We start from the raw sequence: 109,846 nt of genomic DNA on the forward strand, positions 1-109,846 counted from the left end.
CTCTTGCTACCGCTACTCCTCCCACTCCCCCCCCCCCCCCCCCCCCCCCCCCCCCCCCCCCCCCCCCTCCCCTCCCCCCCCCCCCCCCCCCCCCCCCCCCCGCGGAGCGGGTCAGGAGTCCAGCGCGACCTTGACCCCAGGGGCGTGCTCGGTGTTCCGCCGCGTCTTCGACCAGCCGTTGCGGCCGCGCACCAGCCGGAACAGCGCCCGCCACGACGTGATGTAGAACGTGTAGATGTACAGCGCGTAGGCGAAGCCCATCCCGAGCCCACGCAGGAGATTGCGGCTCTTCAGGCATTTGAGCTGATAGATCGGGCCCCACACGATGAACGGCAGCAGCCCGAACGAGCCGTAGATGGCGAACAGGATCCACGCGCCGTCGTCGGCGAACCAGGTCCACATCCGTGCCGGATCGCCCGCCGTGGTGAACAGCAGCAGAAAGAACGGGATCGGGTACAGCAGCGAGCCGAGCAACTGCATCCACGGCTGCGCGAGGTAGTACATCATCTCCGCCGCGCCCAGCGTGCTCACATGCGGCGAATCCCAGATCCGGCGGAGATACCGGGAACACTGCATCGTGCCCTGACCCCAGCGGGTGCGCTGCACCAGGAACCGCCGCAGGCTGTACAGCCCTTCCTGCTTCACATGGGAGTCCGGCGTGTACCCGGTTCGCCAGCCCGCGGTCAGTAGGTGCACGCCGAGTTCGAAATCCTCCAGCAGCGAACCGCGCCACGGCTGCGCGTCCTCGCCCGCGATCGAGTCCAATGCGGACAGTCGCGTGAACTGACCGTTGCCGCCCATGGAGATCGTGCCGGTGAACCCGCGCGAGGTCTGGATCGCCGCGATGGCCGTACGGAACTCGAGATCCTGCATCTGGGCCAGCTTCAGCCCGAAGGCGCGCGAGAACCAGTTCTTTCCCGGCGGTCGGGTGCCTGCGTTGCCCATCCAGACGTCGAGTTGCACCGCGCCGATCGTCTCGTCGCCGAAGAGATGGTCCGCGGCGCACACCTCGAGGCAGTTCTCCGCCGGCCGGCCGTCCGCGTCGACGACCACCACGACGACGTCGTCACGGCTCGCGTCCGGGCCCATCCAATCGTTGAGCGCCTGATAAGCGGCGTTGAGCGCGTCCCCTTTGCCCGTCCTCGCCTCCGGACGGCGCCGGGGAACGAGGTGCAGGTATGGGTCGTAGCCGCCGTTGCGCCGCCAGATCGACTTGACCACGCGTGCCGTGCGGTCCTCGGAGTCGTCGTCGACGACCCAGACGTGCGCGTGCCGGAACGTCGAACGCAGGTAGCGCACCGTTTCGCGGATGACGGTCTGTTCGTCCCGGCACGGGACGAAGAAGTGCCAGGTGAAGTCGGCGGCGTCACCGACGGGCGCGGGCCTGCGCCGCAGGTACGGCACGACGATCACGACCACGTACACGATGAACGCGACGCTCATGGTGAGCGCGAAAGCCTGCGTGATCGCGAGCAGGATCTTGATCGAGCCGCCGCCCATCAGGCTGTCCCGCGCTCGGCCCGCGGCTTGCGCGTGCTCAGCCAGACGAACAGCACGAGGGCGACCGCGCCGCCGATGACGCTGACCATCGAGCCAAGCAGGGTGTGACCCCAGTAATAACCTTCGTCGATACCCATCATGTTCACGAGTCCCACGATCGCCAAAACCCTCATCTGATTGACAAGAATGACGGCGATCGCGGAAATCACCAACGAAGAGAACAGCCTCTTCGCATTTCTGGGACGGAAATACAACATGACGGCGGTCACCAACAACAGGGGTAGCAACATGAATGCCGAAGAGCATTCCGGCGTCATTCTTAACCCGAGTGGAGTATCGCCGGACAACCCAAAGTAGACAGTCTCACGTTCACCGGCGACGAAGACACCCGATGTGGTGATAACTCTCAGTATCAGCCCGGAAAGCTGTACTTCGAACACCCGATACAGGCGTTCGGCCAGCACCAGGCCGACCGCGACGGCGATCACCGCCAGCACCGCCATACGCAGCGGAAACCGGCGGGGACCAGGCAAAGGAGCGCTCGCAACGGCCACGGTGACCCTCTCAGCAAAGGCGCAGCAGACGACGGATTCGACGAAGTGGACGGGGACCTCGCCGACGAGAGTAAGTCAGCGGGAGCCGGCTCATCCGACCGGGGTTCACGTTGTGAATGTGATCATGAGCCCTTTCGGCACGATCGTGGAGAAACTGGCTAGCCCGAACGAGTGACGCTATCAATGACGTGCGGTAAATGTCCCCCAAGGTCACCCGATCAGGTGATACTCGCAGTTTTTCGTTCAATTTGGGAAACACTCGGCGATAGACGGTCCGCTAGCCGAGTCAGGCCAGCTGAGGATTCGTCCGCAACGGTCGTGCCCATGCGCCGACCGCAGATGAAAGCCCCCCCCCACGAATAAATTCGGAGGACCAGTTGAAGAACACGCACCTCTTGCGACGAGGCGGAGTGCTCGCCGCTGTGGTGGCGAGCGTGGCTCTCGCCGGTGCGGTGCCCGCCTCGGCGGCCCCCGGTGACGGCTCCGCTTATGGCGTCAAGGTCGATGTGAAGCTCCTCGGCCTCGACGCGGTGAAGGCCGGGCCGCTCGCCGAAGCGAAGACCTCCGGGCCGACCACCAACAGTCTCGCGAAGGCGAACGTCACCGGTGTGCTCACCGCTGGCGCGATCAACACCGAAGCCAAACGCGACGACAACTCCGGTGCGGTGACGGCCAAGGCGAGCACCGCCGATGTCGGCCTGCCGCTGCTCAAGAGCGCGCTCGGCGACGTCGGCGTCAAGCTCGTCGAAGCCACCTGCACCGCGACTCAGAAGGGTGTGCAGGGCGGGACGAACCTCGTCGGCGCGAACCTCGGCAGCGCGGGCGCGGTCGACTCCACGCCGGCACCGAACACCCAGGTCAAGGTCGGTCTCGGCACCGTCAACGTCGCGACGATCATCCTGAACGAACAGATCAAGAACAACGACGGCAGCCTGACCGTCAACGCGATCCACGTGAAGCTGCTGGGCGGCGCCCTCAACCCGCTCGGCTCCGGCGACGTGATCGTCTCGTCGGCCACCTGCGGTCCGGCCGGTCTGCCCGTGCCGCTCGCCTCGGGCGCGGGGCTGTGGATCGGTCTCGGACTGCTCGGTGCCGTCGCCGTTCCGGTCGGGATCCGCGTCGTCCGCAACCGGCGTCCGGCGACCACCGCCTGACCAGGGTGAAGTGAGGCCGAAATGTACAAGTTGCCTGGCGCCGGAGTCGGCGTCGCCGGTGGCGGGGTGGGTGCCCTCGCCGCCACCGGGGCCGATGTCGGCTGGTGGCTGGCCATCGGGGTGATCCTGCTGGTTCTCGGAACCATCGCGGTCATCGCCGGCTACCGCCGCACGAAACGGCTCGGCGAAATGGGGAGCTGACGCTTCCCTGGACGGAACGGCCGCCGGCGTGTGCCCCTCGTGCGCCGGCGGCCGCCACCCGCGTTTTGCGGGACACTGGAAATCGTGGATGAGGAGCGCGAACGCGTGGACGTGATGTTGCTGGCCGGAACCCGCCCGGAGGCGGTCAAGCTCGCGCCGCTGGCATTGGCGCTGGCGGAGCACCCGCACCTACGGCCCTTCGTCGTCCACAGTGGACAGCATCAGGGCATGGTCGAACAGGCGCTGATCCCGTTCGGCCTGCCTGTCGACGCCTGGCTCGACATCCCACCGCGAACCACCGGGACCCAGGCGGAACTCGTTTCCGGGGTGCTTCCCGCGCTCGACGAGCTGCTGCGGCGGGTCGCGCCCGCGGCGGTCGTCGTCCAGGGTGACACGACGACGGGACTGGCGGGCGCGCTCGCCGCGTTCTGGCTGGGCATCCCGGTCGTGCATCTGGAAGCGGGGCTGCGCACGCACGACCTCGCCGCGCCGTTCCCCGAAGAGGGGACGCGGCAGATGATCTCGCGCATCGCCGCCCTGCACCTCGCGCCGACGCCGGGCGCCGCGGCCGCGCTGCGCGCGGAAGGTGTTCCGCGCCAACGGATCGCCGTCACCGGCAACACCGTCGTCGACGCCGTGCTCGCGATCGCCGAACGTGATCTCCCGGCGAGGGACACCGCGCTCGCGTTGCTGGAGATGGAGATCGCCGAGGCGGGCGAACGCCTCGTCCTCGTGACGTCACACCGGCGCGAGTCCTGGGGCGAGCCGCTGAGCCGTACGCTCGCGGCCATCGAACTGATCGTCGCGGAGCACAGCGACGTCCAGGTGCTGTTCCCGGTGCACCCCAACCCGGACGTGCGGGAGCAGGTCATGACCGCGCTGGATGGGACCCCGCGGGTGACGATCACCGAACCGCTCGAATACCCCGATCTCGTACGCGCGCTGCGGCTCGCCAAGCTCGTCCTGACCGATTCCGGTGGTATCCAAGAGGAAGCGCCGACCTTCGGCACGCCTGTCCTCGTGCTCCGAGACGTCACCGAGAGGCGGGAAGCCATCGAGGCGGGCTGCGCCTGGCTGGTCGGGACGGACACCGGCCTCATCGCCGACACCGCGGCGAAGATCCTGCGCGGCGATCTCCACCCGACGCATGCCGGAAACCCTTACGGTGACGGCAATGCCGCCGCGTTGTCGGTGGCGGCGCTGGAGGAGCTGCTCAACCTCGCCCCGGCGCCGCGCACCGCCGCCGAATCGCGCTAGATCGAGACGATCTGGACCGGCAGTGCCGGATTGGCGGAGAAGTCGAGTGAGGCTCGCGGACGTCCGGCCGCGACCACGTGGGCGCCGAGCGCGGCGATCATCGCGCCGTTGTCCGTGCACAGCCGCGGCCGCGGGACGCGCAGGGTGATCCCGGCCTCGGCGCAGCGCTCGGCGGCGAGTTCGGACAGCCGTGAATTCGCCGCCACACCACCGGAGATCACCAGCGTGTCCACTCCGTGTTCCTTGGCCGCGCGGATCGCCTTCATGGTCAGAACGTCGGCGACGGCTTCCTGGAACGACGCCGCGACGTCGTCGACAGGGATCGCCTCGCCGCGGCGCTCGGCGCCTTCGACCCAGCGTGCGACCGCGGTCTTCAGGCCGGAGAAGGAGAAATCGAATTTGGCGTCACGCGGGCCGGTCATCCCTCGGGGGAACGCGATGGCCGCGCCGTCGCCGTTCTTGGCGGCCTTGTCGATGGGCGGGCCGCCGGGGTACGGCAGTCCGAGGACGCGGGCGACCTTGTCGTAGGCTTCGCCCGCCGCGTCGTCCACAGTGGACCCGAGTTCGGTGATCTCCGACGCGATGTCGTCCACCAGAAGCAATTGCGTGTGCCCGCCCGAAACGAGCAGGGCGAGGCAGCGGCCGGGCAACGGCCCGTGCTGGAGCGTGTCGACGGCGATGTGCCCGGCCAGATGGTTGACGCCGTAGAGCGGGATGTCGAGCGCGGCGGCGTACGCCTTGGCCGCGGCGACGCCGACCAGGAGCGCACCGGCGAGACCGGGTCCGGCGGTGACCGCGATGGCGTCCACATCGGACAGTTTCAGGCCAGCCTTGTCGAACGCGCGCTCGACCGTCGGGACCATCGCCTCCAGGTGCGCGCGGCTGGCGACCTCGGGCACGACGCCGCCGAAACGGGCGTGCTGGTCGACGCTGGAAGCGACCTCGTCGGCGAGAAGTTCGACCGTGTCGTCGTCGTGCAGGCGGACGAGGCCGACGCCGGTCTCGTCGCACGAACTCTCGATGCCCATGATGATGCGCGGCATCAGCCCGCCACCTCGTCTCGGACCTGGGCCCGCGGACGGGCCATCGTGTAGGCGTCGGCGCCGGAAGGCTGGTAGTAGCGCTTCCGGAGGCCGATGCGTTCGAAACCGTGCTGCTCGTAGAGCGTGATCGCCGCGTCGTTGTCCGTGCGGACCTCGAGGAACACCGGTGCGGCGAGCTCGTCCGCGCGGTCGAGGAGCGCCGTCAGCATCGCGGTGCCGATGCCCTTGCGCTGGTGCTCGGGGTCGACGCCGATCGTGTGGATGCTCGTCTCGTAGTCGCCGCGGCGGCCGACGACGGCGAGCCCGGCGTAACCGAGGACCTCGTCACTTTCCTCCGGACGGGCGACGAGATAGTGGCCGCCGGCGTCGAGCTCGGCGTGAAAGGCGTAGGCGGTCCACGGCGAATCGCCGGGAAAGAGGATTTTCTCTATCTCGACACAGCGGGGAATATCCTTGCGGCGTAAGGGTTCCAGCCTCACGGCGTGGTCACCTTCTTGCGCGCGGCCGGTTCGACGGCGTCCGGGCGGCGGAGGTAGAGCGGAGTGAGCGGGGCGGGCTCGTTGTGGAAGTCGGCGGCCTTGACCAGTCCGAGGGGTGACGGGAAGCGCGGCTCGATCGGCTGGACGCCGAGGGCGTCCGCGTAGAGGAGGGCGCCGTCACCCGCCGCGACCTTGATGGTGGTCTCGAGTTCGGCCGGACGCTGAACGTGTGGCCCGTCGGTGCGGGAGCCGTCGGCCGTGTACGCGGCCCAGTAGACCTCGCGGCGCCTCGCGTCGGTGAGGACGAGGAAGGGCGCTTCGCCGGGGGCGACGTCGGCGGCGATCGCGTCGAGACTGCAAACCGGGTGGGCGGGGATGCCGAGGGCGTGGGCGAGCGACGCGGCGGTGGCCATTCCGGCGCGAAGGCCGGTGAAGGGGCCGGGGCCGACGCCGCAGACGATGGCGTCGAGGTCGCGAAGCGTGACGCCCGCGGCCTTGACGACTTCGAGAGCGTGGGGCGTGATCAGCTCGCCGTGCGCGCGCGGATCGACCGTGACGCGGTCGCCGCGTGACTCGAGGGCGTCGCCGTCCAGGGCGACGAGGCCCGCGGTGACCGCCGGGGTCGAGGTGTCGATGGCCAGTACCAGCACGGTTACCCAGCCTACGACCAGCGCCCCGGATCGCGTTTAGCGGGCTGAAGGCGATCGGGTGCCGGGGCCGCTCCCCTGCCCCCGGATCGCGTTTAGCCTGCTAAAGGCGACCCGCACGCCCCCGCCCTCCGGCCCCCGGATCGCGTTTAGCCCGCGAAAGTCGCTCTCGCCCTCCGGCCCCCCAGATCGCGTTTAGCCGGCTAAACGCGATCCGCGCGGTCGCCGCACTCCGGCCCGTGCCCGCCGCCGGAGCGCGTTTAGCCCGCGAAAGTCGCTCCGACGGCAGGGTGTGAAGCAGGTCGCAGGGACGCGGGTGGGCGGCGCGGTACGGTCCTGCGAGGGCCGCGTGCCCCGGCCGGCGAAGTCGAGCAGGAGGTCACACGGTGCCCGATCGGTTGTTCCCCACGCTGGCGAGTGGCTCCGGCAAGGAGGCGCTCCGCTTCGGCGACACCTCCCTGACGTACACCGATCTCGCGGCCGTCGCCGGCACGCTCGCCCGCGACCTGCCCAGCGGCCGCGTCGCCGTCTGGGCGACACCGACGGTGCACACCAGCGTCGCCGTGGTCGCCGCTCTGCTCGCCGGCGTCCCCGCCATTCCGCTCAACCCGAAGATCGGCGAGCGCGAACTCGCACACATCCTCGCCGACAGCGAGCCCGTCCTCGTACTCGCCGAACCGGGCGCCGACCTGCCCTCCGGCCTCGACGGTCTGCCGCGCCGCGACATCACCCTCGAAGGCGCACCTGTCGATCTCCCCGCGGAACCGGACGAAGAAACCCCTGCGCTCATCGTCTACACCTCGGGCACCACCGGCCCGCCCAAGGGCGTCGTCCTCCCCCGCCGCGCGATCTCGACCACCCTCGACGCGCTCGAGGACGCCTGGGCGTGGACTTCCGACGACGTCCTGGTCCACGGTCTCCCGTTGTTCCACGTGCACGGCCTGATCCTCGGCATCCTCGGACCGCTCCGGCGCGGCGGCTCTGTCCGGCATCTCGGCCGGTTCTCCACCGAAGGCGTCGCACGCGCGCTCACCGCAGGGGCGACGATGATGTTCGGCGTCCCGACCATGTACCACCGCATCGCGGGCGAAGTCGGCGAAGACCCGTCGCTCGCCGAGGCCCTGAGCGGCGCCCGGCTGCTCGTCTCCGGATCGGCCGCACTTCCCGTCCACGACCATCAGCGCATCACCGCGGCGACCGGACGGCGCGTGATCGAGCGCTACGGGATGACCGAGACCCTCATGAACTCCAGCATCCGCGCCGACGGCGAGCACGTCCCCGGCACTGTCGGCGTTCCGCTGCGCGGCGTCGACCTGCGGCTCGTCGACGAAGCGGGAAAGCCCATCGAGGAGATCGAGACCGTCGGCGAGATCCAGGTCTGCGGGCGCAACCTGTTCACCGAATACCTCAACCGCCCCGACGCGACCGAAGCCGCCTTCGACGACGGCTGGTTCCGGACCGGCGACATGGCGACCCGTGACGCGGCCGGATACGTGAAGATCGTCGGCCGGAAGGCGACGGATTTGATCAAGAGCGGCGGCTACAAGATCGGCGCGGGCGAAATCGAGAACGCGCTCATGGAGCATCCCGATGTCGCGGAGGTCGCGGTCACCGGCGAGCCCGACGACGACCTCGGCGAGCGCATCGTGGCCTGGGTGGTGCCGGAGGGTGAGCGCCCGACCGAGTCGGAACTCGCCGACCATGTCTCGCGCCTGTTGTCGCCGCACAAACGACCTCGGGTCGTCCGCTTTCTGGAAGCGTTGCCGCGCAACGACATGGGCAAGGTCATGAAACGGGCGCTCGGATGAGCAGGCCCTCGGCGCGGTCCGTCGTCAAGGAGATCGCGACCGGTTTCGAAGAGCTGGACGTTCCGCGATCCGATGAGCCGGACGACGGGCCGATCGGCTGGCCGGGGTACCGATCGGCACGAGAGGCCGCCGAGGAGCGGACCGGCGAGGACGAGTCCGTGCTTTGCGGAACCGCCGAGATCGGCGACGTCGAGGTGGTCGTGATCGCCTTCGAGTTCGGCTTCCTGGGCGGGTCGATCGGTCAGCGGACCGGTGATCGTGTCGAGGCGGCGTTCGCGCGGGCCGTGGAGTCGCGGTTGCCGGTGGTGTCGCTGATCGCGACCGGCGGAAGCCGCATGCAGCAAGGCATGCGCGCGCTCACGCAGTTGCAGCGCGTCGCGCGGGCAGCGGCCGGTGCCCGGTCGGTGCCGCAGCTCTCGGTGCTGCGTGATCCGACCACCGGCGGCGGCTGGGCGACACTCGGTGCGAGTGCCGACGTCGTTCTCGCGCTGCCCGAGGCCCAGGTCGGTTTCGCGGGCTCCCGAGTGCGCCCCGCCGGCGCGCCCGCTGAGGCGTACACGGCCGAAGCGAAGCTCGCGTGGGGCCAAGTCGACCGGATCGTGGCCCCGGCCGACCTTCCCGCTGTACTCGAGCGGTGGTTGCGCTTGCTGACATCGCCGACGACGGAAGCCGCCGAGCCTCCAAGCGCGCTCGGGCTGACGAGCTTGCCCGATAACGGCTGGTCCGCGGTCCAAGCGGCGCGCGCCGCTGACCGACCGAGGGCCGCGGAGTACCTCGACGTGTACTTCGACTGGCGTGAGGACGTCTCGGGCGACAGGTGCGGCGGAGTCGACTCCGGCGTCCTGTGCGGCTTCGGGTGGCGAGACGGCCGCGCGATCGCGTACGCGGCGCAGTGCGGAACCCCGACGCTGCCCGCGGGCTTTCGGACGGCGGCGCGTCTGGTTCGGCTCGCGTCGCGACTCGGGATTCCGGTCCTCACCCTCGTCGACACCCCGGGCGCGGCGAACGACGAGGCGGCCGAGCAGTCCGGGGCCGGCGCGGCGATCGCGGAGTTGTTCGAGGCGGTCGCGAGCGCGGCCGTGCCGATCACGACGCTGGTGATCGGGGAAGGCGGATCCGGCGGCGCGCTCGCGTTCGCGGCGCCGGGGGCGACCTGGGTGACGCCCGACGCGTACTTCTCGGTCACCTCGCCGGAGGCGGCCGCGGCGATCCTCAAGCTGCCCGCCGACGAAGTCCCCGCTCTCGCGGACCGCCTGCGGCTACGCCCCCAAGACCTGGTCGACCTGGGAATCGCGCGCTCCGTAGTGAACCCAGCGAGCCCGGTCCGCCCGGCCGGATCGCGTTTAGCCCGCTAAAGGCGATCCGGCGGTCCCGGGGCTCAGATCGCGTTTAGCCCGCTAAACGCAAGTCGGGCGCGCGAGACGTCCAGGTGCCGTGCGGCTCCAGGGTGACCATGCGGACGTCGTCCTCACGACGCTCCAGCCGCACGACGAGGTAGTCGTCCGAGAGGCGCTCCGCGGCCCCCTCGCCCCATTCGACGACGAGGGCGGACCGCTCCAGTTCGGTATCGAGGTCCAGGTCGTCCAGCTGCGAGAGATCCCCGCCGAGCCGGTACGCGTCGACGTGCACGAGCGCGATCCCCGCCTCGCCCGCCGGATGCACCCTGGCGAGCACGAACGTCGGCGAGCTGACCCGCCCGCCGACGCCGAGACCGTCCGCGATCCCGCGGGTCAGCGTCGTCTTGCCTGCCCCGAGCGGCCCGGCGAGCAGCACCACGTCGCCCGCGCGCAGCGAACGTCCGAGCTCACGCCCGAAATCCATCGTCGACTCGGGAGTCGGGAAAGCGAAATTCATCAGTGCTGCCACCACCAGGTCCGCCGTTCGGAAGTCTCACCATCGGTGCCCGTGCACCGTTGCACCAAGTCGATCAGGTGGCTGTTCACCAGTTCGGGTTGTTCCAGCTGCACCATGTGTCCCGCGCCGCGCACACGCACCAGCTCCGCGTCCGGCAGCTCCGCCGCGATCCGCTCGGCGTGCGCGATGGGCGTGAACCGGTCGGAATCCCCGCCGATGACCAGCACGTGCGCGTGCTTCAACCCGGCGAGCGCGGCGTACCGGTTGTGGCTGCCGAGCGTGTCGACGAAGTTCACGAGCCCGCGCACCGGCGTCACTTCGAGCATCTGCAGCATGAAGTCGACAAGTCGCGGAGACACTTCCCGGCTGCCGAAAGCCAGCCTGCGCACAGCTTGCCGGGTCAGCTGCCCGCCTGCCGCGCGCACGAACTCGACGAGTCCCGGCTGCCAGCCCGCCAATCCGCCGACGCCGCGGGTGAGCGGGTTGTACTTCGAGAGCAGTGATCTCGGCAGTCCCCGAGCGCCGACTTCGCCCGCCGCGGTCGCGATGAACGCGACCCCGCAGACGCGGTCGTCGAACAGCTCGGGGTGCTCCACGGCGAGCTCCATGACCACCATGCCGCCCATCGAGTGCCCCATGAGCACGAGGGGTCCCTCCGGCACCACCGAGCGCAGGACCATGTCGAGGTCGCGCGCCAGCTGCTCGATGGTGCTGGTCTCGGCGTTCGCGGCGCCGGATTGCCCGTGCCCGCGATGGTCGAAGTAGACCTGACGCACCCGCGGCAGCTTCAGCGAAGCGAGGTCTCGCCGCTGGAAGTACCAGCAGCGCTTCGACAACGCGAAACCGTGCACGCCGACGACGGTCAGCTCCGGTTCGCCCCCATCGGCCGGATCGATCTCCTCGACCGAGAGTGGCGTGCCGTCCTCCGCCGCCACTGTCGAGGTCCGGTCCGGTTCAAGATCCCCCAACGGCTCGTCCACGAACGGTTCCTCACTCTGCCGCCGCTGCTGTGCGGCGACGGCGATCGCGGCGGCGGTGCCGGTGGCCACCGCACCGACGCCGCCGACGATGGCCAGCAGTCTTCGTGAAGGTGTCACGAGCCTGCCTCCAGATACGTCCGGTGGATGCGCGGGCGGTACATCGAAGTGACGATCTCGTAGTCGATCGTTCCCAGCTTGTCGGCCCATTCCCGGGCGGTCGGCTCGCCAAACTCGCCTTGGCCGAAGAGGATCACTTCGCTGCCGACGGCGGGCTCGTCGTCGCCGCAATCGACGATCAGCTGATCCATGCAGACGCGGCCGACGACCGGCCGTCGCTTCCCGGCGAGCAGGACGTCCATCCGTCCGGACAGCGACCGCGGCACGCCGTCGGCGTAACCGACCGGAACCAGCGCGAGGGTGGTGTCGCGTTCGGCCGTCCAGCTGTGGCCGTACGAGACCGATTCACCGGCCGGGAGGCGCTTCGTGAGCACGACCGACGAGGTGAAGGTCATGGCCGGACGCAGATCGTCGGTGGTCGGCACCGGGTTCAGCCCGTAGATCGCGATCCCGGGGCGCACGAGGTCGAAGTGCAGGTCGGTCCTGGTCAGCACGGCGGCGGAGTTCGCGATGTGCCGCATCGGGTCGAGGCCGGCCGCACGGGCGATGTCGTAGGCCTCGTCGAACCGTTTCGCCTGCGCGTCGATGGAGGGGTGGCCTAGCTCGTCAGCGCAGGCGAGGTGCGACCAGACGGCGACGACCTCGATGAGCGGCTTCGCGGCCGCGGCGGCCTGGACCAACGCCGGCCATTCCGCAGGTGGGCACCCATTTCGGGACAGTCCGGTGTCGATCTTGAGGTGCACCCGCGCGATCGCGTTTAGGCCGCTAAAGTCGCTCGCCCGGCGCGCGCCGTCGGCCACGCGGGCAAGCTCGTCAAGGGAGCTCACGGCGACGTCGATGTCTTCGGCGACCGCGGCCGCGAAGTCGGCTTCGGTAGTGTCGAGCCAGCTGAAGAGCCGGACCCCGATCCCCGCCCGGCGCAGCGCGAGCGCCTCACCGAGAGAGCAGGTGCCCAGCCAGGTGGCCCCGCCCTCGATGGCGGCCCGGGCGACCTCGAGGGCTCCGTGCCCGTAGCCGTCGGCCTTGACCACGGCCATCGTCTGGGCGCCGGAGGCACGGGAAGCGAGCAGGGCGACGTTGTGCCGGATGGCGGACAGGTCGATGACGACCTCGGCACGCGGGAAACTGGCGGTCATAACGACCACCAGTTTCCCACGAACCGGCTCAGGACAGGCGCGCCCCGTCGGTGGCGGAGAACACGTGCAGCTCGTCGGAACGGATCCGCAGGTGCAGGGTGTCGCCCATGACCGGTGGCTTGCGCGGGTCGACGCGGGTGACGACGTTCGACTTCGAGCCCTCGGCGTCGGTCTCGGCGAGCTTGCCGTAGACGTACGCGTCCGAGCCGAGCTCCTCGACCAGGTCGACCTTGATCGGCAGCGTGCCGTCTTCGCTGGTGGTCACCTCGAGCGACTCCGGGCGGAAGCCGAGCGTGACCGTGTCGCCGTCGGCCTTGGCGAGGATCTCGCGGGTCAGCGGCACGCGCGCGCCACCCAGCTCGGCACCGTCTTCGGTGAGCTTCGCGGTGACGAGGTTCATCGCGGGCGAGCCGATGAACCCGGCGACGAAAGCGTTTGCGGGCCGGTCGTACAGGGCGCGCGGAGTGTCGCACTGCTGCAGGAGACCGTCCGAGAGGACCGCGACCCGGTCGCCCATCGTCATGGCCTCGACCTGATCGTGCGTGACGTAAACGGTGGTGACGCCGAGGCGGCGCTGCAGCGCGGCGATCTGCGTACGGGTGGAGACACGCAGCTTCGCGTCAAGGTTCGACAGCGGCTCGTCCATCAGGAAGACCTGCGGCTCACGGACGATGGCGCGGCCCATCGCGACACGCTGGCGCTGACCGCCGGAGAGCGCCTTCGGCTTACGGTCGAGGTAGTCCTCGATGTCGAGCAGCTTGGCGGCGTCGAGCACCTTCTGCTTGATCTCCGAAGCCGGGCGGCCCGCGATCTTCAACGCGAAGCCCATGTTCTGGCCCACGGTCATATGCGGGTACAGCGCGTAGTTCTGGAACACCATCGCGATGTCGCGGGCGCGCGGCGGCAGCTGCGTGACGTCGCGGTCGCCGATCCACACGGCGCCTTCGTCGATGTCCTCGAGGCCGGCGAGCATCCGCAAGCTGGTGGACTTGCCACAGCCGGAAGGCCCGACCAGCACGAGGAACTCGCCGTCGGCGATCTCGAGGTCGAGTGCGTCCACGGCGGGCCGCTCGGAGCCCGCGTAGCGCCGGGTCGCCTTGTCGTAGGTGATCGTGGCCATCGGTTCAGTCCTCTTTCGGTTTCGCGGAAATGCCGTGCCCGAGTTCGCGGGCTTCGAGATGCCGTTGCCGGATCCGGCGCGCCTCGGCGCTGTCCGCCTCGGTCGGCTCGAGTGGGGTGTAGCCGTGCTGTTCCTGCCAGCGGGGAGGTTCCGTGCTGGAAGCGAGGGCCCAGGCCGCCTGCCGCGCGGCACCGACCGCGACGTACTCGGCGACTTCGGGGATGACGACGGGAACGCCGAACACGATCGGCGCGACCGCGCGGACGGCGGCCGACTGCGCGCCGCCACCGATCAGGAGCACGCGGCGGACTTCGAGCCCCTGCTCGCGCAGGGCGTCGAGACCGGCGGCGAGGCCGCACAGCATGCCTTCGACGGCGGCGCGGGCGAGGTTCTCGGGCGTCATGTTCGCGCGGGTCAGGCCGAAGAGCGTGCCGTTGGCGTCCGGGAGGTTCGGCGTCCGCTCACCGTCGAGGTACGGCAGGAGGGTGAGACCGCCGGAACCGGGCCCTGCCGCGAGCGCCAGTTCGTCGAACTCCGTGAGTTCGACGCCGAGCATCGCGGACGTGGCGGTCAGCACGCGGGCCGCGTTGAGCGTGCAGGCCAGCGGGAGGAACCGGCCGGTGGCGTCGGCGAATCCCGCGACGATGCCGGAGGGGTCGGTGCTCGCGGTTTCCGAGACGCCGAAGACGGTGCCGCTGGTGCCCAGCGAGACCACGACGTCGCCGGGGACGAGCTCGAGACCGAGCGCGGCGGCCATGTTGTCGCCGGTACCGGCCGAGACCAGGATCCCGTCCCGGGTGTGCCCCGCGGCCTCCGCGGGGCCGATGACCTTGGGCAGTTCGGGCGTGCGGCCACCGAAGGCGTGCGCGAGGAGATCCTTGCGGTACTCGCCGGTGGCGGGCGAGAAGTAGCCGGTGCCGGAGGCGTCACCGCGGTCGGTGACCGGCTCGGCGCCGTCGCCCAGCAGCCGCCAGGTCAGCCAGTCGTGTGGGAGCAGGACGCGGGCGACGCGATCGGCCAGTTCGGGCTCGTTCTCCGCCATCCAGCGCAGCTTCGTCACGGTGAAACTGGCGACCGGCAGCGAGCCGACGGACTTCGCCCAGTTCTCGGGACCGAGTTCGACGCCGAGGTCTTCGGCGGCCTTCGCGGACCTGGTGTCGTTCCACAGCAACGCGGGCCGGACGACTTCGCCCGCCTCGTCGAGGGTGACCATGCCGTGCTGCTGACCGCCGATGCCGACGGCGCCGACGCCGTCGAGCAGGCCTTTCGTGGCCTCGCGGAACGCGTCCCACCACACGGCGGGCGCGACCTCGGTGCCGTCTGGATGCGACGCGCGGCCGGTGCGGACGATCTCGCCGGTGTTCGCGTCGCAGACGACGACCTTCGTCGACTGGGTCGACGAGTCGATTCCGGCGACCAGCTCAGAACTCATATTCCGGGCCCTCCGGCGCGCACTCGACCTGCTCGATGGCCGTCCCAGCGGTCAACGCCGCCTCGATCTCCTCGGTCGGCGCCTCTTCGTCGGTGATCAGCAGGTCGTAATCGCCGATGTCGCCGTACGCGTAGGTGGCCATGCGGCCGAACTTGGAGTTGTCGACGACCAGGACATTGCGGTCGGCGGTGCGCAACGCGGCCTTCTTGAGCTCGGCGTAGTCCTGGACCGGGTGGAACAGGCGGCCGACCGCGACCGCCGCGACCGAGACGAACGCGATGTCGGCGTGCGTGCGGTCGAGGAACGCGACGACGTCCGGACCTGCGCATGAGTCGAACTCGTGGTGGTAGCGGCCGCCCGCCAGCACGACCTCGACGCTCTTGGCCGAGCCCAGGATGCGTGCGGCTTCGAGCGAGTTGGTGATGACGGTGAGGTCTTCGACCTGGCCGAGACGGCGGACCAGCGGGAAAAGCGTCGTCGAATCGTCGACGAAAACGGTCTGGCCGGAGTGGACGTGCGCCGCGGCGGCCTCGCCCAGCGCTTCCTTCGTGGCCTGGTTGAAGGTGTCGCGGAAGCGGGCCGCCGACTCCATGGTCGTCGCGGGGTAGGCCTCGACCTTGCCGCGGAGTTTGCGGAGGAGGCGGCGTTCGGCGAGGTCGTCGAGGTCGCGGTGCATCGTCATCAGGCTGACGCCGAACCGGGTGGTGAGGTCGTCGATGCGGACCTCGCCGGTGGCGATGACGTGGTCGAGGATCTCCTGGCGTCGCTGTTCGACGGCGGCGTCCGAAGGCCTGGTCTTAGACATGGGCGACACCGTTCACGACCCGGACCATCGCGGTCTCGGCGGGGTGGGTGTCGGCGCTCACACCTGCTTCTTACCAGATTATTCGCCCGGAGTTAACACGTAACTCGATAACTCCCGCATTTTCTCACGTGACCCTCTCGTCCCACCGCGTCGACTTTAGCCCCCTAAACGTGCTCTGAGGGCACCCGCCTGCAGAGCGCGGTTAGGGGGCTAAAGTCGACGCGGCGCCCTGGTCAGGAGGCGAGGGACCGGACCGACTTGATGGCGTCCGTGACCGCGCCGAGGATGCCGGACGCCGAGGTGGGAGCGCCGTCGGCGGCCAGCGAGCCGGCGAGCGAGTGGACGTGCGCGCCGGCTCCGGCCGCCAGCCACGGGTCGAGCCCGGCGGCGAGCAGCGCGCCGACCAGACCGGACAGCACGTCCCCCGAACCGGCCGTCGCGAGCCACGACCCCCGCGGCGTGTTGACCAGCGCGCGCCCGTCCGGCGCCGCGACCACCGTGCAATGCCCCTTCAAGAGCACGACGGCGTCGTACTTCCGCGCGGCCGCACGCGCCGCCGCGACCCGATCCGCCCCCGGCGGCGAACCCATCAGCCGCTCGAACTCGCCCGCGTGCGGGGTCAGCACGAGCGGCGTGTCGGGATCGCGCGCGTCGAGCACGTCGGGCGAACGCGCGATGATCGTCGTCGCGTCGGCGTCCGCGCACACCGGCACACCGCGGCCGAGCACGAACCGCAGCACGTCCCGGCCCTCTTGTCCGGTGCCGATCCCCGGCCCGACCACCCAGGCCTGCACCCGGCCCGCGTCGGTCACCGAACCCGTCGCGATGACCTCGGGCCAATGGCCGCGCACGACGTCCGCGGCATGACCGGCGTATCGCACCAGCCCGGACGTCGCCCGTACCGCCGCACCGGCCGCGAGCACGGCCGCCCCCGGATAGGTCGCCGATCCGGCGGCCACCCCGACCACACCCTGGCTGTACTTGTCGTCGCCCGGACCGGGCACCGGCCACGCCGCGGCGATGTCCGCCGTATCGAGCCGCCGCAAGTCGGGCTCGCCGAGTTCCGGCCGCAATCCGATGTCCACCAGGGACACATCACCGCAGGAGGCGGGCGCGAGGGCGTGCACCGGTTTGAGCGCGCCGAAGGTGACCGTCCGATCGGCCACGACCGCCGGACCGTCGACGGCGCCGGTGTCCGGATCCACCCCGCTCGGCAGATCCACGGCCAGTACCGGCGAACTCACGTGCTCCAGCAATGCGGCGGCGTCCGGCCGCAACGCCCCGCGCGCCGAAATGCCGACGATCCCGTCGATGACGAGATCCGCCCGGCTGATCCACTGTGGACCGTCCTCAAGGGACACGACCTTGCCGCCGGATCGCTTCAAGGCGGCCAAACCCTGGCCGTGCGCGCGCTCGGGCTTCAGCAGAATCGCCGAGACGGCCACATTGCGGCGACGCAGGAAGGCACCGGCCCACAAAGCGTCCCCGCCGTTGTTGCCGGATCCGACGAGCAACGTCACCCGCCGCCCCGACACCGAACCCGTGTGCTCGGCCAGCATTGCGGCGGCGTGCACCGCGAGACCGAAAGCCGCGCGCCGCATGAGCTCGCCGTCGGGAGTGACGGCGAGCAACCGGTCCTCCGCCGCGCGAATCCTTTCCGTGGTCCAGATTCCCTGCACGACGCCTCCGGTCTCTATTCGACGGTGACCGACTTCGCCAGGTTACGCGGCTTGTCCACGTCGTATCCACGCGTGCGGGCGATCTCGGCGGCCAGTACCTGCAGCGGCACGGTGGAAACCAGCGGCTGCAGCAAGGTCGGGACGGCCGGGATCTCGATCAGTTCGTCGGCGAACGGGCGGACGGTCTCGTCGCCCTCCTCCGCGATCACGATCGTACGGGCGCCGCGCGCCTGGATCTCGCTGATGTTCGACACCAGCTTCGAGTGCAGCACCGCGCGCCCCTTCGGCGACGGCATCACCACGACGACGGGCAGGCCTTCTTCGATCAGCGCGATCGGGCCGTGCTTGAGCTCGCCCGCGGCGAAACCCTCGGCGTGCATGTACGCCAGTTCCTTGAGCTTCAGCGCGCCTTCGAGAGCGACCGGGAAACCGACGTGACGGCCGAGGAACAGCACGGCCTTCGACTCGGCGATCCGGCGGCCGAGGTCCCGGACCTGGTCCACAGTGGACAGGACCTTCTGTACCGCGGCGGGCATGGCCTCGAGTTCGGCGAACTCGCGGGCGACCTCGTCCGGGTACTTGGTGCCGCGAGCCTGCGCGAGCGCCAGGCCGACCAGGTAGTTGGCCGCGATCTGCGCGAGGAACGCCTTGGTCGAGGCGACGCCGATCTCCGGACCGGCGTGCGTGTAGAGGACGGCGTCGGACTCACGCGGGATCTGCGCGCCGTTGGTGTTGCAGACGGCCAGGACGCGAGCCTTCTGCTCACGCGCGTGGCGGACCGCTTCGAGGGTGTCCGCGGTCTCGCCCGACTGGGAGACGGCGACGACCAGCGTCGCGCGGTCCAGCACCGGGTCGCGGTAGCGGAACTCGCTGGCCAGCTCGACCTCGACCGGGAGACGGCACCAGTGCTCGATGGCGTACTTGGCGACGAGGCCCGAGTGGTACGCGGACCCACAGGCGACGACGAAGACCTTGTCGACGTCACGCAGGTCCTGGTCGGAGATGCGCTGCTCGTCGAGGATGATCCGGCCGCCGTCGAAGTGACCGCGCAGCGTGTTCGCCAGGGCTTCCGGCTGCTCCTCGATCTCCTTGAGCATGAAGTACTCGTGGCCGCCCTTTTCCGCGGCCGAAAGGTCCCAGTCGACGGTGAACGGCTTGGCCTGGGCGGCGTCGCCGTGGAAGTCGGTGACCTCGTAACCCTCGCGGGTGATCACGACGAGTTGATCCTGGCCGAGCTCGACCGCCTCGCGGGTGTGTTCGATGAACGCGGCGACGTCGGAAGCGACGAAGTGCTCCCCCTCGCCGACGCCGACGACCAGCGGCGACGAACGGCGGGCGGCGACGACGGTGTCCGGCTGGTCGGCGATGGTCACGACCAGGGTGAACGCGCCCTCGAGACGACGGCAGACCGCGGCGACGCTGGCCGGAAAGTCACCCTTCGTGCCGCCCTCGGTGTAAGCGCGGGAGATCAGGTGCGCGGCGGTTTCGGAGTCGGTGTCGCTCGCCATCTCGACGCCGTCGGCTTCGAGCTCGGCGCGCAAAGCGACGAAGTTCTCGATGATGCCGTTGTGCACGACGGCGACGCGCTGGGAGGCGTCGCGGTGCGGGTGCGAGTTGCGGTCGACCGGGGCGCCGTGGGTGGCCCAGCGGGTGTGGCCCATTCCGGCGGTGCCGGTGAAGGTGTCCCTGCCGACCGTGTCGAGCCGGGTCTCCAGGTTGGCCAGGCGTCCCGCCTTGCGCTCGACGTTCAGCACTCCGGCGCCGTCGAGGACGGCGACACCAGCCGAGTCATAGCCGCGGTACTCCATCCGGCGAAGTCCGCCGATGACGACGTCCAGAGCCGGGCGGTGTCCGACGTATCCCACGATTCCACACACGGCCACCAGCCTAACGACGAAAATTCGGCCCCTTCGCCCGGGCGCCCGCGCGTCGCCTTTAGCGGGCTAAACGCGATGCGCGGGGCGGCGCGCGGGCCGGACGGGGGTGCGGGCAGTAAGGTCACGAGTATGGCCAGCAAGCCCAAGCAGCTGCTCGCGGAGCTGTCCCACCCAGGTCCGCACGAGGTTCTGCGCGGCAACCTCGCCCTGGTCGGGCTCCCCGGTGTCGTGTTCACGCCCCGTTCCGGGCTCGGTCTGCCCGCGATCGCGTTCGGGCACGGCTGGTTGCAGCCGACCGGGAGCTACCGGCACCTCCTCCGGCACCTCGCGAGCTGGGGCATCGTCGCGGCGGCTCCGGCCACCCAGCGCGGGCCGCTGCCTTCGCACCGGCTGCTGGCCGGCGACCTGCTCACCACACTCGACTTGATCACGGCGGTCCGGCTCGGACCGGACGGCATCAGCGTCGACCCGGCGAAGCTCGGCTTGGCGGGGCACTCGACGGGCGGCGGTTCGGCGGTGTTGGCCGCCGCGCAGGCCGCCGAGAACGACGAGCGGCCCGAGATTCGCGCCGTCGCGACCATCACCCCCGCGCAGACACTGCCGTCGGCGACCGTGTCGGCCCGGTCGGTGACCGCGCCCGGCCTGCATCTCGCGGCGGGTAAGGATCTGGTCGCGCCGCCGGTCGGGCACGCCGAGGCCATCGCGGACGCGTGGGGCGGGCCGGTGCAGCTGCGGACGCTCGGGAAGTCGTCGCACCTCGGCGTCACCGAGGGCAGGCACTGGAGCCAATTGCTGCTGCACGGGAAGCCGCACCGCGGGACCCAGCAGCTGACGAGGGCGCTGTTCACCGCGTTCTTCCTCACTCACCTGACGGGGACGGCGAAGTACCAGCCGCTGCTGGACGCCGACGTCAAACGCGCCCCGATCGAAGCCCCGGACGAACCCGCCGCCTGACCCGTTCGGATCGCGTTTAGCCCCCTAAACGCGATCCGGTCCCGAAGGCGCTTCCGGTTACTTAGCCTGCCTACGCGTCGCGTTTAGCCCGCTAAAGGCGACGCGGCCCCGAGCGAGGGCACCGCGGCGCCGGATCGCGTTTAGGGGGCTAAAGTCGACGCGGAGCCGCAGGGGCGAAGTGGGCAAAAAAGGGCCCGGCTCTGGCGAGCCGGGCCCTGAAGTGTGATCAGTCGACCATCCACGAGTTGTTCGAGAAGTCGTCGTCGTCGAATCCCTTGTCATCGCGCGCGTGACGACCTCGACGACGCGCGGGCGTCCCAGGCGCTTCCGGCGCCGCGGCACTCGGTGCGGGCGTCGGCGTCGGCGCCGCAGGCGGGACGTCCACCGTCGCCGGGATCCCGGGCACTCCCGGGGCGACCGGAGGCAGCGGCAGTGGCGGCAGCGGAGGCGGTGGCGCAGGCCGCGGGCCGTCGGGCCGCGCGCCGAATTCGGCGAACCGGGCGCCCGGCTTGTCGTCGTCCTCGATGTCGAAGCCGATCGTGTGGTTGCGGTCGGCGGTCGTCTTGCCGGTCAGCCAGCCGCCCGCCTCCTTGCTCCGCTTCCCCAGTTCCTGCATGTGGGCGGCGTACTTGTCGTGGACGGCGGCGTCCTTCTGCATGGTGTCCATCGCCTGGGCCTTGGCGTCGGCGAGGTGCCGCTCCCTCAGCCCGCGCTGCTCCACCTGTTCCGTGATGGCGGCGTCCTGCCTGGACATGGCGGCCGCCAGCCGGTCAACAGCGCTCATCGGTCCTCCCTCTTTCCCCGGCTACCGATCATCGCTCGTAACTGATCGAACGGTCGCCACCGTCGTCGTCGAGCGAGCCGCTGATCCGGCCGCCCGCGCCACTGGTCTCGAAAATGCCACCTTCGACGCGGTACTGGCTCGACCCACGTTGCGTGTCACCCGTGCCACCACCGGCCGCGCCGCCCATGGCACCCATTCCACCCATCATGCCGCCCATACCGGCGGGCGAGCTTCCGGCACCGGCGCTCGCGGGCGCCGGGTCCATCCCGCCGGGAGCCACCCCGAGACCGGCGTCAGCCCCGGTCGGCTGCGCGCCGCCCCCGGTCTGGATGCCCGCTTCGAGCGAACCGGCTTCGTTCAGCGAAGCCGCCGCACCGCCGTCGATGGCGCCACCGAGCGCGCCTTCGAAGCTGCCGCCGCCTCCGCCACCACTGGCGGCCGGCGCGGTGCCATCGCCAGCCGCACCCGAAGCGGCGCCACTTGCCTCAGCGGACACCGCGGCGGTCGCTTCCGCTCCGACACCGACCTCGACGCCGCCCGGAGCGCTGAAGCCACCCCCGGGGGGCGCGATGCCTTCGGCCGGGGCGGGCATCGTCTGGACGTCTTCGACCCTGCCGGGCTGCGGATTGCCGGGATTCCGGTCGTCGAGACCGTTCTTGAGGTCATCTGTCTCGAGGACGTCGCCGGGCTTGAGCTCCTTCTTCTCACCCTTTTCGTCGAGGGTGTAGGTGGTCGGCTCGCCCTTGCCGTCGTCCACGGTCACCACGGTCGGGCCGTTCGGACCCTGCGGCTGCTCGGCGGTGATCTTGAGGTTGCCGTCCTGGATGTGGATCTTGCCGTCCGGACCGGGCCGGTAGACGCCGTCGGCGCCGGGCTCGCCTTCCTTGACCGCACCCTTCGGCCCGAACTCGCCGTCCTTGCCCTCTTCGCCGGGCTTGCCGTCCTTGCCCTCTTCGCCCTTCGGGTCGTCGAAGTCGAGCTTGTAGTCCTTCTCGTTGCCCTTGCCGTCGTCGACCTTGATGTCCATTTTGCCGTCTTTATCCGGCTCGGTCATTTCGATCTTGTTGTCGCCCTTTTGGACGGTCATGGTGTCCTGACCGTCGATGCCGTCCTTGATCGCCTCACCCGTCGCCGGGTCGATCGGGTACGGCTTGCCGGTCTCGGGGTCCATTTCGAGCGGCTTGCCGGTAACCGGGTTCGTGCCCTCGGCGGGCTTGTCCTCCGGCTTCGGCGCCTCGGGGACCGAAGCGGCAGGCGGCGTGCTGGCACCGCCACCGCTGCCGCTTCCACCGCCGCTCCCGGTTCCACTTCCGCCACCGTTGCCGCCACCGTTTCCGCCACCGTTGCCGCCGTTGTCGTTGCCCTTGCCCTTGCCGTCGTCGACGGGCGGCTTCTCGGCCCCGGGCGCGGGGAACGGGTTCGTGTAGTCCTCCATGAACCGCGAAAGCTCGTGGTACTGCGTGTTGATCGTGTCGGTCGCGTTCTTGCAGAGCTTTTTGAAGTTCTCGTACCGCTCGCCGAACTCAGTGGCGAACGAACCCTTCAGCCACTGTTTCGCGGCCCCGATCGCGTATTCCTTGTTCCCGTCGTTCAGATCGCAGTCGTCGTGACGCAGCCGCTCGGCGAGATTGTTGCCCGGACACGCGGAGTCGAGCCAGTACGCGACGTCCATGAGCTTCTCTTTGGAATCGACCTTGCCGTTCGCGATCTCGACGACCTGCTTCGCGATGTACAAAGGCGCCGTGGCGACTTTGTCGACGCGGAGCTTCAACGTTTCATCGACCTTCAGCTTGAGCGCGCTGTAGATCTTGTCGATGGTCGACGGCACCAGTTTGATGACGCCGTCCATCTGCGCGATGAGTTCTTGCGCGTCGGGCTGGATCCGCTGCTCGTATTTGACCTTCGCGGCCGTCGCGCCCTGCCCTTTCCAATCATGGAAGAGCGTGGTCAGCGCCGAAGTCGCGTCCGTCCTGGTCTGCTCGACGGCCTTCTTGGCGTCGCCGAGATCCTCGACCTCGTCGAACATCTTCTGGAAATTGATCTCGCGGTTCTCGTGGAACCGGTCCCAGATGTCGGTCTTGTAATTGATGTCGGACGGCTTGTCCGGCATCTTGTTCCAGACCTGGTCGGACCATTCGGAAAAGAAGTCCAGCGCCGGGTTCCCGAGGTCGAGCACCTGGTCGGATTTGGTCGTGGAACCACCCGCGGCCGGGCGGGACAAGGAGTCGAGGTCCTTGTCCGCCTTTTCGGCGGCGGCCTTCTGCTTCTTGTCTCCGGCCGCGTTCGAGTCGCGCTCGGCGACGGCCTTTTTGTACGCTTCTTCCTGGTTGGCGAACGGGTTCAGCAAAGCATCCTTGGTCCCCTGCGTGATGTAGGGGTCGTTCAGGATTTCCTTGACCTGGGCGGGCGTCGGTTTACTCATTACTGGGCTCCCGCCTTGTTGGCAGCCGCGGCGTTCGCCTGGTCGGATGAGGTGTAGCGGGTCGACGCGGTGCTGACGCCGCCGGCGAGCTGGGTGAGCTGGCCCGCGTAGCCCTTCATCGCGTCGGAAATGGCGAGGATCCCGGTGGCGTAGCCCTTTTGGTAGTCCTTGTGCACCCGGCCGAAGTCCGCCGGCTGAACCTGGGTCGGCCCCACCTTCCCTGCCTCGGACGTCGTGTTCTCAGCTGCGCGCTCCAACGACGTCGACGCCGTGAGCATCGCCTCTGAATCGGCTTTGTAGCCCCCGTCCGGCATGACCGGTGCCCCCTTCGTCCCGCTGTATCCGCCTCGTTGTCCTACCTACGACGCACGCCGGTGCCCTCAGGTGCCGTCGCATATGCACACAGAATGTACCCACCGGTCATCGAGACCGCAGGAACATTCACACCTTTGCTAACTCAAACGATTTCGACGCAAGAAGCCTGGTAGACCACGTTTTCGCGGTTTCGCGCCCGCCTCGACGGCCTCGGCGAGAACGGTCGCCGCGCCCCGGATGTCGACCAGGCGATCCAACTCGTCGAGGTCGAGGTCCACACCGAACTCCACCTCGACCGTCGCGAGGAGCCGGACGCGGCGCCGCGAGTCGACGCCCATCTCGGCGAAGGGCGTGTTCTCGTCGATGGTGTCCGGATCGACGTCGAAGGTCTCGCAGACGAGGGCCTTGATCTCGTCGACGTACTCGCTCGCGTCAGCTGCCATGGTGGAATTCTGTCCCATCCGGCGTCCAGTACCGCGTTCTGGCCGCGGAACGCGCGACCTTGCCGCTGGAGGTCCGCGGCAGCCCGCCGGGTTTCACCAGGAAGAAGGCCCGGAGGCGCACGTCGTGCCGCTCGGCGACGGCGCGGGTGGCGGCTCGCGCGATCTCGGATTCGTCGAAGTCGGGGGCCTTCCGGGCACGCTCGGCGACCACGACGACGCCTTCGCCTTCGGCACCGTCGACCGAGAACGCCGCGACTCGCTCCGGACCGAGGACGGGATGGGCGGCGGCGACCGTCTCTTCGATGTCGTGCGGGTTGTGGTTGCGGCCGTCGATGATGATCAGATCCTTCAGGCGGCCGGTCACGAAGAGCCCGCCGTTCCGGATCGTGCCGAGGTCGCCGGTGCGGAGCCAGCCGCCTTCCCCGTCGAGTTCGGCGTCGAACACCTCGGCGGTCAGCTCCGGGCGCCGCCAGTACCCGGCCGCCACGTTGGGCCCCTTGACCCAGATCTCCCCCGTCCCGCCCAGGTCGACTTTAGCGGGCAAAACGCGATCCGACGGGGCGACGACGCGGACCCGCTGCCCCCGTGGCCAGCCGATCTCGACGACCTCGCGGCCGTCCACTTCGGTCACCACCGGACCGCTGGAATCGCCGCTGGCGACGTAGACCGTCGCCTCGGCCAAGCCGTAGGACGGCCGGAGCGCGCCCCTCGGGAAGCCGTGGGGCTCGTACGCCGCGAGGAAATCCCGGACGGTCGCCGCCCGGACCGGTTCACTGCCGCTGAGCGCGATCGACACGGTCGAGAGGTCGTACTCGGCGCGCTTCGCCTCGGGCACGGCCTCGGTCACCAGGTCGTACGCGAAGTTCGGGGCCGCCGTGAGCGTGTTCGGATACGCCGACATCAGCAGCAGCCAGCGCTCCGGGCGCCGGACGAACTCCAGCGGCGGGATGAACACCGTCCGGCCGCCGGCGTGCATCGTCCCCGCGAGCAGTTGCGCCAGCCCCATGTCGTGGAAGAACGGGATCCAGCCGACGCACGTGGTGTGCTCGTCGACGTCGTAGGCGTCGCAGATCTGCCAGCAAGCGGCCGACAACGCCCGATGCGTGATGATCACCCCGGCGGGTGATCGCGTCGTGCCGGAGGTGTACTGCAGGTAGGCGGGGTCTTCGGGAGCGACCGGCGACGGCAGGGATCGGTCCGCCGGATCCAGCGGCAGCGTATCGACGGCGACGATCTCGCGTGGCGTCGGAACCGCCTCGGCCTCGGCGAACTCCGTCAGCCGTTCGACCAGCGCTTCCGAGGTGAGCCAGATGTCGGCGTCGCAGTCGTTCAGGACCCCGACGAGCCGCTCGCGGTGGGCGCGGACGTCCGGAGCGGACAGCGGCACCGCCACGGCGCCGGCGTACAGCGCGCCGAAGAACGCGACGACGTAAGAGAGGTCCTGCCGCGCCGTGATCGCGACGCGGTCTCCCGGCTGGATCAGCTCGCGCAGCTTCGCCGCGACAGCGCGGACGTGGATTAGGAGCTCGGCCCAGGTCAGCGTGTCCTCGACGGGTTCGTGCCGGTTCGAGCAATCGAGGTGCGTGTACGCCGGACGCTCCACCTCGGCGCGCTCGAGCAAACGGTGCACGAGCGGGGTCCGCAACACTTCGTCGGGCACTTCTGCAGACAGTTTCGAGGGCACTGGCACATCCTCCGGCCGCGGCATGGGCATCATACGAGCGTGGACGACTTCTTCGTGCTGGACGATCCGGCGGACCGCGTCAAGGCGCTGCGCGACCGCGAGCTCAGCTCGAACCCGGGTGGCGCCGCCGCCGAGACCCCGAACCTCCTGCTGATGGACGGCGCGGACCACCGGCGGCTGCGCGCGGTCGTCAAGGAGGTCATCGCCCTGGTGGAGCCCCTGCCGGACGCCGTGCTCGCCGACCTCCGCATCGCGATTAGCCCGCTGAAGTCGCTCTCGCGGTTCGACCTGGTGGCCGATTTCGCCAGGCCGGCGGCGGCCAGGGTGACGGAGGCGGTGCTCGGCACGGTCGAGCCACTCGGCGAGAAGCTGCTGACGAATCTTTCGGAGACCGCCGCGAACCTGGACGTCTGGTCGGGCGGGCCTGCCGGAGCCGACACCGCCGCGCTCAGGGTCGCGATGTTCTTCCTCAAGGCGACGGCCGTCGAAGGCGGCGGGCTGGCCCTGCTCCGCGAAGCGCACGAAGCGGGCCGGATCACCGAAGACGAGCTGATGATCACGCCCGTGATGCTCGCCCACGCGGCGTACGAGAACTCCATGAATTTCCTCGCCCTCGCCGCCCTTGAAATTTTACGCCGCCCGGACGTCCTCGACGACGTACGCGGCCTGATCCACGAAATCGCCCCGACACGCTTCGCCGCCCGCCGCGTGATCGCGCCGTTCTCCTTGGCGGGCAAGGATTTCGCCGCCGGGGACAAACTAGCCATCCCGCTGGGTCCCGGCGCCGAACTCGCGTTCGGCCTCGGACGGCACACCTGTCCCGGTTCGCGAGTCGCGGTCGCCGAGGGCGAAGTGGCGCTTCGCGCCCTCGCCGAGATCCTGACTCCCGACCATTTCGCCGAAGAAGTGCGATACAAGACGCACGCCGTCTTCGCGGCGTCGAGCGGGCAATCGTCGCGCTGCGGACCTGACCGCTCAGGTCGCCAGCCAGTCCGTGTTGGCGAAATCGTCGTCGTCACCGCGTGCGGCCGCCCGCCGATGCCGCCCGGCCGGACGCTCTTCGGCGACCGGGGCCGGAGGCGGCGGAGGCGAAGGCGGAGGTGCTTGCGGCGCGGGAGGAGCCGGCCGGTAGGCGATCGGCGGCTCGTCGGCCGCCCGGTACCCGGCGCGGCGCTCGTTCTCGGCCTCGTCCTCTTCGAACCCGAAGTCGCCGTCGTCGTCGACCTTCTCGCTGAGAGTCGACTCGGTCGCCCAGCCGCCCGCGGCCTCCGCTCGCCTCTTCTGCTCGAGCCGTGCCGTCAGCGCCGCGCTCGTCTCCTGCTTGAGCTTGTCGCCTGCCGCCCGGGTCTCCTCGATCGCCTTGGTCGCCCGGTTGTCGACCAGGTACATCCGGTCGCCGTTCTCGCGCTCCAGCCCGGCCAGCTTGTGCCGGAGTCTGGCGAGATCCTCCTCAGGATTCACTGAGCCCTCCCTGACCGCTAGCGGAACCCGATGACGCCGTCGTCGTCGAGCGAGCCGCTGATCCGGCTGCCCGTCGTCGTCGCGGTGTCGAACAGGCCGCCGTCGACCCGGTATCCGCCGGACGTGCGCTGCTGGTCTTCGCCGGACCCTTGCCCGCCTCCGGCCGCGCCGCCGCCCATCATGCCCATGCCGCCCATCATCCCCGCACCGGCCGCGACCGGATCCTGGGCGCCCCCGCCCGGGGCGGAACCGAGTCCGGGCGGCGCCGACGGAGCGGACGCGCCGCCGCCGTTTCCGGCCGGATCCGACGCGTCGCCGAGTCCGTTGTCCTCACCGGCGAACGGGTCGCTCAACGACTGCGCCGTCGTCGATTCGGAATCACCGTCCGCCGCCACCGGTTCCACCGACGCGGGCGCTCCGCCGCCGGTCCCACCGGACGTGGTGTCGTGCGTGCGGACACCCTGTTCGGCCTGCTGACGCGCGACCTCTTCGACCGGCCGGGCCACCGCGGCACCTTCCGTGGCGTGCCTTCCGGCGGGCTGCGGAGCGGTGTCCGGGCGCGGGTCGTCTTCACCCAAGGTGTACTTCGACGGCCGCCCGGACCCGTCGTCGACGGTCACCAGCGTCGGCCCGCCGGGACCGTCCGGCCGTTCCGCGGTGATCTTGAGACCACCGTCTTCGATGTGGATCTTGCCGTCGGGACCGGGTTGATGGACTTGGCCCGGGTCGGCCGTCGGACGCGAGGCCGACTGCTCGGCGTCCGGCGTCGCCTTGCCGTCACCGAAGTCGAGGTCGTAGTCCTTGGCCTGGCCGATGCCGTCCTGGACCGAGATGCCCATCTTCCCGTCGGCGCCGGGCTCGGCCATGGAGATCTTGCGGTCGCCCTGCTCGACCGTCACCGGCTCGGACCGGATGCCATCGGTGCCGCTCTTGATCGCCTCACCCGTACGGGGGTCGATCGGATACGGCTTCCCGGTGGCCGGGTCTACGTCGAGCGGCTTGTCCGTGACCGGGTTCTTCTCTTGAGCCGGCACCTCGGGCTTTTCCGGTTGGATGTTCTCGTGATTGCTCGGCGTCATGCGGCCTGCCCCGCCCCCACCGGAAGACGGGCCACCGCCACTACCCGACGAGGGACCGCCACCACCACCGGTGTCCTTCTCGACGGGCTTCTCGCCACCCGTCTCCGGGGTCTTGCCCAAGTCCGCGAACGGGTTCTCGACCACCTGGCCGAGTGAATCGAAGTACGCCTTCCACGCGCCGTTGATCGCGTCGCGCGTGTTCTCGCACACCAGCTGGAAGTTCTCGACGTGCTTGCCGAACCAGGCGAGGAAGACGTTCTTCAACCAGGCCACCGCCTGAGGTTTGAGGACCTCGTCGATGGTGCTCTGGTCGATGTCGCCGGCGTCGTCGTTGAACGCGTCCTTGGCTTCGATGCTCAGGAACTTGACGCAGTGGATGATGTCGTTCTGACTGCACGAGCCGTCCGCGATGCGGATGATCCGGTCGATGTCCTGCGCCGTCGCGCCGTCGATGTTGTCGGTGTACCACTTCTGCAGCCACTCGACCTTTTCGCGGCAGAACTTGCCCACCGAGGCGTTGGTCCGCAGAAGTCCGTCGCCCGCGGCCTTGAAGGCCTCGGCGACCAGGCCGGTCTTGTCCGAATAGGCCTTCTGGTAGGCACGCGCCTGTTCGGCCGCGGCGCCTTCCCAGGTGCCGAGCGAGTTCTCCAGCTTCCCGGAGACGTCCTGCGCCGACCCGGCGACGGCCGTGCCGACCGCGGTCAGCTCGTCCGCGCTCGCCTTGAACAGGGTGAACGGGATGTTGTCCTGTTCGTGGTACAGCCGCTGGAGTTCGCCGAGGGAGACCGCCGCTCCGCCGCCCGCCAGGCTCAGCGCGCGGACGTAGGCCGGGTGGAAGATCTCGTAGACCTTGAACCCCGACAAACCGGGGACCATGATGTCGTTCGAATTCGCGCAGCCCGGGTCGGTTTCGGTGGCGCGACCGGCGATCTCCTGGGTCTTCGCCGCGTCCTTGTTCAGTGCGTCGCGATCGCCCTGCCGTCCCGCGGCCTGGTTCGCGTCGTACTTCTCTTGCGCGGTCTTGTAGGCCGCCTGGACGTCGTCGAGGTAGGCATCGTTGGAGCCGATGTCGCTTTCGGTGATCCAGTCACCGTTCATCGACTTGATGTAGTCCCGGAAGCCGTTCCGCTCGGCTTCGCCGGCGAACCCACAGCTTTCCGGCGTCTCGTCCTCGATGTAGTCGATGTAGTTGAGGGCGAGTTCGCGTTTGGTGTCGCGATCGATGTTCGGGTCGTTGAGGATCTTCTCGACTTCGGCCCGGCTGGGAATGTCGTGCCCGGTGTCGCCGCCGACGTCTGCGAGAGGCATCAGTGCTTCCTTATCTCGGCGGCGTTGGAATCCTCATTGGACTGGTAAAGGTCCTTGGACGCCGCGAGTTTGCGGCCGAACTCGTCCGAGGCCGCGAGGTAACCGCGCGCGCACTTCGCCAAGCGCTGGATGCTCGCGGAATAGCCGGTGAAGTTGTCCCCGTGCGCGGGCCCGAAACTCCCGGCGTTCAGGTTGATCTGCTCGACCGCCCCGATCGGCCCTTCACAAGCCTGCTTGGGCAGGTCCTGCAGGACCTTGGCCGCCTCGTTCAGCTGCGCCGGATCGACCTTGTGCCCGTTGCCCGTCACCGTCACCCTCCCCTAGGTATCCGCACACGGAATGTACCGGGCCGGTAACCCGGGCGCAGCGACTTGGGAAGATCGTGAGAGGGCTTACGAGGCGGAGGAGACGACGCCCGCGAGCCTGTCCGCGGCCGCCTGTGCGGTGTCGTGCGCGGGGGCCTCGACCATGACGCGGACCAGCTGCTCGGTACCCGACGGACGCAGCAGGACACGGCCTTTTTCGCCGAGTTCGGCCTCGACGGCGCCGACGGCGTCGCGGACCGCGGCCGAGACGGCGACCGCCGCCTTGTCCGCCACCGGGACGTTCACCAGCACCTGCGGCAGACGGTTCATGACGGCGGCGAGCTCGGCGAGCGACTTGCCGGTGGACGCCATCCGGCTCATCACCCGCAGCGCGGTGAGGAGACCGTCGCCGGTGGTCGCGTAGGCGGGAAGCACGACGTGACCGGACTGCTCGCCGCCGAGGGCGAACCCGCTCGCGCGGAGCTCCTCGAGGACGTAGCGGTCGCCGACGGCGGTGGTGACGAGGTTGATCTCGTGCGCGCGCATCGCCAGATGCAGACCGAGGTTGCTCATCACGGTCGCGACCAGGGTGTTCTTGGTCAGCTCGCCGGTCTCGGCGAGGGCGAGCGCGAGGACGGCCATGATCTGGTCGCCGTCGATGAGTTCACCCGCGGCGTCGACCGCGACACAGCGGTCGGCGTCACCGTCGTGGGCGATCCCGAGGTCGGCGCCGTGCTCGACGACGGCCGCACGCAACGCGTCGGGGTGATTCGAGCCACAGTGCTCGTTGATGTTCACGCCATCGGGGTCGGCGTGGATCGCGATGACCTCGGCGCCGGCCTTGCGGTAGACCTCGGGGGCGGCGAAGGACGACGCGCCGTTGGCGCAGTCGACGACGACGCGCAGGCCCGCGAGCGGATGCGGGGTGGCCGACAGCAGGTGCTGGATGTAGCGGTCACCCGCGTCCGCGACGTCCTTGACGCGGCCGACGCCGATACCGGTCGGGCGGGTGACGGGAGCGGCGAGACCGGCTTCGATCTCGTCCTCGATCCCGTCGGGGAGCTTGTGCCCGCCGGCCGCGAAGAGCTTGATGCCGTTGTCGGGCATGGGATTGTGGGAGGCGGAGATCATCACGCCGAGATCCGCTTCGAGCGCGCCGACCAGGTACGCGACGGCGGGCGTCGGGAGGACGCCGAGGCGGAGCACATCGGCACCGGCGGAGGTGAGGCCCGCCACGACGGCGGCCTCGAGCATCTCGCCACTGGCACGCGGGTCACGGCCGACGACCGCGACCGGACGGTGCGAACGGTCGTGGGCGGCGAGGACGCGGGCGGCGCTGGCGGCGAGCGAGAGCGCCAGCTCCGGGGTCAGCTCCTCGTTGGCGAGGCCACGTACGCCGTCGGTACCGAATAGACGAGCCATCTGTCGACCTCCTTGAAAAACCACCACGACAACCTAGCCAGTACCCCCGGTTTCGCCTTTAGCGGGCTAAACGCGACGCGCGGAGCGCGTTTAGCCCGCTAAAGGCGAACGCGTGGGGCACGTGGGACTGCTGTGACAACGGGCCCTCGGGCACACCGAGACCCCGGAAACACGGAAGCGCCCATCCGAGAGACGGATGGGCGCTTCCGCGGGTTGCGCCAGAGGCGCGATCAGCGCTTGCTGTACTGCGGAGCCTTACGGGCCTTCTTGAGGCCGTACTTCTTCCGCTCCGTGGCGCGAGCGTCACGGGTCAGGAAGCCGGCCTTCTTCAGTGCCGGACGGTCGTCGGCGTCGACCTCGACGAGCGCACGGGCGATCGCGAGACGGAGCGCACCGGCCTGGCCCGAGATCCCGCCACCGTGCAGGTTGGCGAAGATGTCGAACGAGTCGGGCTTGTCGACCGTCACCAGCGGCTCACGGATGAGCTGCTGGTGCACCTTGTTCGGGAAGTACTCTTCGAGCGTGCGGCCGTTGAGCTTGAACTCACCGGAACCGGGAACGACGCGCACCCGGACGACGGCCTCCTTGCGGCGGCCGACGGTCTGGGCGTTGCCACCGGCGGCACGCGACGGGCGCGTGGTGGCCGGGGTCTCGCTGGTCGCGACGGCTTCGGCAGACGTCCCTGCGGTCTCCGTGGTCGCGACGGCTTCGGTCGCGGTCTCCTCGGTGCTGGTCACAGACTGTTCCTCACTCACTGCGCGACCTGCGCGATCTTGGTGATCTCGCGCGCCTGCGGCTGCTGCGCGGCGTGCGGGTGCTCGGCACCGGCGTAGACCTTGAGCTTCTTCGCCTGGGCGCGACCGAGCTTGTTCTTCGGGAGCATGCCCTTGACGACCTTCTCGAGCAGGTGCTCGGGCTTGGTGTCGAGCAGTTCACCGAAGGAGCGCTTACGCAGACCACCGGGGTAACCGCTGTGCCGGTACGCGAACTTCTGCTCGCGCTTGTTACCGGTGAGCGCGACCTTCTCGGCGTTGACGATGATGACGAAGTCACCGGTGTCCACGTGCGGGGCGTAGGTCGGCTTGTGCTTGCCGCGCAGCAGCGTGGCGACCTCGGTCGCGAGCCGGCCGAGCACGACATCCTCGGCGTCGATCACGTGCCAGGCACGAGTGACGTCGCCGGGCTTGGGGCTGTACGTGGGCAAGGGTCTACCTCGTCGTCAACATTGCGTGTGGTTTCTGTGCGGGCCTAGCGCTTACGCGCCGCAGCGCACAACGACATATGAAGATACCCCCACGCCCGACCCTACTGCGAAGCGGGGGTCGGTCCGGGGTCCCATACTAGGACCGGCGCCCGGCGGGCGCCCCGCAACTGTACCTCGCCGGTGTGGCGGAACCGCCCACGGCATCGTCCTACGCGGGAGAGGATGAGACGATCCGGACGCGCACCACGCGTGGGGGACTCGATTCAGGGGAACGGCGATGAACAAACGTCCAACGACCATCTTGTGCGTGCTGAGCGCCGTACTGGCGCTCACCACCGCCTGCGGCCAGGGGCGCGCGGGCACGGCCGTGCCGAAGGGTGACGACGCGGCGACCTACGTCGGCACCAAATTCGAAACGGCGATGAACAAGCTGCAGGACACGATCGGCGACCAGCGCGACGTCACCAGCGAGTCGGGCGCCTACTTCCGCTTCGACGAGAAGTACATCCGCAGCACGATCTCCTCCGCCCGCACCGGTTCGCCGGAAGGCCGGGTCAGCCGCCAGCGCTCGCAGAAGAACCCGGACGACAGCATCGATTGGTACACCCCGGCCGACGGGGCCGTCGAATACGTGTACCTCGGCCCCGTCTACAAGAGCCTCGCCCCGACGCCGTGGGTCTCGATGCCGAAGTCGGAGGCCGGGCTGACCATCCCCTGCGCGTGGGTCGGGATCATCACCGCCTGCAAGATGGCCGACGCGATCGCCGTGGCCTACAACGCGGACAAGAAGATCGTGAAGGGCGCGAAAAGCCTTCCGGAGAACCGGATCGAGCTGACCGCCGACGTCCCGTTCGGGAAGTTCATGGAGCGACGGGTGGAGATCCTGCCCCCGTCGATCAGCGGGGCGATCACGGCCGACATGAAGAAGGCCCCGGTGCGGACCACCGTCTCCCTCAACTCGGACGGAACGCTGAACCAGATCGTGATGGACGCCAAGATCGAGGGTGGCGGACACAAGCTCGAACTGCGCTACGACTTCCGCTTCACCGGCAAGGCGAGCACTCAGGACCTGCCGAAGCTGCCGGACGCCGCACAGATCACCGTGCTGCCGGACAAGGCGGCCAAGGACGATTTCAACCGCCGGTTCAACGAGTTGAAAGGCGTCTGAGGCATGTCCGAACGCCGTTGTCCCGACGCCGTGAAACTCTCGATGTCCCGAGGTGACCACCGATGAGCCAGCCGCCCGAACAGCAGCCGCAACAGCCGCAGCAGTGGTGGCAGCCGCCGGCGAACCCCGGAAACCAGCAGGGCTGGCAGCAGGAAGGCCAGGCGACCGGACCGCATCCGGGTCAGTGGCAGCAGAACGACCCCAATGCCGCGACCACCGGTTCCTACACCGGGCAATGGCAGCAGCAGCCCGGCGTCACCGGCTCGTTTTCCGGGCCCTGGCAACAGAATCCCGCGCCCGCACCGGGTACGGCTTGGCAACCGCAGCAGCAGCCCGCGCCGCAGCAGCAGGATTGGCAAGCACCGCAACAGGTTCCGGGCCCTCCCCCGCAGGGGCAGTACGGCGGAGGCTTCCAGCCCGCCCAGCAGGCACAGTCGTCGCAGTACGGCGGGCTCGGCGCTTTCGGCGCGGAGCCCCAGAAGCGGCCCAAGGTTTCCAAGAAGGCCTTGCTGATCGGCGGGATCGCGGCGGCCGTCGTGATCGCGGGCGGCGTCGGGGCTTGGCTGCTCGGCGCGTTCGCGGGTGACACTCTCGACGAGAAGTCGGTCCAGGACGGCGTCGTCCGCGTGCTCAACGAGCACTACGGGGAGCCGGACGTGAAGAACGTGACGTGTCCTTCCGGCCAACCGGTGGAGAACGGGACCACGTTCGATTGCTCGATCGATCTTTCGGGACAGCAGAAGAAGGTCACCGTCCGGGTACTGAACACCACCCCGGAATTCGAGGTCGGCTCGCCGCACTGATCTCCGCCGGACACGGAAGAGCCGCGACGAACCCGTCGCGGCTTTTCTTTCACATAAACGAAACGGCGGGCTCGGCATCCGAAGATGCCTGCCCGCCGTTGTTCGTTCGGAGCCGGAAGACTCAGAACAGGCCGGTGACGCCCTGTTCCGTGGCCTGGTAGCCGTCGGCCAGCTGCGGCAGCACGCCGGCGACCTGCGCGAGCAGCTGCTTGAGCTCCTCGAAGCTGTTGTCCCACTCCTGCTGAGCGGCCATGTACGCGACCTTCGCGTCACCGTCCCAGGTGTTGACCAGCGGCGACAGGTCGCTCTTCAGCTGCCCGAAGAGGGACTCCAGCTCGCCACCGGTGCTCTTGCAGTCGTCGGCCGCCGCGTGGATCGTGGCGTAATCGACCTTCATCTCGCCCATAAGTTCCTCCAGTCAGAAATAAGAAAGTCTTGATTTTGGTGCGGTGAAGCCGAATCAGCCGAGGACGCCGAAGCCCTGGTTGACCGACTTGATGAGCTCCTGCTGCTGCTGCTCGGTCGCGTTGTACTTCGAACCGGCCTGCTCGAGCAGGTCACCGATGTTCTGGAGGGACTGGTTGAGCTTACGGCCCGCACCGTCGAAGCGGGTCATGACGTTGTTGAACGCGAGCGCCGCGTCGCCGGTCCAGCCCGCGCGGGTGGCCTCGATGTTGTCGCGAAGCTTGCTCAGGTTCTGGTCCATCGAGACGCGGACCTCGGTCACACGCTTCTCGGCCTCGGTGAACTGCTCAACTGTCCCGGTAAATCCGCCAGCCATGGGAGGTACCCCCTTCGTTCGTGGTTAATCCGTACTCGGTGAAGTTCGTTTGGTACGGACCTACGACGGAGACACTGCCACGTCTGGTTCCCTCTTGTCGCTCGTTGGTTTCAAGTAGTTGCTTGCGTTAACGCTCGCGGTGGGAACCGAACGGCCGAACCCGGGCAGCACGCCGCGAATCGCGTGCGGAAAAGGGCTTTCACCACGCGATTTAGCAAACGCACAGTGGCCGGTCAATCGCCTCGGCTCATGATTCGCGACTGCGAAAAGTCCTCATCGTCGTCACCCACACGTGGCCTTCTGGGCGCCGGTTCTGGCCGAAGGGGAACCAAGTCTGCCGCTGAGGGCAAAGCGGGAACCGGAAGACCGGCGCCCGTGCGGAACCGTTTCGCGGCGTTCCGCACGGCGGCGGGGGTCGGCGCGGTCTCGCCGCCCGCGAGCCGTCCCTTGCCGAATTGCTTCGCCAGTTCGGCGTTTTCGCCCCGGCGGCGTTCGTACCGCGCCTTGGCCGTGCGGGCGACCTGCCGGGCATAGGTGACCGCGTCACGCCCTGTGCGGGCGAAGTGTTCGGCGGCGGTCTCGGGTTCGGGTGGCATGGGTCTTCTCCCCCTCCCTTCTGCCTCCCCCTTCAGTTGACGACCACCATCGTTTTGACGACCTGCTCGCAGGCCGCGCTCACGCGTTGTTCGAGCGGTGAGCCGGTGCCGTATTGGCAACCGATGTGGACGCGTGTCCTTCCCTGCGCGACGACGTACCAGTCGACGCGCGCACTCGGTTTGGTCTCGCGGTAGTAGATGACGGTCCGGCCGGCGTAGTTCGCGGAACCGTTGAAGCCACTGTACTTATCCGGTTTCAACCGTGCCCCGGCACTGAGTTCGTCGACGAGTTTCTGTCTGTCGGCCGTCGCGTCGTAGGCCATCACGTACTCGTGGGCGACCACCAGGTCGTCGCCGGTGAGGGAATCGCTGGGGTGGATCACCACCTGGCGCTCGGCGACGCGGTCGTCGGTCTGTGTCCAGTCCAGCGGCGCGATGAAGCGATAGTCGTATTGCGCGAGCGTCCGGCCCTCCGGCTCGGCCTCCCCGCTGTTGACGGCGAAGAGGATGCCACCGACGACCGCCGCCACGGCCACCACGGCCGCGGCGATGATCCAGGGCGTCTTCTTGTTCTTCTCGCCGCGCTCGGCGGGTTTGGTCTCGCGGGAGGACTCACCCGGCCGCCACGGCGGCGGGGCCGCTATCCCCTGGTGTCCCATCGGAGGCGACGGCGGCCCCTGCCGCGTCGCCTTTAGCGGGCTAAACGCGCTCTGCGGAGGCGGGGCGGGCTGGCGGGGGCCGGGCGGGAAGTGGGGGCGCGGGGGTTCGGGGCGCCGGTCGGCGGGGGCCGGCACGGGGGCACCGCCGACACGCGAGACGGCGGAGCCCGCGAGCGATCCCGTCCGGTCCGGGTCGATCAGCACCGCGCGCAGGGCGCCGCGGGCGACCACGGTCTCCGGCTGGTCCAGCGTGGTGGGTACGACACCGGTCCGCTCGTGCACCAGCCGGGACACCATCGGGATCCGGCTCGACCCGCCCACGAGGAAGATCGCCGTCAGCTGCTTCGGCCGCAGCCCGGAATCACCGATCGCGGCCACGGTCAGTTCGACCGCGCGCCCGAGCGGGCCCGCGATGAGCCGCTCGAGGTCCTCCCGGGTCACATGGGCGTCGGCGAACGGCGGCGGCATCGGAACGTCGGTGTACGCGTGCCGGGACAACGTCTCCTTCGCGCCGCGCACGTCCTGCCGCAGTACACGGCGCCGCCGCCGGTCTGTGAGTTCGCGGCCTTCGACGAGCTTCCGCCATTCCGGCGGATCCACGGAGGACACCAGCGACCCCACGTGCTCCAAGAGCGCCTGATCGACGTCCGCTCCCCCGAAACTCGGATCCCCCCGGGTGGCCAGCACCTGGAACCCGGCGCGTTTAGCGGGCGAACTGCGATCCGCCGGACTGCCGGGCATGCGCTGGACCACGGAGACGTCGACGGTGCCACCGCCGAGGTCGAGGACCGCCAGCGCATCGCCGGGGCGGCCGCTGAACTCGACGGTGCGCTCGGAATTGAGGTCGGCCGGAGCGAACGTCGCCGCGTGATAGACCGCCGCGGCGACCGGCTCCGGCACGAGCGCGACCTGACGCGCGAGCCCGCCCGCCGCCTGCCGGAGCAGACGGGTCCGGGTCGCGCCCCAATCGGCGGGGTGGGTCAGGACGAGCAACTCGACCTCGGAGTCACCGGCGAGCCGGCGAGCCTCGGTCACCGCGCGTTTCAGCACGGCGTGGACGACCTCGGTCACGCGGAGGACGTTGTCGCCGAGCAGCAGGTCGCCTTCGTCGATCCGGCGCTTCGGATTCGGCTCGTAGCGCGACGGATCCACCGCCGCCTGCCGTTCCGCCTCCTGGCCGACGAACAGCGTCCCGTCCGGCGCGGCGTAGACCGCCGACGACATCAAGGGCTGCCCGTCCACCACGACGACCTGCGGCTCGCGGCCGTTGATCGAGGCGACTACGCAGGTGCTCGATGTCCCGAAGTCCACCGCTACCCGCACAGTCACTGGCCACTCCCGCAGATCGTCGTCGTCACCCCTCGCCCAGCCGGGACCTCACCTGGTTCCGCGGGAGGTCAGTCCGGCTGGATCCACGAGACCTGCATGAGCTGCTTGCCCTGCTTCCGGGTCACGAGGTTGCCTCGGCCCGGCGGCATCTGGCTCGGCTTCACGTTCGCGACGAGGTTGCCTTCGTCACGCGAGCCGTTCATGACCATACCGGGCGCCGCGATCTCCCTGAGCTTGCCGAGGATCGGGTCGAACATCGCCCGGCTCGCGCCACCACTGCGGCGCACGACGATGACGTGCAGACCGACGTCCTTCGCCTGCGCGAGGAACTCGGCGAGCGGTTTGAGCGGGTTGCTCGTCTGCGTGGCGACCAGGTCGTAGTCGTCGACGATGATGAACAGTTCCGGACCGGTCCACCAGGACCGGGTCTTGAGCTGCTCCTGCGTGACGTCCGGACCGGGGAGCCGCCGGGTCATCGACCCGTGGACGTCCTTGACCATGCTGTCGAGCTGCGCGGCGGACACCGCGTAGCCGAGCAGCTGGTCCCCGCCGACGAAACCGAGCATCGTGCGCCGGTAGTCGACGAGGATGATGACCGCTTCCTGCGTCGTGTACCGCTCCGTGATGCCTCGGGTGATCTGGCGCAGCAGGTTCGTCTTGCCCGACTCGCCGTCCGCGAACGCGTAGAAGTGCGAATCGGCGGCGAAGTCGAGGTAGATCGGCTGGAGGTCTTCCTCGTTGACGCCGATCGGCACCAGCTTCGTGTTGCGCTTGGTGTCGATGCCGAGGACCTCGTCGTAGGTGACCATCTCCGGCAGCAGGCGGACCTGCGGCGCCGGGCGGCCCTTCCACGCGGCCTTGATCTTCGCCACCGCGTCGGCGACACCGGCGGCGACGTCGTCCGCGTTGCTCGAACCGTCGATGCGCGGAAGACCGGTCAGCAGGTGCAGCTTGTCCCTGGTGAGACCGCGGCCGGGACGGCCAGCCGGGACGTTCACCGCGACCCGGCGATCGATGTCCGACTCGCTCGGGTCACCGAGGCGCAGCTCGAACCGGGTGCCGATCATGTCCTTGATCGCCGGGCGGATGTCCGCCCACCGGTTCGCCGCGATGATGACGTGCACACCGTAGGAAAGACCCTGGGTGGCGAGCTTGGTGATCGAGGTCTCCAGCTCGTCGAAGTCGTCCCGCAGCGCCTTCCAGTTGTCGACGATCAGGAAGGCGTCACCGAAGGCGTCGTCCTCGGGCTTGATCTCGCCGCGCCGCTTGCGGTTGCGGAACTCGTTCATCGAGTCGATGCCCAAGGCACCGAACCGGCCTTCCCGCTCGGTGAGCAGGGTGGTCAGCTCGGCCACGATCCGGCGGGCCTTGTCCGGCTCGCGCCGGGCGACGGCGACACCACCGACGTGCGGCAGGCCCTGGAGACCGGCCAACGTACCGCCACCGAGGTCGAGCGCGTAGAACTGCGCCTCCTCGGGGGTGTGGGTCAACGCCATCGACATGATCAGCGTCCGGAGCATGGTCGACTTGCCCGACTGCGGACCGCCGACGATCACACCGTGCCCGGCGCCACCGGAGAAGTCGGCCCACAGCAGGTCACGGCGCTGCTCGTACGGGCGGTCGACGATGCCCATCGGCACCTGCAGCCGTCCGTTGCCGAAGAACCCGACCGGGGAAAGACCGCGGTCGTCGGTGGGGTTCAGGTTCGGCAGCAGGGTGTCGAGCGAGTTCGGCTCCTTGAGCGGCGGCAGCCAGACCTCGTGCGCGGGCGGGCCCTGGCCGATCAGCCGGGACACGATCACGTCGAGCTCACTGGGCTCGACGGCCTCCTCCTGCTTGGCCTCTTCCACCGGCGCGGCCTCGAACTGCTGCGGCTCCGGCTCCTTCGGCAGTTCGACGAAGTCCGGGACGAACAGCTGCGGGCGCTTGTCCGCGCGAACCACCGTCGCGACCGGGCCGGCCGCCTTGATCCCCGCGGGCCGGTACGGGCCCGAGACGTACGAGGCCTTGAAGCGGACCAGTGTCGAGGTGTCGTACTTGAGGTAACCGCCACCGGGGACGGACGGCAGCTCGAACGCGTCCGGCACGCCGATCGCGGCACGGGATTCCGCGGCGGAGAAGGTCTTCAGACCGATGCGGTAGGAAAGGTGCGAGTCGAGACCGCGCAGCTTGCCCTCTTCCAACCGCTGCGACGCCAGGAGCATGTGCATCTGCAGCGACCGGCCCAGACGGCCGATGGCGACGAAGAGGTCGATGAAGTCCGGCTTCGCGGCCAGCAGCTCGGAGAACTCGTCACAGACGATGAAGAGCGCGGGCAGCGGGTCGAGGTCGGCGCCGTTCTCACGGGCCTTCTCGTACTCCCAGACGTTCTTGAAGTTACCGCCGTTCTTCAGCGCTTCCTGGCGCCTGTTCATCTCGCCCGCCAGGGCGTCCTTCATCCGGTCGACCAGCGTGACCTCGTCCGCGAGGTTGGTGATGACCGCGGAGACGTGCGGCGCCGCGTCCAGACCGAGGAAGGTCGCGCCACCCTTGAAGTCGACGAGGACGAAGTTCAGCGTGCTCGAGGAGTGCGTGGCGAGCATGCCCAGCACCAGGGTGCGGAGGAACTCCGACTTACCGGAACCGGTCGCCCCGATGCACAGGCCGTGCGGGCCCATGCCCTCCATCGCGGCTTCCTTGATGTCCAGCTCGACCGGCTGGCCGTACTCGCCGACGCCGAAGGGGACGCGGTAGCGGTCTCGCACCGGGCGCGGCCGCCAGGACTGCTGGACGTCGAAGGTCATCGGGTCGCCGGGGATGCCCAGCAGTTCGAGCAGACCGGGGTTGGACAGCAGCGGCTCTTCCTCGGCGGCGTCCTGCGCGGCGGTGCCGACGCGGTACGGGGCGAGGAGCCTCGCGAGGGCTTCGGCCTCGACCACGCTGAGCGTGTCCGGCCGGCCGAACCATTCGACGCCGCCGGCGCTGCGCGCGCCGAGCCGGTCTTCTTCGACGACCAGCCGCAGACCGCGGCGCGCCGCGAGGTTGCCGATGGAGTCGGAAAGATCGATCAGGGTGACGCCGACCAGACCCTCTTCGAGGATGATCTGCTCCTCGCGGGTGACCTCGGCGTCGTCGACGATGATGACGACGTGCGGCTGGTCCGGGGCGGGCGTCGCGTTGCGGGAGAACCGCTGACGGTCACGGAGTTCCTCGTCGAGCCACTGCTCGATCTGCGCGAGCGAACCCGCCATCATCCGCAGCTGGCCGATACCGTCGGCGAGCGCCGGGTGCTGGGCGTGCGGCAGCCACTTCGCCCACTCCCACTCCTCCTTGGCGCGGCCCGCCGTCGCGACCGCGATGAGGACGTCGTCGGGGCTGTGGAAGGTGACCAGCTGGGCCAGCATCGCCCGGGTGAGACCGCGGGTGAGGCCGCGGTCTCCCTGCATGCTGACCGCGGCGAACCCGCGGAGGGTGATCTGGGTCGGCAGGTCCGGGACGATCGAGTGCGCGCGGACGAACCGGCGCAGGGCGAGCGTGGCGATCGGCTCCAGTTCGTCGACCGGGCCGGTCTGCGGCGGCACCAGCCGCGTCGCGAGGCGGTGCGAGCTGCGGCCGACACGGAGGTGGAGGAAGTCCTGGTCGTTCTGGCGGCGTTCCCACATGCGGCGGCTCGCGGCCAGCGACCACATCGTCTGCGGGTCGGGGTGGACCCACTCGAGCGCGGCGCGCTGGTCGACCATGGCCTCGCGGGCCCTGTCGCGCATCTGGCCGAGGTAGCGCAGGTAGTCCTTGCGGTCCTCGTCCATCTCGGCCTTTTTGGCGCCACCGCCCTTGCCCGCGCCGCCTGCCATCATGCCGACGGTGCTGAGCACCATCATGCCGCCCATCATCATCATCATGGGGTTGCGTCCACCCGTGGTGAACATGAAGACCATCATCCCGATGGAGGCGACGATCATCACCGCGGGAAGCAGCTTCATGACGATGTTGCCCGGGATGGTGCGCGGCACCTCAGGCGGCGGTTCGAGATGCACCTCGCCGCCCGGCGGCCGGGGCGCCGCCAGGCGCGGTGACTTCTTGAACTGCAGCGTGCTCATCGAAGGACCCCTCTTCAAACTCGACGATGGCGGCCACCGTTGGTGCGCGTACTGGTGCGCGAGACAACCTATCGAACGTGGTCGGCGAAATCCGGACAACGCCGAGAACGGCCCCGGCCGGGGCCATACGCATGTCGGGGAGTGTAGGGCTCGGGACCGACAGTCCCCAACGAACCCGCTGGGCCTCCGGCCGGGCGACGTCGCCTTTAGCGGGCTAATCGCGATCCGGCGGTCGTGAGGGCTCCCGGTCGCCAGGGGCCCTGAGCGTCGCGATTAGCCCGCTAAAGTCGACGCGCCGGCAGGCGGCCCGAGGGGCTTCCCTTACTTTTGCCGGTCTTTTTCCGACAGTCGATGATGTGGGCACCCGGGTTCGGTATAGGTTCCCCCGGGAGCAGACTCTCAGGGCAGGGGGACGGCAGTGGCAACGGGCACGACGGTATTCAGCAGGGTGACGGTGGTCGCGCCACGCACCCGGATCGACGTGGCTTTGCCGGCTGACGTCGCGGTGGCGGACCTGCTGCCCATGCTGTTGGAGATGGCGAAGGAGGCGACGCCGGACGGCGGCGCCCGCCACGGCGGCTGGGCACTGGCGAAGCTGGGCGACGCGCCGCTCGACCCGAGCCGGACCCTCGCGTCCCTCGGCGTCGTCGACGGCGAACTGCTGCAGCTGCGCAAGCGCAACGAGAACCCGCCGCCTCCGCTGTACGACGACGTCGTCGACGCGATCGCCGAGTCGTCCCCGGACAGCTTCCGTCCGTGGACCAAGGAGACGGCGCGCCGCTTCGGGCACATCGCGGGCGGGCTGGCGCTGTTCTTCGCGGCCCTCGCGCTCTTCACCAGCGGGTCGTTCTACGGCGGCAACGCCCTCGCCGCCGCGATCGCGGGCGGGGTCGGCGCGATCGCGTGCGTCGCGATCGGCGCGACACTGGCCAAGGCCTACCAGGCCGAGGCGACCGGCGTGCTGATCGCCGCGGCAGGCGGTCTTCCGCTGGCCTTCGTCAGCGGCTTCTACATCGTGCCGGGGCTGTCCTTGTGGGCGAACCTGCTGCTCGCGAGCACTCTCGTGATCATCGTGGCGGCGGTCTGCATCCTCGTCATCGGCCACGGGATCACCACGTTCATCGCGGCCGCGACGACGGCCACGATCTCGGCGCTGACGTTCCTGGCGGCGACGCTCATCGACACCCCGATCCCCGGCATCGCGGCCGGCGCCACCGCGTTCTCGCTGGCGTGCATCTCGCTGCTGCCGCGCGCGACGATCAAGCTCGCCGCTCTCCCGACGCCGCACGTTCCCGGTAGCGCCGAAGAACTCAAGGAAGACTCGGGCTTCCCGGACTACCGCGCCATCGAACGCCGCACCGCGGTCGCCCACGAGTACATGACCGGCCTGCTGACCGGCTGCGGCGCGGCCACGGCGCTGTTCGCGATCATCGCCTCGACGTCCCCGTCGATCTTCGGCCCGATCCTCGGCGTCATCGCCACGCTGGTCCTGCTCCTGAGGGCGCGGGCGTACGCGAACGGCGCGCAGGCCATCGCCCTCCTCACCACCGGCATGGTGTCCGGGGCGGGCATCCTGCTCGGCTGGATGTGGTCGGCAAGCCCGTTCAACCGAATCCTGTTCGTGTTCGGCGTGCTGCTGCTGATCGGTGCCGGCGCGCTCGTGGTCGGCGTGATCTTCCCGAACAAGCGCTTCTCGCCGCCGCTGCGGCGGACCGTGGAGATCTTCGAGGCCGTCTTCATCGCGACGGTGCTCCCGCTGGCGCTCGGCGTCATGGATCTCTACACGACGCTGCGCCACCTCAACTTCAAGTGACGACCCGATCGGATGATGTTCTGATGGCCGTAGCGCGGAAGTCCAGGGGGACGCGCGTCCGCCACCTCGGCCTCGCCGGGCGTACCGGAACGGTGCTGCTGGCAGCCGGTATCGGTGTTCTCTCTCCGGCCTCGGTGGCACTTCCCGCCTGGGCGCAGCAAAGCAGCGTCGCGCCGGACGCCGGCGGCTACTACGCGACCCCGCCGCCGGTGGACACGTCCAAGAAGCCGGCGGACGACGGCAAGCCGGACAAGACCTACGAGAAGAAGACCGAGTGCGTGCAGCGCAGCAAACTCGGCGGCGACCAGGTCGACATCAAGAACCGCCCGTGGGGCCAGGAGTACCTGCAGATCGAAAAGGTGCATCAGCTGATGCGCGGCGCCACCCAGTCGGTCGGCGGAGGCGTCAAGGTCGCCGTGATCGACACCGGCGTCACCGCGCACCCGTACTTCGGAAATCGGGTCGAATCGGGTGGTGACTACGTCGCGCCTCCTGGTGGCGGCAAGGCGCCGGGGCTCGAAGACTGCGACGGCCACGGCACCGAGGTGGCGGGGATCATCGCCGCCAACCCGCCCGACGCGAGCATCGGCTTCCGAGGGGTCGCGCCGGACGCCACGATCCTGTCGATCCGTCAGTCGAGCCAGAACTACGAGGAAGCGGAGAAGAAGGCCGAGCCGCCGCCACCGCCACCGTCGTCGTCCAACAGCGCTCCGCCATCTTCGTCGAAGAATTCGGGATCGCAGCTTCCGCCGTCCTCGCAGGGAAACGGTGCCGTCGGCGGCACCGCGCCGGGTCAGGACAAGGACGGACGGCAACAGGAGCAGGGCAAGACGGCCGGAAACCTCAAGACGCTCGCGCAGGCCGTCGTCCGGGCGGTCGACAAGGGCGCCAAGGTGATCAACATGTCGGTCGACAACTGTCGCCCGGCCACTGGGAACATCACCCCGAATGAGCTGCCGCTCCAGGCTGCGGTGAACTACGCCGTTGAGAACAACGTCGTCGTCGTCGCGGCGGCGGGCAACGTCGGCGAGAAATGCCCGCAGAACGACCAGCCGGACCCCAAGACTCCCAAGACAATCGTCACGCCGCCCTGGTTCTCCGAAGACGTCCTGTCGGTCGCGGCGATCGACGACACCGGCGGTGTCGCGGATTTCAGTGTCAACGGGCCGTGGGTCAGTGTGGCCGCTCCAGGCACCAAGATCATCTCGCTGGACCCGGCGGAGGGGTCGAGCAGCCTGGCCAACCTGACGATCGAGGGCAACGGGAAGCCCGGTGCCATCCAGGGGACCAGTTTCGCCGCGCCGTACGTCGCCGGACTGGCCGCTCTCGTGCGGGCGAAGTTCCCGCTGTTGACGGCTCGTGACGTGATGAACCGGATCAAGGCGACGGCGCAGCACCCCGCGGCGCCGGGTGGGCGGGACAACTTCGTCGGCTTCGGTGTCGTCGATCCGATCGCGGCGCTGACGGCGATCGTGCCGTCGGAGGCGGACAAGGCCAAGCCGGTCCCGCTGCCCGCGAATCTGCCGCCCGCGAACGACCGTGATCCCGCCCCGATGATCGTCGCGCTCGCCGGAACCGGCGGGGGCCTGGTGGCGCTGCTCGTCACGCTGTTCGTGGTCCACTCGGTCCGCCGCAACCGGCCGGCCACCACCCCCGTCCGCAAAACCCCGTAGGCGTCGACTTTAGCGGGCTAATCGCGATCCGAGCCGGACTCACCTCCGAGCGCCCAGATCGCGATTAGCCCGCTAAAGTCGCTCGCCCGCGGGGGCGCCTACTTGGCGGGTTTCGGCTTCGGAGCGGGCTTCGCCGGGGCGTCGTCCTCGCCGATCACGGGCGGGACGACCTGGCCGGGCTCGCCGACCACATCGGACGGTTTCGAAGCGGGCCGCGTCTTCGACTGGTGAGCCGTCTGGCCTCCCCCGCCCATGCCGCCCATCATGGGCGCCATCCCCATCGGCATCATCGCCGATCCCGCCCCGGCGACGCCCTGCCCATGAGCCGGAGCTGCCTGAACGGGCGCGACCTCCGGGATCGGCGCCTGCCCTTGCTCGATCAGAGGTTCCTGCGACCCGGTCTTCCGGCCGTCGGCCGAGGACGGCGACGTCGACTGTTCGTCGGACGTGGCATTGGAATCCACCTCAGCGGCGGCCTTCTCCGGCACCGGCGCACCCGGTGCTTCGGATTCGTCGTGAAGTTTGAACTCGTCCTGCGGGTACCGGTGGGCGATCTCGATGCTCCGCGAACCGGCGTCAGGATCGTCGACGCCGTCACAAAACCGCACGAAGCCCTCAAGGACGTCGCGAGCGGCTTCGAAAAGCGCTTTGGCCGACTCCTGCGCCTCCTCCAACTGGGTTCGCGCGCGCCGGACGCCACCGACCGGCAGCATCGCGGTCTCGGAGGTCAGTTCCGCCGTGTCGACCAGAATCTCGACGAGGTCGGTCAGGATGCGACGGATCGACAGCACCAGCTCGTCGAGCGAACCCGCCAAGGTGGCGAGGGCGTCTTCGACGTCGGAGCCCGCGGCGTTGATGTCCACGATGTACGTGACGAACGCGTCAGCGTCCTTGCCTGCCCACCCGGCGTCGAGGCGCCCGAGGTCCTCGGCCAGCTCTTTCGAAACGGTGCCCGCGGCCTTCGCCGCTTTCCGGAGCCGGTCCGCCTCGTCCTTCAAGTCCTCCCAGCGCCCCGCCAGCGGGATCAGGTAGGCCTCGACCGGATCGATCAGCCCCAGATGTCCGGACAGTTCCGAAACGAAGGCGAGATGCGGGCCCGCGGCCTCGACCAGCCCCTCCCCACCCGAGCCCGTCGCGTTTAGCGGGCTAAACGCGCTCTGGGGCGCCACGGGAGCGGCGGGAGCGGCGGCCGAACGGGCGGCCGCCATCGGGTGCGGGAGGGAATCCGTCGGGTTCTCCGACTCGGCGATCATGCGGTTCAGAGCTCCACGGCGCGCTTGATCATCTGCGCGGCCTCGTCGTCGTGCCCGGCATGCCGCGCGGTCACCGTGTGCAGGGCGTCGGACGCCGACCTGAGCGCGGCCGCGCCTTCCACCAGCTGACGTCGGATGGCCTCCGCCGCACGCCCGTAAGACGCGCCGAGGCCCAGTTCCTCCCCCAGCGTTCCGTGGGACTCGACGGTGACACCTTCGCCGGTCACCTCCGCGGCCGCCAGTTCGAGCTCTCCGGCGGCCGCGTCCACCCGCTTCGCGTAGTCACCGACGACAACGCCGTCGATCTTCAGGCCGGCCACTGCACCCTCCACTCACCCGGTACCGCTTGGGCGTTGAGACGCTCGCGCCGTCCGAGGGGTTCCCGCGATCAGTTACCCGCCGGAGCCTGCTGCGGCTGCGTCGCGACCGAACCGGCCCGGTCGTCGATCGGCACGGTGTCGAACGTCCGGAGCACGTCCTGCGTGTTCAGCGAAGCGCCGGTGGGCAGGATCCTGATGATCGACTCTGGCGCGGGCACCCGCTTGTTAAGCCCGATCGAATCCGCCGTCACCGCGTCGGGGACGCCGTAACGGATCCCGCGATCGGAGATCAGCTGGATCGGTCCTTTGTCGAAGGTCTCCTTGCCGGTCGCCGACTGGACGACGGCCGCGAAACCGGGCTCCATGAAGAAGCTGTTGATCGGCGCGCCCACCGGACCGGGGGTGCCGATCTTGACGCCGGGCGCGGATCCGTCGGCGCTCCTGCCCTTCGGCAGCTTGTCGTCGACGAACACCGCCGTGTGCCCGTCCCGGCCGGCACCGTCGCCCGCGATGGACCAGCTCAGGCACGAGACCCGCGAACCCTGAGTCGCGTTGAGCACCGTCGGCACTGTCTGGGGGTAGGCGTCGAGTTCGACGACCTGGGAGACACGCGTGAGGTTGCGGATCTTGCCCAGCGGCACGGACATGACCGAAGTGCTGCCGTCGTTCTTCCCGGTCTGCACGATGTCCGCGACGGCCGGCGAAATGGGCTGGATCCCTTCCTTCGTGATGAGGTAGAAGTCCTTCCGCCCTTCGGCCTGCTCGGTGGAGAAGACGTCGCCGACCTTCATGCCTTCGATTTCGAAGTTCGGCGTCTCGCCGTCACCGGGGACGGACGGGAGCTTCAGCTCCGGCACCTCGGGAATCGCGTCGAGCAGACCCTGGGAGATACCTCGGGGCTGGCCGGACAGCTTCAACGCGGAACGGACGGCGCTCGCGTCCGCTTTGATCTCGGCCTTGACCGCGTTCGCGTTCCGGAGGTTGGGGTCCGGCCTCTGCCGGTAGATCAGGTACTCCCTGCCGTTGGCGCCCTTGGCCAGCAAGGCCTCGTTCTGGCCGAGTTCGCGGTTCCCGAGCTGTTTCACCCCCGCGTAGACGGTCGTCTCCGTCTTCGACAGATCCGGCTGGGGCACCGTCGGGTCGTACATGACCTCATCGCACACGCCCCAGTCCGCGGAGACGCGCTGGCTTTCCGTCGGCATCAGTTGCGGACCGTTCGGAATGCCCATGAGCTGACCGCGGGGAATGTTCTTCAGCTGTTCGTCCGAGACGACTGTGGGGTTCTTCACTTCGGATGCCTGCGTCGGACCGGAAGGTTTGGTCCCCCCCTGCTGCGCGCCTTGTTTCGACTGCGCGATGATCAGCAGCCGCGCGGAGGCGAGATTGAAGGTCGGAATCAGTTTCTTCGGGTTCCCGGCCACGACGTACACCGTTCCGGACTGCTCGCCGATGACGATGTTGCCCGCCTCCGGCACGGACGGCTTCGGGCTCAACAGGCCCCAGATGACGAAGACCAGGACGCCCAGCGCGGCCAGCACGACACCCACGATGGTGGCCCGCGTGTGCGTGCGCATCGGGTCGTGGAGCATGACGGCGTCGCGACGGACCAGCGCGGATTGCATCCGTCGCAGAACGAACTGATAGGCCTGAACTTGAGACTTAGTAGTCGGTGTTGATGGCATTCTCGACCTACAGTCCTCCCCGTCGCGGTACGGTTCCGCAGGATAGCCGTACGGGGACCGTCTGGTGTGGGGTTTCTACCAACTCCAGCTAGTGTCAAGTTCCTCGGGACCGGCTTTCCGGGTACGCAGCACGCACGAGGGGAAGAGAAAGCGCGGATGTCCGTCACCACTCCTCCACGTCCGCCCGGCCCTCCGGGGCCGCAACCTCCTGGTCGTCCGCCGGGGCCGCCGCCAAGGCCCGGCAGACCGGGTGGTCCTGGCGGCCCGGCCGGCGGCCCGGGAGGTCCCGGAGTTCCTCGCGGTCCCGGTGGCCCAGGCGGACCTGGAGGGCCTGGCGGACCGCAGGGTCCTGGCGGCCCCGGTGGTCCTGGAGGACCCAAGGGTCCCGGTGGGCCAGGGGGTCCCGGTGGGCCGGGTGGCCCGGGCGGCCCTCCGTCCGGCGGCCCCGGCCCGCAGTCCGGCCCTCCGCCCGCTCCGGCGGCACGGATCGCCGCGCCCACGCGGCGCCGGACCGGTGGGATCAACCTCGGCCCCCTGCCGGTGGCGAATCTGGTCGTGCTCGAACTCGGGCTCGCGATCGGCCTCGTCCTGCTCGCGATCAACATGAAGCTCAAGTACGTCGCGATCGGCGTACTCGCGGTCGCGATCATCGTCGCGTTCCTGCGCTGGGGCGGCCGCTGGTTCACCCAGTGGGCCGGCCTCACCATGCGGTACATGTTCCGTTCACACGACCGTGTGGCGAATCCGCTTCCGCCGAGCAGCATCGAGTCGCTCGCCGCCGAAGAGGACGCCGTCACCGGCCCTGACGACGCCCGCGTGAACCTGCTTCGCCTCGCCGTTCCCGATCTCGTCGTCGCGCACGGCGTGGACCACGAACGTCAGCAGGTCGGCCTCGCGTGGAACGACGGGACGTGGACCGCCGTCCTGCTCGTCGAACCCGCGCCCGGGCTGATCACCCAGGCGGGTGGCGCGCCGAGCCTGCCGCTGTCCGCGCTCGCGCCATGCCTCGAAGACCGCGGTGTGGTCCTCGACTCGATCCAGATGATCTGGCACTGCTACCCGGGCAGCGCCGCGCTTCCGTCGGACTCGCCGGCCCTCAGCTCTTACATGGAGGTGCTCGGCCCGCTTCCCGCGGCCGCGCGGCGGACGACCTGGGTCGCCATCCGGCTCGACCCGCGCCGGTGCCCGGCCGCCATCCGCGAACGTGGCGGCGGCGTCGTCGGTGCGCATCGCGCGCTGATCGGCGCGCTGTCGCGGGTGCGCAACGCCTTGGAGTCGCAAGGTGTGCCGACGCGGCCGCTCGATCCGGACGAGTTGCTGCGGTCCAGCATCTCGGCCGCGGAGCTGACCGCGGTCGCCGGCTCGCAGGGCAAGGTCGGCCTGCAGGAGCGCTGGACCGGCGTCACCGCGGCGGGCATCGGGCACGCGAGCTACGCGATCACCAGCTGGCCGAAGGGCAAGATCAGCGGCAGCCTGAACGCGCTGACCAGTGTCCGCGCGCTGTCGGCGACGGTGGCGATGTCGATCTCGCCGTCCGCGGACGAAGGCAAGATCGGCCTGCGGGGGATCGTTCGCCTGAGCGCGCGGAACCCGCGTGAACTGGACGCGGCCGACCAGCGGCTGCAGGGCATCTCGGACCGGCTCGGAGTGGCGTTGACGCCGCTGCGCGGCCTGCAGATCTCCGGGTTCTCCGCGACATTGCCGATCGGAGGCACCGCATGAGCACCCGCATGCGCGACGCCGGCCAGAGCGCCGGTGTCGCCCCGGAATTCACCGTCGACCCGGCGATGCTCGACGCGATCAGCCCGTCCGGTGACCGAGGCGGCATCGTCCTCGGCTCCGGGCTCAAAGGTGAGCCGCTGACGATTTCCGCGCTGCGCTCGACGCCGACCCGGATCGTGCTGGTCGGCGGCCTGTACCTGGCTCGTCAGGTGGCACTGCGGGCGATGGCGGTCGGGGCGTGGGTCGTCGTGGCGACCGGGCGTCCGGCCGCGTGGCAGGTTCTTCCGCAGGCGGCGGGAAATCAGCCCAACGGCAGGCCTTCGCCGCTGGTGCAGATCCGGCGGCTGTCGCCGGTGGACCTCCCGCGCCCGTCCGAGGACGCGCCACTGCTGGTGGTGACCGACGGGGGCCCGACCCCGCAGGACCTGTTCCCGCCGCGGTCGCCGTGGCAGACGACGGTCTACGTGCTGCCGTACCTGCACCCGCAGGCCGGGGCGACCGCGAACGCGGCCGACCTCGTGCTGATGCAGCGGCTCCCGCCGGGCCAGGCGGAACTGGCCGCACGGATCTGGCGGCTCCCGCCCCAGATGATGAAGCAGCTCACGACGTTGAAGGACGACCAGGTCGTCGCTCTGGGCCGGAACCTCTGGCGCCCTCTTCGCTTGGTCACCACGGCGAAAGAGCAGCAGCTCCTGGGCCCCGTACGCCGCGGCGACTAACCCGACGCGGCGACTTTAGCGGGCTAATCGCGCTCCGCGGGGGCACTGTCCATATCGGACAGTGCCCCCGTTTGCGTCCGCCGGGCGTCGCCTTTAGGCCGCTAAAGGCGACCTGGGCGTGGGGTTTCGGCGTCAAGAGGGAATCGCGCAGGCTGTGGATAAGCCGGGGGTTGTGGATAATTCGCCCCTCAGAGGCAGTGACGGCCATGTGTTGTCGGTCTTGTCGATCACCGTGTCGGTATGACCAAACCTTTCGATTCATCTCATCTCCCCGACGTCTTCCGCGGCTCAGAGGCGCGCAAGGCAGGCCTGATCACGGCCAGCCGCCTCCGTGGCCCGAGCGTCCGGCGGCTGTTCCAGGACGTCTACACGCGCGCTGACGTCGAGGTCACGCATGAACTGCGTTGCCGCGGGGCCGCGTTACTGGCGCCTCCGGAAGCCGTGCTGACCGGGCGATCGGCCGCGACCGTCCAGGGCGTCGAGCTGGCCAAACCCCATGATCCGGTCGAGATGGTCGTACCGGAGAAACAACGCTTCGGGCCGATAGTCGGTATCAAGATTCGACGTACCGAGGTCAAACCCGAAGAATCGAGGCCGTGGAACGGCATTCGCATCGCGCGGAGAAGCCGAATCGCACTGGACCTGCTCCTCCGGCTTTCTCCTCGCAAATCCGGGTGGATACGACGTCTCCGCATCGGCGTCCCCGATCTGGACCAGTTCATGAGGGCCGAGAAACTGACCGATCTGCACCTCAACAGAGAGTTCTACGGTCGCCGCAATCGGGGAATCCGCTTGGCCAGGCACGCTTTACGCCTGTCCGACCCTCGCGCGGAGTCGCCCCCGGAATCGGAACTGCGCATCGTGCTGGCCGCCGGCGGCATTACGGCAACACCTCAGTTCGAGGTCTTCTCCCGAACGGGTCATTTCGTCGCTCGTCTCGACCTCGGGGACGAGAGTTACCGGGTCGCCATCGAATACGACGGCCGATGGCACAACACGCCGAAGCAACAAGCCCACGATCGCAGACGCCGAAGACGGGCAGAGGCCGAGGGCTGGCGTTTCGTCATCGTCACCGCGGAGGACCTGGCGAACGACTTCAAAGGCATCGTCGAGGCCGTCTGGCAGGCCCGCCGCAGCGCGTTTAGCCCGCTAACTGCGCCGCCGCCGGATCAGGAGGAGGTGCGCATGGCCCGCGTTTGATCCGCGCGGACGGCGAGTTCGGCGTCCGGCGGGTAGTCGACGGCCATCAGCGTCAAGCCGTGTGCGGGAGCGACAGCGCTGTCACGCGTCCGGCTCTCCAGAACGTCGCCAGGCCAATCGAGCGGACGACGGCCGTCACCGACCAAGAGCAGTGCCCCCACCAGACTGCGCACCATCGAATGACAGAACGCGTCGGCGGAGACGGCGACCTCGACCGCGTGTGGTCCGGTCCGCCGCCAGTCGAGCCGCTGCAGCTCGCGAATGGTCGTCCCGCCTTCACGCTGCTTACAGAAGGCCGCGAAGTCCTGAAGCCCTATGAGAGCCGACGACGCCTCGTTCATAGCTTCGACGGAGAGCGGACGGGTCCAGGCCAGGATGTCGTGACGCCGCAACGGATCCACGCCCCATGGCGCGTCCGAAACACGGTAAAGGTAGTGACGCCGCACGGCCGAGAATCGCGCGTCGAACCCAGGCGCCGCGATCCGTGCGTCCAACACCCGCACGTCCCCCGGCAGGTACCGATTCCACCGGTGACGCATCCGTCCCAGGTCAGGGATGCCCTGCTCGTCCAGTTCCAGACGACCGGATCGCGTTTTGCCCGCTAAAGGCGACACGTCGACGTGGACCACCTGGCCGGACGCGTGCACACCGGCATCGGTGCGGCCGGCGACGACGACGGACTTCGGGACCGATGCTCCTGGAGGCTGCTTCGCGAGCGCCTCTTCGAGGGCTCCCTGCACCGTGCGCCGCCCGGGCTGCCGCGCCCAGCCGGAGAAGTCGGTGCCGTCGTAGGCGACATCCAGACGCAGACGAACGAGCCCGCCCTCCGCAGTGGGAGTGGCGGGCTCGTCCGGGGTGTTCGGTACCGTCAGGACGTCAGTCCTTCTTGCTGTCCGCGTCCGCGGCGGGGGCCTCAGCGGCCTCGTCTGCGGCGGGAGCCTCGGTGGCCTCCGGAGCCTCGGTGGCGGCCGTGTCGGCAACCTCAGGGGCTTCGGTGGTCTCCTCGGCGGCCGGGGCGGCAGCCTTCGGCTCGTCCTTGGCGAACTTCGTCTTGCGCGCGGCCTCGGCCTCGGCGGTGACGGTCTTCTCGGCCACCAGCTCGATGACGGCCATGGGGGCGTTGTCGCCCTTACGCGCCATCGTCTTGGTGATCCGGGTGTAGCCACCCGGACGCTCCGCGAAGAACGGACCGATCTCGGCGATCAGCTTGTGCACGACGTCCTTGTCGCGCACGATGCGCTGAATCTGACGACGGTTGTGCAGGTCGCCCCGCTTCGCCTTCGTGATCAGCTTTTCGGCCAGCGGGCGCACCCGCCGGGCCTTCGCCTCGGTCGTCGTGATCTTGCCGTGCTCGAACAGCTGGGTGGCCAGGTTGGCCAGGATCAGCCGTTCGTGCGCGGGCGACCCGCCGAGACGGGGTCCCTTTGTGGGGGTGGGCATCGGTTCTCCTCGTTCAGCTCACAGCTGGAGGCCGGGGCTCCCCCACCCCTACCGGTGAGGGAGCCGAAGCTGGCCTTACAGCTGCTCCGTCTCTGCGTAGTCCTGGCCATCGTCGTGGCCATTGTCCGAAATTCCGTCCGTGATGCTGTCGACGCCCTCGGACCAGCCTTCACCGTCGTAGCTGGCCGCGGCCGCGGTCGGGTCGAACCCGGGCGGGCTGTCCTTCAGCGCGAGGCCGAGACCGACGAGCTTGAGCTTGACCTCGTCGATCGACTTCGCACCGAAGTTGCGGATGTCCAGCAGGTCGGCCTCGCTGCGCGAGACCAGTTCGCCGACGGTGTGGATGCCCTCGCGCTTGAGGCAGTTGTACGACCGGACGGTGAGGTCCAGGTCCTCGATCGGCATCGCGTAGGCGGCGATGGTGTCCGCCTCCTGCGGCGACGGGCCGATCTCGATGCCTTCGGCGTCGACGTTCAGCTCGCGCGCGAGACCGAACAGCTCCACCAGCGTCTTACCGGCCGACGCGACAGCGTCCCGCGGCGTGATCGACGGCTTCGTCTCCACGTCCAGGATCAGCTTGTCGAAGTCGGTGCGCTGCTCGACACGGGTCGCCTCTACCTTGTACGTCACCTTCAGCACCGGGGAGTAGATGGAGTCGACCGGGATCCGGCCGATCTCCGCGCCCGCCTGCTTGTTCTGCAGGGCCGGAACGTAACCGCGGCCGCGCTCGACGACGAGCTCGATCTCGAGCTTGCCCTTGCCGTTCAGCGACGCGATGTGCAGATCCGGGTTGTGCACGGTGACACCGGCCGGGGGCACGATGTCGGCGGCGGTGACCTCACCGGGGCCCTGCTTGCGCAGGTACATGGTGACCGGCTCGTCCTCTTCCGAGGAGACCACGAGCTCCTTGAGGTTCAGGATGATGTCGGTGACGTCTTCCTTCACCCCGGGAACGGTGGTGAACTCGTGCAGCACGCCGTCGATGCGGATGCTCGTCACGGCCGCGCCCGGAATGGACGACAGCAGCGTGCGACGCAGCGAGTTGCCGAGCGTGTAGCCGAAGCCGGGCTCCAGCGGTTCGATGGTGAACCGGGAGCGGGTCTCGTTGACCGTCTCTTCGCCGAGAGCCGGCCGCTGGGAAATCAGCATCTTTCCTAATTCCTTTCCAAACGGCGCCCGCCATATGACACCGAAAGGGATGGCGAAACGGCGGCGCACTCCGGGCGCCGCCGCCGGTGCCCACACCGGGCCGGGGTTTCCCCGGCCCGGTGATGGATCACTTCGAGTAGAGCTCGACGATCAGCTGTTCCTGGACCGGAACGTCGATCTGAGCGCGCTCCGGGAGCTGGTGGACCAGCACCCGGAGGTTGGACGGAACAACCTGGAGCCACGCGGGAACGGGACGCTCGCCGAAGGACTCCTTGGCAGCGACGAAGGGCAGCATCGCGAACGACTTCGGCCGCACGTCGATGATGTCCCACTTGCTGACCTGGTACGAGGGCACGTTGACCTTGACGCCGTTGACCACGAAGTGGCCATGGCTCACCAGCTGACGCGCCTGACGGCGGGTGCGGGCGATGCCGGCGCGGTAGATCACGTTGTCCAGACGGGACTCGAGGATCTGCAGCAGGTTCTCACCGGTCTTACCCGGACGCCGGACGGCTTCCTTGTAGTACCGGACGAACTGACGCTCGAGAACGCCGTAGGTGTAGCGAGCCTTCTGCTTCTCCTGCGACTGCAGGAGGTACTCGGACTCCTTGATGCGCCCGCGGCCGTGCTGGCCCGGCGGGTAGGGGCGACGCTCGAAAGCCTGGTCGCCGCCGATGAGGTCAACCTTGAGGCGACGCGAAATACGCGTCGCGGGGCCGGTGTAACGAGCCATTTCTTCTTACTCCTCCCCGTTCCTCAGACCCGGCGCCGCTTGGGCGGGCGGCAGCCGTTGTGAGGCTGCGGGGTCACGTCCTGGATGGTGCCGACCTCGAGGCCGGCCGCCTGCAGCGAGCGGATCGCCGTCTCGCGACCCGAACCCGGGCCCTTCACGAAGACGTCGACCTTCTTCATGCCGTGCTCGGCAGCCTTGCGGGCAGCGCTCTCGGCGGCCATCTGCGCGGCGAACGGGGTGGACTTACGCGAGCCCTTGAAGCCCACGTGACCACTCGACGCCCACGCGATCACGGCACCGGTCGGGTCCGTGATCGAGACGATGGTGTTGTTGAAGGTGCTCTTGATGTGCGCGTGACCGTGCGCGACATTCTTCTTTTCCTTACGGCGGACCTTCTTGGCCCCCGCCGCAGTACGAGACTTCGGTGGCATGTTTTGAGGGTTCTCCTGTTAGCGCGCGTTCTCTTGGTGAGCGGCGACCGCTTCGGCCTGGCCGCGCCGGATGATCGAACCGGCGTCGGTGTACAGGTTGCGGAGCGCCATCGGGCGGGCGTAGAGCGCCTTGGGCGAGACACAAGCCGAGCCACGACGGCGGACGCCGCCCATCTGCACGACCTTCTTGCCCTGGACGCTCACTTCTTGCCAGCCTTCTTCTTGCCGGCGACCGTCTTCTTCGGACCCTTACGGGTGCGGGCGTTCGTCTTGGTGCGCTGACCACGGACGGGAAGTCCGCGACGCCAACGAAGGCCCTCGTAGCACCCGATCTCGATCTTCCGACGGATGTCGGCGTTCACCTCGCGGCGAAGGTCACCCTCGACCTTGAAGTTCTCCTCGATGTAGACCCGCAGCTTGGCGAGGTCGTCATCGCTCAGATCCTTGACGCGAGTGTCCGCGTTGAGCTCGGCAGCCGCGATGAGCTGCTTCGAGCGGGTACGGCCGATGCCGTAGATGTAAGTCAGCGCGATCTCCAACCGCTTTTCGCGGGGGAGGTCTACGCCAGCGAGTCGTGCCATTGGCGTTGATGCTCCTTCATAGAATTCATCTTCAGGTCTGCTCCCCGTCCGGTCCCGGGACCGACTCGCCTGTCGTGCCCTTGGCTTGCGCTTCGGGTGTCCCGGCCCCGGCCTGAAGTCCGGGGGTGAACCGGGCCGTTCGCACGGCCCGGCAGGTGCGGGGAGATTGTGTAGCCGTCAATCCACTCTGTACGAGTGCGAGTGATCAGCCCTGCCGCTGCTTGTGCCGCAGGTTCTCGCAGATCACCATGATCCGGCCGTGACGGCGGATCACCTTGCACTTGTCGCAGATCTTCTTGACGCTCGGCTGGACCTTCACGTCTCCTGCTCTCCTGCTTGTGCTAACTCGTCGTGATCACTTGTAGCGGTAGACGATGCGACCACGAGACAAGTCGTAGGGCGAGAGCTCCACGACAACCCTGTCCTCGGGCAGGATACGGATGTAGTGCTGCCGCATCTTGCCGCTGATGTGTGCAAGGACCTTGTGGCCGTTCTCCAACTCGACGCGGAACATCGCGTTGGGGAGCGGCTCGACTACGCGGCCTTCGACCTCGATGGCCCCGTCTTTCTTGCCCATGTCCTCCGCATTTCCTGTCGCTACGCTGTGTTATCAGTCAGAGCTTGAGTGCTTGGCTGGGTGGTGCATCGGCACACTCCTACCCGGGACCAATGTCCGTTCGCGAGAATTCACGAGCGCGCAGGTTCCGGGCGCGATGAGTACACCGACTTGACAGTGTACGCAACCCGTGTCGTGAGTCCCAAACCGGGGGTGACTGTGTTAGGTGACCCCTGAGTCCGCCTGATGCGACCTCTACCATCGTACGCCCTCGCCGACCTGCGTTTCGCGGGCTAAACGCGATCCGGCAGGCTGGCGACCTGGCGCGCACTGCGGGCGAGGTGCACCCGATGGGGGCCGGCGGGCGACCGCCCTGGCGACGCCGCCCGAGGCATCGCGCCGGCTAGCGGGCGACTCGCGTTTAGCGGGCTAACTGCGATCCGGGCGCGTTCGCCTTTAGCGGGCTAAACGCGCTCCGGCGATCGCGTTTAGGGGGCTAAACGCAGGTCAGGGGGCACTTGCGTTTAGCGGGCTAAACGCGATCCGGGAGCGGGGAGGCCGAGATCAGACGTCTTCGGGGGCGGTCAGCACCCACGGGCCGTCGTCGGTGATCGCGACGGTGTGCTCCCAGTGCGCGGCTCGCGAGCCGTCCGCGGTCACGACGGTCCACCCGTCGTCGAGTTCGACGGTCTCACCGCCGCCGCCGGTCAGCATGGGCTCGATAGCGAGCGCCATGCCGGTCTTGAGCCGCGGCCCCTTGCCCGGTTTGCCCAGGTTCGGCAAGAACGGATCCATGTGCATCTGGCGCCCGATGCCGTGACCGCCGTACTCGACGATCATCCCGTACTCGATGCCGTCTTCCTGGCTCGCCTTCTCGGCCGCGGTCTCCACCGCGTGCGAGATGTCCGTGAGCCGGCCACCGGCCGACACCGCGGCGATCCCCGCCCACATCGCCGCCTCGGTGGCCGCCGAAAGCGCCAGATCCGCCTTCGACACCTCACCGATCGCGAGAGTGACCGCGGAGTCGCCGTGCCAGCCGTCGAGAATGGCGCCGCAATCCACCGAAATGATGTCGCCGTCGTTCAGGACCTGAGTCTTCGACGGGATGCCGTGGACGACCTGCTCGTTCACCGAAGCGCAAATCGACGCCGGAAAACCATGATAGCCCTTGAACGAGGGCACCGCGCCGGCGTCGCGGATCGTCTGCTCGGCGAGTTCGTCGAGATCGGCCGTGGTCGCCCCCGGCTTGGCGATCTCGCGCACCGCGGTGAGGGTGCGCCAGACGACCAATCCGGCGGCCCGCATCGCCTGGAGCTCGCCAGGGGTCTTGATTTCGATCATGCGCCCACGACGAAGCCGTTGCAGTACACGCAGTCCTCCGAGATTCACGTGCGGTCGCGCAGCGCTTCCAGCACGCGAGCGGAGATCTCCTCGACCGTGCCGACGCCGTCGACGGTGACCAGGACGTCCGCGTAGTACTCGAGCAGCGGAGCCGTCTCGGACACGTAAATCTGCTGACGACGGCGGATGACCTCTTCGGTGTCGTCCGAACGACCGCGGGACAGCAGCCGCCCGACGACGACGTCTTCTGAGACCTGGAGCTGGATGACCGCGTTCAGCTGGGTGTCGACCTCACCGAGGATCTCACCGAGGACGTCAGCCTGCTTCGTGTTCCGAGGAAACCCGTCCAGCAGGAAACCGACCTTGGCGTCGGGTTCGGCGAGGCGCTCGCGCACCATCTCGTTCGTGACCGAGTCGGGCACGAGTTCGCCGGAATCCAGGTAGCGCTTGGCTTCCTGGCCCAGCGGCGTCTGCTCCCCCACGTGGGCGCGGAACAGATCGCCGGTCGAGATGTGCGGGATCCGGAGCTTCTCCGACAGTGCTACCGCCTGAGTACCTTTGCCCGCGCCAGGAGGGCCGACGAGAACCAGGCGCGTCACTTCAAGAACCCTTCGTAGTTACGTTGCATCAGCTGGCTTTCGATCTGCTTCACGGTGTCGAGACCGACACCGACCATGATCAGCACAGCCGTGCCACCGAACGGGAAGTTCTGGTTGTTCCCGCTGCCGGTGACGGACAGGAAGAAGTTCGGAAGGATCGCGATGATGCCCAGGTACAGCGAGCCCGGCAGGGTGATGCGGCCGAGGACGTAGCTGAGGTACTCCGCGGTGGGACGACCCGGGCGGATACCCGGGATGAAGCCACCGAACTTCTTCATTTCTTCCGCACGCTCGTCCACGTTGAACGTGATCGTGATGTAGAAGTACGTGAAGAAGATGATCAACGCGAAGTACAGCAGGACGTGCGCCCAGCTGGACTGGTTGACGATGTAGTTCTGGATGAAGACCTGCCAGCCCGCGTTGCTGTTGGCATCACCGACGAGGCGGCTGATCAGGTCCGGCAGGTAGAGCAGCGACGAGGCGAAGATGACCGGGATGACACCGGCCTGGTTCACCTTGATCGGCAGGTAGGTCGAGGTCCCGCCGTACATGCGACGGCCGATCATGCGCTTGGCGTACTGCACCGGGATCCGGCGCTGGCCCTGCTCGACGAAGATGACGCTGGCGATGATCACCAGGCCGAACACACAGATCAGGGTGAAGACCACCGGGCCGGCGCTGCTGAGGATGTTTCCACCCTCGATCGGGATCCGGGCCGCGATGTTCAGGAAGATGAGGACGGACATGCCGTTGCCGACGCCGCGCTCGGTGATCAGCTCACCCAGCCACATCATGACGGCGGTACCGGCGGTCATCGTGATGACGATGATGGCCAGCGTGTAGACGCTGTTGTCCGGGATGATCGCGGTGTCGCACTGCGGGAAGAGCTGCTTGCGGTCGGCGAGCGCCACCACACCGGTGGCCTGCAGGACCGCGAGGGCGATCGTCAGGTACCGGGTGTACTGGGTCAGCTTGCCCTGGCCGGCCTGGCCTTCCTTCTTCAGTTCCTCGAACCGCGGGATGACCACGGTGAGGAGCTGGACGATGATGCTCGCCGTGATGTACGGCATGATGCCGGTCGAGAAGAGCGACAGCTGCAGCAGCGCGCCGCCACTGAACAGGTTCAGCAGCTGATAGACGCCCTCCTGCGACCCGGTCTCCGTACATTGCTGCACGGCGGAATACGAGATACCCGGGGCCGGAATGGTGGCACCGATTCGGTAGACCGCGACGATGGCTAGCGTGAACAGGATCTTCTTACGTAGATCCGGCGTCGCTAGAGCCGAGCGGAAGGCGCTGAGCACGCGGGGAACCTCCTCGGCGTCGTCGGCTGTCTTACCGACGATCGGCTTGGCCGGCCTGGGGCCGGCGGGAACACACAGCTTTCTGGCACAAGCCAGGAACGCTTCGGGGCACACTCGTCCCGAAGCGTGTCGCCGACTCTAACAGCTTCACAGGACGTGTCCGCAGTGCGTGTGGGTTTTCCGGACGAAGGTTGGTCCGCGAGGTTGATCGACTCGCGCTTCTCGCTCCGGAACCTTGACAGATCGCCTTGTCGTTACTCACTTTCCTGGCACCACCGGATCGCACTTAGCCCGCTGAACGCATCGTGATCAGTGAAGGGATTCAGGAGCTCGAAGCGGCGAGCGCGCCCGCCATCCCGAGGAGCACGACGCCGGTGCCGCGGTCGACGTTGCGACTCGCGCGGCGGGACAGCCGGAACGACTTCACGAGCGCGCCTGCCCCGATGTAGGTCGCGCCCGCGACGAACTCGGCGAGCAGGTAGACGGCACCGAGGATCGCGATCTGACTGGAAAAGGAGCCGTGAGCTGCGTCGATGAACTGGGGTACGAACGCGGTGAAGATGAGGATCGCCTTCGGGTTCGTGATCGCGACGACGAATTCCTTCCTCGCGATCCTTGGCGCCGGTACGGATTCAGCCCCCTGCGGCCCCTGGACCAGCGCGGTTCGCCCGCTGCGGAACGTCGACCACAGCAGCCGCCCGCCGATCCAGACCAGGTAGGCGACGCCCGCCCATTTGATCACCGTGAGTGCAAGTTCGGAGGCCGCGAGGAGCCGCCCGAGCCCTGCCGCGACAGCCGCGATCAACACCGTGAATGCGGCCAATCGGCCTAACAGGCCGGCGAGCCCTTTCCACGCCCCCTGTGTCATGCCGTGGTGCAAGCCGAGCAGATTGTTCGCCCCTGGCGTAAAAGCCACGAGCACCGCCGCTCCGAAAAAGACCGCCACCCAAGTCATCGGCCACCTCCTCCCCCACCGTATCGGCGGCCGCGAGCGCGTTCAGCGGGCTAATCGCGCTCTTTTGTGCCGGATTCCGGCGGAGGCGCGAAGGCTGAATAGTCCGGTGTCGCCGGCTGTGCCTCCGGTGGAAGCACCGTGATGGAGATGCCGTCCTTCGGTGTGGGCATATCCGCGAAGCTCGGGTCATCGGTCGTCGGGACCTCGTCCTCCTGGACGAGGTGACTCATGACAGCCGCGCCCGCTGCGGCCACGACCGCGGCGAAGAGGGCCCACATACCCGCTTCGAGAGTCAGGGCCACCTTGATGTCGTCTCCCAGCTGGCGTCCGGACCCCAGCGTGGCGACGCTGCTGACGACTCCGGCGAGGAACACCGCCGCGATCGTGGTAAGCCACCTGTCCAAAGCTCCCGGACGTTGGCGCCCGGCGACGCGCGTACTGACGACTGTGGCTGCCAGCAGGAGCACTGCGGCGACCAGGAGCGGGATACCGGTAGGCGACGTTGACGTGGTGAAGGCAGGCTGGCCGCTCTGATACGCCGTCGTGTCCCAAGCACCCTGTACGAACACGATCATGATCTCGTTGCTGGAATTGAGGTCGAACCGATGTTCGGTCTTGAAGTGCGGGAAGAAGCAGCCTACGAGGGTCAGCACCGGGGCCAGGGCGGCCAAGCCCGCTGCGATGAGCTTGCGGGGCTCGGGCCGGTCGGACCGCACTCGCTCGTCCGCAGGGGCCATGGGACCTGAGACCGATACGACCATCGGCAGGGCGTCCGGCTGCTGAGGGGGCTGCGGATCTTGCCCTGGAGGTACGGCCACCTCGCGATCCTTCCAGCTCAAGCACCCCTCCGCCATGCTCCGGCCTCCTCGTCCGGATCGCGTTTAGCCCGCTAAACGCGATTCGGGGCCCGAGGGGCTGCCCGCGCCAGGATCGCGATTAGGGGGCTAAACGCAAGTCGGCACGGGTATCCGCCGGAAAGGCCGGATCGCGATTAGGGGGCTAAAGGCGACCTGGACGGTGGGCACCTGGGCGACCAGCGGAGCGCGTTTAGCCCGCTAAAGGCGAACGGGGGGAGCGCAAGCGAAAGGCCCGCCGGGCGGAGCCGGGCGGGCCTTTCGATGAAGCGAGCGAAGAAGGCTCAGAGCGTGGTGGCGGAGCCACCGGCGGCGGAGAGCTTCTCCTTGGCGGAGCCGGAGAAGGCATCGGCGGTGACGTCCAGCTTGACGCCGTTCAGGTCACCGTTGCCGAGCACCTTCACGAGCTTGTTCTTGCGAACAAGACCCTTCGCGACGAGCTCCTCGTTGCCGACCTTGCCACCCTCCGGGAAGACACGGGCGATGTCGCCCAGGTTCACCGGCTGGTACTCGGTACGGAAACGGTTCTTGAAGCCACGCAGCTTCGGCAGCCGCATGTGGATGGGCATCTGCCCGCCCTCGAAACCGGCGGGCACGTTCTTCCGGGCCTTGGTGCCCTTGGTACCGCGACCGGCGGTCTTGCCCTTCGAGCCTTCACCACGGCCGACGCGCATCTTCTCGCGCTTCGAGCCCGGAGCCGGACGAAGGTGGTGGATCTTGATGGCAGTCATGCCTTGACCTCCTCGACCTCCACCAAGTGGCGGACCGTGTGGATGAGGCCGCGAACCTGGGGGGTGTCTTCACGCACCACAGACTGCCGGATCTTGCGCAGCCCGAGGGTACGCAGCGATTCACGGTGGTTGTGCTTGGTGCCGATCTTGCTCTTGACCTGGGTCACCTTGAGCTGAGTCATGTCAGACCCCCTGACCCGCACGCTGGCGCAGCATCCGAGCCGGTGCGACGTCCTCGAGCGGGAGACCGCGGCGGGCCGCGACCTCTTCGGGACGCTGCAGACCCTTCAGGGCCGCCACGGTCGCGTGCACGATGTTGATCGCGTTGTCGGAGCCGAGCGACTTCGACAGCACGTCGTGGACACCCGCGCACTCCAGGACCGCGCGGACCGGGCCACCGGCGATGACTCCGGTACCAGCGGACGCCGGACGCAGGAGCACGACACCGGCGGCTTCCTCACCCTGGATCGGGTGGGGAATGGTGCCGCCGACGCGGGGAACGCGGAAGAAGTTCTTCTTCGCTTCCTCGACGCCCTTGGCGATGGCCGCGGGAACTTCCTTGGCCTTGCCATAGCCGACGCCGACCTGACCGTCGCCGTCACCGACGACCACCAGGGCGGTGAAGCTGAAGCGACGACCACCCTTGACGACCTTGGCGACGCGGTTGATCGTCACGACCTTCTCAAGGTGCGGGGTCTTGTCCTGGCCGGCCCCGCCACGGCCGCTGTCGCGACGATCCCGGCCGCCACCACGACGTTCATTGCGGTCGTTACCGCCCTGCCCGCCGGGTCCGCCCTGGCCGCCGCCGAATTGCCGTGTACGTCCCGGCATCAGGCTTTCCTTCCATTCACGAGCATCTGCATCAGAATTCCAACCCCGCTTCACGGGCGGCGTCGGCCAGTGCGGCGATGCGGCCGTGGTAGGCGTTACCGCCACGGTCGAACACCACGGTCGAGACACCGGCGTTCTTGGCGCGGTTGGCGACAAGCTCCCCGACCTTCGCGGCCTTGGCCTTCTTGTCGCCGTCGAGCGCGCGGACGTCCGCCTCGAGGGTGGACGCCGACGCCAGGGTCTTGCCGGCGAGGTCGTCGATCAGCTGCACGGCGATGTGCCGCGACGAACGCTTGACGACCAGGCGCGGACGCTGGTCGGTGCCGTTGATCTTCTTGCGAAGGCGGAAGTGCCGACGGGCCTTCGCGACGCGGCGGCGGGTCGAGATGTCCCTGCCGACCGGCTTGCGCTTCGTAGTCGTGTCGCTCATGATCACTTACCCGTCTTTCCGACCTTGCGGCGGATCTTCTCACCCTCGTAGCGCAGGCCCTTGCCCTTGTACGGGTCCGGGCGGCGCAGCTTGCGGATGACCGCGGCGATCTGGCCGACCTTCTGCTTGTCGATGCCCGAGACCGAGAACCGGGTGGGGGTCTCGACCTTGAAGGTGATGCCTTCCGGGGCCTCGATCTTCACCGGGTGGCTGTAGCCGAGGGCGAACTCGAGGTCCGAGCCCTTGGCCTGCACGCGGTAACCGACACCGTGGATTTCTAGCTTCTTCTCGTAGCCCGTGGTCACACCGACGACGAGGTTGTTGACCAGCGTCCGGGTGAGACCGTGCAGGGCACGGCTGGTGCGCTCCTCGTCGGGCCGCTTCACCTGCAGCGTGCCGTCCTCGGCGCGCTCCACGGTGATCGGCTCGGCGATGGTGTGCTCAAGAGTGCCCTTGGGCCCCTTGACCTGAATGTGCTGACCATCGATGGTCACCTCGACCCCGGAGGGGACGGCGACCGGCAGCTTTCCAATGCGTGACATGTCTGTGCCCCCTTCCTTACCAGACGTAGGCGAGGACTTCGCCGCCCACGCTGTTGCGCTTGGCCTGACGGTCGGTCTGGAGGCCGGACGACGTCGAGATGATCGCGACGCCGAGGCCACCGAGAACCGACGGCAGTTCGGTCGATTTTGCGTAGACCCGCAGGCCGGGCTTGGACACGCGGCGAAGGCCGGCGATGCTGCGCTCACGGTTGGGGCCGTACTTCAGCTCCACGATGAGGTTCTTGTGCTTCTCGCCCGGCTCGTCGCGGTAACCCGAGATGTAGCCCTCGCGCTTGAGGATCTCGGCGATGTTCGCCTTGATCTTCGAGTGGGGAAGCACGACCTCGTCGTGATAAGCCGAGTTCGCGTTACGCAGACGGGTCAAGAAGTCTGCGATGGGGTCGGTCATCGTCATGGTGACCTGTCAACCTTTCTCGCCCTGGTTCCCTGCGTCTACCGCGAGGCCTGTGGCGAAGTGGGAGTTAAAAAAGACTCTTACCAGCTGGACTTGCGGACGCCGGGCAGCTCGCCCGCGTGTGCCATCTCGCGAAGGCAGATCCGGCAGAGTCCGAACTTGCGGAACACCGAGTGCGGGCGACCGCATCGCTGGCAACGCGTGTAACCGCGAACCTTGAACTTCGGCGTCTTCGCGGCCTTGTGGACCAGTGCTTTCTTGGCCATCGACTCAGTTCTCCTTGAACGGGAAGCCGAGCTTGCGAAGCAACGCGCGGCCCTCGTCGTCGGTGTTGGCGGTGGTGACGACAGTGACGTCCATACCGCGCGGGCGGTCGATGGCGTCCGGGTCGATCTCGTGGAACATCGACTGCTCGTTGAGACCGAACGTGTAGTTGCCGTTGCCGTCGAACTGCTTCGGCGAAAGCCCGCGGAAGTCACGGATACGCGGAAGCGCGATGGTCAGCAGCCGGTCGAGGAACTCCCACATCCGGTCGCCGCGCAGCGTGACGCGCGCGCCGATCGGCTGGCCCTCACGCAGCTTGAACTGCGCGATGGACTTGCGGGCCTTGCGAACCTCGGGCTTCTGCCCGGTGATCGCAGCCAGGTCGCGGATGGCGCCTTCGATCAGCTTGCTGTCACGGGCGGCGTCACCGACACCCATGTTCACGACGACCTTGACGACGCCCGGGATCTGGTGGACGTTCTCGAAGGAGAACTCCTCCTGGAGCTGTCCCTTGATCTCCTCGCGGTACCGCACCTTCAGGCGCGGGGCGATCTTCTCTGCGGTGGTCATGATCAGATGTCCTTACCGTTCCGGCGCGCGACCCGGACCTTCTTGCCGTCCTCGCCGATGCGGTAGCCGATGCGAGTCGGCTTGCCGTCGGAGTCGACGACCATCACGTTCGAGACGTGGATGGGCGCCTCCTGGGTGACGATGCCACCGGACTGCGCGCCGCGCTGGGTCTGGGAGATCCGGGTGTGCTTCTTGATCCGGTTCACGCCTTCGACCAGCACGCGCTCGCGCTCGGGGTAGGCCTGGATGACCTTGCCCTTGGCACCCTTGTCCTTGCCGGCGATGACGACGACCGTGTCGCCCTTCTTCACCTTCATGCTCTACAACACCTCCGGCGCGAGCGAAATGATCTTCATGAACTTTCGGTCGCGCAGCTCGCGGCCCACCGGGCCGAAGATGCGGGTGCCGCGGGGCTCATTGTCGTTCTTGATGAGCACAGCAGCGTTCTCGTCGAAGCGGATGTAAGAACCGTCCGGACGACGGCGCTCCTTGCGCGTGCGAACGATGACGGCCTTGACGACGTCACCCTTCTTCACGCCGGCAGCCGGCATGGCGTCCTTCACGGTGGCGACGATGATGTCGCCGATGCCCGCGTAGCGCCGCCCCGAGCCGCCGAGAACGCGGATGCAAAGGATTTCCTTCGCGCCCGTGTTGTCGGCAACCCGAAGCCGCGACTCCTGCTGGATCACGTCTACTCCTGTATGTCGCGCTGGTTCTCGCGCTGAGGCGCGAGCCTTGCGGAACTAAGGGACTCGAAAGAGCCCTACTTACTTGGCCTTCTCCACGATCTGCACCAGACGCCAGCGCTTGGTCGCCGACAGCGGGCGGGTCTCCATCAGGGTGACCCGGTCGCCCACGCCCGCCTCGTTGTTCTCGTCGTGCACCTTGACCTTGCTGGTGCTGCGGAGAACCTTGGCGTAACGACGGTGCTTCTTGCGGTCTTCGAGCTCGACCACGATCGTCTTGTTCATCTTGTCCGAGACGACGTAACCCTCACGGACCTTGCGGTCGTTACGGGGGGCCGCCTCAGCGTTGGGCTGCTCGCTCATGCGGCACCTTCACTCTCGGCGTCAGGGGAAACGGACAGGCCGAGTTCACGCTCGCGCATGACCGTGTAGATCCGCGCGATGTCCGTGCGGACGGTGCGCAGACGGCGGTTGTTGTCGAGCTGTCCGGTCGCCATCTGGAAGCGGAGGTTGAAGAGCTCCTCCTTGTATTCCTTCAGACGCAGAACGAGCTCTTCCGCGGTGAGCTCACGCAGCTCCGATGCCTGGGCGGCACCTGCCTTCGCCATCAGAACTCACCACCTTCACGGGTCACGATGCGGCACTTCATGGGCAGCTTGTGGATCGCGCGACGGAGCGCCTCACGGGCGGTCTCCTCGTTCGGGAACGAGATCTCGAACATCACGCGACCCGGCTTCACGTTGGCGATCCACCACTCGGGCGAACCCTTACCGGAACCCATGCGGGTTTCCGCCGGCTTCTTGGTCAGCGGGCGGTCCGGGTAGATGGTCGTCCACACCTTGCCACCACGCTTGATGTGACGCGTCATGGCGATACGAGCGGACTCGATCTGCCGGTTGGTCACATAGCTGTGCTCAAGTGCCTGGATGCCGTACTCGCCGAAGCTCACGTTCGTACCGCCCTTGGCGGCACCGTGGCGCTTCGGGGAGTGCTGCTTCCGGTGCTTGACCCTGCGCGGGATGAGCACGTGTCAGCCCTCCGTCTTTTCTGCAGTCTCAGCAGCCGGGGCCTCGGTGGCAGTGCCACTCTTGGGGGCGGCGTCGTCGCTCTTGGCGGCGGCGGCTGCCCGACCGGCTTCGGTCGAGGTCGGCGTCGTGCCCGACGCACCGGAACGGCGCGGGCGGGACGGACGGTCACCACGGTCACGGCGCGGGGCGCGCTCGGCGGCCGCTGCGGCGTCACGCGCCTCACGGGCCTTGAGGCCACCCACGAGCTCACCCTTGTAGATCCACACCTTCACGCCGATGCGACCGAACGTCGTCTTGGCCTCGAAGAAGCCGTAGTCGATGTCGGCGCGCAGCGTGTGCAGCGGGACGCGGCCATCGCGGTAGTGCTCGGAGCGGGACATCTCGGCACCGCCGAGACGACCGCCGCACTGCACGCGGATGCCCTTGACCTGCGGCGAACGCATGGAGGTCTGGATCGCCTTGCGCATCGCGCGGCGGAACGCCACCCGGTTGCTCAGCTGCTCCGCGACACCCTGAGCGACGAGCTGGGCGTCGGCCTCGGGGTTCTTGACCTCGAGGATGTTCAGCTGGACCTGCTTGGCGGTCAGCTTCTCCAGCGCGCCGCGGATGCGGTCGGCCTCCGCGCCGCGACGGCCGATGACGATGCCCGGCCGGGCGGTGTGGATGTCGACGCGGACCCGGTCACGGGTGCGCTCGATCTCGACCTTGGAGATCCCGGCGCGCTCCATGCCCGTGGACAGCAGCTTCCGGATCTTGACGTCCTCGGCCACGTACTCCGCGTACTGCTTGTCGGCGTACCAACGCGACTTCCAGTCCGTGGTGATACCCAGGCGGAAGCCGTGCGGGTTGATCTTCTGGCCCACTACCGGCCACCTGCCTTCTTCTTGCCCTGTGCCTTCTTGGCTTCGGCCTTCGGACGCGACTCCACCTCGACGGTGATGTGGCTGGTCCGCTTGCGGATCCGGTACGCGCGGCCCTGGGCCCGCGGACGGATGCGCTTGAGGGTCGGGCCCTCGTCGGCGTAGGCGTTCTTGACCCAGAGGGTGTCCGGATCGAGATCGAGGTTGTTCTCGGCGTTGGCCATGGCGCTGGCGAGCACCTTCGCGACCGGCTCGCTTGCCGCCTGCGGGGCGAACTGGAGCACGGCCAAGGCGTCGGCGGCGCTACGTCCCTTGATCAGCTCGATCACCCGGCGCACCTTGGTAGGCGAGTCCCGGACGAAGCGAGCCCGCGCGTAAGCCGTCGGCAAAGCCTCGGCCACGTCGTTCTGGGCGTTCATCGCTAGCTTCCTTGTTCTCTCGTGCCCGCTCAGCGGCGGCGCGACTTGCGGTCGTCCTTGATGTGGCCCTTGAAGGTCCTGGTCGGGGCGAACTCGCCCAACTTGTGACCCACCATCGCCTCGGTGACGAACACCGGGACGTGCTTGCGGCCGTCGTGCACCGCGATCGTGTGACCCAGGAAATCCGGGATGATCGTGGAACGACGCGACCAGGTCTTGATCACGGTCTTCTTGCCCGACTCGTTGAGAACGTCCACCTTCTTGAGCAGGTGGTCGTCCACGAAGGGGCCTTTTTTAAGGCTGCGTGGCATGTGCTTCTACCTCCCTGCTCAGCGCTTGTTCTTGCCGGTACGGCGACGTCGGACGATCATCGAGTCCGAAGCCTTGCGGCGACGGGTACGACCCTCGGGCTTACCGTTCGGGTTCACCGGGTGACGACCACCGGAGGTCTTACCCTCACCACCACCGTGCGGGTGGTCGACCGGGTTCATGACGACACCACGGACGGTGGGGCGCTTGCCGCGCCAGCGGTTACGGCCCGCCTTGCCCCAGTTGATGTTGGAGTGCTCGGAGTTGCCGACCTCGCCGATGGTGGCGCGGTTGCGCACGTCGACGTTGCGGATCTCGCCCGAGGGGAGACGAAGCTGGGCGTAAGGCCCGTCCTTCGCCACCAGCTGCACCTTGGCACCGGCGGACCGCGCCATCTTCGCGCCGCCACCGGGGCGGAGCTCGATCGCGTGGATCACGGTGCCGACCGGGATGTTGCGCAGCGGCAGGTTGTTACCCGGCTTGATGTCGGCGCGGGGGCCGTTCTCGACCGTGTCACCCTGCTTGAGCTTCTCCGGGGCGATGATGTAGCGCTTCTCGCCGTCGGCGTAGTGCAGGAGCGCGATACGAGCGGACCGGTTGGGGTCGTACTCGATGTGCGCGACCTTGGCGGGAACGCCGTCCTTGTCGTTCCGGCGGAAGTCGATCAGCCGGTACGCACGCTTGTGGCCACCGCCCTTGTGGCGGGTGGTGATCTTGCCGCTGGAGTTACGGCCGCCGGTCTTGCTCAGCGGACGCAGCAGCGACTTCTCCGGGGTCGACCGAGTGATCTCGGCGAAGTCGGAGACGCTGGAACCGCGACGACCCGGGGTCGTCGGCTTGTACTTGCGGATGCCCATGTGTCAGCTCAGTCCTTTACGCGGTGGGTCCGCCGAAGATCTCGATCGGCTTGCTCTCAGCCGAAAGAGTCACGATGGCGCGCTTGGTGTCCTTGCGCTTGCCGAAGCCGGCGCGAGTCCGCTTACGCTTGCCCTGGCGGTTGAGGGTGTTGACACTGACCACCTTGACGCCGAACACCTTCTCGACCGCGATCTTGATCTGGGTCTTGTTGGCGTCCGGGCGAACCACGAACGTGTACTTGTGGTCTTCGAGCAGTCCGTAGGACTTCTCGGAGATCACCGGCGCGAGCAAGACGTCGCGGGGATCGGGGATGGCGATCGCACTCACTGCTCGTCACTCCCTTCGGTCTCGCTCGACCGCGCGCTGGCCTTCGCGCCCTTGCCCCTGACGGGACCGGCGACGAACACGTCGTAAGCGGCCTTGGTGAACACCACGTCGTCGTTGACCAACACGTCGTAGGTGTTGAGCTGGTCGGGCGTGATGAGGTGGACGTCGGCCAGGTTGCGCAGCGAGTTCCAGCTCAGCTGGTCGTCGCGGTGCAGGACCACGAGAACGCGCTTGGCCTGGGTCACCGCGGCGATGACGGCCTTGGCGGACTTGGTGGACGGCTTCTCGCCGGTCACCAGTTCGGTGACGACGTGCAGCTGTCCGGCACGGGCCCGGTCCGAGAGGGCGCCACGGAGAGCGGCGGCCTTCATCTTCTTCGGGGTCCGCTGGGTGTAGTCACGCGGCGTGGGGCCGTGGACGACGCCACCACCGGTGAACTGCGGCGCACGGGTCGAACCCTGGCGGGCGCGGCCGGTGCCCTTCTGGCGGTACGGCTTCTTGCCACCACCGCGGACTTCACCGCGGGTCTTGGTGTCATGCGTGCCCTGGCGCGCGGCGGCCAGCTGGCCCACCACGACCTGGTGCATGAGGGGCACGTTGGCCTGCACGTCGAAGATCTCCGAGGGGAGCTCGACCGTGCCGTCGGCTTTACCGGCCGGGGTCTTCAGCTCGACGCTGGTCATGTTCAGTTACCACCCTTCGCGGCGCTGCGAACGAACAGCAGGCCGCCCTTGGGACCGGGCACGGCGCCCTTGATCAGCAGCAGACCGTCCTCGGCACGCACGGCGTGCACGGTCAGGTTCTGCGTGGTGACCCGGTCGTTGCCCATCCGGCCCGCCATGCGCAGGCCCTTGAAGACGCGGCCCGGGGTGGCACAGCCACCGATCGAGCCGGGCTTGCGGTGCACGGCCTGGGCACCGTGGCTCGCGCCCTGGCCCTTGAAGCCGTGACGCTTCATGACACCGGCGTAGCCCTTGCCCTTGCTGGTACCGGTCACGTCGACCTCGATACCGGCCTCGAACACCTCGGCGGTGATCTCCTGGCCGACCTCGTAGGTCTCGGCGTCGGTGGTACGCAGCTCCGCAAGGTAACGACGCGGGGTCACGCTCGCCTTGTCGAAGTGGCCGGTGCGCGGCTTGTTGACCCGGCGCGGGTCGACCGCGCCGAAAGCCAGCTGCACGGCCTTGTAGCCGTCGGTTTCCTGGGTCCGAACCTGGGTGACCACATTCGGACCGGCCTGCACGACGGTCACCGGGACGACCCGGTTGTTCTCGTCGAAGACCTGGGTCATGCCGAGCTTGGTGCCCAGAATGCCCTTCATTTGCCTGTCAGACATGAGTCTCTTACTCTCCGCCGCTCGCCAGCCGCTACTGGATGTTGACGTCGACGCTCGCCGGCAGGTCGATGCGCATGAGCGCGTCGACCGTCTTCGGCGTCGGGTCGAGGATGTCGATCAGACGCTTGTGCGTGCGCATCTCGAAGTGCTCGCGCGAATCCTTGTACTTGTGCGGCGAGCGGATGACGCAGTAAACGTTCTTCTCGGTGGGCAGCGGCACCGGCCCGACAACACGGGCGCCGGTGCGCGTGACCGTCTCGACGATCTTGCGCGCCGAGGTGTCGATCGCCTCGTGGTCGTAGGCCTTGAGCCGGATGCGGATCTTCTGTCCCGCCATGGTGGCTGCGTTCCTTGTCGTCTCGTGCCGCTTTGTCTCTTCAAACCCCGGCGGGGCCGGAGTTCTCGCAGTTCAACGGCCCTGTCCCCGGTCCACGCGGTCGGGCGTGTCGCGCCCGACGCACAGACGGATCCCGCGGGATCGTCGTCTTGCTGGTCTTCCTCACGTGAGGAGGGCGGTGAGCCGTCAATGCCGTCTCAACCGCCGTGCCCGCTGGCCTCACCCGAAGGAAGAGTTCCACGGACCGTGGCCGCTCATACCAGGGCGGCCGGAACCTGCTCATCGAATGACTTGCAAGGTTCGGCCGCCCCAGGACGAGCAACCTGAATAGTGTTGCACACGTGATTTGACGCCTTGAACCCGGGGGTGTATCAGACCCCCGGGTCGGCGTTAAATCACTTGACGATCTTGGTGACCTGGCCGGCGCCCACGGTCCGTCCACCCTCACGGATGGCGAAACGCAGACCCTCGTCCATGGCGACCGGCTGGATCAGCACGACGCTGATGTCCGTGTTGTCGCCCGGCATGACCATCTCGACACCCTCCTTGAGGGTGACGACGCCGGTCACGTCCGTGGTACGGAAGTAGAACTGCGGGCGGTAGTTGTTGAAGAACGGGGTGTGACGGCCACCCTCGTCCTTCGACAGGATGTAGACCGAGCCCTCGAACTCCGTGTGCGGGGTGGTGGTGCCCGGCTTCACGACGACCTGGCCGCGCTCGACGTCCTCGCGCTTGATACCACGGACCAGCAGACCGACGTTGTCGCCGGCCTCACCCTGGTCGAGCAGCTTGCGGAACATCTCGACACCGGTGACGGTGGTCTTGGTCGACTTTTCCTTGATGCCGACGATCTCGACCTCTTCGTTCACGTTGACGCGGCCACGCTCGATGCGGCCGGTCACGACCGTGCCACGGCCGGTGATCGTGAAGACGTCTTCGATCGGCATCAGGAACGGCTTGTCGAGCTCACGCACCGGGTCCGGCACGTTCTCGTCGACGGCCGCCATGAGCTCGAGCACGCTCTCGCCCCACTTGGCGTCGCCCTCGAGGGCCTTCAGGCCGGAGACCTTGACGACCGGAGCGTCGTCACCAGGGAAGTCCTGGGAAGACAGCAGCTCGCGGACCTCGAGCTCGACGAGCTCCAGGATCTCCTCGTCGTCGACCATGTCGGCCTTGTTCAGCGCGACCACGATGTAGGGCACGCCGACCTGCTTCGCGAGCAGCACGTGCTCACGGGTCTGCGGCATCGGGCCGTCGGTCGCCGCGACCACGAGGATCGCGCCGTCCATCTGCGCCGCACCGGTGATCATGTTCTTGATGTAGTCCGCGTGACCGGGGGCGTCCACGTGAGCGTAGTGACGCTTCTCGGTCTGGTACTCGACGTGCGAGATGTTGATCGTGATGCCGCGCTGCTTCTCTTCCGGCGCGTTGTCGATCTGGTCGAACGCCGACGCCGTGTTCAGCTCGGGGTACTTGTCGTGCAGAACCTTGGTGATCGCCGCGGTCAGAGTGGTCTTACCGTGGTCGACGTGACCGATGGTCCCGATGTTGACGTGCGGCTTGGTCCGCTCGAATTTCGCCTTCGCCACTGGAATGTCCTCCTGGACTGTTTTGCTTACTCACCGGCCAACGTGGCTGTCGGACGGGGTTTCGTTTCTTGACGGATGCTGCGGACGTTCAGGAGTGTTCCTTATGCCCGCGAGCGGACGGGAACTACTCCCCCGTCGCCTTCGCGATGATTTCCTTCGCGACGTTCGCGGGAACCTCGGCGTAGGAGTCGAACACCATGGAGTAGTTGGCACGTCCCTGCGTACGCGAACGCAGGTCACCGACGTAACCGAACATCTCCGACAGCGGGACCAGTGCCTTGACGACACGGGTACCGGTGCGCTCCTCCATGGCCTGGATCTGGCCACGGCGGGAGTTGAGGTCACCGATCACATCGCCCATGTAGTCCTCGGGCGTGGTGACCTCGACGGCCATCAACGGTTCGAGGATGACCGGACCGGCCTTCTTGGCGGCTTCCTTCATCGCCATGGAACCGGCGACCTTGAAGGCCATTTCCGAGGAGTCGACCTCGTGGTACGCACCGTCGAGCAGGGTGAACTTCAGTCCGACCAGCGGGTAACCCGCCAGTACGCCGTACTGCATGGCGTCCTGCGCGCCCGCGTCGACCGACGGGATGTACTCCCGCGGCACGCGGCCACCGGTGACCTTGTTCTCGAACTCGTACAGCGCGCCGTCGGTGGTCTCGAGCGGCTCGAGCTTGACGATGACCTTCGCGAACTGACCGGAACCGCCGGTCTGCTTCTTGTGCACGTAGTCGAGCTTCTCGACCGTCCTGCGCACCGTCTCGCGGTAGGCGACCTGCGGCTTACCGATGTTCGCCTCGACCTTGTAGTCGGACTTCATCCGGTTCACCAGCACCTCGAGGTGCAGCTCACCCATACCCGCGATGATCGTCTGGCCGGTCTCCTCGTCCAGGTTGACCTGGAACGTGGGGTCCTCTTCGGCCAGCTTCTGGATCGCCAGCGACAACTTCTCCTGGTCGGCCTTGGTCTTCGGCTCGATCGCGACGCGGATGACCGGCGCCGGGAACGTCATCGACTCGAGGACGATCGGGTTCTGCGGGTCCGCCAAGGTGTCACCGGTGGTGGTGTCCTTGAGGCCCTGCACGGCGTAGATGTGGCCTGCCTGGCCCTCTTCGACCGGATTCTCCTTGTTGGAGTGCATCTGGAACAGGCCGCCGATGCGCTCCTTGCGCTCCTTGGTCGCGTTGACGACCTGGGAGCCCTTGCTGATCTTGCCCGAGTAGACCCGGATGTAGGTCAGCTTGCCGAAGAACGGGTGCGCGGCGATCTTGAACGCGAGGGCCGCGAACGGCTCTTCGGTGTTCGGCTTGCGCAGCGCGGTCTCGCCGTTGGGGAGGATGCCCTCCACGGCGGGAACGTCGAGCGGTGTCGGCAGGTAGTCGATGACCGCGTCGAGCATGGGCTGAACGCCCTTGTTCTTGAACGCGGAACCAGTGAGCACCGGGTACGCCTCGCGGGCGATGGTGAGCTTGCGGATGCCGGCCTTGATCTCGGCCTCCGTCAGCTCTTCGCCACCGAGGAACTTCTCCATCAGGTCATCGTCGGTCTCGGCGATGGCCTCGAGCAGCTTCTCCCGGTACTCGGCGGCCAGCTCGGTGAGATCGGCGGGGATCTCCTCGACGCTGTAGTCCTCGCCCTTCTGGACCTCGCCACGCCAGGTCAGCGCCTTCATGCGGACCAGGTCGACGACGCCTTCGAAGGCGTTCTCGGAACCGATCGGCAGCTGGATGACCAGCGGCTTGGCGCCGAGGCGCTCCTCGATGGTGCGGACGGTGAAGTAGAAGTCCGCGCCGAGCTTGTCCATCTTGTTGACGAAGCAAATACGAGGAACCTCGTACTTGTCCGCCTGGCGCCAGACCTGCTCGGACTGCGGCTCGACACCTTCCTTGCCGTCGAAGACGGCGACGGCACCGTCGAGCACACGGAGCGAACGCTCCACCTCGACGGTGAAGTCGACGTGGCCAGGGGTGTCGATGATGTTGATCTGGTGGTCGGCCCAGAAGGTGGTGGTGGCAGCCGAGGTGATGGTGATACCCCGCTTCTGCTCCTCCTCCATCCAGTCCATGGTGGCGGCGCCATCGTGGACTTCACCGATCTTGTAGTTGACCCCGGTGTAGAACAGGATCCGCTCGGTGGTGGTGGTCTTACCGGCGTCGATATGGGCCATGATGCCGATGTTGCGGACCTTGTTCAGGTCGGTCAGCACGTCACGTGCCACGAGAGTGTTCCCCTGTCTCAAAATTGGGGCCCGGCAAGGCTTTGATCGGCAGCCGGGCGGTCATCACCAGCGGTAGTGCGCGAAGGCCTTGTTGGACTCGGCCATCTTGTGCGTGTCCTCGCGCCGCTTCACGCTGGCGCCGAGGCCGTTGCTCGCGTCGAGCAGCTCGTTCTGCAGGCGCTCGATCATGGTCTTCTCGCGGCGGGCCGCGGAGAAGGAGACCAGCCAGCGAAGCGCGAGCGTGGTGGAACGTCCCGGCTTGACCTCGATCGGCACCTGGTAGGTGGCACCACCGACGCGGCGGCTCTTCACCTCGATGGTGGGCTTCACGTTGTCAAGGGCGCGCTTCAGCGTGACGACCGGGTCGGTGCCGGTCTTCTCGCGAGCGCCTTCGAGGGCGCCGTAGACGATGCGCTCGGCCAGGGACCGCTTGCCGTCCTTCAGCACCTTGTTCACCAGCTGGGTGACCAGCGGGGATGCGTAGACGGGGTCAGAGATCAGCGGCCGCTTCGGGGCCGGACCCTTGCGGGGCATTAGCTCTTCTCCTTCTTCGCGCCGTACCGGCTGCGCGCCTGCTTACGGTTCTTGACACCCTGGGTGTCGAGCGAACCGCGGATGATCTTGTAGCGGACACCCGGCAGGTCCTTCACACGACCACCGCGCACGAGCACCATCGAGTGCTCCTGCAGGTTGTGGCCTTCACCGGGAATGTAGGCGGTGACCTCGATGCCGCTGGTCAGCTTCACACGAGCGACCTTGCGAAGCGCCGAGTTCGGCTTCTTGGGGGTTGTGGTGTACACGCGAGTGCACACGCCACGCCGCTGCGGGCTCCCCTTGAGGGCCGCGGTCTTCTGCTTGGCAGCCTTGTCCTGGCGGCCCTTACGGACCAGCTGCTGGATCGTGGGCAATGGACCAGCTTTCTGTTCGCGATCTTGCTACTACGTGTTGTCTCCGGCCCCCGCGGTCGGGCGTGTCGGCCCGCGTCACGGTCTTGCGACCGGTAACTTCCCGTAGGGATTTTCCGTCGGATCCCGTGTGGGCGAAGCCGGTGGACCGGATGCCTGAGCACCCCGTCCATGCCGCACGGCACACGGGACGGCCCGACGCCTGCCGGGCACGGTCTCCAAAGATACCCGGCCTCTTCCGGACCGGCCAAATCGGGGGGTCTATAACTATATCGTGCCGGGCGACACGCCGCGGCGACCCTGATGGAACGGCGTTTCGGGCCAGATCTCCATCCATGCCCCCGCCACCGCCCTCACCGGAGGCGCCGCGCACCCGGTCTTCATTCCTCGTCGGGCTTGGCGTGGTCCGCCCGGCCCGGACGCGGGTCCCTCGAGAGGTCGATCAGCGGATGCACGGGAGCCCCCTCCGGCGCCGCGTGACTCCCCCGCCGTGGTTCTTCGACGCTTTCCGGCTGCTCGGCGTCCATGACGCCCTCCCCTCACTCGTGCTGATTCCGCCCCGCTCGGCGAACCACGCTACCTATTCCCCCATCGGGTGAGCTGGATGGATCCGGAAAGGACACCATCGCGTCAAAGCGGTGAATGGGTCACGATGACACCGGTCACAGTGCCGCGCGCTGATGGCCGGACGACGCACCGCAAGCACGGGGAGGCTCCATGTCGGCCGAGTTCGAACAGCTCGTCGCGGAATACGAGAAATTCCAATCCAAGATCAAACAGGCCGAGACGCAGTTCGCGAAGGTCGGCGAGATGCAGAGCGAACTGGCGGAACTGGAGTCGGTGGCGACGTCACCGGACCGTTCGGTCACCGTCGTCGCGGGCCCCGGCGGGTCCGTGAAGGACATCCGCCTCAGCCCGGAAGCCCTTCGGCAGCAACCACAACTGCTCGCCGCCGCCATTCTGTCCACTTTGCACACCGCGGTCGCCGACGCGGCGCGGAAGCAGGCGGGGATCGTCGACGCGCAGTTCGGCGGAACGTTCCATCTGAACGTCGAAGAACAGGTGCTCGAAGCCCAAGCCGAAGCTTGGGGAACCACAACGGACGATCTGCGGTCTCAGATGTCGGAGGAGCCACCACCGAGCACCCCCCGCCGCCCTCGGAACGAAGACGACTTCAGCGAGGAAACGGTGCTCCGGCGGTCGGACGAGCCGACTTCCGGACGACCGCCGTCGGCCGGGAACTCGTCCGGTGACCAGTTCCTCAAGAACCTGTTCGACGAGGAGGACCACCGATGACCGGACCAGGCGGGCACGCGGTCAAAACGCAGGCCTTGATCGACTACGCGAACAAACTCGGTTACTACAAGGACGAGGCGGGCAAGTTCGGCGGCCTCGTCGACCAGGCCGACGTCACGGACAAGTCGTGGGGCCTGATCGGGCTCGCGGTGAAGCAGACCTACACCGGCAAGCTCGCCGATCTGCGCGAGCTGCTCGAACTGATGAAGACCGGGGTCGACGCGTTCTCCGGGAAGATGACCCAGGCGGCGTCGATCTACAACGGCTTCGAAAACGACGCGACGATCACCCTGGGGAAGTACGAAGCCAAGATCGACGGACCGAAGTGAGCTGGGGGACGGCATGACCGACGAGAAGGCGAGTATCGCCGGCGGCGTCAAGATCACGGGTGACGACAGCTTCGGCAAGAACGCGCTCGACGCGGCGAAGAAGGTGCCGATCGCGGGCAAGGGCGTCACCACCGTCGCCAACGCCTACGAGAAGTTCGGCGCCGCGCAGGGCCCTGGCGACCTCGTGGCCGCGGGCGGGCAGCTGGTGCAGGACGGCGCCGGGTTCATCGCGGGGGCGGGGGCGGACCTCGCGAGCTTCGTGCTCGACCCGGTGGGCTGGCTGGTCAGCAACGGCCTGAACATCCTGATCGAACTGATCCAGCCGCTGCAGGACGCGCTGCATTTCGTCACGGGCGACGGCCCGGCGCTCAAGACCGCGGCCGGCAACTTCGGCAACATCGCCAAGGGCTTCGTCACGCTGGCCGACGACTTCGTCAAGACCGGCGACGAGTCCCTGAAGGACTGGGTGGGCGACGCGGGCGACGCGGCCCGGAACGCGCTCGGCGACTTCGCCGTCGGTATCAAGGGCATCGGCAACAGTGCCGGGACGGTGGCCGAGACGCTGCAGATGTGGTCGATGGTGATGACCGTCATCGAAGAGGTCGTCAAATCGATCATCTCCGAGCTGGTCACGTGGGCGATCTACATCTGGCTGCCCGCGCTGGCCGCTTCCGTCGTCAGCCTCGGTTCGTCGGTGGCCGCCGCGATGACCGCGACGATCGCCAAGGCCGCGAGCGCGATGGGCAAGATCACCAAGCACCTCGGCAAGCTCGGGAAGCTCCTCGACAAGTTCATGGGCTTCATGCTCAAGTGGACGGACGACCTGGTCAAACAGGGTTCGAAGCTGACGAAGGCGGGAAAGGTCGGGATGACCCCCGGTCAGGAGAAGGCGATCGTCGGCGCGTTCGCCAAGGGCTCCGGGACCCAGCTGGGCACGTTCGGCGATGCCGCGAAGGACGTCCTCAAGGGTGTGCCGAACCAGGCGATCAAGCAGGTGGTCGGGGTCAATCCCACCGATCTCTCGAAGGGCTCGGCGTACCAGGGCAAGGCGGCTTTCGACGTCGCGAACAAGGCCATCGACAACACCAGGACCACCACGACCGGGCAGGAATACGGCCGGACCGGCGGTCGCCACAGCGAAGAGGAGACCCGCGAGAACCTCGACATGGACCAGTAGGGTCGCCCGATGGACGATCAGCTGGCCGGGCCGTGGCTCATCGCCGGTGGGTACACCCTGGCTCTGGGGCTGTTGCTGCTCGGCGGGCGCTTCGACGGACGGCGGCCCGCGGCGGCGGCCGTCAGCTACGCGCTCTGCGGGATCCTCGTCTCCGAAACGTCGCTGTACTGGCTCTCGGCGGGGTCCGGCAGTGCGGTGCCCGGCTGGCTCTGGTTCGCCTTCCCGTTGGTGATCGCGGCTTTGGCGGCGTGGCGGGGGCATCGGCAGAAGACGTGGACCGGCAGGCTCGACGCGACCGGCGAACCGAGCTTCGGCGTGCTCCCCCAGCGTGGGATCGCCGTCACCCAAGCCTCTCCCGAGTCGGTGGCGACCGCTGTCGAGTTCGAGCACAACGGGCATCGGCTACTCGGGGTCGAGTACGGGCTCGGCGGCTCGGAGGGCTTCCCGGACTTGGCCAGGACAGCTGACCTGATTGATGGGACGTACGCCCTGATCCAGCTTCGGACGCCTGTCGTGCCGTCGGTCGTCATCACCCCGCTCGCGGGTGCCTTCGAGCCGGAGCGGTTCACACCGCTGGAGGACGCCCGCATCGCGCGGAACACCGTCGGGACACCGAAGCCGGACGCGCTGCTCCAGCGATTCGAGACCGGCACGGAGTTCGACCGCCGGTTCACCGTGACGACGTCCGATCCGGAGTTCGCCAAGTCGCTGCTCTCCCCCGGCGTTCGCACACTGCTGGAGGGCGACTCGTGGTTCCGGGTCCACGAAGTCGCTTTTCACGGCGGTTCGTTGTGGACCTCCGAAGCCGGGACGCTGACCGAAGAGATGATGTTCGCCGACTCCCGGCGTCTGGCCATCTTGGCGTCCACAGTGGACTGGGAAGACGCGGATTTCCGAGCCGTCGCGGTGGCTTCCGACACCAGTGACGCCGGATGGCTCGGCGGACGGCGAGGTCCGCTCGCCGGGCTCCGCGGCCCGCTCAACCGGCGCAGGGAGGCGGCGGGCCGTCAGCCGCTGTCGTCGCTGTCACTGGTGGCACGCATGGTCGTGTCGCTCGCGCTGGTTTTGCCGGGGCTGGCACTCGCGGTGAACTCGCTGACCGCGTTGACCGGGCTCGCGCCCGAAGCGCGCCTCACCGTGACCGCGATCCTGCGCGCGGAGGCGGGCACGTCGAGCTGCACCGGCTGCGGCAACGGCAACCTGGTGGACGGCACCTACGAACTCGACGGCGAGACGCACGAGGTCAAGGACCTGCGCTGGATGTCCTTCGGGACGTTCCCGGAGCGGGGTGACGTCGTCGATATCGCCGTGACCCCGCTGTGGTGGCATCCGCTGATCGAGGGCAAGGACACCGGCGTCATCCTGCTGCTGATCGGACTGGCCCCCGTCCTCGCCGGTGCCCTCCTCGCCAAGGCGACCTTCACCCCGCGGCCGCGTCGCCTTTAGCGGGCTAAACGCGATCCGGCACGGTCTGGACCAGGGACTTCGCGAAGTAGTGGTGCGCGAAGGGGTCGTCGTTGAAGGGCTCGACAGTCTCGTAGCCGAGGCGGGTGTACAGAGCCCTCGCCTCGACGAGGTCGTCGCGGGTGTCGAGGCGAATCAGCGTGGCCCCGAGGCCCCGGGCGACGTCCTCGGCGGCGGCCACGAGCAGCGTCGCGCCGCCCTTGCCGCGTTCGGACTTCCGCAGGAAGACGCGTTTGAGTTCGGTGATCTCGGGCGCGACGACCCGCAACCCCGCGCACCCGGCCAACACCCCGTCGCGCCGCGCGAGCAGGAAGGCACCGGTCGGCGGGACCATGTCCCGGCTGTGGTTTTCCTCGAGCAAGACGTCGAGCTCCTCCTCGGTGACCTGGCGCTCGTAGAAGCGGGAGGCGATCTCGTCCAGGTACTCACGCAGTAGCTGGGCGGCGTCCGGGTGATCGACGGGGGTGACTTCGAAGCTCCAGGTCATGGCTACATTCTGCCTACCCCGGCCAGCGAATTTCCCCCACCGCCGGATCGCGATTAGGGGGCTAAAGTCGACACCGGGGCCGGAGAGCGCGCCAGGCCCCGGATCGCGTTTAGCCCGCTAAAGGCGACGCGGTGGTCACGAGGGGGCCAGGCGGCCGGCGCAGGTCGCGACCTCACCGGGAGCGGACTTCTCCGAGGTGACGACGGCGCCGCCCACGGCCACCCGGCATTCGACGGCGCCCTCGCCTTGCCCCATCAGCTGGACGGCCGGCGGGGTGCCGGTGTTCTTCCACGTGAGCTCCTTGCGCCACGGCAGCGTCACCTGCAACTCCTGGTGCACGAGCCCCAGCCCATTCGAGTCGTAGACCACGGTCGCGGTCCCCGTCCCGGCGAGTTCGTAGGCGATCCGCCAGTCGTTCGACACCGGCTGCGGCCGCGCCTGGCTGAGTGTCCGCGTGATCGTGCGGTCCGGCTCCCGCGTCGGCACGGCGCCGGTCGGCTCGCCGACGACGGCCACGGTCTCGGTCTGCGGTTCCTCACCGCCGTTGAGCAGCACCACACAGGTCGCGAGCGCGGCCACCACGATCCCCGCGATGGCGATGCGCCCGATCAGTTGCCTGTCGGCCATCGGTCCTCCTCACCGAAAACGGCGGCGCGGCCTGAGAGCCGCGCCGCCGCGGAAGTCAGGACGGCAGCAGCCGGCCGGGGACGCCGTTGAGGGACTGGATGAGGCCCAGCACCGGGACGCCGAGCGGCGCGAACGTCCAGATGTTGTCGAGGTCGCTCGTGTCAGGCTCATCGACGACCACGACATCGTTCGGGGCGGCGAGCGCCGGAGCGGCCGAGCCGAGCACGACGAGGCCGGCGAGCGCGGCACCGGTGACAGCGCGAACAAAGGTCTTCATCACGAGGTTCTCCTTTGCTGGTAACGGTTTTACGAAATCGGCGTGATAATCCCGTAGATCGGGGCGAGGACGTCGGTGGGGACGGGAACGGTCGGTCCGAGCAGTCCGCCGAGGTCGAGGCCGGGAATCAGCCAGACCGCGGGGTTGCCGCCACCGGTGGGCAGGGCCGGGAGCGGGTCGGCGGAGGCGACCCCGCCGGTGAGTCCGGACAGCGCGCCCGCGACGGCGAGCGGCAGCAGCACACGGGCCGCGATTCGCTTCATCTTTTCTCCCTTTTCTTCACCGCTGCTGGAATCGAGCGGAATCCTTCACCGCAGAACCGAGCTGACCGGCACGATCGTGCCGTCGGGGATCCATTGCCCCGCGTAGTTCCGGTCGGCGATCATCCCGACGGCGTGCGGTTCGCCCGGGTACATCGGCATGGCGTTGACCTGCGCCGCCGCGAAGATCTGGACGTCGCCGTTCATCGACCTCCACTGGTCGCCCAGCCAGCTGCGGAAGCCGCCGAGCGTGGGGCTTTCGCCACCGAAGGCATTGCCCGCGGCGACAGCGAAGCTCACGGCGACCTGTTCGCGCGGGTCGAACCTCAGCGGCAGGGAGGAACTCGCCACGGAGTTGACGATCGGCCCGTTGAGCAGCCAGGGCGCCAGGTACAGGCCGTACTGATGGGTCGGCTTGAGCCGCTGGGACTCGGCCGCGCGGGTCATCGCCGTGTAGCCGCCCGCCCAGCCGGACACCACGACCAGCGCGGTATTCGGGCCCGCCTCGGTCTGCACCGGCAGGCCGAGGCGTGCGGCGGTCTCGCGGACCAGTTTCGCGGCGGCCACGCTGCGCGGCGAGCTGTCCTCGACAAGGGTGAGCGCGGAAGGCTCGCGCTCGGCGAGGAACTCGACAAGTTTGACGAGAGAGCCGCTGTCCTCGCTCGAAAGCGCGTCGGCTGGGCAGGAGGTGAGGACCTCACGCCGGTCGGCGATCAGGCCGCCCAGTGCGGCCGAAGCGCACTCGGGCGCGTCCGTGTCCGCGATGGCGTGCCCTTCTTCCTCACCCGCGTCGACCTCGATGGTCGTCTTCTCCTCGCCGCGGCCGATGATCAGGTCGCTGCGGCCCTTCGGCAGGTTGATCTCGGCCCAGGTGCCTTCGGCGCCGGGGCGCACGATGGCTTTGCCGATCAAGCCGCCTTCGATCCCGGCGGACAGGTCTTCGCCCGCGCTCGCGGGAAAGTGGACGAGGTTCTTGCCTGGTCGCTGCGGGCTCACCAGCACCGGGAACCGCTGGTCGCCGATGGCGGCGTCCGCGAGCAACGCGACACCGGGGATCGGCGATTCGGGCGATTTGGGAATGGCCGCGAGGGCGCTCCAGGCAAGGAAACCGACGGCCACGGCGACCGCGCCGAACCGGTAGGCCCGCGTGGAATCCGTGCCGGTGACGAAGAATCCCGCGACCACGGTGGCGAAGACCGGGAGCAAGGCGATCACGAGCAACGTGAGACCGAAGAGCGTGCCGTAGATCCGGCGGTCGAAACCCAGACCGGAGGAGAACAACTGGACCGCACCCGCGACGACGAGAAGCCCGCCCAGTGTCAGCGAAAGCGGGCCGAGCCGGAAGTTCGTCTGACGCCATTGCCCGGCGGGTACCCAGACGGAAAGAACGGTGACACCGAACCACAGGGCCGACGCGGCGACGTAGACGGTGTCGATGGCGAACTCGATGCCCGTCCGTCCGAGCGAGGTTTCGAGCACCACCAGCGCGGCGAGTGCGAGGGAAGCCCAGCGGCCCGCCGACGGCCAGCGGATCAGGACGGGAATCGCCAGTGCCAGCACGAGATGCACGACCAGCGCGACGACGTTGACGTCGGTCGCGAAGGCGGAAACCGCGGCCAGCGCGGCGGAAACCCCGCCCAGTACGGCGACGGTGAGGTGGAGGCGACGGGGCAGCTCGCCCACGAGCGGGCGAAGGATTCCCGTGCCGGCGAGGAAAGCGGTCGTCAGCAGGAGGCCGAGCCGAAGTACGACCAGGGCGATGTCGACTCCGGTCGAACCCGAACTCGCCGGTATGACGTGGTGATCCATGGGGACCTTCTCCGAGCAGATCGGCGGAGCCGTGGGGGGGGGGGGGGGGGCGCCCCCCCCCCCCCCCCCCCCCCCCCCCAACCCCCCCCCCCCCCCCCCCCCCCCCCCCCCCCCCCCCCCCACCACCTGGACCGCGGCCTCACCGGCGCCGGTTACCTTTCTCGCGTCGCGTTCGTCATGTCCATGACGGGTTCGGCGCGAGAAAGGTATCGACATGACCGGCGAGGCCCTGGCCAGCGCGTTCGAAGAGCAGCGCGGGCGTCTGGTGGCCGTGGCACACCGGATGCTCGGTTCGCGCGCGGACGCCGAGGACGCCGTCCAGGAGGCCTGGTTGCGGCTGGCCCGTCAGGACGCCGACACGATCGACAACCTGTCCGGCTGGCTGACCACCGTCGTCGGCCGCGTCTGCATCGACGTCCTGCGTTCCCGCAAGACGCGCCCCGAAGATTCCTACGACGAGCCACCCGAACTGCTCGTGCTCGAAGACTCGCCGGAAGAGGACGCGCTGCTCGCCGAATCGGTCGGGGTGGCGCTGGTCGTGGTGCTCGACACCCTCGGCCCCGCCGAGCGGCTGGCCTTCGTACTGCACGATCTGTTCGGGGTCCCGTTCGCCGAGGTCGGCGAGATCCTCGGCAAATCCGCGGCCGCGACCAAGATGCTCGCCAGCCGCGCCCGCCGGAAGGTGCAGGGACGGCGTCCGGCCGACGAGCCCCGGCAGCACGCGGTCGTCGAGGCGTTCCTCGCGGCCGCGCGCGAAGGAGACTTCGACGGTTTGATCGAGATGCTCGACCCCGACGTGACGTGGCGCTCGCAGAGCCGGCACGGTGAGGTCGTGCGATCGGGTGCCGCCGAGGTGGCCACGCGGGCCCGACACGGGGCGCGCGCCGTCGTCACCACTCGTCCCGCGCTGGTCAACGGCAAACCGGGAATCGTGTCGTGGAGCAGGACCGGCAGGCTGCTGGGCGTGATGTCCTGCACCGTCGTCGACGGCCGCATCGTCGAAATCGAGTCCGTGAGTGACCCGCGTCGCCTCGCGGCCATGGGTGTTACCTCTCGGAAGTCCTCCTCGTCGAAGTAAGTGAACACCGACGAGAAGGAGGAATACCGTGCAGGCAAGGCTCGAATACCTCAAGACCGCTCTCGCGCCGAAGCTGGTGAAGCATCTCGTTTCGGCCGCGAAAGTCCTCGACGGCAGCGAACTTCCTTTGACGACAAGGGAACTGGTGAACATCCGGGCCAGCCAGATCAACGGCTGCGCCGGCTGCCTCGACATGCACACCAAGGACGCGGCGCAGGCGGGGGAGACCACGACCCGGCTGAACCTGATCGCGTGCTGGCGCGAAGCGACGGTCTTCACCGAGGGCGAACGCGCCGCGCTGGAACTCACCGAGCAGGGTTGCCGCCTCGCCGACGGCGCCGGTGTCACCGACGAGGTGTGGGCGGCCGCCGCCAAGCACCACGACGACGAGCAACTCGTGGCGCTGGTGACCCAGATCGCGCTCATCAACGCCTTCAACCGGCTGAACGTCATCACCCGGCAGCCGGCGGGCGACTACACGCCGGGCCAGTTCGCGGGGCATTGATGGATACCGCACTGTGGATCGTCGCCGGTCTGCCGGCCGTCATGTGCCGCTACCTCGCGCTGTGCGCTTTCGTCGCCATCGGACGCGCCTGAAGTACATGAAGGCCCCATCCTCGCGCCTGGCTACAGGATGGGGGCCTTCATGTACTCACGAGATCAGGAGCGCTGTTTCGCCCGTCCGAGGATGCGACGGCGGCCGTGGCCGTTGGTGCGTTCCTCGTGCAGTTCCTTCAGCGACAACATCATCGCGTCTTCCTGCTTCATCAGCGGGTCGTCGCGCAGGTCCTTCCAGACCGACACGCACAACCCGACCATCACGAACACGAACGGCACCGCGATCAGGATGGTGAGATTCTGCAGACCGGTCAGCGCCTTGTTCCCGCCGACCAGCAGCATCACCGCCGCGACGGCGCCCATCAGCACACCCCAGAAGATCACGACGGTCTTCTTCGGATGCACGCTTCCGCGCTGGGACAAGGTGCCCATCACCACCGACGCCGCGTCCGCGCCGGAGACGAAGAAGATGGACACCAGGATCATCACCAGGATCGCGATCGGGATGAACCACGGCAGGGTCTCGAGCAGTTCGAACGTCGCCGACTGGGCACTGTCCGCGCCCGCGATGTCGGTCCCGGCCCGTTGCCTGCTGATCGCCGCGCCGCCGAAGATCGCGAACCAGATCAGGCTCACGATGCTCGGAATCGCGATGACACCGAAGATGAACTGCCGGATGGTGCGGCCGCGGGAGATCCGCGCGATGAACATGCCGACGAAGGGTGTCCACGAGATCCACCACGCCCAGTAGAAGACCGTCCAGCCGCCGAGCCAGGTCTGCATCTCCTCGCCACCGGTCATTCCGGTGCGGCCCGACATCTCCGCCAGTTCGCGGAAGTAATCGCCGATCGCGCCCGGCACGATGTTGAGGATCAGCACGGTCGGTCCGACCACCAGCACGAACACCGCGAGCACCGCGGCGAGCACCATGTTGATGTTGGACAGCCACTGGATCCCCTTGGCCACGCCGGAAACCGCCGAAGCGATGAACGCGATGGTGAGGATCGCGATGATCGCGACCAGCAGGCCCTTGCCGGGATCGTCGATCCAGCCGACGGCGCCCATTCCGCCACCGACCTGCAGCGCGCCGAGGCCGAGGGACGCGGCCGAACCGAACAGGGTGGCGAAGATCGCCATGATGTCGATCGCCTTGCCCAGCGGGCCTTCGGTGCGCCGCTTGCCGATCAGCGGCGCGAACACCGAACTGATCAGCTGGGTGCGGCCCTTGCGGAAGGTGCTGTAGGCGATCGCGAGACCGACCACCGCGTAGATCGCCCACGGGTGCACGGTCCAGTGGAACAACGTCGTCGCCATCGCGGTGTGGACGGCTTCGTCGGAATTCGGGGCCGCGGTGCCCGGGGGCGGGCTCGCGAGGTGGGAGACCGGTTCGTACACCCCGAAGAACATCAGGCCGATGCCCATGCCGGCGCTGAACATCATCGCGATCCACGACGACGTCCGGAATTCGGGCAGTTCCTTGTCCCCGCCCAGCGGGATCCGGCCGTAGCGGCTTATGGCCAGACAGACCGCGAAGAGCACGAAACCGCTCGCGGTCAGTACGAAAGCCCAACCGCCGTAAGGGATCACGGCGTCGTTCAACAAGGTCGACGCGACACTCGCCAGGTTTTCCGGGGCCAGCACGCCCCAGACGATGATCGCGAGCGCGAGCACCGCGGCCACACCGAAAACGGTCCGGTCGGTCTCGGCGGGGCGTTCGGAGGCGAGGTCGAGGGGGACGTGCTCATCGGGCGGGTGGCCCGGGCCTGTCGTATCCGGTGCGTGGGCGAGGTCCGACGCGGTCTCCGCGCCTACCTCTTCTTCCGCTTGTTTACCGTCCTGCGAACTCATGTTCAGCCACGCGCCGATGACAGCGCGATCTCCTTCCGCCCGAGTTAGCCCGTTTGCACCACTGCACCCTAACCAGAAAACTGGTACCCGGCAGAGAATGCGGCAGAAGAGGTTTAAACCGGTATATGCGGTTTGACCTCGGCGGATGGGAGCTTCGTCACCGGCCCTGGCGGGGAACGTGTCTCTCGTGACATCGGGTCATGGAGATCGCGGCGGCTCAGACCGCGGCGCCGCCTGTCCGAAAAGGCCTGCCGAGCGGGTCACCACCGGCGGTGTCCGGGCGTCCTTGGCGCCTGTGGTTGCGGTTCAGGAGGTAAGTAACGAGGGCGATCAGGGCGAGGGTGACGATGATTGCGGTCATGGCAGTAAGTTTGCGCCGATCGACATTCTGCCAAAAGTGGCAGTTCTGTCGTTGTGCGGCAAAATCCTGCCAGCTATGCTCGGGCCATGCTGAAGAGCGTCGCCGTGGTACTGCTGGACGACTTCGCCGCCTTCGAGTTCGGGGTCGTCTGCGAGGTGTTCGGCTACGACCGCACCGAGGACGGAGTGCCCTTGCTCGACTTCCGCGTGTGCGGGGAGCGGGCGGGAGAACCGCTCAGCCTCGGCCACGGTGTCAAGGTGACGCCGGAACACGGTCTCGAAGCGACCGAGGACGCGGACCTCGTCGTCGTCCCCGCCTGCGACGTGCGCGACGAGTACCCGCCCGCGGTGCTCGAAGCGCTCCGCGCGGTCGCGGCGCGGGGAGCCACGCTGCTTTCGGTCTGCACCGGCGCTTTCGTGCTGGGCGCCGCCGGCCTGCTCGACGGGCGGCGGTGCACGAACCACTGGCGGCACAGCGCCAGGTTCCGGCACCGGTTCCCGTTGGCGCGGCTGGATCCGGATGTCCTCTTCGTCGACGACGGTGACATCATCACCAGCGCCGGAACGGCCGCCGGCATCGACGCCTGTCTGCATCTGGTCCGGCGCGAACTCGGATCCGCCGCGGCCACCGCGATCGCCCGGCGCATGGTGGTGCCGCCGCAGCGCGAGGGCGGGCAACGCCAGTTCGTCGAGGTGCCGATCCCGGAGTGCACCGGTGACAGTCTCCAGCCGGTGCTCACCTGGATGCTCGACACCATCGCCCACGAACACTCCGTCGCCGATCTCGCCCGCCGGGCACGGATGTCCGAGCGTACCTTCGCTCGCAAGTTCGTCGCCGAGACGGGCACCACGCCGCACCGATGGCTTTCGACGCAGCGGGTCCTGCACGCGAGGTCGCTGCTGGAAGAGACGACGATGGGCATCGACGAGGTCGCGCGCCGCTGCGGTTTCGGCTCGGGAGCCCTGTTACGCCACCATTTCCACAAGGTCGTCGGGGTTTCCCCGCAGGACTATCGCCGGACCTTCGCGCCTCAGCGTGTCTGAAGCAGTCCGGCCAGCGCGTCCACGAGGAGTTCGTCGCGGCTGCCGCCGATCAGGTCGTCCAATTCGGGCATCGCCACGGCGGAATCGACCCAGGAGTCGTCTTCGTCGTCGACGGTCATGAACCGCGCCAGCATGCCGCGCGTGCCGAAGCCGCGCAGGAACGCGCCCAGTGCCGGTGCCAGCAGGGACACCATCAGCCGGTCGCCGAGCGGGACGCGGCGCCAGTCCTCGGAGAACCCCGGACCGTCGAGGTCGGGCCGGACCGTCGGCACGAGGAAGGTGTCGGCCTTCAGATCCTGCACCACGAGTCCGAGGCGTTTGTTCCGCGCCGCGAGCCGGTAACTCGCGGTCAGCCGGGACACCGATCTCGCGTCACCGACTCCCTCGGCCGCCACCACGTCACAGTCGTTCGCCTGCCGCCGGACCGCGTCGAAGTAGGCCTGCGTTCCGATGTGCACCATGGGGAACAGCCGGAAGCCAAGTGCCGATCCCTTGGCGCGAAGGGTCAGCACCACGGCGCGGACACCCAGTTCGTTCACGACGATGATCTCCATTGGCCCCTCCTCCCTGTGGGGGGAGAACGCGCGGTGGGGCCGGAAGGTTGCCCCGGTTCAGTCCTTCGGTGCCTTGGTGAAGAAGCCGAGGGACTGGGCGAGGACCGCTCCGCCGACCATCACGGCGATCGGCAGGGTCTTGACCCAGAAGGCGTCCGCGTCGAGCGAGACCAGCAACGCGATCATTCCGCCTGCCAGCACGAGCAGGACGAGCATTCCCAATGCGACCCGGGGCTTCGAGACCATGTGTCCTCCAAAAATGAGTTCGGAGAGCAAGCCTCGCGATGGCACCGAGCCGGAGCGAGGTCATTTTTGCCGCGTTGGGATTTTCGGTTCATCGCGGAGTGCGACGTGCAGCACGCCACTGTCCGCGCATTAGTGCCTCTCCGATGCTTCGCTGACCGGCCGTGCGTCCTTCAGGCCAGCGAGTTTGCGCGGTAATCGGATCCAGGCATACGCTCAGGGCAGTCGTACAGGACGAATGCCCTAGGAGGCGATGGTGGCAGGATCCCCGGCGGCGGAACGTGGCCAGGCCGTGCGGCGGCGGTTGCTCGAAGCGGCCGTCGCACTCGTGCCCGAACTCGGCTGGTCCGCGGTCAGCACCCGGATCCTTGCCGACCGCGCGGGTGTCACGCCGAGCGTCGTGCACTACCACTTCCCTTCGTTGCGGGCCTTGTTGATCGAGGCCGTGCTGGGAGCCATGCGCGAGGTCGCCGTCGCCTTCGAACCGGCGCTGGAAACCGTCGAGACGCCCGCCGACGCGGTGGACGCGCTGCTGGCGTCGGTCGGCGAGTACTCCGGCACCGACCCGATGTCGTTGCTGTTCGCCGAGGCCTGCCTCACCGCGACCCGCGACGACACCCTGGGTGAGGGCATCCGCGAAATCCTCACCGGTATGCGCACCCGATTCGGCGGCTGGTTGGCCGACCGCGGCGTGGCCGAAGCCGAAGACACCGCCGCGGTGCTTTTCGCCGCGGTGGACGGGCTTCTGCTGCATCGGGCACTCGGCCGCGACGTCTCTCCGGCCGTCCTGCGCAGGCTGGTCGGCTGAACCGAAAGGGAGGAACCCCGATGAAGGTGGCGATCTGCGGTGCCGGGATCACCGGACTGGCGCTGGCGCACCGGCTCGCGGCGTCGGACGTCGAGGTCGTGGTGCTGGAACGTGCCACGGGGCCGCGAGAACAGGGCTACATGGTCGACTTTTTCGGTCCCGGCTTCGACGCGGTCGAGGAGATGGGCCTGCTGCCCCAGGTCGAAGACGCCGCATACCAGGTCAACGAAGCGAGTTTGCTGGACGAACGTGGCCGCCGCCGGGCGGCGATCGACTACGTCCAGTTCGCCAAGTCGGTGCGGGGCAGGCTTTGCAGCGTCATGCGGCCCGACCTGGAACGCGTCCTGCGTACCGGACTTCCGTCCACAGTGGACGTCCGGTTCGGCGCCGGCGTCACGAACGTCGAGGATCTCGGTGACCGCGTACGGATCACCTTGGCGGACGGCGAGACGGTCGAAGCCGACCTGCTGGTCGGTGCTGACGGGATCCATTCGACCGTGCGACGGCTGGTCTTCGGTGAGGAGAGCCGGTTTCTGCGTCACCTCGGTTTCCACACGGCGGCCTTCGTCTTCGAGGACGATGAGATTCGTGCGCGGGTGGGGGAGCGGTTCTGCCTGACCGACACCATCGGGAGGCAGATGGGCTTCTACGGTCTCCGCGACGGCAAACTAGCGGCGTTCGCCGTGCACCGCACGACCGATCCGGCCCTGCCCGACGACGCGCGAGCGGCACTGCGCGCGAACTACGGCTCACTCGGCTGGGCGGTACCCAAGGCACTCGATCTCTGCCCGCCCTCCCGCGAGGTCTATTACGACCAGGTCGCGCAGGTCGAGATGCCGTCCTGGAGCCGAGGCCGGGTCGTCCTCGTCGGCGATTCCTGTTACGCCGTCTCCCTTCTCGCCGGTCAAGGCGCTTCGCTCGGGATCGCGGGCGCCTTCGTCTTGGCCGAACAACTCACCCGGTCTCCCTCGATCGAAGCCGCGTTCACGGAGTACGAAAAGCTGGTCCGCCCGGTGGTGACCGAAAAACAACAGGTCGCCCGCCGAGGCGCACGATGGTTCCTGCCCGCGAACCGGTTCCTGCTGCGGGCGCGCCGGGTTTTCCTTCGGATGGCAACGCTTCCGGGCCTCGAACGACCACTCGCGGCCGCCGTCACGGGAAAGTCGACGGCCCTGGTGACGAACTTGAGGCGAGGGGCCGAGATCCGAAGCCGGTGATGGCGCCGTTGAGCTCGGTTCGGCCGAGGTTCGGCTACTCGATGGCGCGATCGGGTCGCTGAGACGGACTTTCACGGTTCCGATGCCTGAAACACGGGTTCGGTCTATACCCTGAGGTGCATGGTGTTGCGTCTGGGTGTTCCGGTGGGGTCGAGGTAGGCGGGTGCGGTGAATTCCGGCAAGCCGTCTTGGGCGAGCTGGACTTTCCATTGGCTGTGGTGGATGAGCCGGTGGTGTTTGGTGCACAGCAGCACGAGATTGTCGATCTTCGTTTCGCCGTGGTGTCGCCAAAAAACGATGTGGTGGGCCGTACAGCGGGGCACGGGCATATCGCAGCCCGGGAACGCGCAGCCACCATCTCGGATGGTGAGCGCATACTTCTGTGCCAGGGACACGGTCCGTTTCGATCGGCCGATGTCCAAGGGTTCGCCTGCGGTGCCGAGAACTCCGGGTCGCACGCGGGCATCACAGGCGAGGATCCTTGCGTCGGTCGCACTGATCGGCCGCACGAGGTCCAGATGGGCTTCCCCGATGTCCCGGATCAAGTCGTCGTAGGACATGGTGACCAGAATGTGCGTCGCCTCGCCCGCCTGGCCGGGAAGGTTCCGACTGGTGGTCTTCAACCGCACATAATCGGTGAAGGCATCCCCATAGCGCTCATCCTGCGTACGGAGTCCCGCACGCCGTCGATGGCCTTGTGCGGCTTGGCCATCGGGTCGAGGTCGGATTTCAGGCGGGCATATGTTTCCAGGTCCAGGGTGGCTTTGAGGCCGAGGGTACCGTCGCGGTGTTTGACGAACCGCATCTCCGGACGGACGTCTTTCGGGTCCTCGGTGCGGGGCTCTTTGCCGTCCGGATCCAGCTTGTCCAGCAGGCGGCGCCCAGCGCGGGCGATCTGCCGCGGCCCGGCGTGCCGAGCCAGATCGACGAGGATCTTCTCCCCAGCTCGTACGTCCTCTTCCGGAACGGTGGACGGGGTGCGGGCGAGGGTGCGGATGATCGCGTCGATCTGCGAACCCCCGATCGCGCCCTCCGCAGCAGCGTCGGCCGTCAACGGCGCTAGAGGTGGCTCGGGATCTCCGCCGATAGCCGGACCTGGATGCAGCGCCAGCACGCGGTCGGCGCGGGCACTGGCTTCCTTGTCCGTCACACGAAAGTCCTCGAAAATCAACGCCGCCCACGTCGAATGACCAGAACACCCCCGCACCCCACGGGAATTGATTTCCGCCAAAATAGCATTCTGCTCCGCATCGATCCGACGCTTCTGAAACTCGAGTTCCTGTTTGCGAGCGTGCAGCGTCGCGGTATCGACGCGCCACCACTCGGTGGACGTCTCCGGGGATGCGTCATCGCTGGCCACAACCCCATACTACTCCAAATCGAACAGGTGTGCTAGCTCGAATGGCCTAAATGGTGAAGATTCCTAATGCACGTGCAGAGAAAGTAGCGAAGCGCTGCGAAGGTACTTAAGAACGTGTCTTACGTGGTGATCGGTCACTGGTAAGCGATGACCCTGGCTGTGGTTGATCGTTTGTCGTTACGGTTGGTTCCGGATGAGCTGTGGGCCCTTGTGGAGCCGCTGATCCCGGAGTTTGAAGTGCGTCCGCAGGGTGGCGACACTGCCCCGGTGGACCCTCGTGCGGTGTTCACCGCGATCGCGTACGTCCTGACCAGTGGGTGTGCGTGGCGGGATCTTCCGCCATCGTTCGGGGTTCCGTTCCAGACCGCGCATCGTCGGTTCGGCCAACGGACCAAAGCCGGACTGTGGCGGCGTTTGCACTACGCGAAAGCCGAACACTTCCTCGCCTTCTTCATCCTCGCGGCCAGCCTCACCTGCCACAAGAAACTCCGCAGACTCACCACATGAGACGCCCTCTTACAGAAGGAGGTCGGCTAGTGGCGCGAAGAGTGCTCCGGAAACTATAAAGACACCGTGACCCGTTCCCGCGCCGCCGTTCACGTAAGCGAGGGAAATCGCCGTAGCGGCGGAGTCGAGCGCCCTGGCAGTCGAGGCGTACCGCCGTTGTCGGGGCTTCGACCACCAGGCCGCCCCAGTACACCGACGCTCACACGCGAAAGAAACCTCCGCGACGTCAGTTGAGACAGCGTCATCGAACACGCACCGGTCACCACGTGGGACGAGCCGACACGCCCCCGTCCACGGTCAGGTTCTGCCCGGTGATCCACGCCGCGAGCGGCGAGGCGAGGAACAGGCAGGCGTTCGCGACGTCGTCGGGCGTGCCGAGTCTGCCCAACGGCGCGGCCTGGTGCCAGCGTCGGACGCCCTCCGGCCAGGCTTCGCCGAGTCCGGGGCGGTCGATCAGGCCGGGGGAGACGGCGTTGACGCGGATGCCTCGCGGTCCGTATTCGAGCGCGGCGGCGCGGGCGTGCATGACCAAGGCGGCCTTCGCGCTGCTGTAGTGCGCGTGTCCTGGCGCGGGCTGGGCCGCTTCGATCGACGCGATGTGGACGATACTGCCGCCGTCCATCGCTTCGGCCGCGGCTTGTGTGCACGAGAACGCGCTGGTGAGGTTCGCGTCGAGGACGGCACGCCAGCTTTCCGCCGTCATCCCCGGCAAGGGTTCGACCGGCTGCACGCCGGCGTTGTTGACCAGGGTGTCCAGCTGCCCGGTCCAGGCCGCGGCGGCGGCGATGAGACGCCGGCATTCGCTGTCGTCGGTGAGGTCGGCGGCGAACGTCGCGGCGGTGCCGCCCGCCTTTTGGATCCGCTCGACGACGGCGAGCGCCGAAGCCTCGTCACGGTGGTAGTGCACGGCGACGGCGCTGCCGGCTTCCGCGAAACGCCGGGCGATGCCGCGGCCGATACCGCCGCTGGCCCCGGTGACGAGGGTGGTGGTGCCGATCAGGTCGAGCATCGAGGTCCTTTCCGTAGCGCGAGCACGGCCGTGACGGCGAGCCAGGCCGGCACGGCCTGTCCGGGTCTGGTCGTGTGAAATGAGGTGCCGCTGATTCCGGACGCCCGCCGAACCAGCGGCGCGCGGAGGCCTCCGCTGAACACAACGGCCGAGGCGGTCATGAAGGTGCCCATCGCGCCACGGATGTTCTGTGTGTCGAGAAGGACAATAGGAATGCCATCGGCGTCGGAAAGTGGCAAGGCGCCGTGGGATCGCCCGCCGTCGCCCATGCGACGGCGCCTGCGGAGCGGCCACCGGGCCCGACCGCGCGACTGGTGGGGTGACCCCTCGGACGTGCGTCGATGATCTCGACTGTACCGCTCGGATGAGAAGCGACTTCCGTCGGCAGTCAGCGCACCCTCTATTGGTCTAGACTTTTCCTTCCCAGTGTGGTGAAAGGGACCGGACCATGCGCGGAACGACGGTGTTGCCCAGGACGCCTTGCCTGCAACCGAAGGCGGGGGAATTGCCACTGCATCGGCTGGAGGTCCGGGCGCCGGACGCCCTGCCGTTCACGGTCGGCACCTTCGACACGATCGGGCCGATGTCGCGGGCGGCGTTCCCACATCGGCACACGTTCTACGAAATCGTCCACGTCACGGGCGGCACCGGCGACCATGTCATCGATTTCACGCGCTGGGAATTGGGGCCACCACAACTCGCGGTCATAACGCCGGGGCAGGTGCATCATTGGGATGCCCAGGATCTCAGCGGATTCGTCGTGTTGTTCACCGACGATTTCCTGCTCGAACATCCGGCGGATCGCGAGACCCTGCGACGGCTGAGCCAGCAGCCGTGGCGGCTCGACGAACGCGCGGCCGAGGAGACGGCTCGGCTGGTCGCGGAACTGGACGAGGAATTCCGTTGTGGCGGGCAGGGTACCGATTCGGTGCTGCGGGCCCTGATGCACGTGCTGATCGTGCGGGCGGGGCGACTCCCGGGACTGGCGGATCCACGTCCGCCGGCCAGGACTCAGGCGGTGGGAACGGAATTCGCCCGGTTGCTCGGACGGCCCGACCTCGGGCTCTGGTCGGTCGGCGCGCTCGCGGAACGTATCGGCGTCACACCGGGATATCTGACCGACGCGGTGAAAACGGCGACCGGCCGGACGGCGGCACAACTGATGCGCGAGGCGAGGACACGGGAGGCGAAACGGTTCCTGCTCGGTACGGATCTCACCGTCCGGCAGGTCGCCAGCCGGGTCGGATTCGCGGATCCCGCGTATTTCTGCCGGTTCTTCCGGCGTGAAACGGGACTGAGCCCCGGTGATTATCGCCGGACCGGGGACGCGGCCCCGGAGATTCACCACGACTGACCAACTCAGTCCATCGTCCGCAGCTGATCTTCTCCATACCGTCGAGGGTGATTCCCGAAGCCCCCACGAGGAGCAGGTATGGACGAAGAGAACAAGCTCAGCCGAAAGACTGTGCTGAAGGCGGCACTGGCCGCCGGTGTCGCCGCCCCGGTCGCCTTGATCGGCGGCCCCGCGCTCGCGCGCACCACTGTCGCGAGCGGCCAGGCACCCGAGCTGACCCCGGCCTGTGACGACGGTGACGACCCGACCCCGCCGCAGACCGAAGGTCCTTACTTCAAGCCGAATTCCCCGCAGCGGACGTCGCTCGTCACGCCGAACACGCAAGGCACGAGGCTCACCGTCTCCGGCTACGTCTTCGGTCTCGGGTGTCTTCCGATCGCCCGGGCGCTGCTGGACTTCTGGCAGGCGGACGTCAACGGCGCCTACGACAACGTGGGGTACACCTTCCGCGGTCACCAGTTCACCAACGACCAGGGCGCGTTCTCGCTGAGCACGATCGTGCCCGGTCTGTACCCCGGTCGTACGCGGCACATCCACGTCAAGGTCCAGGCCCCCGGCAGGCCGGTGCTGACCACGCAGCTCTACTTCCCCAACGAGCCGCGCAACAACACCGACTCGATCTTCGACCCGCGGTTGCTCATGACCGTGCGCGACCAGCCTCCCGGCAAGCAGGCCGCGTTCGACTTCGTGCTGAACGTGCCGCAGACACCGACGTCGACCTCACGGCCGACCAGTACGACGCCGACGACGTCGACTTCGACCTCCAACCCGCCCGGCGGGACGACCTGGGCCGCGGGAACCGGCTATTCCGCGGGTACCCGGGTCACCTACAGCGGTCGCGGTTATGTGTGCTTGCAGGCGCACACGGCCCAGCCTGGCTGGGAGCCGCCGTCCACACCCGCGTTGTGGCGCGCGGAGTGACGGACAGCCGCTGCGGAGGGAGATAAACGCGGGTGGATTCCCGCCGCCGGGACCCACACCCCGGCGGCGGGGTCCACCCGCTTTTCGCGGGGTGGGGTTTTCCCCACCCCGAAGTAGGAGCTTAACTACAGCGCGCCCACCCCGGTCCGCGGACGATGATCGTCTTCGACATCGGAGTGAAGGGGCGGACGGTATGAAAGAGCATCGGAAACGGCTGGGGAGACGGGCGGTCCTGTCCGCCCTGGTGGTGATGACGGGTGCGGTACTCGCTCCCGTCGCGAGCCCGGCTTTCGCCGCCGAGACGGCCTGGCGGGACCCGGTGCGGTCGCTGGAACGGGCGGCGTATCCGCTGCGCTCGACCGAACCCGGCCGGAACACGGCCGATCTGCGGGCACTGGGCGGGATGATCGGTGGCGCGAAGGTGGTCGGCCTCGGCGAGGCCACTCACGGCTCCCACGAGTTCTTCACGATGAAGGAGCGGGTGTTCCGCTATCTCGTCGAGGAAAGAGGGTTCCGGGCCTTCGCGCTGGAGCTGAGCTGGTCCGCCGGCCTGGAGATCGACGAATACGTCCAGACCGGCAAGGGTGACGTCCGGGAGCTCGCGAAGCGGACGTTGGCCGGTTCTCCGTGGGATCGCGAGGAGTTCGTCGCCCTGATCCGGTGGATGCGCGACCACAACCGCGCGCACCCGGGCCGCACCGTGCACTTCGTCGGTGACGATCTCGGCGCGCCTTCGGTGAACGACGCGTTCTTCGCCAGGATCACCGGCTACGTGCGTCAGCACCATCCCGCGCACTCGGCCCGGCTGGACCGGTTCTACACCGGTCTGCGCCCGATCGACGACGCGTTCGCCTACCTCCGCAAACCCCTCGACGAACGGCAGCGGCTCGCCACCCAGGCAGAGGGAGCGTATGAGCTGGTCAAGGGCCTGACCGGCGCGGACGGCCACGACTGGGCCGAGCAGCACGCCCGGTTCGTCGCGCAGACCGCCCGGTTCCTCGCCGTCGACCTCGCGGACCCGCGATCCCTGCCCGCCGCGCAGATCCTGCGCGACCGGGCGATGGCGGAGAACGTCGCCTGGTGGCAGCGGAAGACCGGCCACAAGATCCTGCTCTCCGCGCACAACGGCCACGTCTCCTACGTCACCGACAACCCGAAGCTCTACCCGAAGACCCAAGGCGCCTTCCTGCGCGAAACACTGGGCCGGGACTATCTGCCGATCGGATTCAGCTTCGACCGGGGTTCGTTCCTGTCCAAGGACACTGCGGTCGGTGGTGATTGGAAGCGCTTCTCCGTCCCCGCGGCGCCGTCCGGTTCGAACGAGCACACCCTCGACCAGGTCCGGTTCGAGGACTTCTACCTCGACACGCGCACCGCTCAGCCGTCCGCGCGCGCCTGGCTGGACGTGGCCCGGCCCACTCGCACCATCGGCACCCAGTTCCCCGTCGATCCGGCAGGCATCTCGCTCGGGCGCTCCTACGACGTCGTCATCCACCTGCACGACGTCCGTCAGGCCGATCTGAGAAGGTAGTGACGCCTCGCCCGCTTAGAGGTCTTCAACCCGGTTCGGCTGGCGGCCGACGGCGGATCTCGGTAGTAGTCGAAGTGTTCCGGCACTCTTGTTCCAGTACCAGCGGAGGAAATCCCTGATGTTCAAACGGATGCTCAGCGCCTTCGGGGTCGGCGGCCCGTCCGTCGACACCGTGCTCGACTCACCGCACGCCGTTCCCGGCGAGGTGATCACCGGCCAGGTCCGCATCCAGGGCGGTTCGAGCGACGCCCAGATCGAGGAGATCCTGCTTTCGCTGGTCACCAGGGTCGAGGTGGAGCGCGGCGACCACGAACGTGCCGGGACCGCGGAGTTCCTGCGGGTCAGCGCCGGCCGCAAGGTGAAGGTGACGGCGGGGGAGCTGACCACCGTGCCGTTCCAGCTCGCGTTGCCGTGGGAGACGCCGATCAGCGCCGTCGGCGGGCGGGAGCTGCCGGGCATGGTCGTCGGCGTGCGGACCGAGCTCGTCATCGCCGGCGCGCCGGACAAGGGCGACCTCGACCCGGTGCTGGTCGGCCCGCTGGAATCGCAGGATCGGGTGCTGGAGGCGTTCGGCGAGCTGGGCTTCTCGTTCCGCAGCGCCGACGTCGAGGCCGGGCAGTTGCACGGCGTCCGGCAGGAACTCGGGTTCTTCCAGGAGATCGAGTTCTTCCCGCCGTCGCGCTACGCCGGCCGGGTCAGCCAGGTGGAGCTGACCTTCGTCGCAAGTCCCGACGACCTCGTCGTGGTGCTGGAAGCCGACCGGCGCGGTGGCATGTTCCGCTCCGGCGGCGACTCCTTCGGCCGCTTCCATGTCTCGCACGAGGAGGCTCTGCGCACCGACTGGACCGCGGCCATCGACGGCTGGCTGGCCAAGGTCGCCGAGTCCGGCGGCGGGCACGCCATGTTCGGTGGGCACCAGGAGCACTACGGCCACGACCACGACCACCACGGCCATCACGGTCACCACGGCAGGCGTGGTCCGGGGATGGGCGGCATGGTCGCCGGTGCCGCGGCCGGGGTGGTCGGCGGCATGATCCTCGGCGAGGTCATGGAGGACGCCTTCGACGGCGGCGAAGGCTTCGAGGAGTGATCCGGCTCCTGGGCACACCGGCATCGGTGTGCCCAGGGGGCACTTCGCGGTCAAGGGCGCCAGAGGTTTCCCGCGCCGCTACGGCTGGGCTCAGGTGTACCAGGTGGGTTCCGGAAGCTCGTTCAGCAGCGCGTAAGCACCGACTTCGCGGCGTTTGTAGGCCACAGGGTCGTGGAGCGAGTGCGTGCGCAGGTTACGCCAAAAGCGGTCCAGACCGAATTTCGTGGCGCTCGCGCGGGCGCCGGTCAGCTCGAAGACCTTCGTACCGATCTCCAGTCCGGTGTCGATCACCCGCTGTTTGGCGGCGGCGATGAGGACCGCGATCTCGCCGCGGGCCTCGGGTGTCAGCTCTTCACGTGGCGCGTGCAGTACGGTCGAAATCGCCGCTCCGGCCTTGTCCACCAACGCTTCGGCCGCCCACAGCTTCGACTGGAGGTCGCCGTAGCCTTCGAGGATGTACCACTCCTCGCCGGCGGAGGTCTTGTCGTCGCCGCCGTACGGCCACGCGCGGGTGTGTTCGCGCGTGTACGCCAGCGCGGTTTCCAGCGCTCCCTGCGCGATGCCGAGATAGAAGTTCGTGAACACCAGCTGGATCGCCGGGACGTTGAGCGTGTTGTAGGTCAGGGGCCGGAACGTCTTGTCGACGTAGCCCGCCGCGTTCGCCCACGGGACGCGTACGCCGGTGATGGTCACGCTGCCCGATTCGGTGAGCCGCTGGCCGATGTTGTCCCAGTCGTCATGGAAGACGATACCGTCCTGTTTGGACGGAACGATGGCGAAGACGTGGTCCTCGGTGCCCTCGAGGACGCCTTCGAGCACGGTCAGATCGGAAACCTTGCTCCCGGTCGAGAACGACTTGTGTCCGTTGTAGACGATTTCGTCGCCGTCCTCGCTGATCTTCAGATCGGAATCGCGAGGGTTGACAGCGCCGCCGAAGAAGAAGTTGTTCCGCGTGTACAGCTCTTCCACCGCGGCGATCTGTTCGTCGGTCGCCACCAGGCGGGCGGCCCACGCCCAAAGGTAGTGATAGCCGAGCAGCTGGCCGATGGAGCCGTCGCCGCGCGCGACCTCGCGGGTCACGCGATAGGCCGTCTCCCAGCTTTGGCCGCCTCCGCCGTGTTCGACAGGGCCGAGCAGCGTCACCAGGCCGGAATCCTTGAGCAGCTGGACTTCCGCGTACGGTGTTTCGTTCCTCCGGTCGCGCTCGGCCGCGTTCACCGCGAGTTCGGCGGCGACGTCTTTCGCGGCCGCCTGCCATTCACTGGCCGATCGGACCCGGTTTTCGGTCGTGGTCATACTGGATTCCGTTCTGTGCGAAGCCGAACGGGAATTCCGGGCAGGGCGGAGCGCCCGGAATTCCCGGTGATTTTCGGAAAGAGCGCGGAAGCTGATTCAGGCCGTACAGCGAAAGTCGTCCATGCGTCCGAGTAGAGCAGTGGCGCTACGGGGTGTCAACGAACGTCCGCGTTCTGGGACCGCGCCCCCTCGCGATCAGAACCAGTGCAGGCAGTGCGGGGAACGCTCGGTGCGGAAGAGCGCGTCGGCGAGCGCCGCCGCGTCCGGGCGGTGGGCCTGGACGCGTCCGGCCCGCACGAGCGTGCTCGGGGGCGTGCCGCCGAGATAGATCGAGCCCAGGTCGCTCACGTCCAGGGACAGGTCGGGCTCGGTGTCCGTCGGGACGCAGTCCGCCTCGCCGCCCCGGACGGCGAGCAGGTATCGGCCGTGCTCGCCGAGTGCCGGGTCGTCGACGTCGAGGACGAGTTCGCCGTCGGTCGGCCAGCCGCGGGCGGTGAGCGCGCGAGGGATGTCCAGCAGCCGTACCCAGAGCCAGTCCGTGTCGCCGCCGACTTCGCCGGCGCGGAAGTCCTCGAGCTGCCATCGCAGCGGATGGTCGGGCGGGCAGTGCTTGAACACGACCTCGGTGATCAGGTCGTGCCCGAGCACGAACCGCGCGAGCGCCGTGGACACCTCGTCGTCGACGGCGATGGTCTCGTCGACGTTCAAGGTGCTGGGCTCGGTGAGGGAATAGGAGGCGTACCCGTCCGGGGCGCCGTCGGCAGCACGGTGCACGGCGACGTACCGCGGTGCCCGGGAGATCGGCGGCTGCCCGGCCCCCGCGGACCACCAGCGGGGTGGACGGGACAGCGCGCCGGGCCGGGCGCGGCGGTACCGGTCGTAGATCCCTTCCAGGATCTCGCCGCACTCGGTCCGGCGCAGCACCTCGATCGAGCCGCCGTCCGCGTGGGGGACGGCGAAGGCGCCCCGATGGCGGCGCACCGTCAGACGCCGGGTGTAGGTCGCCGGTCCGTAGCCGAACCGGCGGTAGATCAGGGCCTCCGAAGCCAGCAGGACGGAGAGGAACTCACCCCGCTCCCGGAACTCGGCGAGCTGATGCCGCATCATCGCGCTGAGCACGCCTCGCCGCCGGTGCGAGGGCAGGACACCGACGGCGGTCACCCCTGCGGCCGGGACGACGATCTCACCGGGCAGGGTGAGCTCGAAGGAGTACGCGGCGGCCGTGCCGACGGGCCGCCCGTCCACCGTCTCGGCGAGCAGGCCGCGGTCCATTTCGAGAGCGGACCAGGTCTCGGCCGAGGTGTCCGGGAACCGGGCGAACGCGGTGAACATGGTGTCGACGAAGACGGCGCGGTCCTCGGCGGTCGTGGAACGGATCTTCACGGGCCCGATAGTCATCCGCACAGTGCATTGCCGTTCCCGGACGGCGTCAAGTGAGTTGCGGTTCCCGGAACGCGGCGTACCGGCCGCCCGCGCGGACCAGTTCGTCGTGACTTCCCTCCTCGGCGATCCGGCCGCCGTCCAGGAAGATCACGTGGTCGGCGCGTTCGACGGTCCGCAGCCGGTGCGCCACCATCACCACGGTCCGGCCCGCCATGAGCCGGTCCATCCCTTCGTGGACGGCCGTCTCGTTGACCGGATCCAGTGCCGACGTCACCTCGTCGAGCAACACGATGGGCGCGTTCTTCAGCAGGGCGCGCGCGATCGAGACCCGCTGGCGTTCCCCGCCGGACAGCAGCGTGCCGCCCTCGCCGACGTGCGCGGACCAGCCGCCGGGCAGCCGCTCGATCACCTCGTCCAGCCGTGCCGCCGTCGCGGCGGCCCGCACTTCGTCGTCGTCGGCGTCCGGACGGCCGAGCCGGACGTTCTCCTCGATGGTGCCGTCGAAGAGGTACACGTCCTGGAACACGATCGCGATCCGCGACATCAGCTCCTCGGTGCCGATGTCGCGGACGTCGACCCCGCCGACGCGCACCGCCCCCGAATCGACGTCGTGGAACCGCGCGATCAGCTGCAGCACCGTGCTCTTCCCCGCGCCCGACGGCCCGACGACGGCGAGTCGCTGTCCTTCGTGGACGGTCAGCGAAAGACCGTCGACCACCGCCCGCCCGCCGCGGGTGAAGACGGCGGAGTCGAACTCCAGGTCGTGCCGCGCCGGCCGGACCGGCTCCGCCGGTTCCGGCAGCGGTTCGGTTCGCAACACCGCGTCGAGCCTTGTCAGCACCGAGCGCGCGCCGCGAAGCTTTCCGCCGATGTCCGACAGCGACAGCAACGGATCCGCGCAGCGCGCGGCCAGTACGAGGATCGTCAGCACCTCGGCCGCCCCGATGTCCCCGCCGAGTGCGAGGAAAGCGCCCAGTACCAGCAAAACGGTGAACATCGCCTGCACCGTGAAGGTCAGCCCCACGACACCGGGCAGCGCCGCCAGCGTGGAGCGGCGGTTCGCCCGCTGGAGATCCCGTAGCGCATCGTCGAGCGACCGGAATCGTTCCGCGGTCCGCCCGCCCGCCCGAAGCACCGGCTGGGCCTGCAGATACTCGATGACCCGGCCGGTGGCCTCGTGCCCCCGTTCGGTGCCTTCCTCGTCGGCGGCGGCCATCGAGCGGCCCGCCCGGGCCTGGATCACCGCCACGACCGGGACGGCGATCAGCGCGGCCAGCCCCAGCCGCCAGTCGAAGACGAGCATCACGAACGTGATCGTCAGCGGGGTGACGCAAGCGGCGATGAACGGCGCCAGCAGATGCGCGATCACGCCCATCGCCTGGAGCACACCGGGCCCGGCCAGCACCGACACCTCGCCGACCCGGTTCGAGCCGTACCAGCCGATCGGGAGCCGGGCGAGATGGTCGCCGAGCCGGTGGTACATCCCGCGCAGCAACGTCGTCCCGGCACGGAACCCGGAGAGATCGGCGCGGTAGCGCAGGATCGCGAACACCGCGACGGCCACACCGAACGCGACCAGCCACCCGACGGCGTCGCCCGGTGTGCTCCCGAGCAAGGCCCGCAGCAAGGGGACCAACAGCGCGTAGGACAGACCCTCGACGATCGCGGTCGTCGTCATCAGCGCCACGGTGCGTCGCACGGGCGGCGCGTGGTCGGGGCCGAGGACACTCAGCAACAACCGGATCATCGGACTTCCCCCTGTGGTTCGGCGGAGTGGCGGGAACGCCAGAAGGCGGCGAACTTCCCGTTGTCCGCCAGCAGTTCCGCGGGCTTCCCGCGTTCGGCGATGGTGCCGTTCTCCAGCAGCACGACGGTGTCGGCGTCGATGACCGTTTCCAGGCGATGGGCGATGACCAGGACCGTACGGTCGGCCCGTGAAGCCGTCAGCGCCCGGCGCACGGCCAGTTCGGTCTGCGGATCGGCGAACGCGGTGGCCTCGTCGAGCACCAGGACGGGCGTGTCGGCGAGCAGTGCGCGCGCCAGCGAGATCCGCTGCGCCTCGCCACCCGACAGGCCGGTTTCCTCATGAAGCACCGTCTCGTATCCGCGCGGCAGTTCGAGGATCCGGTCGTGGATGTTCGCCGACCGGGCGGCACGCACGATCTCGTCGAGACCGGCGTGCGGGACGGCCAGCGCGATGTTCTCCGCCATCGACGCGCGCAGCAGACGGACGTCCTGGAACACGAAAGAGACTTTGCGGTACAGCTCCCGGCTGCCGAGTTCGCGCAGATCGACCCCACCCAGCGACACCGATCCGTGCGTCGGGTCGAAGAACCGCGGCAGCAGGGTGACCAAAGTGGACTTCCCGCCGCCCGACGGCCCGACGAGGGCGGTGACCGTCCCCGGTTCGAGCACCAGATCGATCCCGCGCAGGACTTCGTGCCCCGCTTCGTAACCGAACCGGACGTCACGCAGCTCCACCCGATGTCCTCGTGGAGCGACGGGATTCGACGGCTCCGGCAACGGCGGCACCTCGAGCACGTCGCGGATCCGGCCGGTCGCGCGCCGGGCGGCCTGAAGCTCGTCGAAACCGTGGCCCAGTGCGGCCACCGGCGCGGTCAGTCCCAGGCCGAGTACCAGGAACGGCAGGAGATCGACCGGGGCGAGGCCGCCGCCGGTGATCAGGATCGTGCCACCGACCAGGACGATCAGCAGGACGAACGGCGGCGACAGCGCCAGCTGCATCCCCGCCGCCGGCCCGGCCATGCCCCGCACCCACCGGGTGAAGGTGGCGACGAAAGCGTCCGCGGCGGTGCGGAACCTGCGGTGCGCGCGGCCCGCTCCGCCGAACGCCTTGACCACGGCGATGCCCTGGACGAACTCGACCACCGAACTCGAGATCCCCGCCATGCCCCGGTCGAATTCCTCCTGTTCGCGCAGCCGGGAAGGCGTCATCATCAGCGGGACCAGCGCCACCGCCAGCACGACCGGGATCAGCGTGATCAAGGTGAGCCGCCAGTCGATGGTGAGCAGATAACCCAGTGATACCAACGGAACGACGAAGGCGGAGACGAGTTCGCCGGGGGTGTGGGCGATGAACGGGTGCACGGCGTCGACGTCCTCGCCGACGACCTTGGCCAGCTCGCCGGTCCGGCGGCCGGAGAACCAGCCGATCGGCACGCGGCCAAGGCGTTCGGCGAGCAGGCGGCGGAACGTGAGCTGGACGCGGCCGTCGAGCAGATGCCCGATCCCGGACGACGCGGCCGTGAACAGCGACCGGACGAACATCCCGGCCGCGCCCACGAGCACCGCCGTCCAGACGCGGCCCTCGTCGACCGGACCGGGCCCCAGCAGCGCGCGGCCCAGCTCGACGACGGCCAGCAGCGGCGCCAACCCCGAGACGGCGCCGATGATCCGCAACCCGACGACAGCGGCGAAAGTCCCGGCGAAGGGGCGCAGCAGGCGGGCCGGTGCCGTCATGACTCGGCCAGCGCACGGCGCAGGACGTCACCCAGTTCGTCGATCTGACGGCGCGACACCTCGGCGGACAGGATCGCCTGCGACCCGTGGAAGGTGCCGGACCACTGGTGCAGTTCGACCGAAACCCCCGCCTGCAGCAAACGGACCGCGTAGTCGATGTTCTCGTCGCGGTTGGGGCAGAGTTCGGCGCTGGCCATGTACGCGGGCGGGAGGCCGGAGAGATCGGTGGCCCGCGAAGGGGCGGCGTACGGCGAGGGCGCGGGCTTGCCGTCCAGGTAGTACCCCCACATCGAGGTGGCCTTGGCGCGGTTCATCCACGGCGTGTCGGTGAAGTTCCGCGCCGACCACGTCTCCAGCCGGTCGTCGAGCCCGGGCTGGTTGAGCAGCTGGAAGCAGATCGGCGGTCCTTGTTCGTCGCGTGCCCGCAATGCCGTCGCCGCCGCGAGCCCGCCACCCGCGCTGTGCCCGCCGATCGCGATGCGGTCCGGGGTGACGCCGAGTCCGGCAGCGTGCTCCGCCGTCCAGTTCAGCACGGCGTAGACGTCGTCGAGCGCGGCCGGGAACGGGTTTTCGGGAGCCAGCCGGTACTCCACGGAGATCACCACCGCGCCGGAGGCTTCGGCGATCCGGGCGGCCCACGGATGTTCGGTGTCCAGGTCGCCCATGACCCAGCCGCCGCCGTGCAGCCAGATGATGGCGCCCTGCGCCTCGTGCGGCCGGTAGATCCGGACCGGGACCCCGGGTTCGCCGGGCACCAGCCGGTCCTCGACGTCCATCGCCGACGTGTCCGGCTGGGGTACGGACGTGGCCAGCTTCGCGTAGCTCGCGCGCTCGGCGATCGGGTCGTCGAGCTTCGCCGGGGGGAACAGGGCGATGAAGGCTTCGAGTTCGGGATCCATGACGACGATCCTCCCGGCTCGCGGCCCGGAGAGCGGCCGCCGACCGTCGCGTGTGATCGCCCCTTCACGCGACGATCGCCGCGTACTCTCGCGGGCATGGAGGCATTGGCCGCACGGTTGTCGCATCTGGATCCCGACGCCGAGGGCGTGATCCGGATCGTGATGTTCTACGACACCCTGATGCGGCGGCGGGTCGACCTCCCCGCGCTCGCCCGCGCCACCGCGGGCCTGTCGGAATGCGTCGCGGGCATCCGGCTCCACGGCACCGGGCGCAGCATCCGCATGGCACCCGATGGCCATGAAGCCGCTCCCGGCCCCGTGCCCACGTCCGCCACGATGGCGATCACCCTCGACGACGAGGAGATCGGCACGGTGTGGCTGGAACGCGACGGAACGCCCGTCGCCCTCGACGACGCGGTGCTGGACAGGCTCGCGATCGCCGTGGCGACCGTCGTCGAACGGTACGGGCCCGCCCGCACCACCATGGCCGACCCGGCGTTGGTGGAACTCGTGATCAGCTCCGCCAGCGACGACGCCGCCAGGAGCCGGGCCTTACGGCTGCTGGGTTTCCCCGCGGACGCGCCGATCAGGGTGATCGCCGTCCGGTCGGGGATCCCGCTCGAGAAGCTGGGGAACCTGATCTGCCCCGGCCGCCCGGTCAAGGCCGCACCGCTCACGGACGTCGGCATCATCCTGACCACCGCGGTGGATCCTGCCCGGTTCCCGGAAGGCGTCCGGGCGGGGATCGGCGGTGCCGGATGCCCGCATCGGTCCTGGCAGGACGCCAGGACCGCGTTGCGGTTCACGACCGCGCGCCGTCCGGTGATCCAGTACGACGAACTCGGGGCGCTGGCGTTGCTCGCGCGGATCCCGGCGGAGGACACGCGGGCCAACGCCGACGTCGTCGCGATCACGAACCTGGCCGCGGATCCCGAGGACCTGCGGACGCTGGACGCCTACTGCGCGACGGGTTCCGTGCGCCAGGCCGCCGATTCCCTGCACCTGCACCACAGCAGCGTCGCGCGGCGGCTCACGCAGATCGGGAAGACCCTGGCCATCGACTTGACCGACCCTCTCGGCGTGACGCGGGCCAGGCTCGCCCTCACCGCTTGGCAGCTGCTCGGCGAGTGACTACCTAATGATCTTCACCGCGTACTCAAAAATCTCCTCCGGCCGTCATGGAAATAAACAGGTAGCCCGAGCGAACTTTCGTCGGTTCCTGGCTTCCCCTGGCACGACACAGAATCAGCGCGTTCGTCCCCACTGAAGCGGCCGGGATCCGGCCGCGGAAACGAGTCGGAAAATGCGACTGCGCTCTCTTGTCCTGCTGGCAGGTACCGCCTTCATGGCGCTGCTCGGTTCGACCGCCCCCGCCGCGACCGCCGCCGAGCCCTCGGGCGTGCAGCCGATGATCATCGGCGGCCAGTACGCGCAGAGCGGTCCCTGGGCGGCCCGGCTGTTCGTGAACGGTCAGCAGAACTGCAGCGCGACGATCATCGCGCCGCAGTACATCCTCACGGCCAAGCACTGTGTCGCCGGCAGTGGCAGCTACACCTTCCGGATCGGCAGCCTCGACCAGCAGAGCGGTGGCACCATGGCCACCGCGGCGAGCATCACCCGTCACTCGGGCGCGGACCTCGCCATCGTCCGGCTGACCAGTTCGGTCAACGCCACCTACGCGCCGCTCGGCACCACGAGCAACGTCGCGGTCGGCCAGAACGTCCAGGTCTACGGCTGGGGCGCGACCAGCCAGTGCGGTTCGGAGGTTAACTGCCAGTCCCGCTACCTGAAGGTCGCCACCGTCCGGGTCAACTCGGTCAACTGCGGTGACTACCACGGCGGTGTCGCGGTCTGCGCGAACCGCGTCGACGGCATCACCGCCGGCGGCGACTCGGGCGGCCCGATGTTCTCCGGCGGCCGCCAGGTCGGCGTCGCCTCGACCAGCGACCGGTCGAACAACACCGCCTACACCAACATCACCCGGTACCGCAGCTGGATCCAGCAGGTCGCCGGCGTCTGACCAAAGCCCTGTGCGTGGTGGGGGGGGGGTCTTTCCTCCCCCCCCCCCCCCCACCCCAAACCCCCCCCCCCCCCGCTCCTTTTTTCCTCTCCCCCCACCCCCGGGCGAACTCCGAGAACAACTTGGCGGTGACGGCTGCCG

At 68.3% G+C, this 109,846-nt stretch carries 115 protein-coding genes and 2 pseudogenes; 30 read left to right on the plus strand and 87 right to left on the minus strand.

Annotation, left to right across the window (positions count from 1 at the left end):
- Nucleotides 1–111 precede the first annotated feature (111 nt).
- Entirely contained in the window at nt 112–1,500 is a 1,389-nt protein-coding gene (locus ACZ6DT_RS27390; protein WP_465600344.1) for a glycosyltransferase, read from the minus strand.
- Complete coding sequence (gene xrtP / locus ACZ6DT_RS27395) at nt 1,500–2,003, minus strand: exosortase P (protein WP_465600347.1); 504 nt, start codon at nt 2,001–2,003, stop codon at nt 1,500–1,502. Before xrtP ends, ACZ6DT_RS27390 begins: the two co-directional genes overlap by 1 nt.
- A 428-nt stretch (nt 2,004–2,431) precedes the next feature.
- On the opposite strand from xrtP, the gene ACZ6DT_RS27400 reads away from it, so the two are divergent.
- From ACZ6DT_RS27400 to wecB, 3 genes are all read left to right on the plus strand, one after another.
- Nucleotides 2,432–3,208, plus strand: coding sequence for a choice-of-anchor P family protein (locus tag ACZ6DT_RS27400; protein ID WP_465600349.1), 777 nt, complete (start codon nt 2,432–2,434; stop codon nt 3,206–3,208).
- Between the two features lie 21 nt (nt 3,209–3,229).
- Complete coding sequence (locus ACZ6DT_RS27405; RefSeq protein ID WP_465600352.1) at nt 3,230–3,409, plus strand: LPXTG cell wall anchor domain-containing protein; 180 nt, start codon at nt 3,230–3,232, stop codon at nt 3,407–3,409.
- Between the two features lie 105 nt (nt 3,410–3,514).
- Nucleotides 3,515–4,666: a non-hydrolyzing UDP-N-acetylglucosamine 2-epimerase gene (wecB, locus tag ACZ6DT_RS27410; RefSeq protein ID WP_465600578.1), complete on the plus strand. Its 1,152-nt coding sequence runs from the start codon at nt 3,515–3,517 to the stop codon at nt 4,664–4,666.
- Here wecB and tsaD read toward each other — a convergent pair.
- Genes tsaD through tsaB form a run of 3 tightly spaced genes read right to left on the minus strand, consistent with a single transcriptional unit; the run spans nt 4,663 to nt 6,838 of the window.
- Entirely contained in the window at nt 4,663–5,709 is a 1,047-nt protein-coding gene (gene tsaD / locus ACZ6DT_RS27415; RefSeq protein ID WP_465600355.1) for a tRNA (adenosine(37)-N6)-threonylcarbamoyltransferase complex transferase subunit TsaD, read from the minus strand. The two genes, wecB and tsaD, sit on opposite strands and share 4 nt — an antisense overlap.
- Nucleotides 5,709–6,188, minus strand: a complete 480-nt coding sequence (rimI, locus tag ACZ6DT_RS27420) for a ribosomal protein S18-alanine N-acetyltransferase (protein WP_465600358.1) — start codon at nt 6,186–6,188, stop codon at nt 5,709–5,711. Before rimI ends, tsaD begins: the two co-directional genes overlap by 1 nt.
- On the minus strand, nt 6,185–6,838 hold the full coding sequence (gene tsaB, locus ACZ6DT_RS27425; protein WP_465600361.1) for a tRNA (adenosine(37)-N6)-threonylcarbamoyltransferase complex dimerization subunit type 1 TsaB: 654 nt from the start codon (nt 6,836–6,838) through the stop codon (nt 6,185–6,187). The genes rimI and tsaB overlap by 4 nt, the downstream gene beginning before the upstream one ends.
- Nucleotides 6,839–7,221: 383 nt before the next feature.
- Between tsaB and ACZ6DT_RS27430 the strand changes: the two genes are divergently transcribed.
- Nucleotides 7,222–8,643, plus strand: a complete 1,422-nt coding sequence (locus ACZ6DT_RS27430) for an acyl-CoA synthetase (RefSeq protein ID WP_465600364.1) — start codon at nt 7,222–7,224, stop codon at nt 8,641–8,643.
- Nucleotides 8,640–9,998, plus strand: a complete 1,359-nt coding sequence (locus ACZ6DT_RS27435; protein WP_465600367.1) for a carboxyl transferase domain-containing protein — start codon at nt 8,640–8,642, stop codon at nt 9,996–9,998. The genes ACZ6DT_RS27430 and ACZ6DT_RS27435 overlap by 4 nt, the downstream gene beginning before the upstream one ends.
- A gap of 34 nt (nt 9,999–10,032) precedes the next feature.
- Here ACZ6DT_RS27435 and tsaE read toward each other — a convergent pair whose 3' ends face one another.
- The 8 genes from tsaE to glmS form a co-directional block, all read right to left on the minus strand.
- A complete protein-coding gene (gene tsaE, locus ACZ6DT_RS27440) occupies nt 10,033–10,497 on the minus strand; it encodes a tRNA (adenosine(37)-N6)-threonylcarbamoyltransferase complex ATPase subunit type 1 TsaE (RefSeq protein WP_465600371.1) in 465 nt (154 codons plus the stop codon).
- On the minus strand, nt 10,497–11,594 hold the full coding sequence (locus ACZ6DT_RS27445; RefSeq protein ID WP_465600373.1) for an alpha/beta fold hydrolase: 1,098 nt from the start codon (nt 11,592–11,594) through the stop codon (nt 10,497–10,499). The genes tsaE and ACZ6DT_RS27445 overlap by 1 nt, the downstream gene beginning before the upstream one ends.
- Nucleotides 11,591–12,730: an alanine racemase gene (gene alr, locus ACZ6DT_RS27450; protein ID WP_465600376.1), complete on the minus strand. Its 1,140-nt coding sequence runs from the start codon at nt 12,728–12,730 to the stop codon at nt 11,591–11,593. The genes ACZ6DT_RS27445 and alr overlap by 4 nt, the downstream gene beginning before the upstream one ends.
- A 28-nt stretch (nt 12,731–12,758) precedes the next feature.
- Nucleotides 12,759–13,850, minus strand: coding sequence for an ABC transporter ATP-binding protein (locus ACZ6DT_RS27455; RefSeq protein ID WP_465600379.1), 1,092 nt, complete (start codon nt 13,848–13,850; stop codon nt 12,759–12,761).
- Between the two features lie 4 nt (nt 13,851–13,854).
- Entirely contained in the window at nt 13,855–15,282 is a 1,428-nt protein-coding gene (xylB, locus tag ACZ6DT_RS27460) for a xylulokinase (RefSeq protein ID WP_465600381.1), read from the minus strand.
- Nucleotides 15,272–16,087, minus strand: a complete 816-nt coding sequence (locus ACZ6DT_RS27465; protein ID WP_465600384.1) for a DeoR/GlpR family DNA-binding transcription regulator — start codon at nt 16,085–16,087, stop codon at nt 15,272–15,274. Before ACZ6DT_RS27465 ends, xylB begins: the two co-directional genes overlap by 11 nt.
- A gap of 233 nt (nt 16,088–16,320) precedes the next feature.
- Complete coding sequence (locus tag ACZ6DT_RS27470; protein ID WP_465600387.1) at nt 16,321–17,766, minus strand: NAD(P)H-hydrate dehydratase; 1,446 nt, start codon at nt 17,764–17,766, stop codon at nt 16,321–16,323.
- Nucleotides 17,767–17,780: 14 nt separating this feature from the next.
- Nucleotides 17,781–19,643, minus strand: coding sequence for a glutamine--fructose-6-phosphate transaminase (isomerizing) (gene glmS, locus ACZ6DT_RS27475; protein ID WP_465600390.1), 1,863 nt, complete (start codon nt 19,641–19,643; stop codon nt 17,781–17,783).
- Nucleotides 19,644–19,772: 129 nt separating this feature from the next.
- Here glmS and ACZ6DT_RS27480 point away from each other — a divergent pair, with 129 nt between their 5' ends.
- Complete coding sequence (locus ACZ6DT_RS27480; RefSeq protein ID WP_465600392.1) at nt 19,773–20,597, plus strand: dienelactone hydrolase family protein; 825 nt, start codon at nt 19,773–19,775, stop codon at nt 20,595–20,597.
- A gap of 226 nt (nt 20,598–20,823) precedes the next feature.
- Here ACZ6DT_RS27480 and ACZ6DT_RS27485 read toward each other — a convergent pair whose 3' ends face one another.
- The 5 genes from ACZ6DT_RS27485 to ACZ6DT_RS27505 form a co-directional block, all read right to left on the minus strand.
- Nucleotides 20,824–21,381 (minus strand): hypothetical protein, encoded by a 558-nt coding sequence (locus tag ACZ6DT_RS27485; RefSeq protein ID WP_465600394.1) that lies wholly within the window; start codon nt 21,379–21,381, stop codon nt 20,824–20,826.
- 28 nt (nt 21,382–21,409) lie between these two features.
- Nucleotides 21,410–23,803: a WXG100 family type VII secretion target gene (locus tag ACZ6DT_RS27490; RefSeq protein ID WP_465600397.1), complete on the minus strand. Its 2,394-nt coding sequence runs from the start codon at nt 23,801–23,803 to the stop codon at nt 21,410–21,412.
- A complete protein-coding gene (locus ACZ6DT_RS27495) occupies nt 23,803–24,117 on the minus strand; it encodes a hypothetical protein (RefSeq protein ID WP_276366451.1) in 315 nt (104 codons plus the stop codon). Before ACZ6DT_RS27495 ends, ACZ6DT_RS27490 begins: the two co-directional genes overlap by 1 nt.
- A 138-nt stretch (nt 24,118–24,255) precedes the next feature.
- On the minus strand, nt 24,256–24,561 hold the full coding sequence (locus ACZ6DT_RS27500) for an acyl carrier protein (protein WP_276366450.1): 306 nt from the start codon (nt 24,559–24,561) through the stop codon (nt 24,256–24,258).
- The gene (locus ACZ6DT_RS27505; RefSeq protein WP_465600401.1) at nt 24,551–26,269 is read right to left on the minus strand and encodes a fatty acyl-AMP ligase; all 1,719 of its coding nucleotides are present in this window, start codon (nt 26,267–26,269) and stop codon (nt 24,551–24,553) included. Before ACZ6DT_RS27505 ends, ACZ6DT_RS27500 begins: the two co-directional genes overlap by 11 nt.
- A 15-nt stretch (nt 26,270–26,284) precedes the next feature.
- On the opposite strand from ACZ6DT_RS27505, the gene ACZ6DT_RS27510 reads away from it, so the two are divergent.
- Complete coding sequence (locus tag ACZ6DT_RS27510; RefSeq protein WP_465600404.1) at nt 26,285–27,709, plus strand: hypothetical protein; 1,425 nt, start codon at nt 26,285–26,287, stop codon at nt 27,707–27,709.
- Between the two features lie 14 nt (nt 27,710–27,723).
- Here the strand turns inward: ACZ6DT_RS27510 and ACZ6DT_RS27515 are convergent, their stop codons facing one another.
- From ACZ6DT_RS27515 to rplM, 5 genes are all read right to left on the minus strand, one after another.
- Complete coding sequence (locus ACZ6DT_RS27515; protein ID WP_465600407.1) at nt 27,724–30,093, minus strand: hypothetical protein; 2,370 nt, start codon at nt 30,091–30,093, stop codon at nt 27,724–27,726.
- Nucleotides 30,093–30,407: a type VII secretion target gene (locus tag ACZ6DT_RS27520; RefSeq protein ID WP_465600409.1), complete on the minus strand. Its 315-nt coding sequence runs from the start codon at nt 30,405–30,407 to the stop codon at nt 30,093–30,095. Before ACZ6DT_RS27520 ends, ACZ6DT_RS27515 begins: the two co-directional genes overlap by 1 nt.
- Nucleotides 30,408–30,485: 78 nt before the next feature.
- A complete protein-coding gene (gene glmM, locus ACZ6DT_RS27525; RefSeq protein ID WP_465600412.1) occupies nt 30,486–31,820 on the minus strand; it encodes a phosphoglucosamine mutase in 1,335 nt (444 codons plus the stop codon).
- A 230-nt stretch (nt 31,821–32,050) separates the two neighbouring features.
- Nucleotides 32,051–32,557 (minus strand): 30S ribosomal protein S9, encoded by a 507-nt coding sequence (gene rpsI, locus ACZ6DT_RS27530; protein ID WP_465600415.1) that lies wholly within the window; start codon nt 32,555–32,557, stop codon nt 32,051–32,053.
- 14 nt (nt 32,558–32,571) lie between these two features.
- On the minus strand, nt 32,572–33,024 hold the full coding sequence (rplM, locus tag ACZ6DT_RS27535; protein ID WP_005166833.1) for a 50S ribosomal protein L13: 453 nt from the start codon (nt 33,022–33,024) through the stop codon (nt 32,572–32,574).
- Between the two features lie 277 nt (nt 33,025–33,301).
- On the opposite strand from rplM, the gene ACZ6DT_RS27540 reads away from it, so the two are divergent.
- Together ACZ6DT_RS27540 and ACZ6DT_RS27545 are read left to right on the plus strand one after the other, a co-directional pair.
- Nucleotides 33,302–34,192, plus strand: coding sequence for a hypothetical protein (locus ACZ6DT_RS27540; RefSeq protein WP_465600417.1), 891 nt, complete (start codon nt 33,302–33,304; stop codon nt 34,190–34,192).
- A gap of 62 nt (nt 34,193–34,254) precedes the next feature.
- The gene (locus ACZ6DT_RS27545; RefSeq protein ID WP_465600420.1) at nt 34,255–34,995 is read left to right on the plus strand and encodes a DUF4333 domain-containing protein; all 741 of its coding nucleotides are present in this window, start codon (nt 34,255–34,257) and stop codon (nt 34,993–34,995) included.
- A gap of 121 nt (nt 34,996–35,116) precedes the next feature.
- On the opposite strand, the gene ACZ6DT_RS27550 is transcribed toward ACZ6DT_RS27545, so the two are convergent.
- The 5 genes from ACZ6DT_RS27550 to eccCa form a co-directional block, all read right to left on the minus strand.
- Nucleotides 35,117–35,401: a WXG100 family type VII secretion target gene (locus tag ACZ6DT_RS27550; RefSeq protein ID WP_396556799.1), complete on the minus strand. Its 285-nt coding sequence runs from the start codon at nt 35,399–35,401 to the stop codon at nt 35,117–35,119.
- A 54-nt stretch (nt 35,402–35,455) separates the two neighbouring features.
- A complete protein-coding gene (locus ACZ6DT_RS27555; RefSeq protein WP_125790059.1) occupies nt 35,456–35,776 on the minus strand; it encodes a WXG100 family type VII secretion target in 321 nt (106 codons plus the stop codon).
- Nucleotides 35,777–36,009: 233 nt separating this feature from the next.
- Complete coding sequence (locus ACZ6DT_RS27560) at nt 36,010–36,372, minus strand: hypothetical protein (RefSeq protein ID WP_465600423.1); 363 nt, start codon at nt 36,370–36,372, stop codon at nt 36,010–36,012.
- A gap of 32 nt (nt 36,373–36,404) precedes the next feature.
- Nucleotides 36,405–38,360, minus strand: a complete 1,956-nt coding sequence (locus ACZ6DT_RS27565) for a type VII secretion-associated protein (protein ID WP_465600425.1) — start codon at nt 38,358–38,360, stop codon at nt 36,405–36,407.
- A 68-nt stretch (nt 38,361–38,428) separates the two neighbouring features.
- Nucleotides 38,429–42,436: a type VII secretion protein EccCa gene (eccCa, locus tag ACZ6DT_RS27570; protein ID WP_465600428.1), complete on the minus strand. Its 4,008-nt coding sequence runs from the start codon at nt 42,434–42,436 to the stop codon at nt 38,429–38,431.
- A gap of 448 nt (nt 42,437–42,884) precedes the next feature.
- Between eccCa and eccD the strand changes: the two genes are divergently transcribed.
- Both eccD and ACZ6DT_RS27580 read left to right on the plus strand, forming a co-directional pair.
- On the plus strand, nt 42,885–44,249 hold the full coding sequence (gene eccD / locus ACZ6DT_RS27575) for a type VII secretion integral membrane protein EccD (protein WP_465600581.1): 1,365 nt from the start codon (nt 42,885–42,887) through the stop codon (nt 44,247–44,249).
- A gap of 23 nt (nt 44,250–44,272) precedes the next feature.
- Nucleotides 44,273–45,922, plus strand: coding sequence for a S8 family serine peptidase (locus ACZ6DT_RS27580; RefSeq protein ID WP_465600431.1), 1,650 nt, complete (start codon nt 44,273–44,275; stop codon nt 45,920–45,922).
- A gap of 98 nt (nt 45,923–46,020) precedes the next feature.
- Here the strand turns inward: ACZ6DT_RS27580 and ACZ6DT_RS27585 are convergent, their stop codons facing one another.
- The 3 genes from ACZ6DT_RS27585 to eccB all read right to left on the minus strand — a co-directional run bounded on the left by ACZ6DT_RS27585 (nt 46,021) and on the right by eccB (nt 49,177).
- Entirely contained in the window at nt 46,021–47,175 is a 1,155-nt protein-coding gene (locus ACZ6DT_RS27585) for a WXG100 family type VII secretion target (RefSeq protein ID WP_465600434.1), read from the minus strand.
- Nucleotides 47,176–47,180: 5 nt separating this feature from the next.
- Entirely contained in the window at nt 47,181–47,495 is a 315-nt protein-coding gene (locus ACZ6DT_RS27590; RefSeq protein ID WP_465600437.1) for a hypothetical protein, read from the minus strand.
- A 68-nt stretch (nt 47,496–47,563) separates the two neighbouring features.
- Nucleotides 47,564–49,177, minus strand: a complete 1,614-nt coding sequence (gene eccB / locus ACZ6DT_RS27595; protein ID WP_465600439.1) for a type VII secretion protein EccB — start codon at nt 49,175–49,177, stop codon at nt 47,564–47,566.
- Nucleotides 49,178–49,717: 540 nt separating this feature from the next.
- Here eccB and eccE point away from each other — a divergent pair.
- From eccE to ACZ6DT_RS27610, 3 genes are all read left to right on the plus strand, one after another.
- Nucleotides 49,718–50,899 carry a type VII secretion protein EccE gene (eccE, locus tag ACZ6DT_RS27600; protein ID WP_465600442.1) on the plus strand — a complete coding sequence of 394 codons (1,182 nt, stop codon included), beginning with the start codon at nt 49,718–49,720 and terminating at the stop codon, nt 50,897–50,899.
- Nucleotides 50,896–51,618, plus strand: coding sequence for a hypothetical protein (locus tag ACZ6DT_RS27605; protein ID WP_093938471.1), 723 nt, complete (start codon nt 50,896–50,898; stop codon nt 51,616–51,618). The genes eccE and ACZ6DT_RS27605 overlap by 4 nt, the downstream gene beginning before the upstream one ends.
- A gap of 240 nt (nt 51,619–51,858) precedes the next feature.
- Entirely contained in the window at nt 51,859–52,818 is a 960-nt protein-coding gene (locus ACZ6DT_RS27610; protein ID WP_465600445.1) for an endonuclease domain-containing protein, read from the plus strand.
- On the opposite strand, the gene truA is transcribed toward ACZ6DT_RS27610, so the two are convergent.
- From truA to ACZ6DT_RS27810, 40 genes are all read right to left on the minus strand, one after another.
- The gene (gene truA / locus ACZ6DT_RS27615) at nt 52,788–53,621 is read right to left on the minus strand and encodes a tRNA pseudouridine(38-40) synthase TruA (RefSeq protein ID WP_465600584.1); all 834 of its coding nucleotides are present in this window, start codon (nt 53,619–53,621) and stop codon (nt 52,788–52,790) included. The genes ACZ6DT_RS27610 and truA overlap by 31 nt on opposite strands.
- Before the next feature lie 73 nt (nt 53,622–53,694).
- Nucleotides 53,695–54,258 carry a 50S ribosomal protein L17 gene (gene rplQ / locus ACZ6DT_RS27620; protein ID WP_020633327.1) on the minus strand — a complete coding sequence of 188 codons (564 nt, stop codon included), beginning with the start codon at nt 54,256–54,258 and terminating at the stop codon, nt 53,695–53,697.
- 75 nt (nt 54,259–54,333) lie between these two features.
- The gene (locus ACZ6DT_RS27625; RefSeq protein ID WP_005166811.1) at nt 54,334–55,407 is read right to left on the minus strand and encodes a DNA-directed RNA polymerase subunit alpha; all 1,074 of its coding nucleotides are present in this window, start codon (nt 55,405–55,407) and stop codon (nt 54,334–54,336) included.
- Nucleotides 55,408–55,534: 127 nt separating this feature from the next.
- A complete protein-coding gene (gene rpsD, locus ACZ6DT_RS27630; RefSeq protein ID WP_037314696.1) occupies nt 55,535–56,140 on the minus strand; it encodes a 30S ribosomal protein S4 in 606 nt (201 codons plus the stop codon).
- A 23-nt stretch (nt 56,141–56,163) separates the two neighbouring features.
- Nucleotides 56,164–56,571 (minus strand): 30S ribosomal protein S11, encoded by a 408-nt coding sequence (gene rpsK, locus ACZ6DT_RS27635; protein ID WP_020643222.1) that lies wholly within the window; start codon nt 56,569–56,571, stop codon nt 56,164–56,166.
- 18 nt (nt 56,572–56,589) lie between these two features.
- Nucleotides 56,590–56,775, minus strand: coding sequence for a hypothetical protein (locus ACZ6DT_RS27640; protein WP_034304268.1), 186 nt, complete (start codon nt 56,773–56,775; stop codon nt 56,590–56,592).
- Nucleotides 56,772–57,152 carry a 30S ribosomal protein S13 gene (rpsM, locus tag ACZ6DT_RS27645; RefSeq protein ID WP_005166805.1) on the minus strand — a complete coding sequence of 127 codons (381 nt, stop codon included), beginning with the start codon at nt 57,150–57,152 and terminating at the stop codon, nt 56,772–56,774. The genes ACZ6DT_RS27640 and rpsM overlap by 4 nt, the downstream gene beginning before the upstream one ends.
- 205 nt (nt 57,153–57,357) lie before the next feature.
- Nucleotides 57,358–57,471, minus strand: a complete 114-nt coding sequence (rpmJ, locus tag ACZ6DT_RS27650) for a 50S ribosomal protein L36 (protein ID WP_004558882.1) — start codon at nt 57,469–57,471, stop codon at nt 57,358–57,360.
- A 36-nt stretch (nt 57,472–57,507) separates the two neighbouring features.
- A complete protein-coding gene (gene infA / locus ACZ6DT_RS27655) occupies nt 57,508–57,729 on the minus strand; it encodes a translation initiation factor IF-1 (RefSeq protein WP_005166804.1) in 222 nt (73 codons plus the stop codon).
- Between the two features lie 543 nt (nt 57,730–58,272).
- On the minus strand, nt 58,273–59,049 hold the full coding sequence (map, locus tag ACZ6DT_RS27660; RefSeq protein WP_465600449.1) for a type I methionyl aminopeptidase: 777 nt from the start codon (nt 59,047–59,049) through the stop codon (nt 58,273–58,275).
- 44 nt (nt 59,050–59,093) lie between these two features.
- Entirely contained in the window at nt 59,094–59,648 is a 555-nt protein-coding gene (locus ACZ6DT_RS27665) for an adenylate kinase (RefSeq protein ID WP_465600451.1), read from the minus strand.
- Complete coding sequence (secY, locus tag ACZ6DT_RS27670) at nt 59,645–60,952, minus strand: preprotein translocase subunit SecY (RefSeq protein WP_126733351.1); 1,308 nt, start codon at nt 60,950–60,952, stop codon at nt 59,645–59,647. The genes ACZ6DT_RS27665 and secY overlap by 4 nt, the downstream gene beginning before the upstream one ends.
- A gap of 322 nt (nt 60,953–61,274) precedes the next feature.
- On the minus strand, nt 61,275–61,907 hold the full coding sequence (locus ACZ6DT_RS27675) for a LysE family translocator (protein WP_465600454.1): 633 nt from the start codon (nt 61,905–61,907) through the stop codon (nt 61,275–61,277).
- A gap of 50 nt (nt 61,908–61,957) precedes the next feature.
- Nucleotides 61,958–62,578, minus strand: a complete 621-nt coding sequence (locus ACZ6DT_RS27680; RefSeq protein WP_465600457.1) for a hypothetical protein — start codon at nt 62,576–62,578, stop codon at nt 61,958–61,960.
- 467 nt (nt 62,579–63,045) lie between these two features.
- Complete coding sequence (gene rplO, locus ACZ6DT_RS27685; RefSeq protein ID WP_125790071.1) at nt 63,046–63,492, minus strand: 50S ribosomal protein L15; 447 nt, start codon at nt 63,490–63,492, stop codon at nt 63,046–63,048.
- A complete protein-coding gene (rpmD, locus tag ACZ6DT_RS27690) occupies nt 63,489–63,674 on the minus strand; it encodes a 50S ribosomal protein L30 (protein WP_076163011.1) in 186 nt (61 codons plus the stop codon). The genes rplO and rpmD overlap by 4 nt, the downstream gene beginning before the upstream one ends.
- A 1-nt stretch (nt 63,675) precedes the next feature.
- Nucleotides 63,676–64,323 (minus strand): 30S ribosomal protein S5, encoded by a 648-nt coding sequence (gene rpsE / locus ACZ6DT_RS27695; protein WP_076163010.1) that lies wholly within the window; start codon nt 64,321–64,323, stop codon nt 63,676–63,678.
- Between the two features lie 31 nt (nt 64,324–64,354).
- Nucleotides 64,355–64,753 (minus strand): 50S ribosomal protein L18, encoded by a 399-nt coding sequence (rplR, locus tag ACZ6DT_RS27700; protein WP_465600460.1) that lies wholly within the window; start codon nt 64,751–64,753, stop codon nt 64,355–64,357.
- A gap of 2 nt (nt 64,754–64,755) precedes the next feature.
- Nucleotides 64,756–65,295, minus strand: a complete 540-nt coding sequence (rplF, locus tag ACZ6DT_RS27705) for a 50S ribosomal protein L6 (protein ID WP_465600463.1) — start codon at nt 65,293–65,295, stop codon at nt 64,756–64,758.
- A 16-nt stretch (nt 65,296–65,311) separates the two neighbouring features.
- The gene (rpsH, locus tag ACZ6DT_RS27710) at nt 65,312–65,710 is read right to left on the minus strand and encodes a 30S ribosomal protein S8 (RefSeq protein ID WP_005166791.1); all 399 of its coding nucleotides are present in this window, start codon (nt 65,708–65,710) and stop codon (nt 65,312–65,314) included.
- Nucleotides 65,711–65,790: 80 nt separating this feature from the next.
- Nucleotides 65,791–65,976 carry a type Z 30S ribosomal protein S14 gene (locus tag ACZ6DT_RS27715; RefSeq protein WP_005166789.1) on the minus strand — a complete coding sequence of 62 codons (186 nt, stop codon included), beginning with the start codon at nt 65,974–65,976 and terminating at the stop codon, nt 65,791–65,793.
- Nucleotides 65,977–65,980: 4 nt separating this feature from the next.
- Nucleotides 65,981–66,544, minus strand: coding sequence for a 50S ribosomal protein L5 (gene rplE, locus ACZ6DT_RS27720; RefSeq protein ID WP_061979954.1), 564 nt, complete (start codon nt 66,542–66,544; stop codon nt 65,981–65,983).
- A 2-nt stretch (nt 66,545–66,546) separates the two neighbouring features.
- Complete coding sequence (gene rplX / locus ACZ6DT_RS27725; RefSeq protein ID WP_465600465.1) at nt 66,547–66,861, minus strand: 50S ribosomal protein L24; 315 nt, start codon at nt 66,859–66,861, stop codon at nt 66,547–66,549.
- 3 nt (nt 66,862–66,864) lie between these two features.
- Entirely contained in the window at nt 66,865–67,233 is a 369-nt protein-coding gene (rplN, locus tag ACZ6DT_RS27730; RefSeq protein ID WP_005166785.1) for a 50S ribosomal protein L14, read from the minus strand.
- Between the two features lie 78 nt (nt 67,234–67,311).
- Nucleotides 67,312–67,593 (minus strand): 30S ribosomal protein S17, encoded by a 282-nt coding sequence (gene rpsQ, locus ACZ6DT_RS27735; protein ID WP_007031041.1) that lies wholly within the window; start codon nt 67,591–67,593, stop codon nt 67,312–67,314.
- On the minus strand, nt 67,590–67,838 hold the full coding sequence (rpmC, locus tag ACZ6DT_RS27740; RefSeq protein ID WP_007031040.1) for a 50S ribosomal protein L29: 249 nt from the start codon (nt 67,836–67,838) through the stop codon (nt 67,590–67,592). The genes rpsQ and rpmC overlap by 4 nt, the downstream gene beginning before the upstream one ends.
- Nucleotides 67,838–68,257 carry a 50S ribosomal protein L16 gene (gene rplP / locus ACZ6DT_RS27745; RefSeq protein ID WP_061979956.1) on the minus strand — a complete coding sequence of 140 codons (420 nt, stop codon included), beginning with the start codon at nt 68,255–68,257 and terminating at the stop codon, nt 67,838–67,840. Before rplP ends, rpmC begins: the two co-directional genes overlap by 1 nt.
- Nucleotides 68,258–68,260: 3 nt before the next feature.
- Complete coding sequence (gene rpsC / locus ACZ6DT_RS27750) at nt 68,261–69,121, minus strand: 30S ribosomal protein S3 (RefSeq protein WP_465600468.1); 861 nt, start codon at nt 69,119–69,121, stop codon at nt 68,261–68,263.
- Nucleotides 69,121–69,537, minus strand: a complete 417-nt coding sequence (rplV, locus tag ACZ6DT_RS27755; protein ID WP_007031038.1) for a 50S ribosomal protein L22 — start codon at nt 69,535–69,537, stop codon at nt 69,121–69,123. Before rplV ends, rpsC begins: the two co-directional genes overlap by 1 nt.
- 29 nt (nt 69,538–69,566) lie before the next feature.
- The gene (gene rpsS / locus ACZ6DT_RS27760; RefSeq protein ID WP_026468892.1) at nt 69,567–69,848 is read right to left on the minus strand and encodes a 30S ribosomal protein S19; all 282 of its coding nucleotides are present in this window, start codon (nt 69,846–69,848) and stop codon (nt 69,567–69,569) included.
- Between the two features lie 18 nt (nt 69,849–69,866).
- Nucleotides 69,867–70,703 (minus strand): 50S ribosomal protein L2, encoded by an 837-nt coding sequence (gene rplB / locus ACZ6DT_RS27765; protein ID WP_465600471.1) that lies wholly within the window; start codon nt 70,701–70,703, stop codon nt 69,867–69,869.
- Between the two features lie 16 nt (nt 70,704–70,719).
- On the minus strand, nt 70,720–71,031 hold the full coding sequence (rplW, locus tag ACZ6DT_RS27770; RefSeq protein ID WP_465600474.1) for a 50S ribosomal protein L23: 312 nt from the start codon (nt 71,029–71,031) through the stop codon (nt 70,720–70,722).
- Nucleotides 71,028–71,714, minus strand: coding sequence for a 50S ribosomal protein L4 (rplD, locus tag ACZ6DT_RS27775; RefSeq protein ID WP_465600476.1), 687 nt, complete (start codon nt 71,712–71,714; stop codon nt 71,028–71,030). The genes rplW and rplD overlap by 4 nt, the downstream gene beginning before the upstream one ends.
- Before the next feature lie 2 nt (nt 71,715–71,716).
- Complete coding sequence (gene rplC, locus ACZ6DT_RS27780) at nt 71,717–72,367, minus strand: 50S ribosomal protein L3 (RefSeq protein ID WP_410650136.1); 651 nt, start codon at nt 72,365–72,367, stop codon at nt 71,717–71,719.
- 31 nt (nt 72,368–72,398) lie between these two features.
- Nucleotides 72,399–72,704: a 30S ribosomal protein S10 gene (rpsJ, locus tag ACZ6DT_RS27785; RefSeq protein WP_003102098.1), complete on the minus strand. Its 306-nt coding sequence runs from the start codon at nt 72,702–72,704 to the stop codon at nt 72,399–72,401.
- A gap of 395 nt (nt 72,705–73,099) precedes the next feature.
- Nucleotides 73,100–74,293, minus strand: a complete 1,194-nt coding sequence (tuf, locus tag ACZ6DT_RS27790; protein ID WP_276366384.1) for an elongation factor Tu — start codon at nt 74,291–74,293, stop codon at nt 73,100–73,102.
- 124 nt (nt 74,294–74,417) lie between these two features.
- A complete protein-coding gene (gene fusA, locus ACZ6DT_RS27795) occupies nt 74,418–76,514 on the minus strand; it encodes an elongation factor G (protein WP_465600480.1) in 2,097 nt (698 codons plus the stop codon).
- A 63-nt stretch (nt 76,515–76,577) separates the two neighbouring features.
- Nucleotides 76,578–77,048, minus strand: a complete 471-nt coding sequence (gene rpsG, locus ACZ6DT_RS27800; RefSeq protein ID WP_005166770.1) for a 30S ribosomal protein S7 — start codon at nt 77,046–77,048, stop codon at nt 76,578–76,580.
- Nucleotides 77,048–77,422 (minus strand): 30S ribosomal protein S12, encoded by a 375-nt coding sequence (gene rpsL, locus ACZ6DT_RS27805; protein WP_003102113.1) that lies wholly within the window; start codon nt 77,420–77,422, stop codon nt 77,048–77,050. The genes rpsG and rpsL overlap by 1 nt, the downstream gene beginning before the upstream one ends.
- Before the next feature lie 377 nt (nt 77,423–77,799).
- Nucleotides 77,800–77,946 (minus strand): hypothetical protein, encoded by a 147-nt coding sequence (locus tag ACZ6DT_RS27810; protein WP_465600482.1) that lies wholly within the window; start codon nt 77,944–77,946, stop codon nt 77,800–77,802.
- 190 nt (nt 77,947–78,136) lie between these two features.
- Between ACZ6DT_RS27810 and ACZ6DT_RS27815 the strand changes: the two genes are divergently transcribed.
- Genes ACZ6DT_RS27815 through ACZ6DT_RS27830 form a run of 4 tightly spaced genes read left to right on the plus strand, consistent with a single transcriptional unit; the run spans nt 78,137 to nt 81,667 of the window.
- Nucleotides 78,137–78,715 (plus strand): YbaB/EbfC family nucleoid-associated protein, encoded by a 579-nt coding sequence (locus tag ACZ6DT_RS27815; protein WP_465600484.1) that lies wholly within the window; start codon nt 78,137–78,139, stop codon nt 78,713–78,715.
- Nucleotides 78,712–79,044 (plus strand): hypothetical protein, encoded by a 333-nt coding sequence (locus tag ACZ6DT_RS27820; RefSeq protein WP_410577484.1) that lies wholly within the window; start codon nt 78,712–78,714, stop codon nt 79,042–79,044. The genes ACZ6DT_RS27815 and ACZ6DT_RS27820 overlap by 4 nt, the downstream gene beginning before the upstream one ends.
- Before the next feature lie 13 nt (nt 79,045–79,057).
- A complete protein-coding gene (locus tag ACZ6DT_RS27825; protein ID WP_465600488.1) occupies nt 79,058–80,221 on the plus strand; it encodes a hypothetical protein in 1,164 nt (387 codons plus the stop codon).
- A gap of 9 nt (nt 80,222–80,230) precedes the next feature.
- A complete protein-coding gene (locus tag ACZ6DT_RS27830; protein WP_465600490.1) occupies nt 80,231–81,667 on the plus strand; it encodes a hypothetical protein in 1,437 nt (478 codons plus the stop codon).
- Between the two features lie 4 nt (nt 81,668–81,671).
- On the opposite strand, the gene ACZ6DT_RS27835 is transcribed toward ACZ6DT_RS27830, so the two are convergent.
- The 5 genes from ACZ6DT_RS27835 to ACZ6DT_RS27855 all read right to left on the minus strand — a co-directional run bounded on the left by ACZ6DT_RS27835 (nt 81,672) and on the right by ACZ6DT_RS27855 (nt 85,145).
- Entirely contained in the window at nt 81,672–82,172 is a 501-nt protein-coding gene (locus tag ACZ6DT_RS27835; RefSeq protein WP_465600493.1) for a GNAT family N-acetyltransferase, read from the minus strand.
- A gap of 135 nt (nt 82,173–82,307) precedes the next feature.
- The gene (locus ACZ6DT_RS27840; protein WP_465600495.1) at nt 82,308–82,799 is read right to left on the minus strand and encodes a hypothetical protein; all 492 of its coding nucleotides are present in this window, start codon (nt 82,797–82,799) and stop codon (nt 82,308–82,310) included.
- A 55-nt stretch (nt 82,800–82,854) separates the two neighbouring features.
- The gene (locus tag ACZ6DT_RS27845) at nt 82,855–83,079 is read right to left on the minus strand and encodes a hypothetical protein (RefSeq protein WP_465600498.1); all 225 of its coding nucleotides are present in this window, start codon (nt 83,077–83,079) and stop codon (nt 82,855–82,857) included.
- Nucleotides 83,080–83,105: 26 nt separating this feature from the next.
- Entirely contained in the window at nt 83,106–83,339 is a 234-nt protein-coding gene (locus tag ACZ6DT_RS27850) for a hypothetical protein (protein ID WP_465600500.1), read from the minus strand.
- A 45-nt stretch (nt 83,340–83,384) separates the two neighbouring features.
- Nucleotides 83,385–85,145, minus strand: a complete 1,761-nt coding sequence (locus ACZ6DT_RS27855; protein WP_465600503.1) for a hypothetical protein — start codon at nt 85,143–85,145, stop codon at nt 83,385–83,387.
- A 214-nt stretch (nt 85,146–85,359) separates the two neighbouring features.
- Here ACZ6DT_RS27855 and ACZ6DT_RS27860 point away from each other — a divergent pair, with 214 nt between their 5' ends.
- On the plus strand, nt 85,360–86,223 hold the full coding sequence (locus ACZ6DT_RS27860) for a sigma-70 family RNA polymerase sigma factor (protein ID WP_465600505.1): 864 nt from the start codon (nt 85,360–85,362) through the stop codon (nt 86,221–86,223).
- A 28-nt stretch (nt 86,224–86,251) separates the two neighbouring features.
- Nucleotides 86,252–86,728 (plus strand): carboxymuconolactone decarboxylase family protein, encoded by a 477-nt coding sequence (locus tag ACZ6DT_RS27865; RefSeq protein WP_465600508.1) that lies wholly within the window; start codon nt 86,252–86,254, stop codon nt 86,726–86,728.
- Nucleotides 86,729–86,883: 155 nt separating this feature from the next.
- Here ACZ6DT_RS27865 and ACZ6DT_RS27870 read toward each other — a convergent pair whose 3' ends face one another.
- Nucleotides 86,884–88,629: a BCCT family transporter gene (locus ACZ6DT_RS27870; protein WP_465600510.1), complete on the minus strand. Its 1,746-nt coding sequence runs from the start codon at nt 88,627–88,629 to the stop codon at nt 86,884–86,886.
- A gap of 217 nt (nt 88,630–88,846) precedes the next feature.
- Nucleotides 88,847–88,990, minus strand: a complete 144-nt coding sequence (locus ACZ6DT_RS27875; protein ID WP_465600513.1) for a hypothetical protein — start codon at nt 88,988–88,990, stop codon at nt 88,847–88,849.
- A gap of 86 nt (nt 88,991–89,076) precedes the next feature.
- On the opposite strand from ACZ6DT_RS27875, the gene ACZ6DT_RS27880 reads away from it, so the two are divergent.
- Nucleotides 89,077–90,033, plus strand: a complete 957-nt coding sequence (locus ACZ6DT_RS27880; protein WP_465600516.1) for a GlxA family transcriptional regulator — start codon at nt 89,077–89,079, stop codon at nt 90,031–90,033.
- Here ACZ6DT_RS27880 and ACZ6DT_RS27885 read toward each other — a convergent pair.
- Together ACZ6DT_RS27885 and ACZ6DT_RS27890 are read right to left on the minus strand one after the other, a co-directional pair.
- Nucleotides 90,021–90,587: a hypothetical protein gene (locus ACZ6DT_RS27885; RefSeq protein ID WP_465600518.1), complete on the minus strand. Its 567-nt coding sequence runs from the start codon at nt 90,585–90,587 to the stop codon at nt 90,021–90,023. The two genes, ACZ6DT_RS27880 and ACZ6DT_RS27885, sit on opposite strands and share 13 nt — an antisense overlap.
- Before the next feature lie 57 nt (nt 90,588–90,644).
- Nucleotides 90,645–90,833, minus strand: coding sequence for a hypothetical protein (locus tag ACZ6DT_RS27890; protein WP_465600521.1), 189 nt, complete (start codon nt 90,831–90,833; stop codon nt 90,645–90,647).
- 250 nt (nt 90,834–91,083) lie between these two features.
- On the opposite strand from ACZ6DT_RS27890, the gene ACZ6DT_RS27895 reads away from it, so the two are divergent.
- Entirely contained in the window at nt 91,084–91,638 is a 555-nt protein-coding gene (locus ACZ6DT_RS27895) for a TetR/AcrR family transcriptional regulator (protein ID WP_465600523.1), read from the plus strand.
- 20 nt (nt 91,639–91,658) lie between these two features.
- Nucleotides 91,659–92,855, plus strand: a complete 1,197-nt coding sequence (locus ACZ6DT_RS27900) for an FAD-dependent monooxygenase (protein WP_465600526.1) — start codon at nt 91,659–91,661, stop codon at nt 92,853–92,855.
- Nucleotides 92,856–92,959: 104 nt separating this feature from the next.
- Here ACZ6DT_RS27900 and ACZ6DT_RS27905 read toward each other — a convergent pair.
- Nucleotides 92,960–94,215 (minus strand): annotated as a pseudogene (locus ACZ6DT_RS27905) (HNH endonuclease signature motif containing protein).
- 159 nt (nt 94,216–94,374) lie between these two features.
- On the opposite strand from ACZ6DT_RS27905, the pseudogene ACZ6DT_RS27910 reads away from it, so the two are divergent.
- Nucleotides 94,375–94,641: pseudogene (locus ACZ6DT_RS27910) on the plus strand (transposase); the annotation flags it as partial.
- A 340-nt stretch (nt 94,642–94,981) separates the two neighbouring features.
- Here the strand turns inward: ACZ6DT_RS27910 and ACZ6DT_RS27915 are convergent.
- Nucleotides 94,982–95,731, minus strand: coding sequence for an SDR family NAD(P)-dependent oxidoreductase (locus ACZ6DT_RS27915; RefSeq protein WP_465600529.1), 750 nt, complete (start codon nt 95,729–95,731; stop codon nt 94,982–94,984).
- A gap of 448 nt (nt 95,732–96,179) precedes the next feature.
- On the opposite strand from ACZ6DT_RS27915, the gene ACZ6DT_RS27920 reads away from it, so the two are divergent.
- From ACZ6DT_RS27920 to ACZ6DT_RS27935, 4 genes are all read left to right on the plus strand, one after another.
- The gene (locus ACZ6DT_RS27920; protein WP_465600532.1) at nt 96,180–97,085 is read left to right on the plus strand and encodes an AraC family transcriptional regulator; all 906 of its coding nucleotides are present in this window, start codon (nt 96,180–96,182) and stop codon (nt 97,083–97,085) included.
- A 78-nt stretch (nt 97,086–97,163) separates the two neighbouring features.
- Entirely contained in the window at nt 97,164–98,006 is an 843-nt protein-coding gene (locus tag ACZ6DT_RS27925; RefSeq protein WP_465600535.1) for a dioxygenase family protein, read from the plus strand.
- A gap of 193 nt (nt 98,007–98,199) precedes the next feature.
- A complete protein-coding gene (locus ACZ6DT_RS27930) occupies nt 98,200–99,537 on the plus strand; it encodes an erythromycin esterase family protein (RefSeq protein ID WP_465600538.1) in 1,338 nt (445 codons plus the stop codon).
- A 118-nt stretch (nt 99,538–99,655) separates the two neighbouring features.
- Nucleotides 99,656–100,627: a sporulation protein gene (locus tag ACZ6DT_RS27935; RefSeq protein ID WP_465600541.1), complete on the plus strand. Its 972-nt coding sequence runs from the start codon at nt 99,656–99,658 to the stop codon at nt 100,625–100,627.
- A 90-nt stretch (nt 100,628–100,717) separates the two neighbouring features.
- On the opposite strand, the gene ACZ6DT_RS27940 is transcribed toward ACZ6DT_RS27935, so the two are convergent.
- From ACZ6DT_RS27940 to ACZ6DT_RS27960, 5 genes are all read right to left on the minus strand, one after another.
- On the minus strand, nt 100,718–101,923 hold the full coding sequence (locus ACZ6DT_RS27940) for an acyl-CoA dehydrogenase family protein (RefSeq protein ID WP_465600543.1): 1,206 nt from the start codon (nt 101,921–101,923) through the stop codon (nt 100,718–100,720).
- Nucleotides 101,924–102,118: 195 nt separating this feature from the next.
- Nucleotides 102,119–103,306: a GNAT family N-acetyltransferase gene (locus tag ACZ6DT_RS27945; RefSeq protein WP_465600545.1), complete on the minus strand. Its 1,188-nt coding sequence runs from the start codon at nt 103,304–103,306 to the stop codon at nt 102,119–102,121.
- A gap of 46 nt (nt 103,307–103,352) precedes the next feature.
- The gene (locus tag ACZ6DT_RS27950; RefSeq protein WP_465600547.1) at nt 103,353–105,053 is read right to left on the minus strand and encodes an ABC transporter ATP-binding protein; all 1,701 of its coding nucleotides are present in this window, start codon (nt 105,051–105,053) and stop codon (nt 103,353–103,355) included.
- Nucleotides 105,050–106,786 carry an ABC transporter ATP-binding protein gene (locus ACZ6DT_RS27955; protein ID WP_465600549.1) on the minus strand — a complete coding sequence of 579 codons (1,737 nt, stop codon included), beginning with the start codon at nt 106,784–106,786 and terminating at the stop codon, nt 105,050–105,052. The genes ACZ6DT_RS27950 and ACZ6DT_RS27955 overlap by 4 nt, the downstream gene beginning before the upstream one ends.
- The gene (locus ACZ6DT_RS27960) at nt 106,783–107,685 is read right to left on the minus strand and encodes an alpha/beta hydrolase (RefSeq protein WP_465600552.1); all 903 of its coding nucleotides are present in this window, start codon (nt 107,683–107,685) and stop codon (nt 106,783–106,785) included. Before ACZ6DT_RS27960 ends, ACZ6DT_RS27955 begins: the two co-directional genes overlap by 4 nt.
- Nucleotides 107,686–107,781: 96 nt before the next feature.
- On the opposite strand from ACZ6DT_RS27960, the gene ACZ6DT_RS27965 reads away from it, so the two are divergent.
- Together ACZ6DT_RS27965 and ACZ6DT_RS27970 are read left to right on the plus strand one after the other, a co-directional pair.
- Complete coding sequence (locus tag ACZ6DT_RS27965) at nt 107,782–108,816, plus strand: PucR family transcriptional regulator (protein WP_465600554.1); 1,035 nt, start codon at nt 107,782–107,784, stop codon at nt 108,814–108,816.
- 172 nt (nt 108,817–108,988) lie between these two features.
- Nucleotides 108,989–109,705, plus strand: a complete 717-nt coding sequence (locus tag ACZ6DT_RS27970; protein WP_465600557.1) for a S1 family peptidase — start codon at nt 108,989–108,991, stop codon at nt 109,703–109,705.
- The last annotated feature ends 141 nt before the right edge of the window (nt 109,706–109,846 follow it).

Source organism: Amycolatopsis sp. NPDC041971 (genome assembly GCF_055588925.1).

What these genes read in the sequence shown, in the direction of transcription:
- ACZ6DT_RS27390 (WP_465600344.1), bottom strand. Translation starts at nt 1,500, where the DNA reads ATGGGCGGCGGCTCGATCAAGATCCTGCTCGCGATCACGCAGGCTTTC.
- xrtP (WP_465600347.1), bottom strand. Translation starts at nt 2,003, where the DNA reads ATGGCGGTGCTGGCGGTGATCGCCGTCGCGGTCGGCCTGGTGCTGGCC.
- ACZ6DT_RS27405 (WP_465600352.1), top strand. Translation starts at nt 3,230, where the DNA reads ATGTACAAGTTGCCTGGCGCCGGAGTCGGCGTCGCCGGTGGCGGGGTG.
- tsaD (WP_465600355.1), bottom strand. Translation starts at nt 5,709, where the DNA reads ATGCCGCGCATCATCATGGGCATCGAGAGTTCGTGCGACGAGACCGGC.
- ACZ6DT_RS27435 (WP_465600367.1), top strand. Translation starts at nt 8,640, where the DNA reads ATGAGCAGGCCCTCGGCGCGGTCCGTCGTCAAGGAGATCGCGACCGGT.
- tsaE (WP_465600371.1), bottom strand. Translation starts at nt 10,497, where the DNA reads ATGAATTTCGCTTTCCCGACTCCCGAGTCGACGATGGATTTCGGGCGT.
- alr (WP_465600376.1), bottom strand. Translation starts at nt 12,730, where the DNA reads ATGACCGCCAGTTTCCCGCGTGCCGAGGTCGTCATCGACCTGTCCGCC.
- ACZ6DT_RS27455 (WP_465600379.1), bottom strand. Translation starts at nt 13,850, where the DNA reads ATGGCCACGATCACCTACGACAAGGCGACCCGGCGCTACGCGGGCTCC.
- xylB (WP_465600381.1), bottom strand. Translation starts at nt 15,282, where the DNA reads ATGAGTTCTGAGCTGGTCGCCGGAATCGACTCGTCGACCCAGTCGACG.
- ACZ6DT_RS27465 (WP_465600384.1), bottom strand. Translation starts at nt 16,087, where the DNA reads ATGTCTAAGACCAGGCCTTCGGACGCCGCCGTCGAACAGCGACGCCAG.
- ACZ6DT_RS27480 (WP_465600392.1), top strand. Translation starts at nt 19,773, where the DNA reads ATGGCCAGCAAGCCCAAGCAGCTGCTCGCGGAGCTGTCCCACCCAGGT.
- ACZ6DT_RS27485 (WP_465600394.1), bottom strand. Translation starts at nt 21,381, where the DNA reads ATGAGCGCTGTTGACCGGCTGGCGGCCGCCATGTCCAGGCAGGACGCC.
- ACZ6DT_RS27490 (WP_465600397.1), bottom strand. Translation starts at nt 23,803, where the DNA reads ATGAGTAAACCGACGCCCGCCCAGGTCAAGGAAATCCTGAACGACCCC.
- ACZ6DT_RS27495 (WP_276366451.1), bottom strand. Translation starts at nt 24,117, where the DNA reads ATGCCGGACGGGGGCTACAAAGCCGATTCAGAGGCGATGCTCACGGCG.
- ACZ6DT_RS27500 (WP_276366450.1), bottom strand. Translation starts at nt 24,561, where the DNA reads ATGGCAGCTGACGCGAGCGAGTACGTCGACGAGATCAAGGCCCTCGTC.
- ACZ6DT_RS27505 (WP_465600401.1), bottom strand. Translation starts at nt 26,269, where the DNA reads ATGCCGCGGCCGGAGGATGTGCCAGTGCCCTCGAAACTGTCTGCAGAA.
- ACZ6DT_RS27515 (WP_465600407.1), bottom strand. Translation starts at nt 30,093, where the DNA reads ATGCCTCTCGCAGACGTCGGCGGCGACACCGGGCACGACATTCCCAGC.
- glmM (WP_465600412.1), bottom strand. Translation starts at nt 31,820, where the DNA reads ATGGCTCGTCTATTCGGTACCGACGGCGTACGTGGCCTCGCCAACGAG.
- ACZ6DT_RS27540 (WP_465600417.1), top strand. Translation starts at nt 33,302, where the DNA reads ATGAACAAACGTCCAACGACCATCTTGTGCGTGCTGAGCGCCGTACTG.
- ACZ6DT_RS27545 (WP_465600420.1), top strand. Translation starts at nt 34,255, where the DNA reads ATGAGCCAGCCGCCCGAACAGCAGCCGCAACAGCCGCAGCAGTGGTGG.
- ACZ6DT_RS27550 (WP_396556799.1), bottom strand. Translation starts at nt 35,401, where the DNA reads ATGGGCGAGATGAAGGTCGATTACGCCACGATCCACGCGGCGGCCGAC.
- ACZ6DT_RS27555 (WP_125790059.1), bottom strand. Translation starts at nt 35,776, where the DNA reads ATGGCTGGCGGATTTACCGGGACAGTTGAGCAGTTCACCGAGGCCGAG.
- ACZ6DT_RS27560 (WP_465600423.1), bottom strand. Translation starts at nt 36,372, where the DNA reads ATGCCACCCGAACCCGAGACCGCCGCCGAACACTTCGCCCGCACAGGG.
- eccCa (WP_465600428.1), bottom strand. Translation starts at nt 42,436, where the DNA reads ATGAGCACGCTGCAGTTCAAGAAGTCACCGCGCCTGGCGGCGCCCCGG.
- ACZ6DT_RS27580 (WP_465600431.1), top strand. Translation starts at nt 44,273, where the DNA reads ATGGCCGTAGCGCGGAAGTCCAGGGGGACGCGCGTCCGCCACCTCGGC.
- ACZ6DT_RS27585 (WP_465600434.1), bottom strand. Translation starts at nt 47,175, where the DNA reads ATGATCGCCGAGTCGGAGAACCCGACGGATTCCCTCCCGCACCCGATG.
- eccB (WP_465600439.1), bottom strand. Translation starts at nt 49,177, where the DNA reads ATGCCATCAACACCGACTACTAAGTCTCAAGTTCAGGCCTATCAGTTC.
- ACZ6DT_RS27605 (WP_093938471.1), top strand. Translation starts at nt 50,896, where the DNA reads ATGAGCACCCGCATGCGCGACGCCGGCCAGAGCGCCGGTGTCGCCCCG.
- ACZ6DT_RS27610 (WP_465600445.1), top strand. Translation starts at nt 51,859, where the DNA reads ATGACCAAACCTTTCGATTCATCTCATCTCCCCGACGTCTTCCGCGGC.
- rplQ (WP_020633327.1), bottom strand. Translation starts at nt 54,258, where the DNA reads ATGCCCACCCCCACAAAGGGACCCCGTCTCGGCGGGTCGCCCGCGCAC.
- ACZ6DT_RS27625 (WP_005166811.1), bottom strand. Translation starts at nt 55,407, where the DNA reads ATGCTGATTTCCCAGCGGCCGGCTCTCGGCGAAGAGACGGTCAACGAG.
- rpsD (WP_037314696.1), bottom strand. Translation starts at nt 56,140, where the DNA reads ATGGCTCGTTACACCGGCCCCGCGACGCGTATTTCGCGTCGCCTCAAG.
- rpsK (WP_020643222.1), bottom strand. Translation starts at nt 56,571, where the DNA reads ATGCCACCGAAGTCTCGTACTGCGGCGGGGGCCAAGAAGGTCCGCCGT.
- rpsM (WP_005166805.1), bottom strand. Translation starts at nt 57,152, where the DNA reads ATGGCACGACTCGCTGGCGTAGACCTCCCCCGCGAAAAGCGGTTGGAG.
- infA (WP_005166804.1), bottom strand. Translation starts at nt 57,729, where the DNA reads ATGGGCAAGAAAGACGGGGCCATCGAGGTCGAAGGCCGCGTAGTCGAG.
- map (WP_465600449.1), bottom strand. Translation starts at nt 59,049, where the DNA reads ATGATCGAAATCAAGACCCCTGGCGAGCTCCAGGCGATGCGGGCCGCC.
- ACZ6DT_RS27675 (WP_465600454.1), bottom strand. Translation starts at nt 61,907, where the DNA reads ATGACTTGGGTGGCGGTCTTTTTCGGAGCGGCGGTGCTCGTGGCTTTT.
- rplO (WP_125790071.1), bottom strand. Translation starts at nt 63,492, where the DNA reads ATGACTGCCATCAAGATCCACCACCTTCGTCCGGCTCCGGGCTCGAAG.
- rpmD (WP_076163011.1), bottom strand. Translation starts at nt 63,674, where the DNA reads ATGACTCAGCTCAAGGTGACCCAGGTCAAGAGCAAGATCGGCACCAAG.
- rpsE (WP_076163010.1), bottom strand. Translation starts at nt 64,323, where the DNA reads ATGCCGGGACGTACACGGCAATTCGGCGGCGGCCAGGGCGGACCCGGC.
- rplR (WP_465600460.1), bottom strand. Translation starts at nt 64,753, where the DNA reads ATGAGCGACACGACTACGAAGCGCAAGCCGGTCGGCAGGGACATCTCG.
- rplF (WP_465600463.1), bottom strand. Translation starts at nt 65,295, where the DNA reads ATGTCACGCATTGGAAAGCTGCCGGTCGCCGTCCCCTCCGGGGTCGAG.
- rpsH (WP_005166791.1), bottom strand. Translation starts at nt 65,710, where the DNA reads ATGACGATGACCGACCCCATCGCAGACTTCTTGACCCGTCTGCGTAAC.
- ACZ6DT_RS27715 (WP_005166789.1), bottom strand. Translation starts at nt 65,976, where the DNA reads ATGGCCAAGAAAGCACTGGTCCACAAGGCCGCGAAGACGCCGAAGTTC.
- rplE (WP_061979954.1), bottom strand. Translation starts at nt 66,544, where the DNA reads ATGACCACCGCAGAGAAGATCGCCCCGCGCCTGAAGGTGCGGTACCGC.
- rplX (WP_465600465.1), bottom strand. Translation starts at nt 66,861, where the DNA reads ATGAAGGTGAAGAAGGGCGACACGGTCGTCGTCATCGCCGGCAAGGAC.
- rpsQ (WP_007031041.1), bottom strand. Translation starts at nt 67,593, where the DNA reads ATGAGCGAGCAGCCCAACGCTGAGGCGGCCCCCCGTAACGACCGCAAG.
- rpmC (WP_007031040.1), bottom strand. Translation starts at nt 67,838, where the DNA reads ATGGCGAAGGCAGGTGCCGCCCAGGCATCGGAGCTGCGTGAGCTCACC.
- rplV (WP_007031038.1), bottom strand. Translation starts at nt 69,537, where the DNA reads ATGAACGCCCAGAACGACGTGGCCGAGGCTTTGCCGACGGCTTACGCG.
- rpsS (WP_026468892.1), bottom strand. Translation starts at nt 69,848, where the DNA reads ATGCCACGCAGCCTTAAAAAAGGCCCCTTCGTGGACGACCACCTGCTC.
- rplB (WP_465600471.1), bottom strand. Translation starts at nt 70,703, where the DNA reads ATGGGCATCCGCAAGTACAAGCCGACGACCCCGGGTCGTCGCGGTTCC.
- rplD (WP_465600476.1), bottom strand. Translation starts at nt 71,714, where the DNA reads ATGACCAGCGTCGAGCTGAAGACCCCGGCCGGTAAAGCCGACGGCACG.
- rplC (WP_410650136.1), bottom strand. Translation starts at nt 72,367, where the DNA reads ATGTCTGACAGGCAAATGAAGGGCATTCTGGGCACCAAGCTCGGCATG.
- rpsJ (WP_003102098.1), bottom strand. Translation starts at nt 72,704, where the DNA reads ATGGCGGGACAGAAGATCCGCATCCGGCTCAAGGCCTACGACCACGAG.
- rpsG (WP_005166770.1), bottom strand. Translation starts at nt 77,048, where the DNA reads ATGCCCCGCAAGGGTCCGGCCCCGAAGCGGCCGCTGATCTCTGACCCC.
- ACZ6DT_RS27810 (WP_465600482.1), bottom strand. Translation starts at nt 77,946, where the DNA reads ATGGACGCCGAGCAGCCGGAAAGCGTCGAAGAACCACGGCGGGGGAGT.
- ACZ6DT_RS27815 (WP_465600484.1), top strand. Translation starts at nt 78,137, where the DNA reads ATGTCGGCCGAGTTCGAACAGCTCGTCGCGGAATACGAGAAATTCCAA.
- ACZ6DT_RS27820 (WP_410577484.1), top strand. Translation starts at nt 78,712, where the DNA reads ATGACCGGACCAGGCGGGCACGCGGTCAAAACGCAGGCCTTGATCGAC.
- ACZ6DT_RS27825 (WP_465600488.1), top strand. Translation starts at nt 79,058, where the DNA reads ATGACCGACGAGAAGGCGAGTATCGCCGGCGGCGTCAAGATCACGGGT.
- ACZ6DT_RS27830 (WP_465600490.1), top strand. Translation starts at nt 80,231, where the DNA reads ATGGACGATCAGCTGGCCGGGCCGTGGCTCATCGCCGGTGGGTACACC.
- ACZ6DT_RS27835 (WP_465600493.1), bottom strand. Translation starts at nt 82,172, where the DNA reads ATGACCTGGAGCTTCGAAGTCACCCCCGTCGATCACCCGGACGCCGCC.
- ACZ6DT_RS27840 (WP_465600495.1), bottom strand. Translation starts at nt 82,799, where the DNA reads ATGGCCGACAGGCAACTGATCGGGCGCATCGCCATCGCGGGGATCGTG.
- ACZ6DT_RS27850 (WP_465600500.1), bottom strand. Translation starts at nt 83,339, where the DNA reads ATGAAGCGAATCGCGGCCCGTGTGCTGCTGCCGCTCGCCGTCGCGGGC.
- ACZ6DT_RS27855 (WP_465600503.1), bottom strand. Translation starts at nt 85,145, where the DNA reads ATGGATCACCACGTCATACCGGCGAGTTCGGGTTCGACCGGAGTCGAC.
- ACZ6DT_RS27860 (WP_465600505.1), top strand. Translation starts at nt 85,360, where the DNA reads ATGACCGGCGAGGCCCTGGCCAGCGCGTTCGAAGAGCAGCGCGGGCGT.
- ACZ6DT_RS27870 (WP_465600510.1), bottom strand. Translation starts at nt 88,629, where the DNA reads ATGAGTTCGCAGGACGGTAAACAAGCGGAAGAAGAGGTAGGCGCGGAG.
- ACZ6DT_RS27875 (WP_465600513.1), bottom strand. Translation starts at nt 88,990, where the DNA reads ATGACCGCAATCATCGTCACCCTCGCCCTGATCGCCCTCGTTACTTAC.
- ACZ6DT_RS27880 (WP_465600516.1), top strand. Translation starts at nt 89,077, where the DNA reads ATGCTGAAGAGCGTCGCCGTGGTACTGCTGGACGACTTCGCCGCCTTC.
- ACZ6DT_RS27885 (WP_465600518.1), bottom strand. Translation starts at nt 90,587, where the DNA reads ATGGAGATCATCGTCGTGAACGAACTGGGTGTCCGCGCCGTGGTGCTG.
- ACZ6DT_RS27890 (WP_465600521.1), bottom strand. Translation starts at nt 90,833, where the DNA reads ATGGTCTCGAAGCCCCGGGTCGCATTGGGAATGCTCGTCCTGCTCGTG.
- ACZ6DT_RS27895 (WP_465600523.1), top strand. Translation starts at nt 91,084, where the DNA reads ATGGTGGCAGGATCCCCGGCGGCGGAACGTGGCCAGGCCGTGCGGCGG.
- ACZ6DT_RS27900 (WP_465600526.1), top strand. Translation starts at nt 91,659, where the DNA reads ATGAAGGTGGCGATCTGCGGTGCCGGGATCACCGGACTGGCGCTGGCG.
- ACZ6DT_RS27915 (WP_465600529.1), bottom strand. Translation starts at nt 95,731, where the DNA reads ATGCTCGACCTGATCGGCACCACCACCCTCGTCACCGGGGCCAGCGGC.
- ACZ6DT_RS27920 (WP_465600532.1), top strand. Translation starts at nt 96,180, where the DNA reads ATGCGCGGAACGACGGTGTTGCCCAGGACGCCTTGCCTGCAACCGAAG.
- ACZ6DT_RS27925 (WP_465600535.1), top strand. Translation starts at nt 97,164, where the DNA reads ATGGACGAAGAGAACAAGCTCAGCCGAAAGACTGTGCTGAAGGCGGCA.
- ACZ6DT_RS27930 (WP_465600538.1), top strand. Translation starts at nt 98,200, where the DNA reads ATGAAAGAGCATCGGAAACGGCTGGGGAGACGGGCGGTCCTGTCCGCC.
- ACZ6DT_RS27935 (WP_465600541.1), top strand. Translation starts at nt 99,656, where the DNA reads ATGTTCAAACGGATGCTCAGCGCCTTCGGGGTCGGCGGCCCGTCCGTC.
- ACZ6DT_RS27940 (WP_465600543.1), bottom strand. Translation starts at nt 101,923, where the DNA reads ATGACCACGACCGAAAACCGGGTCCGATCGGCCAGTGAATGGCAGGCG.
- ACZ6DT_RS27950 (WP_465600547.1), bottom strand. Translation starts at nt 105,053, where the DNA reads ATGATCCGGTTGTTGCTGAGTGTCCTCGGCCCCGACCACGCGCCGCCC.
- ACZ6DT_RS27955 (WP_465600549.1), bottom strand. Translation starts at nt 106,786, where the DNA reads ATGACGGCACCGGCCCGCCTGCTGCGCCCCTTCGCCGGGACTTTCGCC.
- ACZ6DT_RS27960 (WP_465600552.1), bottom strand. Translation starts at nt 107,685, where the DNA reads ATGGATCCCGAACTCGAAGCCTTCATCGCCCTGTTCCCCCCGGCGAAG.
- ACZ6DT_RS27965 (WP_465600554.1), top strand. Translation starts at nt 107,782, where the DNA reads ATGGAGGCATTGGCCGCACGGTTGTCGCATCTGGATCCCGACGCCGAG.
- ACZ6DT_RS27970 (WP_465600557.1), top strand. Translation starts at nt 108,989, where the DNA reads ATGCGACTGCGCTCTCTTGTCCTGCTGGCAGGTACCGCCTTCATGGCG.